The organism is Sinorhizobium sp. CCBAU 05631, assembly GCF_002288505.1.
Classification (GTDB): domain Bacteria; phylum Pseudomonadota; class Alphaproteobacteria; order Rhizobiales; family Rhizobiaceae; genus Sinorhizobium; species Sinorhizobium fredii_C.
This window is the reverse complement of the sequence record NZ_CP023063.1, coordinates 2857501-2969959: the sequence shown is the minus strand read 5'-3', so window position 1 is coordinate 2969959 and position 112459 is coordinate 2857501. Positions and strand designations below refer to the sequence as shown.

Genomic DNA, 112459 nt, shown 5'->3' with positions numbered 1-112459 from the left:
ACCAAGGTCGACTTGCCCGACCCGGAAAGCCCCATAATCACGAAGATCTTGCCGGCGCCGATCTTGAGGCTGACATCGTTGAGGCCGACGCTGCAGCCGGAGCGGGCAAGAATATCGGCCTTGTCGAGGCCATCCTTGGCCATGGCGAGCGCCGCCTTCGCGTCGTGCCCGAAGATCTTGTAGACGTTGCGGATATCGATATCAGCCATTGCGGGCGTCCTCCGTCCGGGGCTTGCCGAAGCCCTGCGTGATGCGGTCGAGCACGATTGCGAGAATAACGATGCCGATGCCAGCCTCGAGCCCCTTGCCGACGTCGAGCGTCTGGATGCCGTTCAGCACCTGCTCGCCGAGACCGCGCGCGCCGATCATCGAGGCGACGACGACCATCGACAGAGCCATCATGATCGTCTGGTTGAGGCCGGCCATGATGGTCGGAGTGGCGAGCGGCAGCTCGACGCCGAAGAGGATCTGCGTCGGACTGCCGCCGAAGGCGGTTGCCGCTTCGACAACCTCGCCGTCGACCTGGCGGATGCCGAGATCGGTCAGGCGGATCAGCGGCGGCACCGCATAGATGATGGTGGCGAGGATCGCCGGCACCTTGCCGAGACCGAAGAGCATCAGCGCCGGGATCAGGTAGACGAAGCTCGGCATTGTCTGCATGACGTCGAGGACCGGCAGGGTGACGTTGCGCACGACGCGGCTCTTGGCGACCAGGATGCCGATCGGCACGCCGACCACCACCGAGACGATGGTCGCCATCAGCATCAGGGCCAATGTCTGCATCGTCAGGTCCCAAAGGCCGAGCACGCCGACGGCGAGAAGCAGGGCACCGACGGCAAGCGTCAGCGTCCAGCGCTTCGAACTCTGCCAGGCAAGCGCCATGAAGGCCAGAATCACCAGCCACCAGGGCAGGCCACGCAGGATCCATTCGATGAACAGCACGGCCTTCAGGATGACGCCGCTGATCGCCTTGAACACCCAGCCGTAGTTGGTGACGAGCGCCTGGATGATCTCGTTCACCGGGGCGCGGATCGAAAGATTGAGAGAGTCCGGAAACATTGGAAAAATCCTTGCTCGGATAGCCGCCGGCGATCATCGCCGCCTGTCCGCGGGCATCTTGGCAGATTGCGGGCGCCGCGCCTTACCGTGGTGGAAGGGTAAGGCGCGGCGAACGCAGACGGAATTGAGCTCGTCTTATTTGAGGCTCGCTTCGATCTTGCCGAGGGCCTCTTCGGAAACCCATTTGCCCCAGACGTCGGCCTTGGTCTTGAGGAATTCCGCGGCGGCAGCGGCGGCGTCGACCTTGTTGTCGGCCATATAGGCAAGGCTGCCGTTGACAGCCTCGAGCGGGAAGGTCGCCTTTTCGAGAATCGCGATGATCTCCGGAGCCTCCGAAGCGAAGGTGCTGTTCACGCCATAGGCGACCTCGACGGAAGGGAAGGCGCAGCCCTGATCGCGCTTGCCGTTGGCGCTGCTCAGTTCCTTCCAGCAGGCCTCGTTGTATGCCGGCTCTTCCAGCTGGACGAGCTTGAATTTGCCCATGATGGCCGTCGGCGACCAGTAGTAGAAGAGGATCGGCTCGCCCTGGAGATAGGCGGAGGTGATCGCCGAATCGAGCGCCGTGCCGGTGCCGGGCCGGAAGTTCACATAGGCCTCGCCGAGCTTGTAGGCTTCGAGCTTGGCAGTGCTGACGCCCTCGCAGGTCCAGCCGGAGGGGCAATTCAGGAAGCGCCCCTTGGACGGCTCCTCCGGATCGGCAAACACTTCGACGACCTTAGGGTCGGAAAGCTGAGAGACGCTCTTGAGATCCGGCGCCTTGGCTTCGATGTTGCGAGCGGGATCGCCGTGGACGACATAGTCCGGCACGAACCAGCCTTCGCTGGCACCGACGAAGGTCTTTCCGACAGCAACCACCTTCTTTTCTTCGACCGCCTTGTTCCAGACGTCGGAGCGGCCGAGCCATTCCTCGGCAAAAATCTGTACGTCATTGTTGGCGGTCGCCTGCTCGAGCGTGACGGAATTGCCGGGTATGGAATCCACCTGGCAATCGTAGCCCTTGGCCAGGATCGTCTTCATGACTTCCGTGATGAAGGCGCCGCTTTCCCAATCGATGCCGGCGAAGGTCACGGTCTTTCCGTCGCTGCAATAGGAGGCGTTGGCCGCGCTCGCAGAAGCCGCAAGCATCAGGCCGGCGGCGGCGAAGGTGAGTTTCATAGTGCTGATCGACATGCGCATTCCCCTTTTTTGATCGTCGACTGGATTGCTATTTCAGCTTGGTGAGAACCCGCGCGAAGGCGCGGTCGATGTCTTCCTCCCGGTCATGGTGTCCATTGCGGATCTTCCATTGGCCGGCGACCATGACGTCGCGGACCGTCTCGCCGCCGAGCGCAAAAAGCCAGCGGTCGAGAAACTGATTGCCGCTTGCCGCGGCGATATAGGGATTGGCGCCATCGAGCACGACGAGGTCCGCCCGCGCGCCGACCTGAATGCCCGCCGTACCGAGACCGGCCGCCCGGGCACCGCCGGCGAGTGCGGCGTCGAAGATCGTCCTGCCGACCGAGGCGCCGGGAGCGGCGAGCCGGTTGCGCCTGCAGTCGCGCAGCCGCTGGCCGTATTCGAGAAGCCGGAGCTCTTCCGCGACGCTGGTCGCCACATGGCTGTCGGTGCCGATGCCGAGACGTCCTCCGGCGGCAAGGAAATCGGTGGCGGGAAAGATGCCGTCGCCGAGATTGGCCTCGGTCGCCGGGCAGAGGCCGGCAACCGCTCCCGATTTCGCCAGCCGCTCGGTTTCCTCCGGCGTCATATGCGTCGCATGAATGGCGCACCAGCGCTCGTCGACCGGCATTTCGTCGAGCAGCCATTCGACTGGGCGACGGCCGCTCCAGGCGAGGCAATCCTCGACCTCGCGGGTCTGCTCCGCGACGTGGATGTGGATCGGTCCGGAAACCGGTGCCGACCCGAGGATCTCTCGCATCTCTTGGGGCGTGGCGGCGCGCAAGGAATGGATGGCATAGCCGAGCTCGGCGCCGGCCTCGGCGCTCGCCGGAACCAGCCGTTCGAGCAGGGCAAGAAAGCGATCCGGATCGTGAAGGAAAGGGCGCTGGCCCGGATTGGGCTCCATGCCGCCGAAGTTGGCATGCGCGTAGAAAACCGGCAGGTGCGTGAGTCCGATGCCGGTCGTACGGGCGGCGTTCAGGATGCGCAGCGACATTTCGGCCGGATCGGCATAGGAGGTGCCGTCCGCCTGGTGATGAAGATAGTGGAATTCGACCACTCGGCCGAAGCCACCCTTCAGCATCTCCACATAGAGCTTCGCGGCGATCGCCTCGACATCGTCCGGATCGACAAGGCCGACGGTGTGGTACATTGTCTCGCGCCATGTCCAGAAGCTGTCGTCGCCGCTACCGGCCACTTCGGCAAGGCCGGCCATGGCGCGCTGAAAGGCATGGGAATGCAGGTTCGACATGGCCGGGACAAGGGGGCCGGCGATGCGTTCGTCGCCCGCTGCCGGCGCCCGGGCCGTTTCGACGGCGGCAATGCATCCGTCACTGTCTAGGGAAATGACCACGTTCTCCGCCCAACCGGTCGACAGAAGCGCCTGCTCGGCAAAGAGCCGGTGAGCGGAAAAGGCAGACATCGCTTTCTCCCTGTACGTGGTTGTATATGGAACTATAGATATTTTCTGGTGGCGCGCAACCTAAAAATCGTCGAAAACAATCCGTGGTCGCCGGTCGCATGTCGGTCCGGCATCGACGAACGGAGCATACTATGCCGTCAATGGAGCGCAAAAGCGACGCATCCGCCTTCGAGGATGGACCCATCCCGCGCTATGAGGCGGTGAAGCAGTTCATCCGCAGCCGCATCGAAAGCGGGGAGTGGCCGGAGCATCATCGCATCCCCTCCGAAAACGACATTGTTGCCGATCTCGGGGTCAGCCGGATGACCGCGAACCGCGCCTTGCGCGAGCTGGCAAGCGAGGGCGCCATCACCCGGGTGCAAGGTGTCGGGTCCTTCGTCGCGCCTCACAAGGGCAGCACCGCGCTGCTCGAAGTCCGCAACATCGCCGATGAGATTCGCGAGCGGGGTCACCGTCACAGCTCTCGCATCGATCGTCTCGAAGAGATATCGGCAAACCCCGACATTGCCGGTGCGCTGGGGCTCTCGACCGGGGCACGGGTCTTCCACTCGATCATCGTTCACGCGGAAAACGGCATGCCGATCCAACTCGAGGATCGTTTCGTCAATCCGGTGATCTGCCCCGACTATCTTAAGCAGGATTTCGTGAGCACGACGCCGAACGCCTACCTGACGCTGGTTGCGCCGATCACCCGCACCGAACAGGTCGTCGAGGCGGTGTTACCGCAGCCCTGGGAATGCAAGCTGCTTTCGATCGGCCGCAACGAACCCTGCCTGATGATCCGCCGCCGGACCTGGTCGGAAAACCGGAATGTCACGGTCGCGCGGCTCATCTATCCCGGTACGCGCTATCGCCTCGAAGGCGTTTCATCGTAAGAAGCCTTGAGACGAACGGGAGCGGAACGATGGAAGAGGACTCGCTGAAGCGCCGCACCGAGCTCGCAAGGCCCGACGTGTCGGCGGATGAGGCAAAGGCGATCCTGCTCGAACATTACGGCGTCTCCGGGGATCTTACCGAACTCGGCAGCCAGCAGGACCGCAACTACCGTGTCGATACGGGCGAAGGCCGCTTCGTGCTGAAGATTGCGAGGGCGGAATACGAGCGCGTCGAACTCGAGGCGCAAAACGCGGCGTTGCGCCATGTGGGCGCCAAGGCCAATGCGCCGATGGTGCCGCGGGTCGTTCCGGCGCGCGATGGCGAAGAGATCGTCAGTGCCGCCGTGCGCGACGTCACCTACCAGTTCCGGCTGCTGACCTACCTCGCGGGAACCCCGCTGACGCGCCGCAAGCACCTGTCGGCAGAAACGGTATCGGCCCTTGGCGACCTCGCCGGTCGGCTCGCCGCGGCACTCGCGGACTTCGACCATCCGGGGCTCGTCCGGCAACTGCAATGGGATCTCCGGCGAGCCGGTCCAGTGGCGCTTCAGCTGCTTTCGGCGATGACCGATGTCGATTTGCGCAAGCGCATCGCCGAGGCGATGGTGGGGGCGATGCGCCGCGTTCAGCCGCTGATGCCGGAGCTGCGCCTCAGGGCGATCCATCAGGATGTCACCGACGACAATGTCGTGAGCCGGGCGGAGAAGGGCGGCCGCCTGGTGCCCGAGGGCGTCATCGATTTCGGCGACGTGCTCCAAGGCTGGCTGGTGGCGGAGCTCGCGGTCACCTGTGCGTCGCTGCTTCACCATGTCGACGGCGATCCTTTCCGCATCCTGCCGGCGGTCAAGGCGTTCCATGCCGTCTGCCCGCTGACCGAGGCCGAAATCAAGGCACTCTGGCCGCTGATCGTCGCGCGCGCCGGCATTCTCGTTGCAAGCTCGGCACGGCAGCTCGAGATCGAGCCGGACAACGCATATGTCCAGGGCAATGCCGCACATGAGCGCGAAATCTTCGATGTCGCCGTCTCCGTTCCCTTCGAGCTTATGGATCATGCCATTCATCAGGCGATCGGCAAGGAGGATGCGTCGCCCGTCCTCCCGGAGACTGGCCGCCTGATGCCGGACGTCGATCCTCACCGGGTCGGTATCGTCGACCTGTCGCTGCTCGGACCGCATCTGCCCGCCGACCGCTGGCACTACGAGGATACCGAGGCGCTGCTCCTGCAGTCGGCGGCGCGGGCCGCCGGGGCTGCCGCGACCCGCTACGGCGAATTCCGCCTGACCGAAACGCGCCTTCTCCAGGCCAAGCCTCCCCAGACGCTCGCCCTCCATGTCGACCTCTGCCTGCACGGGCAGACCGCAGTTCACGCGCCCTTTGCCGGGCAGCTGCACCAGCGCCGCGGCAGGCTGATTCTTTCGACGCAGGGCCTCCACCTCCATCTGCTGGGGATCGAGCCGGCAACACTTGAAGATGGGAGCGTCGAGGCAGGGGACCGGATCGGCACGGTCCCCGGCGACGCTTCAGCGCTCGGCTTCATGCGCGTGCAGCTTTGCACCGCCGCGGAAATCGACCCGCCGCCTTTTGCGGTCCCGCATCAGGCGGAAGCCTGGCGGAGGCTCTCTCCGTCGCCGGGGCCAATCCTCGGTTTCGATTGCGATGCGCCGCCACCGCAAGCGGCGGCGCTGCTCGATCGACGGCAGCGCCATTTCGCGCGGCCGCAGAAGAACTATTACCGCAAGCCCCCGCAGATCGAGCGTGGCTGGAAGGAGCATCTCTTCGACGTCGAGGGGCGGGCCTATCTCGACATGGTCAACAACGTCACCATTGTCGGGCACGGCCATCCGCGCCTCTCGGCTGCGGTTGGACGGCAATGGTCGCTGCTTAACACCAATTCCCGCTTCCACTACGCGGCCGTCGCCGAGTTTTCCGAGCGGCTTGCGGCTCTTGCACCGGAAGGCCTCGACACGGTCTTTCTCGTCAACAGCGGCTCGGAAGCGAACGACCTCGCCATCCGCCTCGCCTGGGCCTATTCCGGCGCGCGCAGCGTGGTCTCGCTGCTGGAGGCCTATCATGGCTGGACGGTCGCCAGCGACGCCGTCTCGACCTCCATCGCCGACAATCCGCAGGCTCTGACAACCCGGCCCCAGTGGGTGCACCCGGTCGTCTCGCCGAATACCTATCGCGGGCCGTATCGCGGCGAAAGCTCGACCGGCGACTATGTCGGGGCGGTCGCGGCAAAGCTTGAGGAACTGGATGAGAACGGCGGGGGCCTCGCCGGTTTCATCTGCGAAGCGGTCTACGGCAATGCCGGCGGCATTCCGCTGCCGCCCGGTTATCTCGAGGCCGTCTATCGGATGGTCAGGGCGCGTGGCGGTGTGTGCATCGCGGACGAGGTACAGGTCGGCTATGGCCGGCTCGGTCACTATTTCTGGGGTTTCGAGGAACAGGGCGTCGTGCCGGATATCATCTCCGTCGCCAAGGGCATGGGCAATGGCCACCCGCTCGGAGCGGTGATCACCCGCCGCGAAATCGCCGAGGCGCTCGAGAAGGAAGGCTATTTCTTCTCTTCCGCCGGCGGCAGCCCGGTGAGCTCCGTCGTCGGGCTGACCGTCCTCGACATCCTGCATGACGAGGCGCTGCAGGAGAACGCCCGCGCGGTGGGTGATCATCTCAAGGAGCGGCTGCAAGCGCTCGGTGAGCTAATCCCGATCGTCGGTGCGGTGCACGGCATGGGGCTCTATCTCGGCGTGGAATTCGTCCGCGACCGCGAGACCCTGGAGCCGGCGACGGAGGAGACGGCGGCGATCTGCGACCGTCTCCTGGAGCTCGGCGTCATCATGCAGCCGACCGGCGACCATCTCAACGTCTTGAAAATCAAGCCGCCGCTCTGCCTCAGCCGCGAGAGCGCCGATTTCTTCGCCGCCATGCTGGCAAAGGTGCTGGAGGAGGGGTGGTAGAGCCCGACTACCCCTCGCTCAGCATCTCCGGCTCACCGGTCAAAAGATCGACGAGGCTTCGGCGAACGCGGCCGATGTCGCGCATCGGCGGCTCACCGAAGTGGCGCGCATATTCGCGGCTGAACTGCGACTGGCTGTCGTAACCAACCTGATGACCGGCGTCGCCCGCGTCGAGGCGCTCCTCCAGCATCAGCCGGCGTGCTTCCTGCAGGCGGAGCTGCTTCTGGTATTGCAGCGGGCTCATCGCCGTGATCGCCTTGAAATGATGATGCAGCGAGGAGACGCTCATGCTGACCCGGTTTGCCAGGTCGTCGATGCGGAGCGGGTGGGAGTAGTGCTCCTTCAGCCAGGCGACGGCGCGGCCGATCTGGTGTGGCTGGCTTTCAGCGGTCGTCATCTGCCGCAGCCTGGCACCATGTGGCCCAATCAGCAGCCGATAGAGGATTTCCTGTTCGATAAGCGGCAACAGGATGGGCATCTCGGCGGGGCGATCGAGGAGCCGCAGCAGTCGCAGTGCCGCGTCTTCCAGGTCCGCCGTAAGCTTGTTAACCGTCATGCCGCGCGGCGACGCGGGTGACCTTGCCGTCTGATCGCCGACCCTGTCGATAAGCGTTGGAATCTTCGCCGTATCGATCTGAAAATTCATGCTGAGATAGGGCTCGTCGTTGGAAGCCAAGGATATTTGCGACAGGACCGGCAGGTCGATCGACGTCAGCAGATAGTCCGATGCGCCATAGACGAACAGCTCCCCGCCGAGCAGGACGCGTTTGGCTCCCTGGACGATGATTGCGAGACTCGGCTTGTAGGCGGCACAATTCGGCTTGGCGGAGCTCGAATGCCGGTGAATGCTGAGGCCCGGAACGATCGTCGGGTGGTCGCCGTCCACCGCGGCAATCCGGGCAATGATGTCGATCATCTCCTGGCGCGGCGTCCGTTGCAGTTCTGACATCTTCTATATTCTTTCCGGTGCTTGGGGCTTATGAGACGGGGCACAGATAGGAGGAGGACGTTGCGGCGCAACGGCCGTTCTTTCATTCTTGCAGGATTGTGCAAAAACTTTGCAGGATCGCACTAACGCAGTGGCGCCCGGGAACAGCATAGTCCGCCTTGCCGCCCGAGGTCCATGCCTCCGCGCGGCGCGCTATTCCCAGACATGAAGGAAAGACCCCATGGCCATAGTAAGAGGATATGCGGCTACGGACGCATCGAAGCCGCTCGCCCCTTTCACCTTCGAACGTCGCGAACCGCGCGACGACGACGTCGTCATCGACATCCAGTATTGCGGCGTCTGCCACTCCGACATCCACCAGGCCCGCAATGAATGGGGGAACTCGACCTTTCCCATGGTGCCCGGCCACGAAATCGTCGGCATCGTCCGGGCGGTCGGCTCCAAGGTCACCAAGTTCAAGCGCGGCGACCGGGTCGGCGTCGGCTGCTTCGTCGATTCCTGCACGACCTGCGGCACCCGCGATCCCGATCTCGAACATTACATGCCCGGCCTAGTCGTAACCTATAACGGCGTCGAGGCCGATGGGAAGACCCCGACCCAGGGCGGCTATTCCGATCACATCGTCGTCAAGGAGGGGTATGTCCTCTCGATCCCGGAAAACCTGCCGCTTGATGCGGCCGCGCCGCTGCTCTGCGCCGGCATCACGCTCTATTCGCCGCTCCGCCACTGGAAGGCGGGGCCTGGAAAGAAGGTGGCGATCGTCGGCATGGGCGGTCTCGGCCACATGGGCGTCAAGCTCGCCCATGCGATGGGTGCAGAGGTCACCGTCCTCAGCCAGACATTGTCCAAGAAGGAAGACGGGCTGAAACTCGGAGCCGACCACTATTATGCAACAAACGATCCGCAGACCTTCGAGAAACTGGCCGGAAGCTTCGATCTGATCATCTGCACCGTGGGCACCGAGATCGACTGGAACGCCTATCTCAACCTCTTGAAGGTCGACGGCGATTTCGTGGTCGTGGGCATTCCCGAGAAGCCGGTGCCGGTCCATGCCTTCTCCCTCGTTCCGGCGCGGCGCAGCATCTCCGGCTCGATGATCGGCTCGATCAAGGAAACCCAGGAGATGCTGGATTTCTGCGGCGAGCACGGCATCGTCTCGGAGATCGAGACGATCCGGATGGAGGAGGTCAACGCCGCCTATGAGAGGGTGCTGAAGAGCGACGTGCGCTATCGCTTCGTAATCGACATGGCTTCGATCAAGGCATGATCTGACGAGCCGCTGCCGTCAAACGAGCGGCAGCGGCCCGTCGTTCTTGATTTCCTCCATCACCGCATAGGTGCGGGTCTCCTTGACGCCCGGCAGCGTCCAAAGCACCTGGCCGAGGAAATTGCGGTAGGCGGTCATATCCTCGAAACGGGTCTTGACGAGGTAGTCGAACCCGCCGGCGACCATGTGACATTCGAGCACCGCAGGCGCCTGCTTGATGGCGGCGGCGAACTGGTCGAAGACCTCCGGCGTCGTCTTGTCGAGCATCACTTCGATGAAGACCAGCAGCCCGAAACCGAGCTTGTGCGGATCGAGGCGCGCCCCGAAGCCGGATACGTAGCCCTCTTTCAGAAGCCGCCGCAGCCGCTCGCTCGTCGCGGTCGGCGAGAGGCCGATGCGGTCCGCCAGTTCGAGATTGGTGATCCGCCCGTCGGCCTGCAGGATATTGAGGATCCGGCGATCGGTCTTGTCGATCTGGTGCATCTGCCTGCCCCTGCTCCGATCTATCAGGCGGCGAGCCGCGCTTCGGCGAGCTTCACCCAATAGGTAATCCCGTGCGGGATCACTTCGTCGTTGAAGTCGTAGGCGGGATGGTGGAGACCGGCGGAATCGCCGTTGCCGATGAAGACGAAGGCGCCGGGCCGGGCAAGTAGCATGTAGGAGAAGTCCTCGCCGCCCATCATCGGATCGAGCGCGGCATTGACGTTGCCTTGGCCGGCGACCGTTGCGGCGGCGGCAAGCGCGTGGCCGGTCTCTTCGGCATGGTTGACGGTGACAGGATAGTTGCGGCCGTACCAGACGTCGACCGTCGCGCCATAGGCGCCGGCAATGCTTTCGGCGATCTGGCGGATGCGCGTCTCGCCGGTGTCGCGCACCTCGGGCGTCAGCGCGCGCACCGTGCCGGCCAGGACCGCCTGTTCCGGAATGACGTTGTGGGCGAAGCCGGCATTGAACTTGGTGACGGAAACGACGATGGAGGCAAGCGGGTCGACGGTGCGCGAGGCGATCGTCTGCAGCGCATTGACGATCTGCGCGCCGATGGCGATCGGATCGATGGTCTTGTGCGGCTGCGCCGCATGGCCGCCGCGCCCCTTGATGGTGATGGTGAACTCGTCGGTCGAGGCCATGATCGGCCCGACGCGACTGCCGAAATGACCGACCGGCATGCCCGGCATATTGTGCATGCCATAGACCTCCTCGATGGCAAAGCGTTCCATCATGCCGTCCTTGACCATCTCGTTGCCGCCGCCGCCGCCTTCCTCGGCCGGCTGGAAGATGACGGCGACGCTGCCGGCGAAGTTGCGCGTCTCGGCGAGATATTTCGCTGCACCAAGCAGCATGGCGGTGTGGCCGTCGTGGCCGCAGGCATGCATCTTGCCGGGGGTCGTCGACGACCAGGCCTTGCCGCTCGTCTCGGTGATCGGCAGGGCGTCCATGTCGGCCCTGAGGCCGATGGTGCGGCCGGGGCCGAGACTGCCGCGGATAAGCCCTACGACGCCCGTCCGGCCGAGGCCGGTCACGATCTCGTCAACGCCGAATTCCTTCAGTTTCCTTTCGACGAAGGCTGCCGTATTTTCCACCGCGAACAGGAGCTCCGGGTTCATGTGCAGATGGCGCCGCCATTCGGTCACTTCGTTCTGGAGTTCGGCAGCGCGGTTCAATATCGGCATGATGCTTCCCTGTGGGTCTGTTCGGTGGGTGGCCTGACGGCGAGGTGAATGGGCTTTGCCATCTCCTTGCCATATAGGCTAAATAGCCGGACGATACGAGGCAACTGCGGAAATTCGAGGTTAAGATAGTGGTGACAGTTCGACTTCTGATGCGCAACAGGGCAGGCGCGATGGGCGTTTTTGCCGGTGTTTGTGCGGCATTGGCGGCGGCGCTTCCGGCGTCGGCCAATCCGCGGCTCGTTGTCGACGTCGCAACTCTCAAGGTCTACGAGCATCAGGACATCTTCCAGAAATGGTACCCGGCGTCGCTGACCAAGCTGATGACGGCCTATACGACGTTTCGGGCAATCCAGGCGGGACAGCTGACGCTGGAAAGCCCGGTGGTGATGACGAAGAACGCGGCGGCCGAGCCGCCGAGCAAGATGTTCTACAAGCCCGGGCAGGCGATGACGCTCGACAGCGCGTTGAAGATGATGCTCGTCAAATCCGCTAATGACGTCGCCGTGGCGATTGCGGAAACGGTCGGCGGAACGGAGCAGGCTTTCATCGACCGCATGAACGCGGAAGCGCGGCGGATCGGCATGACCTCGTCGCATTTCATCAATGCCAACGGCTTGCCGGGGCAGGGCCAATACACGACCGCGCGTGACCTTGCCGTTCTGGCCATCACGCTGAAGCGCGAGTTTCCGCAATATGCCTCCTATTTCTCGCTGGAAGGCTTCACCACCGGCAAGAAGGACTATGCAAACTACAATATGCTGATCGGCCGCTTCGAAGGGGCCGACGGCATGAAGACCGGCTTCATCTGCGCGTCGGGCTTCAACCAAGTATCGTCGGCGAGCCGTTCTGGTCGCAGCGTCATATCGGTCGTGCTCGGCGAGGATAGCCTCGGCGCCCGCGCCGACGAGTCGGCCCGGCTTCTTCAGATGGCGCTGACGACCCCTGCGGCCGGAAAACCGTCGCTGACCGCCATCGCGCCTTACGGCGAAGGCCGTGAAGTGGTTTCGGACGTCAGCAAGGAGATCTGCTCCAAGCAGGCGGCGAAGGTCCGTAGCGAAGGCCGCGACGAGGGCGGCCGGCAGAAGCTGCTGTCGCCCTATATCCACGAGATCAACCGTCCGCTGAAGCTGGCCTTCGCCGGGCTTATTCCGGGCAGCGGCGACAAGACCGCCAAGGCAGGCAGCGATGTCGCCGGGCAAGGTGATGTCGCCGAGCTCGCCAACGTCCCGGTTCCGGTGCCGCGCCCCAGCTTCTGAGCGCGATGGGAATGCGATTGCGGTTTCCGCCCGGACGCCGCCAAGGTCTATGACGGAGTCCTTTCCATGAACGGTCCACTGCCGGTCGTGCCGGTATCGATCCTCACCGGCTTCCTCGGTGCGGGCAAGACGACCCTTCTGAACCGCTTGCTGAAGGATCCGGCGCTTGCTGACACCGCCGTGATCATCAACGAATTCGGCGATGTCTCGATCGATCACCTGCTTGTCGAGGCGTCGAGCGACGGGGTGATCGAGCTTTCCGACGGCTGCCTGTGCTGTACGGTCCGCGGTGAACTGGTCGACACGCTCGCCGACCTGATGGACCGAATGCAGACCGGGCGGATCAAGCCGCTGAAGCGCGTCGTCATCGAGACGACCGGCCTGGCCGACCCGGCGCCGGTGCTGCAGTCGGTGCTCGGCAATCCGGTGATCGCCCAGAACTTCCGCCTCGACGGCGTAGTGACTGTCGTCGATGCGGTGAATGGGGCCCAGACGATCGCAAAGCACATCGAGGCGCTGAAGCAGGTCGCCGTGGCCGACCGGCTGGTGATCAGCAAGACGGGGCTTTCCGGTAAGGAACAGCTCGAAGCGCTGGCTGACCTTCTGAAGGACCTCAATCCGCGCGCGCCAATCTTCGACGGCGACGGGCAAGAGGCGGGGCGGGCCGACCTGTTCGCCTGCGGGCTCTACGATCCATCCAACAAAGTTGCCGATGTCGGCCGCTGGCTGCAGGACGAGCTCGATGGAAGTGACGATCATGACCATCACCACGGCCATGATCATGGGCACGATCACCGCCACCACGACGTCAATCGCCACGGCTCCGACATCCGCTCCTTCAGCATCGTTCACGACCGGCCGATCGAGCCGATGGCGCTCGAAATGTTCGTCGACCTGTTGCGCTCGGCCCATGGCGAGAAGCTGTTGCGTATGAAGGCGATCGTTTGCGTCGCGGACCGGCCGGAGCGCCCGGTGGTCCTGCACGGCGTCCAGTCCGTCTTTCACGCGCCTGAACGGCTTGCCGCCTGGCCGGACCCAGCCGACCGGCGCACCCGGATGGTGCTGATCACCAAGGGGCTCGAAGAGGCTTTCGTGCGCGATCTCTTCGATGCCTTCACCGGCAAGCCGCGCGTCGACCGTCCGGATGCGCAGGCGCTTACCGACAACCCGCTCGCCGTGCCCGGTGTGAAGTTCTGATCAAGCCGCTTTGCCCCTTCCTGCCCACAGGCGTCATAATAGAGAGCGCCGGAATCTCCGCCGTCACGTCTTCTTGCGAATGAGAAAGCGATGGCCGCCGGCGGTCGATGCCGCCTGCTCGAGCCGGTGCCCATCCTCGTTGCAGAAATGCGGAATGTCGATCACGGCCAGCGGATCGGTCGTCTCGACCTCGATGAGCCTGCCGGGCGCGATCGTTTCCATTCGCTTGCGCGTCTTCAAAACGGGAAGGGGGCATTTCAGCCCCCTCAAATCATAGACCACCCTTGGCTCGTCCGGCATCAATTGCCCCAGATCTTCCAGAACGGACGCTTCTTCGGCGGCTGTTCCGCCGGCGCCGTTTCGCTGCCGGCTGCAGGGGCCGTGGCCACTTGCGGATTGGCCCCGGCCGGCGTGGCTGCCTGTTGCTGAGTGCCGGCAGGGTGCTGCTGGGTCGCAGCCGCCTGTTGAGCCCCCGGCAGGACTGCGCTCTGCTCGGCGGGCGCCTGGTTGGCCGGTGCCGGCGCCGCGGGCTCGCTTTTCGAGAACAGGTTCCAGAAGGATTTCTGGGTAGGCGCCGTCTGCAGCGCCGCCTGCTGAACCGGGCGCTCGATCGGGCTCTGCTGCGGCACGGGTACGGCCTTGCCGTCGCGCGTCGCCTTCTCCAGAGCTTCCTTCTGGATCAACGCCGCCTGTTTGGCCTCTTCGGCCTCCTTCTGCTCGGCGAGCCGCTTTTCGAGATCGCTCACCTTCATCAGCTTGCCGGCGTCGAGCGACGTGCCGGTCGGCGCATAGGCAAGCTCGCGGCCCTTGCGCTGCTCGGCGACGATCGCCTTGCGCTCCGCTTCGCTCGGCTCATACCAAACCATGCCGTCGTATTTCTTCAGCGCCTTCTGATAATCGCGCTGGTAGTCCTTGTCGAAATTCGCCATGGCCACTTGCAAGGCCGGCGGCGTCGACATGGCGGGGCACTGGCCGGCAGGGTTGAAGCTGCCGTCGGACTGCTGATTGAAGACGTATTTCCTCTCGCAGACATTGACCTGCGGCGGACGTTTGGTCACTTCGAACTGGTCGTAGCCGACCTTCAGCATCTTCCAGAATTCGATGTTCGGATTGTCGCGGTGGCGGGCCATGTTCTCGGCCGTCATGCGGAAGGGGAAGGCCTGAAGCTGGACGCTCTCCTGACCGCCCTTGAAGGCGTCGCGGGCGAGCGCGAAGATCTCGATGATCTGCTCGTCGGTCATCGAATAGCAGCCCGACGACGAGCAGGCGCCGTGGATCATCAGATGCGTGCCGCTGCGGCCATTCGCCCTGTCATAGGTGTTGGGGAAGCCGGTATTGATCGCCAGGTAATAGTTCGAATTGGGGTTCATCTGGTGCGGATAGAGCGGATAGAAGCCCTCCGGCGCCTGACGGTCACCTTCCTTCACCTTGGGGCCGAGCTTGCCCGACCAGGCGCAGATCTTATAGCTCTTCAAGAGCTGGAGGCGGCTTGACGCATTCGCCTTCCAGACCTCGAGCGTTCCCTCTTCCTTGAAAATGCGCAACAGGATCGGGGATGTCTTCTGCATCCCCAGTTCCTTCATCTTGCCGACGATCTTGCCGGACAGCTGGTATTCGGTCTTGTTCTTGACGGAGGAGAGATTGACCGAATCGAGCGTTTCGTTGGTGCAGCCGGCGAGCGCGGCTGCAATGACGGCGGTGACAAAAAGATTCCTGAAACGCATCGGCAAAAGCCCGTTTTAGCCAGATTCCATCCGTGCACGCCCCTTCCGCGAGGGAGAGGTGTCAACGAATCAGTAAGACATTATCCTTCACGAAATCTTAACCGTGCAGGTGCCCCCTGCGAACGGCGTTTCTCATGACCCCATGAATATGGCCAAGATTTGGCCACAGTCCCGATTTCCGGTTGTCGAGCGCGCCAAGTTGATCGCAATGGCCGGGCGCTGAACGAGGCTAAAGCGGGAGGCGGCCAGGATCACGCTCTGCCTCGCCCGCTCAGAGATTGCGGCCGATGTTCAGGTATTTCTGCCGGCGGTCGGCGCGCAGTTCGTCGCCATTGCGGCCGGATAGCTCCTTCAGTGCATCGGCGATGACCGTGCCGGTGCGGCCGATCACGGCCTGCGCGTCGCGATGGGCGCCGCCGATCGGTTCGGGAATGATGCCGTCGATGACGCCGAGCGCCTTCAGGTCCTCGGCGGTGATCTTCATGTTGCTGGCCGCTTCTTTCGCCCGCGTCGAGTCGCGCCAGAGGATCGAGGCCGCACCCTCCGGCGAGATGACGCTGTAGATCGCGTGCTCGAGCATATAGACGCGGTTGCCCGTCGCGATCGCGATCGCGCCGCCGGAGCCGCCTTCGCCGATCACTACAGTGACGATCGGCACCTTGACGTTGAGGCACATTTCGGTCGAACGGGCGATCGCCTCGGCCTGGCCGCGCTCCTCGGCGCCGACCCCGGGATAGGCGCCGGCGGTGTCGACCAGGGTAATCAGCGGCAGGCCGAACCGGTCGGCCATTTCCATGACGCGGACCGCCTTGCGGTAGCCCTCGGGGCGCGGGCTGCCGAAATTGTGCTTGATGCGCGACTTCGTGTCGTTGCCCTTCTCCTGTCCGATCACCGCGACCGGCGCGCCGCGGAACCGCGCGAGGCCCGCCTGGATCGCATCGTCGTTCGCATAGTTTCGGTCGCCGGCAAGCGGCATGAACTCGGTGAAGAGCTCCGCGGCATAGTCGAGGAAATGCGGCCGGGACGGGTGGCGCGCAACCTGAGTCTTCTGCCAGGGCGACAGCTTGGAATAGATCTCCGCCATCGCATCGCGGACACGTCCCTCGAGCCGCGCGATCTCATCGGAAGTGTTCACGCTCTCGTCTTCGCCGGCAAGCTTCTTCAATTCGAGGATTTTGCCCTCGAGATCAGAGATGGGTTTTTCGAAGTCGAGATAGTTGTGCATGAGATGCGTTTCCGATCGTTTTGCGACAAGGACCGTCCGGCAAAGCCAACCTGCCCGGCGGTCCTAATCCTGTTTTTTCGCCTGTTTGGCAAGGGGGTGGTGGTTTTGCACCAGCTCGTGCAGCCGTTCTTCAAGCACATGCGTATAGATTTGTGTCGTCGAAATGTCCGAATGGCCGAGCAGTTCCTGCACGGCGCGCAGGTCGGCGCCATTGGCGAGGAGGTGACTGGCGAATGCATGGCGCAGCACATGCGGCGAGATCGCCGCGACCTTGATGCCGGCACGAGCCGCGAGACTCTTGAGGTCGCGGGCAAAGACCTGGCGCGGCAGGTGACCGGATTTGCCGAAGGAGGGGAAGAGCCAGGGGCTCTCCGTTTCCGCCGCTCTTTCGCGCAACTCGGCCCCGTAGGTCCGCATGGCGCGGATCGCGGCCTGCGACAGCGGCACGAGCCGTTCCTTGTTTCCCTTGCCGCGGATCACCAGGAAGCGTCCGTTCTGCGCAAGCACGCTTGCCGGCAGCGACACGAGCTCGCTGACGCGCATGCCGGTCGCATAAAGAAGCTCCAGGAGGGCGTGCATGCGACGCTTCGCGAAGGCGTCTTCGGCGCTGGAGCCGGCCTCCGCCTCGGCCTGGCCGATCAGCCGGGTGACGTCATCGACGCTGAGCGTCTTCGGCAAGGCGCGCGCCTTCTTGGGCGCGTCGAGAATGCCGGTAGGGTCGTCGCCGCGCAGCCCTTCCGCATAGAGGAACTTGTAGAATTGCCGAAGGGCCGACAGCCGGCGTGACTGCGAGGAAGGCTTGAAGCCCTCGCCGGCAAGATGCGAGAGATAGCGTCTCAGATCGTCGGCCGTGGCGGCATTGAGCCGCGTCCCGCAGGTGCGCAGGAAGGAGCTGGCATCCCTGAGATCGCGTTCGTAGGATTGCAGCGTGTTGACCGCCGCGCCTCGTTCGGCGCTCATCATTTCCAGGAAAGCTTCGAGGTGGGCCTCCGAAAGATCGGTCATTGCGGCTTGTTGACCCGTTCGGACGGAATGCGCACCGTCACGTCCCGCTCTACCGGTTCGACGAAGGTGACGAGCGCCACCATGGTTCCATAGATCATGCCGGCCACCACGGCGCAGAAGAACAGGAACCGGAACAGGGTTGGCATTTCAGTCTCCAGTACGCGGGTAACGCCATTGCGGAACCGTGATCTATATGAACGGCTCGTCCGGCAAGTTCAAGAAGCGTGGCCCGGCCGGCGCGACGACTTGACGCCCCCCGCCGATTTGTCGATACGGAAGGGGAATGGGGACTGTGACGCCTAATGAACGATGTGACCGAACCGGATTCCGCGACGCTCGCCGAGCGGGCGAAGCTCGCTCTCGGTAAACGCAATCTCATTTTTATCGGCCTGATGGGGGCGGGAAAATCGGCGATCGGTCGGCTGACCGCACAGGCGCTCGGGGTTCCCTTCGTCGATTCCGACCACGAGATCGAGCGGGTTTCGCGCATGACGGTGAGCGAGCTTTTCGCCGCCTATGGCGAGGAGGAGTTCCGTGCGCTCGAGGCGAGGGTGCTGAAGCGGTTGCTGAGATCGGGGCCGCGGGTCGTCTCGACCGGCGGCGGCGCCTATATCAACGAACGCTCGCGCCGGCAGATCAAGAAGGGCGGTTTGACTGTCTGGCTGAATGCGGATCTCGACGTGCTGTGGGAACGGGTGAACAAGCGCGACACCCGGCCGCTCCTCAAGACGGAAAACCCCAAGCAGACGCTGGAGAACCTGATGCGGGCTCGCTACCCGATCTACGCCGAGGCGGACCTCGTGGTCCTGTCGCGCGACGTGAAAAAGGAGACGATGGTCGAGGAGGTCCTCGCCGCCATCGCCGACTGCAAGAAAGTCGAGATGCCATGATGAACCATGTGACGCCTGCCGAGCGAAAGGTGCGGGTGAACCTCGGAGACCGGTCCTACGACATTCTCATCGGCCCCGGCCTGATCGCCGCGGCGGGCAAGGAAATCGCCTCGCGCCTCAAGGGCCGCCGGATGGCGGTGATCACGGACGAAAACGTGGCGCCCCGTTATCTGGAGCCGCTGATGACGAGCCTGAAGGAGAGCGGCATCGAGGCGGTCTCGCTCGTCCTGCCGGCGGGCGAGAAGACCAAGAGCTTCGAGCATCTGATCCCGGTGTGCGACGCCATTCTCGCGGCGAAGATCGAGCGCAACGATGCGGTGATCGCGCTCGGCGGCGGCGTGATCGGCGACCTGACCGGCTTTGCCGCCGGCATCGTCCGGCGCGGCTCGCGCTTCATCCAGATGCCGACCTCGCTTCTGGCACAGGTCGATTCCTCCGTCGGCGGCAAGACCGGCATCAACTCGCCGCACGGCAAGAACCTGATCGGCGTGTTCCACCAGCCGGATCTGGTGCTCGCCGACACGGACGTGCTCGATACGCTGAGTGCGCGCGAGTTTCGCGCCGGCTATGCCGAGGTTGCGAAATACGGCCTGATCGACAAGCCGGAATTCTTCGATTGGCTGGAACGCAATTGGCAGGCGGTCTTTGCCGGCGGATCGGCTCGCATCGAGGCGATCGCGGTCAGTTGCCAGGCCAAGGCCGACGTCGTCGCCGCGGACGAGCGCGAGAACGGCCTGCGCGCGCTGCTCAATCTCGGACACACATTCGGTCACGCCCTGGAGGCCGCGACCGAGTATGACAGCCGCAGGCTCGTGCACGGGGAAGGCGTTGCGATCGGCATGGTGCTGGCGCACGAGTTCTCCACCCGGATGAATCTTGCAAGTCCGGACGATGCGCGGCGCGTCGAAGCCCACCTCAAGGCGGTCGGATTGCCGACGCGCTTGTCCGACATTCCCGGCGACCTTCCGCCGGCCGAGCGGCTGATGGAGGCGATAGCCCAGGACAAGAAGGTCAAGGGCGGCAAGCTCACTTTCATCCTGACGAGAGGCATCGGCCAGTCCTTCGTCGCCGACGACGTTCCGGCGTCCGAGGTGCTGGGCTTTCTCAAGGAAAAGCATCCGCGATGAGCGTCGAGGCGGCATGGCTGTTCCTGGCGGAGCACTGGCTGTCGCTCCTCTCGGTCGTTTGCCTGCTGCTCCTTTCGGCCTTCTTCTCCGGTTCGGAGGCGGCCCTGACCGCAACCTCCCGGGCGCGCATGCATTCGCTCGAGGGCAATGGCGACCGGCGCGCCGGTCTCGTCAACCGGCTGATCGAGCGGCGTGACCGGCTGGTCGGAACGCTGCTCCTCGGCAACAACCTCGTCACCATTCTCGCCACGTCGCTGACGACCAGCCTGCTGATCCGCCTCGTCGGCAACTTCGCCGTGCTCGTCGCGACGCTCGGCATGACGGTGCTGCTCGTCCTCTTCTGCGAGGTGCTGCCGAAGAGCTGGGCGATCGCCTCTCCCGATCGGTTCGCCCTTGCCGTGGCGCCCATGGTGAAGCGCTTCGTGGCGATTGCCGGTCCGATATCGGCGCTCATAAACGGGATCGTGCGCCGCCTCCTGAACCTATCCGGCGTGAAGGTTTCCTCCGACCGGCCGATGCTTTCGGCCCAGGAGGAACTGCGCGGTGCCGTCGACCTGCTTCATCGGGAAGGGGCGGTGGTCAAGGCGGACCGCGACCGGTTGGGCGGCGTCCTCGACCTCGGCGAGCTCGAGGTTTCCGACATCATGATCCACCGCACCGCCATGCAGGCGGTCAACGCGGAGGAGCCGCCGGAGGTCTGCGTCCGGGAAATCCTCGGAAGCCCCTTCACGCGCCTGCCGCTGTGGCGCGGCTCGACCGACAACATCATCGGCGTTGTCCATTCGAAGGATCTGCAGAGGGCGCTCGCCGAGCCGGGTGTCGAACCGCATACCGTCGATATCGTCAGAATCGCGCAGAAGCCATGGTTCGTGCCGGACACGACCAATCTCACGGACCAGCTCAACGCCTTCCTCAGGCGAAAGCTGCATCTGGCGATCGTGGTCGACGAATACGGCCAGGTTCAGGGCCTCGTCACGCTGGAGGACATTCTCGAGGAGATCGTCGGCGACATTGCCGACGAGCACGACCTCGACATCCAGGGCGTTCGACAGGAGGCCGACGGTTCGATCGTCGTCGACGGTTCGGTGCCGATCCGCGATCTCAACCGCGCTCTTGACTGGTCCCTGCCGGACGAGGAGGCGACCACTGTCGCCGGTCTCGTCATCCACGAAGCGAAGAGCATTCCGGAGGAGCGGCAGGCCTTCACCTTCTACGGCAAGCGTTTCATCGTCATGAAGCGGGTGAAGAACCGGATCACCAAACTGCGCATCCGCCCGGCCGAGGAGGAGGCGGCAGGGCTCTGACCTCTACCAGCGCGTCGCTTCTCCGGGCGCGGCCGGCTCCACCGCCAGCGCATGCAGGCCGGCATCGAGCTCGGGTTTCAATAGGTCGTTGATGGCGCGGTGGCGCGCCACGCGGCTCATGCCGGCAAAGGCGCTCGCGACGATCCGGATGCGCAGGTGGGTTTCGCCGCCGCCGTCGAAGCCGGGCTGGTGGCCGGCGTGCAGATGGCTTTCGTTGATCACCATCAGCCGTTCGGGATGGAAGGCCTCCTGAAGCTTCTCTTCGATGCGGTTCTGCAGCGACATGCTTCCGTCCCATTTTCCTGTTGCTCTGGCGCCGCGATATGGCGCCGGCGATGCAAAATGCGCGCACAAAGCCAGCAACATTCCGCTTTGTCAATTCTTGTTGTGACCCGTCGCAAACCCCATAATGGCTGCCATGAAGCTCGATTCAAAATACTTCGATCGAATCCGCACGCGCCCCAAGGGGGCACAGGCGCGCGTGGAGCCGTCTACGCCGACGTGCCAGTGGGACGGCTGCGACAAGACGGGCGTGCATCGGGCTCCGGTCGGCCGAAATGCGGAAGGCGAGTATTTCCTGTTCTGCTTCGAGCACGTGAAGGAATACAACAAGGGATACAATTATTTCTCCGGGCTCTCGGACACCGAGATCGCCCGCTACCAGAAGGAAGCGGTCACAGGGCATCGTCCCACCTGGACGGTCGGCGTCAACAAGAGTGCCCGCAACGGCCCGACACAATCGCAGATGCGTTCCGGCAGCGCCGGCGCCCAGGCGCGCATGCGGGATCCGTTCGGCTTCTTCAACGAGGCGCGCGCCCGGCAGGCGCGGCACGAGCCGCGGTTGCGCAAGCTGAAGACGCTCGAGGCCAAGGCCTTCGAAACGCTCGGGCTCGCCGCCTCGGCAACCTCCGCCGATATCAAGGCCGCGTACAAGGACCTCGTGAAGAAACACCACCCCGATGCGAATGGCGGAGACAGGGGCTCGGAAGACCGTTTTCGGGCCGTGATTCAGGCCTATCAATTGTTAAAACAGGCTGGTTTCTGCTAACAACGCGGATTAAGACAGAAAACACTTTTGCAGGCGAATGCGCGGCTGCCGTCCGGCGGCCGCTCTGGAGACATGATGAGCAAGATTGACCTCGACATTTCCAACCTCCCCGATACGACGATCTCGGTTCGGGAGGCTTTCGGCATCGATACGGATCTGCGCGTTCCAGCCTATTCGAAGGGCGACGCCTATGTGCCCGATCTCGATCCCGATTATCTTTTTGACCGGGAAACGACGCTCGCCATTCTTGCAGGCTTTGCCCACAACCGACGCGTGATGGTTTCCGGCTATCACGGGACCGGCAAGTCGACCCATATCGAGCAGGTGGCGTCGCGGCTCAACTGGCCCTGCGTGCGCATCAATCTGGACAGCCATGTCAGCCGTATCGATCTCGTCGGCAAGGATGCAATCGTCGTCAAGGACGGGCTGCAGATCACTGAATTCAAGGACGGCATCCTGCCCTGGGCCTATCAGCACAATGTCGCGCTCGTGTTCGACGAGTATGATGCCGGTCGTCCGGACGTCATGTTCGTCATTCAGCGGGTGCTGGAATCCTCCGGCCGCCTCACGTTGCTCGACCAGAGCCGCGTCATCCGCCCGCACCCGGCCTTCCGCCTGTTTGCCACCGCCAACACGATCGGCCTCGGGGACACGACCGGGCTCTATCACGGCACGCAGCAGATCAATCAGGCGCAGATGGACCGCTGGTCGATCGTGACCGCGCTCAACTACCTGCAGCACGACAAGGAGGTCGACATCGTCGCTGCCAAGGTGAAAGGCTTCACGGCCGACAAGGGCCGCGAGACCGTGTCGAAGATGGTGCGCGTCGCCGATCTCACGCGCGCCGCTTTCATCAATGGCGACCTCTCGACGGTGATGAGCCCGCGCACGGTGATCACCTGGGCCGAGAACGCCCATATCTTCGGCGATATCGCCTTCGCGTTCCGTGTGACCTTCCTCAACAAATGCGACGAGCTGGAGCGGGCCCTGGTCGCCGAGCACTACCAGCGTGCCTTCGGTGTCGAGCTCAAGGAAAGCGCCGCCAATATCGTGCTGGAAGCGACTGCCTGAGTTCGCCCAAGCGCCGGCACCCGCCCGGAGCCGCCGGCGCTTAGGTACATCGGTGATGCGCTCGGTATCAGCCGGAGCCGGCTGAAGAAGGAACTGTCGTGAGCTCGAATTCAAAGGCGAAGCCGCAAACGAGGGAAAACGCCGCTGAACCGTTCAAGCGGGCGCTTTCCGGCTGCGTCCGGTCGATCGCCGGGGATGCGGAGCTCGAAGTCGCCTTCGCGAACGAGCGCCCCGGGATGACCGGCGAGCGCATCCGGCTGCCGGAGCTTTCGAAGCGTCCGACCCGGCACGAACTCGCCGTGGCGCGCGGTCTGGGCGATTCCATGGCGCTGCGCAAGGCCTGCCACAACCACCGCATCCATGCGACCATGTCGCCGCAGGGCGCCGATGCGCGGGCGATTTTCGATGCCGTCGAGCAGGCGCGGGTCGAAGCGATCGGGGCGATCCGCATGCCAGGCGTTGCCGACAATCTCTCCTCCATGCTCGAGGAGAAATATGCCAAGGCCAATTTCGGCTCCATCGAAGCGCAAGCGGATGCACCGCTCGAAGAGGCGGTGGCGCTGCTGGTCAGGGAAAAGCTGACGGGCAAGAAGCCGCCGGCGGCGGCCGGCAAGGTGCTCGACCTCTGGCGCGATTTCATCGAGCAGAAGGCCTCCGCCGACATCGGGCACCTGCCGGCGGCGATCAACGACCAGCACGCCTTCGCCCGGGTGGTGCGCGACATGCTTGCCTCGATGGATGTGGCCGAGAAATACGGCGAGGACGATATCGAGCCGGACGAGCAGGAAAGCGAGACCGACGAGGACCAGCCGCGCAGCCAGGAGCAGGACGAGAACGCCAGCGAAGAGGAGGAGGGCTCCGATGCCGCCCCCGCCGATGAAAACCAGTCTGCCGAGGAGCAGATGGAAGAAGGCGAGATGGACGGCGCCGAGATCTCCGACGACGACCTTCAGGACGAGGGCGACGAAGACAGCGAGACGCCCGGCGAGGTCAAGCGGCCGAACCACCCCTTCGCCGATCTGAACGAAAAGGTCGACTACGCGGTCTATACGCGCGAATTCGACGAGACCATCACAGCCGAGGAGCTCTGCGAGGAGGCGGAACTCGACCGCCTGCGTGCCTTCCTCGACAAGCAGCTGGCACACCTGCAGGGGGCCGTCGGCCGCCTCGCCAACCGCCTGCAGCGGCGGCTGATGGCGCAGCAGAACCGTTCCTGGGAGTTCGACCTCGAGGAGGGGTTCCTCGACACTGCGCGGCTGCAGCGGATCATCATCGATCCGATGCAGCCGCTGTCCTTCAAGCGGGAGAAGGATACGAATTTCCGCGACACGGTCGTGACGCTGCTCATCGACAATTCCGGCTCGATGCGCGGCCGGCCGATCACCGTCGCGGCCACCTGCGCGGACATCCTGGCCCGCACGCTGGAGCGCTGCGGCGTCAAGGTCGAGATCCTCGGCTTCACCACCAAGGCGTGGAAGGGCGGACAATCCCGCGAGAAATGGCTGGCCGGCGGCAAGCCGCAGTCGCCGGGCCGCCTCAACGACCTGCGCCACATCGTCTACAAGTCGGCCGATGCCCCCTGGCGCCGCGCGCGCCGCAATCTCGGCCTGATGATGCGCGAGGGGCTGCTCAAGGAGAATATCGACGGCGAGGCGCTGATGTGGGCCCATGATCGCCTGCTCGCCCGGCCGGAGCAGCGCCGCATCCTGATGATGATCTCCGACGGCGCGCCGGTCGACGATTCCACCCTGTCGGTCAACGCCGGCAATTATCTCGAGCGGCATCTGCGCGCCGTCATCGAGCAGATCGAGACGCGCTCGCCGGTCGAGCTTCTGGCGATCGGCATCGGTCATGACGTGACGCGCTATTATCGCCGCGCCGTGACGATCGTCGATGCGGACGAACTGGCCGGCGCCATGACCGAGCAGCTCGCCGCCCTCTTCGAGGAGGAGAGGCATGGCCGCGTCGGGGGCCTGCGCCGGGTCGGCTGAGCGGTTTGCCACGCCGCAAATTCGCCTGCATCTCCATCATCTGCTAGGAGGCTGCCCGTCGGTCAGCACCTGCGTCGCCTCCCTGGAAGGTTGTGCCTAGACATGCTCCGCCGATTCCTTGCCGTTCTCTTCCTGTTGGCGTCGACCGTGGCTGCGAAGGCGGAGGCCTTGTGTGAGATCGCTCCGATCCGCAGCCGGCAGATCTCGCAGTTCAAGGTCGGCTCCGACGCGACGACCTTCGGCAGGCTCGAATTCATCGGCGGCATCGAGATGACCTCGCCCAATGCGCTGTTCGGAGCGGTTTCGGCGATCCGCTTCCGGCCGGGTGGCGAATCCTTCGTCGCCGTTCTCGATACTGGACATTGGGTCGAGGGCGCCGTCATTCGGGACGCGGCGGGCAGGCTGCTGGGCACGACCGACCTCGCCATCACCGCAATGACCGATGCCAATGGCGGGGCTCAGCTCAAGAAATGGATGGTGGATTCCGAGGGGCTGGCGCTGCGCGACGGCGCCGTCATCGTCAGCTTCGAGCAGGCGGCACGGGTCGATCTCTATCCGGACCCAGGTTTTGCCGGATCGCGGCCGATCGGCCAGATGAGCCTGCCCTTTCGGGTCGAGGAGCTGCGTAGCAATGGCGGCCTGGAGACGATCGCAATTGCGCCGAAGGATGGGCCGCTCGGCGGCGCCGCTGTGGTCGTCGCGGAACGTAGCGTCGATGCGTCCGACAATCTGCTGGCCGGCATTCTCGACGGTCCGCTGCGGGGCGCCTTCGCGGTGGTGCGCAACGACCCCTATGCGGTGACCGACGGCGCGTTCCTGCCGAATGGCGATCTGCTCATCCTGGAGCGCCGCTTCAATCTCGCCTCAGGACTCGGCATGCGCATCCGGCGGCTTGCCGCCGCCGATATCCGCCCGGGCGCCGTGGTCGACGGCGAGGTGCTGCTCGAGGCCGACATGGGCTACCAGATTGACAACATGGAGGGGCTCGATGTCGTCGTCCGGCCTGACGGCGAGACTCGGCTGATCCTGGTTTCCGACGACAACCATTCGATCCTCGAGCGCAATCTAATGCTCGAGTTCCGGCTGAGGGACGGTTACACCAACTGAAGCGCGACAGGGCCAACCCGGCCCCGCCTATTCATCTCTTCAAATTCACGCGGTGGCCTTGGCTGCCGGCATCGGCTTGACGACGCTCATCAGCGCACCATAGGGCAGCAAGAGGACGATGCCGCACAGGATCTTCACCGCCAGATCGCCGAGCGCCCACGAAATCCAGCGCGGCGCTTCATAGGCGACGAGGCCGAGGAGCGGTGCTGCTTCTAGCGCGAAGCTGTCGTTCGGGCCGAGGAAGACGAAGACCGGTGCGAAGGCGAAGGAGAAGAACATCGCCGTGTCGAGGCCCGAGCCGATCAGCGAACCGGCGAGCGGAGCGCGCCACCAAGTCTGACGCCGCAGCCGGTTGAATACCGAAATATCGAGAAGCTGGCCAAGCAGGAAGGCCGAACCCGAGGCGATCGCGATCCGCGGCGTCGCGGCGAAGAAGGAAAGCGCGACGGCGACCACGAAGCCGGCGACGACGACGCGGCGCGCGATGCGCGGACCGAACTGGCGATTCGTGAGGTCGGTGACCAGGAAGGCGAAGGGATAGCTGAAAGCGCCCCAGGTCAGAAGATCGCCGAGCTGCATGCCGGCGATTGAGCCGGGCAGGGGATACTGCACGAGGAAGTTCGACGCGACCACCACCAGGGTCATCAGCGCGACATAGACGAAGAACGTACGGTTGATCAGCATTTTTTTATCCTGGGTGATGCCACCAGTGACGCACAAGACCGAAGGCAGGTATCCGGCCGGTGAATCGAACACGAGAAAAAGGCTTGCCGGACGGATCCGCAAGCCTTTCAAGCCGTGTTCGGAAAGGTTCCGGCGCCGATCAGGCGGCTTCGGCAGCCTTCTTGACGATCTGCCGGCGCAGCAGGCGGGCGCGCATGCTCAGCTCGTTCTCGTCGGCCTTCAGCAGGAAGGCGTCGAGACCGCCGCGGTGTTCGACCGAACGCAGAGCCGCAGCGGAGACGCGCAGGCGGAAACGCTGGCCGAGCGCGTCGGAAATCAGCGTGACATTGCACAGGTTCGGCAGGAACTTGCGCTTCGTCTTGTTGTTGGCGTGGCTCACATTGTGACCCGACTGGACGCCCTTACCGGTCAATTCGCAACTACGGGACATGGTACACCTATTTTCTTTTTGCCGCCGGACAATGCGGTAGCGGGCCCAGAGCCCAGGCCGCGTTCCTACTGGCCATTATTGGAAAGTCGCGGTTCTATAGTCAGTGATGGCCCGCCAGTCAAGCCAAACCTGCGCTTTCCTCAAAATCCGTGCCTTGCCAAGGATTATCAAAAATTCAGCGCGGTTGCGAGCCGTCATCTTTCCGGCCGTGCCGCGCCGCGCTATCTCCTCCTGGCGCAGGCGGAATCAAGCCCTTGGTCTCGCCTGTAGAGACTATGACGAATCGGGCGCAGAAATGCCGCAAACCGCTTGCATCTCAGGGAATTGCGGCAGGGCCGCGCCGGGTGTCGTCGAGAAGCAGAATGACACTGTAACATTTTGAGCTGCTGCATGGTTTCGTCCTTGAACCGGTCGCGCTTCACGGATCCTGCAGGAGATTGGCAATGGGGCTTTCGGGAATGATGTTGCGCAGTGGCTTTCGCGTGCCGGCACTCCTGGCCGCCGCGATGTTTTCCACAGCCTGTTTTGCTGCGGAGATCGAGCATCAGACGGACTACAGCATCGCGCTTGCCGGCCTGCCGCTGGCGCGGGCCTCGTTCCACACCGAGATCGAGCAGAATCGCTATACGATCTCGGGAACGTTGAACTCGGCCGGCCTGGTGAACATCATCAGCCCGACCGCCGGCCAGACGCGCGTTTCCGGGCTGATCGGCCGCGACCGCCTCCGGGCGACGCAATACTCGATGTCCTATCGCAGCGGCAAGAAATCCCGGGCGATCAGCGTCAGCTTCCGCAACGGCAATGTGGTGCGCGCAAGCATGGTCCCGAAGCGCACACCATTGCCGAAGAACTGGGTACCGGTGACGAGCCGCGACATGCGCAACGTCCTCGATCCGCTCTCCGGGCTGATCATTCCGGCGACAAGCCGCGTCTGCCCCAATACGCTGCCGATCTTCGACGGCGAATCGCGGCTCGACATCAGGCTGTCGGCCAAGGGCACGCGGAACTTCAAGACCAAGGGCTTTGACGGCGAGGTGATCGTCTGCGGCGTCAAGTTCGTGCCGAAGGCCGGGTACCGAAAGGGGCGTGAGGACGTCGAATATCTGCGCCGCCTGGAAACCATGGAAATCTGGTTCGCGAAGTCGGAGGCGGTCGACGTCTATGCCCCCGTCTATGTCCGCATTCCGACGAAGATCGGGCCGGTGACCGTGTCGGCGACGCGGTTTGGCGGCTAGTCGGGCCAGCCGGTCGCCTCTTTCAAAAATCGCGCAGGCACGATAAATCCATGACAAGTCGAAGGGCGGCGGTACGCGGACGTACCGGGTGTCGCCTTCGGGGGCTGCGTGAGGGGAAGTGGGATGAAGTTCAAGGCAACGCTGGTCGGTTTTTCGGCAATCCTGATGTGGTCGCTGCTGGCACTCTTCACCGCGGCCTCCGGTGAGGTGCCGCCGTTCCAGCTTTCGGCGATCTGCTTCATGATCGGCAGCCTGCCGGGCATCATCGTATTGGCGTCGAAACCTCAACGCCTCTCGCTTCTGAAGCAGCCGGCCAAGGTCTGGATCACCGGCATTGCCGGACTTTTCGGCTACCATTTTCTCTATTTCACGGCGCTTCGAAATGCCCCGGCGGTGGAAGCCGGCCTGATCGCCTATCTCTGGCCGCTTCTGATCGTCGTCGGTTCGGCCCTGCTGCCGGGTGAGAGGCTTCGCTGGTACCATATCGCCGGCGCGCTTGCGGGGCTCTCCGGCACCATCATGATCGTGGCACGCGACGGCGTCGCCTTCGACGATGCCTATGCACTCGGTTACGGAGCCGCATTCCTCTGCGCCTTCGCCTGGTCCGGCTATTCGCTGATCACCCGGCGTTTCGGCGCAGTTTCGACCGACGTGGTGACCGGCTTTTGCCTAGCGACCTCGATTCTTTCCCTTCTCTGCCATCTCGGCCTCGAGACCACGGTCTGGCCGCAGGCGCCCCTGGAATGGCTGGCTGTTGCCGGCCTCGGCCTTCTGCCGGTCGGCGCTGCCTTCTATGCCTGGGACTTCGGCGTCAAGAACGGCGACATCCAGTTCCTCGGTGTTGCGAGCTATGCGGCGCCGGTGCTCTCGACATTGATCCTCATCCTGTTCGACTTTGCCGAGCCGTCCTGGCGAATCGCCTTGGCCTGCATGCTCGTCACAGGCGGCGCCGTACTCGCGGCGAAGGATATGATCTTCAGGAGCGGCGGGACGGCGGCGCAAGCGGCCGAGTAACACTCAATCTCGCGGCGGCTGCCAATCCGGTGCGGCCATCTCGAAGGCGGAAAAGTCGAAGCCCGGCGCAACCGTGCAGCCGACGAGCGTCCAGTCTCCGAGCGAGGCGGCCGATTGCCACCAACCGGCGGGGACAATCTGTTGCGGCCGTTCGCCGTTCAGAAGGTCGGGACCGAGCCGATGGCGTGAGGCCCGCTTTCCGGGTTCGGCAATGCTGAGTTCGAGCGGCGCCCCGGCGTAATGATGCCAGACTTCGGCTGCATCGCGGACACGATGCCAGTGCGATCGGTCACCCTTTTCGAGCAGATAGTAGATTGCCGTCGAGTGGCCGCGTGACCCGCCGTCGGCATCGCGGAAGGTCTCGACGTACCAGCCGCCTTCCGGATGCCGGGTGAGCCCCAGCGTGTCGATGATCGTGGCCGCCGTCATCTCCCGCGCGGCGCTCATCAGAAATTGTCCTTGCGCTTGCGAATTTCCGCGAAGACGGCTGCATCGCTCGCCTTCTCCATGCCGAGGTGAGCGCGGATTTTCGGATCGGCGGCGCGCAGGAACGGGTTGGTTCTCTTCTCAAGGCCGATCGTCGTCGGCGCCGTGAAGCCGCCGTCCGAACGGGTCTCCTCGATTTCGGCGGCGCGCTCTTTCAGCGCCGAGTTTTCCGGATCGATCGTCACGGCGAAATGAGCGTTCGACAGCGTGTATTCGTGGCCGAAATAGACCGCCGTATCGTCGGGAAGCGCCATCAGCCGGTTCAGCGATTGCCACATCGTCTCGGCCGTCCCCTCGAAGAGCCGACCGCAGCCGAGCGCGAACAGCGTATCGGCGGCGAAGAGCAACTTGTCTTCGGGCAGATGGAAGCAGATGTGCCCCGCCGTATGACCGGGCGTTTCGATCACCTCGACCGGATGGCCGGAGAATACGAAGCGTTCCCCATGCGCCACTTGCTTGTCGATGCCTGGAATCTTCGAAGCCTCGCCCTTTGGACCGATGATGGTGACGCCGAAGCGTTCCTTCAGGCCGACATTTGCCGCGACGTGGTCGCCATGGTGATGGGTCGTCAGGATGTGGGTGAGGTGCCAGCCGCGCCGCTCCAGGGCCTCGAGGATCGGCTGCTCCTCGGGTGCGTCGATCGACGCCGTTGCGCCGCTTACCGGATCGTGGACGAGCACACCGAAGTTGTCGCTACGGCAGAGGAAGAGGTCAAGTTCGAGCGCGGCCATGGCTTGGGCCTCCCTTGGAGCATGCGTCGGGACTACAGCGACTTTTGCGCGTCTGATCAGGCGCGCAAAAGTCGCTGTAGCACTTTGAATTGCTGCATGTCTTTGTCCTAAATCGAAGTCGATCTTAGGAGACATGCAGTAGCCGAATGTAGCGAGCCTCGCCTTGAAGTCTACCGCTTCGAAGCTAACATGTTGCGCATGCATACAGATATCGTCGATCTCCGCCAATTCTATCATTCCGAGCTCGGCCGGATGGCAGAGCAAGCCGTCAGCATGGCGATCGCTTCCGTCTGGGCGCGCATGCCGGAAGAGCGGCTGGTCGGCCTCGGCTACGCGGTTCCCTATCTCGAGCGTTTCCGCGCCGACACCGAACGCACCTTCGCCTTCATGCCGGCCGGACAAGGCGCGGTGAACTGGCCGGTTGCCGAACTCTCCTCCACCGCGCTCGTCTTCGACGAGGAACTGCCGCTGCCGGATGCCTCGATCGACCGGGTGCTGATGGTCCATGCGCTGGAATTCGCCGAGAGCCCGCGGGAGACGATGAAGGAGATCTGGCGCGTGCTTGCTCCCGGCGGGCGGCTGGTCATCGTCGTGCCAAACCGTCGCGGTGTCTGGGCGCGGATGGAGCACACGCCCTTCGGTTCCGGCCGGCCCTATTCGCGGGGACAGCTGACGGCACTTTTGCGCGAGACCAACTTCACGCCGGGGGCGAGCTCCGAAGCGCTCTTCTTTCCGCCATCGAGACGAAAGATGATCCTGCGACTGCGCCATGGTCTCGAGCGCTTCGGCCGCTCGCTCTGGCCGGTGTTTTCCGGGGTGATCATCGTCGAGGCGCAGAAGCGGCTCTATCAGGGCCTGCCGGTGGCGGCGCGCGCCTCGCGCCGCGTCTTCGTCCCGGTGCTGGCACCGCATGGCGTTCCCAGCACCCGCATTCGGGCGCCGGAGGTCAAAACCCCGTAAACGCGGCAGCGACGCCGCACTCGACAAATTTGCCGCGCCCCGGTATTGGCTGGACCGCATTCTTCCCCGCGAAAGCCGATCGATGAACCTTGCCCTGAAGAGCCCCGAGCCGCGTCCCGGCATCCTGGACATTGCCGCCTATGTGCCGGGCCGGGAACACGCGCCGGGCGTGGCGAAGGTCCACAAGCTGTCGTCGAACGAAACGCCGCTCGGCGCGAGTCCGCGCGCAATCGAGGCATTCCAGCGGGCGGCGTTTACTCTAGAGCGCTATCCGGACGGGCAGGCTCACGCGCTGAAACACGCGATTGCCGCGGTTCACGGGCTGAACCCGGCCAATATTCTCTGCGGCAACGGCTCGGACGAGCTGCTGGGGCTCCTCTGCCACACCTATCTCGGCCCCGGAGACGAAGGGATCGTCACCGAGCATGGGTTCCTCGTCTACAAGATCCAGATCACCGCCGCCGGCGGGAGGCCGGTGACGGTCAAGGAGAGCGACGCGCGCGTCGACGTCGACGCGATCCTCGCTGCCGTCACCGAGCGGACAAAGATCGTCTTCATCGCCAATCCGGCAAACCCGACTGGAACCTATATTCCCGTCGACGAGGTGCGGCGCCTCCATGCCGGGCTGCCGCCCGGCGTCGTTCTGGTACTCGATGCGGCTTATGCCGAATATGCCCGGCGCAACGATTACGAGGCGGGAGTGGAGTTGGTTTCGGCCAACCGAAACGTGGTGATGACACGGACCTTCTCGAAGATCTATGGCCTTGCGGGCCTGCGCATCGGCTGGATGTATGCGCCGCGCGACATTGTGGAGGCCGTCGACCGCGTGCGCGGCCCCTTCAACCTCAATGCGCCGGCGATCGCGGCCGGGGCGGCGGCGATCCGGGACCAGGCCTTCGTCGCCGCGGCGGTCGATCACAACCTCGCCTGGCTCGCAAGGGCGAGCGAAGCCCTGGCGGCGATCGGTCTCCGTGTCACGCCGTCGGTCACCAATTTCGTGCTGATCCATTTCCAGGAGGCGGGCGGCAAATCGGCCGAGGAAGCGGATGCCTTTTTGACCGGCCGCGGGTTTATCCTGCGTGCCGTCAGCGCTTACGGCTTTCCCAATGCGCTGCGCATGACCATCGGCTCGGAAGAGGCGAATGAGGGCGTGATCGCGGCACTAACCGAATTCATGGGACGGAAATGATGGCTCAGCAGTTCGAAACCATCGCCCTCATCGGCATCGGCCTGATCGGCTCGTCGATCGCGCGCGACATCATGGACAGGCAGCTCGCCGGAACGATCGTGGTGTCGACGCGCAGCGAAGCGACCCTGAAGCGCGCCGGCGAGCTCGGCCTCGGGCATCGCTATACGCTGTCGGCCGCCGAGGCGGTGAAGGATGCCGATCTCGTCATCGTCTCCGTGCCGGTCGGAGCTTCCGGTGCGGTCGCCGCCGAAATCGCCGCGCATCTGAAGCCAGGGGCGATCGTCACGGATGTCGGCTCGACGAAGGGATCGGTGATCGCCCAGATGGCGCCGCACCTGCCGGACAGCGTGCATTTCGTGCCCGGTCACCCGATCGCCGGCACCGAGCATTCCGGTCCGGATGCCGGCTTCGCCGGACTGTTTCGCGGTCGCTGGTGCATCCTGACGCCGCCGCCGGGCACGGACGAGGAGGCGGTCGCAAAGCTCAGGCTTTTCTGGGAGGCGCTCGGCTCGATGGTCGACGAGATGGATCCGGAGCATCACGACATGGTGCTGGCGATCGTCTCGCATCTTCCGCACATCATCGCCTACAACATCGTCGGCACGGCGGACGACCTCGCAACCGTGACCGAGTCGGAAGTGATCAAATATTCCGCCTCGGGATTCCGCGACTTCACCCGTCTTGCCGCCTCGGACCCGACCATGTGGCGCGACGTCTGCCTGCACAACAAGGACGCGATCCTCGAAATGCTGGCGCGCTTTTCGGAGGATCTTGCCTCGCTGCAGCGCGCGATCCGCTGGGGCGACGGCGACAAGCTGTTCGATCTCTTCACCCGTACGCGGGCGATCCGCCGGTCGATCATCCAGGCCGGTCAGGATACGGCGATGCCGGACTTCGGCCGGCATGCCATGGACCAGAAATAGATCTGAATTCCGGATTCAAAGCGCCGGCAGGACACCGATCGGAACGAAGGCCAGAAAGGCGGTGCCGTCGCGCACATTGAGCTTGACGGTCGCTTCGTTCTTGCCGGCGGCGAGCGCCGTCAAGACGTTGGCGACATTGTTGATGAGGTCCGTTTCCTCGGGAACGGCTTTCACCAGGTTCTCGCGCCATGCGTCGATGTTCACCAGGGTCAGCGAGAACTCGCCGGAAACGAGCCCCTGATCGTCTACCGAGAAGGGTCCGGTGAGCTTGGCGGTCATTCCGCTTCCTGCGTCCAACGTCAACTGCCGCATTTCGCCCCTGGTACCGCGCAGCATGTGCGGGTTGATCGCGCCGCCTCGCAGCCAGTCGGCCCTACCGGTGACCGTAAGGTCCGCGGCAAGATTGACCGGCGGGGCGGGGCTCGGGCCTTCCTCGGGCCGCAGGTCGAGCTTCTCGACGCTGAGCGCCGCGTCGAGATCATCGCTGTTCTGGCGTAGATGGATCTCCCCGTGGCTGGCGCCGAAACCTATGCCCTTGCCGAGGAGCGGCGAGCGGATCGTGCCGGTCAGATTGTCGTAGGCAATCGACGTACGGTCGATGCCCGAGAGCGTCGCCGCAAGGCTTGCATGCAGCAGCGTCCAATCGGCGGACACCGAAACCCCGGGCGAGACCCGGATTTCAGCGGGGCCGTCGAGTTCGACGACGGCGCGTCCCGGCTGGTAGACCTGTGCCGCCGTCCGCAAGGCGCCGAAGGAGGCAGACGCACCGCGGCGGGTGTCGTCGAGGCGCACCTTGTCGCAGAAGAGGCCGATCCTGAACGGAAAGCCGCGCACGTCGAGATCTGTGCATTCGCCGCCAAGGCCGCTCGCCTGCTTTTCCGCCAAGTAGGCCGGCAACCGTTTCTCGATCTGGTCGGCGGCAACGAACCAGGCGGCGGAATAGAGGCCGGCGACGAGGATGATGCCTGCTGCAAGCCAGAGAAACTTCCTGCTGGCGGGCCGGCCCTTGGCGACCTCGGTTACCGTCATGGTATTGCGTACTCCACTTTACTGGCCAGTATCGGCATCTACAGCGCGCGTCTTATCAGACGCGCAAAGGTCGCTGTAGCACTTTGAATTGCTGCATGTCTTTGTCCTTAAATCGAGGTCGATTTAAGGAGAACTCGACTTCGACGCAGATGCGCATGCACTCTTCGGCGCGCTCGCCTCCCGACAAGGTGAAGCGGCTTCAGGCGGAAAACCGCTTCACAGCTTTGCCCATCCCGCTTTAGAAAGTTCTCAGTCGGCCGCTGCGCCTATCCAGGATGATTCGGTTATTGCGGCAACATTGGTTGAATGGCAGCGGATATGGACGAATTTTGGGTCTTTGGCTACGGCTCGCTGATGTGGAACCCGGGCTTTCGCTTCGAGGAGAAGCTGACGGCGCGGGCTTTCGGCTATCGTCGCTCCCTCTGCGTCCATTCCTGGGTGCATCGCGGCACCGAGCGGCACCCCGGCCTGGTGCTCGGACTGGACTATGGCGGCTCCTGCATCGGCATGGCCTTTCGCGTCGCTGCCGCCGAAAGGGCGGAGGTGGTCGATTATCTGCGCGAGCGCGAGCTGGTCACGCAGGTCTACAAGGAGCGAACCATGCCGGTGCAGCTCTCCGACGGCCGGCGCGTGCCGGCGCTCGCCTATGTGATCGACCGCAACCACGTGCAATATGCCGGGGCGCTCAGCGCGGAGCAGGCGGCCGCCACGGTCGCAACCGCCGTGGGCAAGTCGGGAAACAACCGGGAATACGTGCTCAACACGCTTGCCCATCTGAGGGAAATGGGCATCCGCGACCATTGGCTCGAGGAAGTCGCCGCCAGTCTTACCGACGGTGCAGCCGCGTCGGCTCAGGTCTGATCGGTCACTTTTCCCGCGCCAAGTTCGCGCAGGCGCTGTTTGGCCGTCGGCGGCAGCGGCAGGTGAGGATTGGCCTTGACGGTCTCGACGAGGAGCTCGTCGCTAGCGGCCTCGGTCACTTCGACGAGCTTCGCCAAAAAGGCGTCCGGATCAAGGCCGGCTTCGATGGGCGGCAGCACGCGCACCTTGAAATGGCCGGGAAAGCGCAGGAACTTGCGGCGTGGCCAGAAGAGGCCCGGATGCATGGCGACGGGGACGACCGGCACCTTCAGGTCGCGGTAGAGCCGGGCAATGCCGTACTTGTATTCCGGCGGGGCGCCGGGCGGGCGCCGCGTGCCTTCCGGATAGATGATCAGCTGACGTCCGGTCGCCATTTCCCGCTTGGTGCGCTCCATGACCTCCGTCATCGCCTTGCCGCGGGCGGCGCGGTTTACCGGCACCATGCGCTGCTTGATGATGTACCAGCCGAAGAGCGGGATCCAGGTCAGCTCGCGCTTCAGGATGTAGAACGGGTCGTCGAGCCAGGGCAGAAGCGCATAGGCGTCCCAGAAGGACTGGTGCTTCGGCGCGAAGATGTAGGCGCCCTGTGGAACGTTCTCGAGGCCCTCGATCTCGAAGGTCGTCCCGACGATCTTTTGCATGAGCCAGTGGTTGCTGCGCACCCAGTTCTTCGGCACGAACCAGGCTGTCTTGCGCGGCACGAGAAAATAGACCGGGGTCAGCACGATCATCTGGACGATCAGATTGGCATAGAAGACCAGGTTGAAGAGGATCGAACGCAGGATGATCATCAGGCAGGCTCTCGATGGAAGGCGACGCTGACCGCGATGCGGTTGGCCGTTCCGCTGCCTACACGAAACTCGCAGCAAGGAAAACAGTTCTTGCAGGATCCGGCGCGCTACTCTTCCCGCGGCGCGGGGAGAGAAGCGTCGGTTCTCGGATTGTCTGTCAGGTGCGTGCTCACAAGATCCCGCAGCGAGGCGACCGAATATTTGGCGTATTCGAGCAGGATGGCCTTGATGAAGAGCGGATTGCGCAGCCAGTTGGATGTCTTCAGGTCCGAATTGACGACCGGATAGGCGATGAACTGCGTGTCCGGCCGAACCCGGCGCAGTTCGAGCAGGCTGCGGGGCATATGGTAGTTGTTGGTGACGACGAGGACGCTCCGATAGCCGCGGTCCAGGATCCACTGCCCGGCCTCGGTCGCGTTGCCGATCGTGTCGACTGCTTCATGGCCGATATCGACGCAGCACTTGAAGAGATCGGCCGAACTTTGCGTGTTGCGGCGTATCTGGCTCTCCGTCGTCGCCGGATTGACGCCGGAGATCAGAAGCCGGTTGCCGGCGCCGGATTTCAGCAGTTCGACCGCCTGGTCTATCCGCTGGAAGCCGCCGGTCAGCACGACGATTGCATCCGCTCTGGGTGTGGCCGGCGGCTGCAGCGAGGCGACCGTATCGGCGAAGTGCAGGAAGCCGGCGACGAAGATGGCGAGAAAGGCGAGCAGCACGAAAAAGCCGCGCCGCAGGATTTTGCGCAGCAGGCTGCGAGACCGACGGCGGCGCGCGGCCCTGTCTCGCCATTTGCCCCTATCGGCCATTCCGCTCTCGCGAAGCTCCTCACCCATTATGATTCTCTCACATAGCCGCCGATTGCGGCAGGGGATAGATCGGTCGGGGGAGATTCACGGTTTTGGAAAGCCCACGAGAGGGGTCAGCTCTGATAGGTATCCGTCCGGCCGGGGTCCGAGCGGATAAGGTCGATTTCGTAGATCGTCCGGGTGACGGTCAGCCGCGCCGTCAGCGTCGTCAGCAAGGCGATGACGATGATGATCGCGAAGATGCCCAGATAGCCGGTGTAGCCGATCGCAAAGGTGCCGAAGAGCGCCGTCGCCTGGTCCGTTTCGGGGGTTGCGAGCGTCTGCGATTGCCAGAAACCGGCGATGGCGAATGACAGCGCCGCGAGCAGCCCGCCGGCGCCGGCGCCTTTGAGGCTGATTCTAAGGAAGTGCTTCTGGAACTCGGACGCCACGAAGCCCGCCTCGGCCCCGACGAAATGCAGGACCTCGACGATGTGGCGATTGCCGGAAAGGGCGCCGCGGGTGGCGAACACGACGGTCAGCACCATGGCCGAAAAGACAAGCGCCAGAACGCCGGTCCCGATCATTGTCGTGGTGTTGGCCATGGCGACCAGGCGGTCTACCCACGTGCGATGGTCGTCGAGAAACGCCTCGGGAATCGTCTCCGTCAAGGCCTTTCGCATGGCGGAAAAATCCGGCGGGTCGTTTTCGTCGATGGTTATCACCACGAGCCGCGGCACCGGCAGTTCGTCGAGGTTGAGGCCGCTGCCGAGCCAGGGTTCGAGGAGGCGGGCCGTTGCGGCGCGGTCGATGATGTTGCCGCCCGTCGTGCCGGGGAAGGTCAAGGCGAGGTCGCGCGCGTCGGCGAGCGCCTTCTCCATGTCCAGGTTCTCGTCCGGCTTGATCTGGATGGTGATCTCGCGAGAAATCTGCGATTGCCAGCTTTGCGCCGTCGCGCGCACCATGCTGACGCCGCCGAGCGTCAGGCAGGCGAGGAACGACATGATGGCAATGACGCACATCAAGGCATGGCCGGAGACATTGGCGGAGGGTACGATCGGCCCGGTCGGGCGCACGCGCATCTCGCTGCGGCGCTGCTGCGGCGGCGGGTCTGGCTCGCGGCGGGGGCGCTGCTCATTCATAGATATCGAGCCGCCCCTGTGAAAGGATCATGCGCCGGGCCTCGACCTGGTCCATCAGCGACAGGTCGTGCGTGGCGATCACCACGGCGGTGCCGAGCCTGTTCAGTTCGAGGAAAAGGTTCAACAGCCGCCTTGCCATCGGCGGATCGACATTGCCGGTCGGTTCGTCGGCGAGCAGGATTTCCGGGCGGTCGATCAGCGCCCGGGCGATCGCGGCGCGCTGCTTTTCGCCGCCGGAAAGCACCGGCGGCAGCACATTGATGCGCTCGCCAAGACCGACCCATTTGAGAAGCTCGAGCACGTCCGAGCGATAGCTCGTCTCCTCCTTGCCGCGGACCCTCAGCGGCAGGGCGACGTTCTCATAGGTCGTCAGGTGGTCGAGAAGGCGGAAGTCCTGGAAGACGATGCCGATGCGTCGCCGCAGCATCGGAAATTCCTCGCGCGGAATGGAGGATATGTTGCGGTCGAACATGCGAATGAGCCCGCGCGTCGGCTTCAGCGACAGGAACAGCAGCCGCAGCAGCGTCGTCTTGCCGGCTCCTGATGGGCCGGTCAGGAATTGAAAGGACCGACGCGGAATGTCGAACGTCAGGTCCCGGAGAATTTCCGGCCCCATGCCATAGCGCAATCCGACATTCTCGAAATGAATCAACGGGACAGTCCAATCTCTCGTCACAATCCTCGACAACCGCCGCAACCGGCCGTTCGCACATCCAGGCGTCCTTGCGCCCCGCCGGGCGCACACGAAGCGCGCTGCATCGCTTTGAACTGCGGTGCCGATTGAAGGACCATGCAGTAGGACAGCGCGCCTGCCAAGGCAAAACCGAGTGCGGAACCATGGTTAAGCGACGGTTAACGTCCCAGGAAAACACGCCGCTTTCGCGGCTCTTTCCGAAACATTAACCATTCCGATTTACGTTCCGTGAGGATTTGATGCAATGCCTTGTTTTTGCAGGGTCTTGCCGCGAGCTTGGCGCGCCCGGCGTAGAAGGGCGCGGCACTCCGATGGGAGAGCCCCATGCAGGCATTTCGCACGAAGACCGCCGGTATCGACCTCCTTCCGCCGGAGCGCGTGCCGCGCGCGGACAATCCCCCGGCCAGGAAACGCGACTATGTCGACGTCGAATTCGAGACCGTCGCTCCTGGTCCGCGGCGCGGCCCTTATCCGGTCTTCAACGACAATCGGCGATCGGCAGCGCGCCCCGTTCCGCCTCCGACGACGACCATTCGAAGCGGGGCAGCGGCGCGGCTCCTAGCGACTGCGGAGGTGAAACTGCGTGCGATGCCGGCGCGGCGTTTCGCCGCCCTCGCCGCCGGCCTTGGCCTCACGGCCTTCCTATTGGTGGCAGGGCTCGGGGGGCATGACGAGGCGGATGCCCGTCCGCTGGCCATCGAGACGGTCACGACCTCACTCGATTATACCGGCGGCATGCGCGTGCTTTCCGTCTATGGGGCCATCGACAACCGCTCCGATCTCGAACAGCGTCTGCCGCCTGTGGTCGTCGAAGTGATGAGCAACGGACGGCCGGTGTTGGCGACGCGGCTGATGCACGAAGGCGCGGCCATCGCGCCGGGTGAAAGCCGCCGCTTCGTCACCCGGCTTCCCTATGCGGGCGGAAAAATGCCTGAAGTCGCCGTTTCCTTTGCGGAAAACAGTGTTTCGCCTCGCTGATTGTGCTAATCGGCGCTGGAAAGGGAGGGCAGGCGTTCTTCCTTCAGAAACGGAGACCCGCCATGCCCGTCGTTCGCGGCAAGAATATCGAGATCCTCTATAGCCCCGAGGCGATCGCCAGTCGCAATCGAGACATGGCGGAAGAGATCATGCGCGGGCCGCACAAGGACCTCCTCGTCATCTCGATCCTCAAGGGCTCCTTCATCTTTGCGGCCGATCTCATCCGTGCCATGCACGGGGCGGGGCTTGCGCCGGAGGTCGAGTTCATCACGCTGTCAAGCTACGGCACGGGGACCGAATCCAAGGGCGTGAAGATCACCAAGGATATCGACAGCGACGTGCACGATCGCGACGTTCTCTTGATCGACGATATTCTCGAATCCGGGCGGACGTTGCGCTTTGCCAAGGACCTGCTCTACGAACGCGGCGCCCGCCACGTGACGATCGCCGTACTGCTCGACAAGCGCATGAAGCGCCGCGTCGACTTGGAGGCCGATTATGTCGGCTTCGAATGCCCCGATCACTTCGTGGTGGGCTACGGCATGGACGTCGCCTATGCCTTCCGCGAACTGCCCTTCGTCGGCGTCGTCACCGGCGACGCGGAATAGTGTCTCTCCGGCCTCCGATACCCGGTTTCACTCTTTGCGGGGAGGGCAATGATTGCTTGCGCCTGATGGGCGAGTATTCGCCCTTTCTCTACCTGGAAGCGCGAGATGCTGAAAATCGATGAGATCGCGTTTACCGAAAGCAAACAAAAACCTGTTTGGTTGGAACGGTGTCACGGCCGCAGGCGGCGTGGATACGGATGTTCAACGACGTAGACGTCTTCCTTGCGAACGACGCCGGCGCTCCGTGAGAGCGAATACGGGAGGCCATGATGGCGAAAATCCTGATTACCGAGGATGAGGATGCCTTGCGCTCGTTCGTGGCGCGGGCGCTGCAACTCGATGGACACGAAACGGTTGAGGCCGGGGATGGTGCCGACGGGCTCGCCTGCCTCAAGGACCAGCGCTTCGACCTGCTGCTTTCCGATATCCGAATGCCGGTCATGGACGGCATCGAGCTCGTGCATCAGGCATCGGCGGCCTTTCCCAAGCTCAAGATCTTGCTGATGACCGGCTATGCCGAGCAGCGCGAGCGCACCGACGATCTCACTGGCAAGGTGGTGGATGTGATTTCCAAGCCATTTTCCTTGCCTGACATCCGCAAGGCGGTTGCGCACGCCCTGGCGGCCTGAGGGTTTCCTGAGGCCCTGCTCGGGCGGGGCCTCAGCGCATATCGAGCAAGCGCTCCAGATATAGCCGCTCGACTTCGGGCGACAGGTTGTCGCCGAGCTTGCGCCGGATCGCGTCCAGGATCTGGCGGGCGCGCTGCGTGTCGATCTCGTCCGGCACCTTCACCTGGTCGCCGAAATCCGGTCCGGCGTTCTGCTGGCGGCGCCCGAGCGGATCGCGCCCGTTCTGGCCGTATTGCGGCACACCTTGCCCGGGGCCGGGCCCCTGACCCTGGGCCTGCATCTGGTTCATCATGTCCTGGGCGCCTTCGCGCAGCGCCTGCAGCGCCCGGCCCTGGCTGCCAACCGCCCGTTCGCCCTGGCCCTGGCCGAGGGCGCCCGCGGCGTCCTTCATTTCGCGCCCGGCCTGGCCGAAGCCCTTGCCGGGCTTTATGCCGAGTTCCTCCAGGCCCTTTTGCAGATCGCCCAGCTGCTTGCCGAGCGCCTCCTGCTGCTCTCTGAGCTGCCTCAAGGCTTCCTTCAGCTGCTCGGCGGTCATCTCGTCGAGCGGGTTCGGCTGTCCGTTCGGGTCGCCCTGCTGTCCGGGATCCTGGGGCATGTCCTGGCCGAACAGCTCGTTGTCCTCGCCCTGCAGCGGATCGCCGCGCTGCATCCGGTCACGCAGCGCCTGGTCCAGCTTGAATGTTTCGTCCATCAGCTGCTGCTGCTGCTGCATCAGCTGGCCGAGCTTGTCCATCTGCTGGCGCATGGCGCTGTTCTGCTCGCCGCCCTGTTGCATTCGGCCGGCCTGCAGATTGTTCATCATCCGCTGTAGTTCGGACAGAAGCTGGCGCGCCTGATCGCGCGCTCCGGAGCGCGCCAGGTTCTCGATCTGGTCCATCATCTTTTCCAGATCCTGCTGGCGCAGCACATTGTTCATGTCCGGATTGGCGGCGATCGCCGGATTTTTGGCCGCCTGCTCGGCGAGCGCGCGCATATATTCCTGCATCGCCTGACGCAACTCCTGCATCAGCCTGGCGATCTCCTCATCCGAGGCGTTGCGTTCAAGCGCATCGGAGAGCGCCTCCTGGGCATCGCGCAGCCGGCGCTCGGCGAGCGACAGGTCGCCATCCTCGATGCCGAGGGCGATTTCCCAGAGATGCTCGGCCGCGTCGCGCAGCATTTCGTCGTTGCGGGCGAGCTCCATCCGCGTCCGGGCCGACTGGATCAGCAGGAAATGGGTGAGGTTCGGGATCGTCTCCTCGGGATAGAGCGTCAGCGCATCATTGAGATCGATGGCATGGGGGAGCTGGTTGGCGTCGAGCGCGAAGACCTGCCGCTGTTCGGCGACCGCTGCGGCCAGCGGCTCGAAGAAGCGCCGCGCCGGCAAAACCATTTCCTCCGGCACGCTTCGCCCTTCCTGGCCGGCGGCGTCGCGGGCGACGAGAGTGATCTCGACGCGCTTGCCGGAAAGCGGATGTTCGCTCAAGTTCCGGCTGGTCGTTCCCTTGGCATCGCGCGGGTTGCGGCGGGGCAGGTCGAGGCGGTATTCCGGTGGTGGATAGAGCGGCCTGGCGCCGGCAGCCGGTTCGTCCAGAGGATTGATCTCTGCCCAGGCCTGGGCGATGCCGTAGTCGTCATGGGCGAGGAAGCTTATCTCCAGCGAAGCGTTCGCCGTCGGACGGGGAGCACCATCGAAGGCGATGCCGGGGACGCTGTCGGGAATGATCTTGAAATTCCAGCGCTGTCCGGCAACGGAAAGCGTCCCGTCGCGGGTGATCTTGAAGAGATGGCTGCGGGCGCCGTTCGCCGGCGTGCCGGCCGCTTCCGCCGGCTGCTGCGGCGACGGCTTGCCGGCCACGGCCGGGATGATCGTCGGCTGAGGGCTGCCCGTGTCGGCATAGCTGACCTGCGTCTCCTGGCCGTTGCCCGTTACCCGGACCGTGACGTCGCTGAACTGCGGAATGGTGATCGCAGCCTGCCTGTCGGCGGCTGCCGTATCCTCCCGGCCGGTCAGGAAAATCGGTGCGCGGCCGGTATAGGCCGGCGGCGTCACCCATGCGTCGATGCGGATGTCGGGAGCAGCGACCTGCCGTTCGGGCAGCCGAAACGCATCCGACGCCAGGCCGGCGCGGTTCGAATAGGAATAGGCGAAGGCGACGCAGGCGATGAGGATCGGCACGGCTCTGAGTGCTAGGGGATCGTGTCTCGCAACGTCGGGACGTGGCAGGCCCGTATCGAGGCCGTGGACGAGACGCGCCATGCGTGCCTGGTGCTCGTGCCAGAGTGCCGCACCAACGGCTCCCTCCGTCGCCGGCGCGTCATCCTGCACGCGGATCGCCTGATGCGGCAGCCGATTGCGGTCTTCGAGCATCCGGTCGGCTTCGGCGATCTCCGGCCAGCGAACGCGGGTGAGCGGCAGCAGCGTCAGGAAAAGCCCGGCGGCGAAGGCGAGCAGTACCACGACGTGCAGCCAGAACGGCGCGACACGAAAAAGGCCGAGCCAGCCAGCTGAGAGGAAGAGGAGAACGAGCGAGGCCGGGGCGAGCGCACGGGGCAGGAGCTGCTCGGAAAGCAGGATCAGGCGTGCCAGGAACCGCTTCGTCGCCAGCATTCTGCCGAGTGACTTCGGTTGTGGCGTTTCATCCTGCCGGAATTGCGTCATCCGCCTAAGTTCCCTTTCGATCCCTTTGACCGCCGCGGCGGTCAAAGGTCAGGATAACATCCTTTGTGGCGAAGGCGAGGGCGACAAGAAAAACAAACCGTGATCGCGCCGAGGCGCGGCCCGTCGAAAGATCTACGCCGGGGATCAGTCAAGCCAATCCGGCACCGAGTCGAGGCCGATCAAATCGTCGTAGTCCTCGCGCGGGCGGATCACGTGGAATCGATCGGCCTTGACGAGTACCTCGGGGACCAGAAGGCGGCTGTTATAGGTGCTGGCCTGGACCGCTCCGTAGGCGCCCGCTGAACCGATGGCGAAGAGATCGCCCGGCTTCGGCATCGCCATCTCCCGGTCGAGCGCCAGATAGTCGCCCGTCTCGCAGACCGGGCCGACGACGTCGGCCTTGATGCGCGGCGCATTGGCCGCAGAAATCTTCACCGGCCTGATCTCGTGATAGGCTTCGTATAGCGTCGGGCGGATCAGGTCGTTCATCGCGCCATCGACGATTACGAAGGTCTTTTCGCCGCCATCCTTCACATAAATGACTTCCGTGACGAGAATGCCGGCATTGCCGACAATCAGCCGTCCCGGCTCGGTGACGATCTTGCAGTCGAGGCCCTTCAGCTGGTTCTTGACGATGTCCGCATAGGCATCGGGGAGCGGCGGCGGATTGTTGTCTTCCCGGTAGGGGATACCGAGGCCGCCGCCGATATCCACATGGTTGATGGCGTGGCCATCCGAGCGCAGCGTATCGACCAGTTCGCGCAGCAGCTTGAAGGCATCGTCGAAGGGCTGCAGCTCGGTGATCTGGCTGCCGATATGCATGTCGATGCCGGTCACCTTAATGCCGGGGAGCGTCGCGGCATGGGCATAGACGGCGCGCGCCCGCTCCCAGGAAATGCCGAACTTGTTTTCCTTCTTGCCGGTCGAGATCTTGGCGTGCGTGCCCGCGTCGACGTCCGGATTGATGCGGAAGGAGACATGCGCCTTTTTGCCGGCGCGGACGGCCCGCTGGTTGAGGATCTCCAGCTCCGGCTCGGATTCGACGTTGAAGCAATAGATGCCGGCCTCGAGCCCGAGGTCCATTTCGCGCGGCGTCTTGCCGACGCCGGAAAACATGATCCGCTCTGCAGGAATGCCGGCGGCGAGCGCCCGGCGGAGCTCGCCCTCGGAGACCACGTCGACGCCGGCGCCGAGGCGGCCGAGCGTCTTCAGTACGGCCTGGTTGGAATTGGCCTTCACCGCATAGCAGACCATCGCATCGACGTCGGCGAAGGCCCTTGCGAACACCCGGTAGTGTCGCTCGAGCGTCGCGGTGGAATAGCAATAAAAGGGCGTGCCGACGGCGCGGGCGATATCCGTTACTGGGACGTCTTCGGCGTAAAGAATTCCGTCGCGATAGTCGAAATGGTTCACGGGGGTGTCGCTCGCTTAGAGGAGGGGATCAAGCAGGAAGGGGCGGTCCTCGACCGTCTCCTTCGGTTCGGCGGTGCCGGCGGGCGCCTTCGTGTTGATCGCCGTGGTGGCGCCCGGCCGGTCGAGATCGCCCTTGCGCCCGCAGCCGGTCAGAACCAGCCCCGGAATTGCCAACAGGAGCGCAAGCCGGGCCGCCTTGGTAGATGTCATCGTCATGTCCCTCGCCGAAGCTGAAGCCGATTGATCTTAGATAGAGCGGTCTCTTATCGGTTTTTCAGCGACTTGTGCACCCTGTTTGTGTGCGCAGATGTCTACGTTTCAATGCATATCGCTGCCTCACCCTAGCCTTCTCCCCGCGTGCGGGGAGAAGGTCGCGGCAGCGGGATTAGGGGCGCGCCGGCGGCAGCGAATCCACTAATTGCGCGCCCGCCACCAGGCAATCTGCTTGCGCACCTCGGCCGGTGCGGTGCCGCCGAAGCTGGTGCGGCTCGCGACGGACGCTTCGACGGTCAGCACGTCGAAGACCTTGTCGGTAATGGCGGGGTTGATCGCCGTGAGTTCGGCAAGCGGGAGGTCAGCGAGATCGCAGCCCTTCTCTTCGGCAAGTGCGACGGCTTTTCCGGTCACGTGATGCGCATCGCGGAACGGAAGGCCCGCCGCGCGGACCAGCCAGTCGGCAAGGTCGGTGGCGGTCGAATAGCCGGAACCGGCGGCGGCCTTCATCCGGTCGGCGCGGATCGTCATGTCGCGGACCATGCCGGTCATCGCCGCGATCGCCAGTTCGAGGCTTTCGGCCGCGTCGAAGACCTGTTCCTTGTCCTCCTGCATGTCCTTGGAATAGGCGAGCGGCAGCCCTTTCATCACCGTCAGAAGCGCAATCAGCGAGCCGTTGATGCGGCCGGTCTTGGCGCGCACGAGCTCGGCGGCATCCGGGTTCTTCTTCTGCGGCATGATCGAAGAACCGGTCGAGAAGGCATCCGACAGGCGGATGAAGCCGAATTGCGGCGTCGACCAGATGACGATCTCTTCGGCAAGACGCGACAGGTGCGTGGCGGCGATTGCGGCGATAGACAGGAATTCCAGTGCGAAGTCGCGATCGGAGACGGTATCGATCGAATTGCGGGTCGGCTCGCGGAAGCCGAGTGCCTTCGCCGTCATGTGCCGGTCGATCGGGAAGCCGGTGCCGGCAAGGGCGGCGGCGCCGATCGGGCTTTCGTCCATATGCTCGATCGCGTGGCGGACGCGCGAGCGGTCGCGGCCGAACATCTCGACATAGGCCATGCAATGGTGGCCGAAGGTCACCGGCTGGGCCGTCTGCAGATGGGTGAAGCCCGGCATCACCGTGTCGGCATGCTCTTCCGCCCGGTCGAGAAAGGCGCCGATCAGCGCTGTCAGGGCCCTTTCGGTCTTCTGCAGTTCTTCCTTCACCCAGAGGCGGAAATCGAGCGCCACCTGGTCGTTGCGCGAGCGTGCCGTATGCAGGCGTCCGGCGGCGGGGCCGATCAGCGTCGCCAGCCGCGCTTCGATGTTCATGTGAATGTCTTCGAGCCGGCGCGAGAACTCGAAGGCGCCGCTTTCGATCTCTGACAGGATCGTGCCGAGGCCGTGAACGATCTTGTCTTTGTCCTCGGCGGAAATGATGCCCTGATGCGCGAGCATCGTGGCGTGCGCTATTGAGCCGCGGATGTCCTGGGCATAGAGCTTCTTGTCGAAGCCGATCGAGGCATTTATCTCCTCCATGATCGCGTCCGGGCCCGAGGCGAAGCGTCCGCCCCACATCTGGTTGGAGGATTTCGTCTCGGAACTGCCGTCAGCCATCGGAATGCCCGCCTTTGGAGAATGAAATGCAAGACCAGAAGAAACGTCCTCCGGCCGTGAAGTTGTTCGCGCTCGCTGCCCTGTTTGGCGTGATCGCCGGTGCGGCTGCGGTATACGTGAAGGAGACCGGGTCTGGCAATGGCGGCGCGGCGCCGACGGCGGACGCAAGCTGCCCGCTCGCCGGCGAAAAGGTGGCAGCGCTGACGCCGCTGATGCGCGGCCAGGTGGCGGCGATGACACCGGCCGCCAATCCGCGGCCGATTGGCGGTCTCGACTTCACGGGGCCGGACGGAAAGCCGCTGACGCTCGCCTCTTTTGCCGGCAAGACGGTGCTCGTCAATCTCTGGGCAACCTGGTGCCTGCCCTGCCGCGAGGAGATGCCAGCGCTTGACGGGCTGCAGGGGGCGCTTGGCGGCCATCGCTTCGAGGTCGTCGCGGTCAACATCGACACCGGTGGCGACGACAAGCCGAAGGCCTTCCTCGACGAGATCGGGGTCAAAGACCTGCGCTATTATCGCGACGCCTCGATGGGCGTCTTCAACACGCTGAAGAAGGAGGGGCTTGCCTTCGGTCTGCCGGCCACCCTGCTGATCGACGAGAAGGGTTGCCTTATCGGTTCGATGAACGGGCCGGCCGCCTGGGACAGCGACGATGCGAAGCGGCTGATCGAGGTGGCGATAGCGCCGCCTCCGGAAAGTTAAGCGATATCGCGGGCCTCAGCGCGTCGGGACCGGAACGTCGCCGCGATAATCGTAGAAGCCGCGGCCGGACTTGCGGCCGAGCCAGCCGGCCTCGACATATTTCACCAGCAGCGGGCAGGGACGGTATTTCGAATCGGCGAGGCCGTCGTGCAGCACCTGCATGATTGACAGACAGGTATCGAGGCCGATGAAATCGGCGAGCTGTAGCGGCCCCATCGGATGATTGGCGCCGAGCTTCATCGCCGTGTCGATGGCATCGACCGTGCCGACGCCCTCGTAGAGCGTGTAGATCGCCTCGTTGATCATCGGCAGCAGGATGCGGTTGACGATGAAGGCGGGGAAGTCCTCGGCGACCGTGACGGTCTTGTCGAGATGGGCGACGAATTCCTTGGCAGTCCGGAAGGTCTCCTCGTCGGTGGCGATGCCGCGCACGAGTTCCACCAGCTTCATCACCGGAACCGGGTTCATGAAGTGGATGCCCATGAAGCGTTCGGGACGGTCGGTCGCCGAGGCGAGCCGGGTGATCGACAGCGACGAGGTGTTGGTGGCAAGCAGCGCGTCCGCCTTCATGATCGGACAAACCTGGCCGTAGATCTTGCGTTTGACGGTTTCGTCTTCGGTGACCGCCTCGATTACGAGATCGGCCTGCGAAAGATCGTTGATATCTGTCGAGCCCTTCATCAGCGACAGCGCCTTCTTGCGGTCGTCGTCGCTCATCTTGCCGGAGGAAACCTGGCGGGCGAGGTTGCCGTTGATGGTCGCCAGCCCTGCTTCGATGCGGTCAGCAGCAATATCGTAGAGCTGTACCTTGTAACCGGCGGCTGCTGAAACATGGGCAATGCCGCAGCCCATTTGCCCCGCGCCAATAATTCCGATTGTCTTGATCATCGAAGCGAACATCCACTTTAGGAAATCTCGGCAGCGGCGCTGCCGAAGATGCAAAAAACCGGGCCGATGGTACGGCCCGGTACGATTGTTAATGCCAACCCGGCAGATTTTCCAGCCCTTTTCGTGCCCGAGTGCGGCGCCCTCAAAGCGCCTTTTCCAGTTCCGGCAGGACGTCGAAGAGATCGGCGACGAGGCCGTAGTCGGCGACCTGGAAGATCGGCGCCTCTTCGTCCTTGTTGATGGCGACGATCACCTTCGAATCCTTCATGCCGGCAAGGTGCTGGATGGCGCCGGAAATGCCGCAGGCGATGTAGAGGTCGGGAGCGACCACCTTGCCGGTCTGGCCGACCTGCCAGTCGTTCGGCGCATAGCCGGCATCGACGGCGGCGCGGGAAGCGCCGACGGCGGCGCCGAGCTTATCGGCGACCGGCAGGATGACCTCCTTGAACTTCTCCGAGGAACCGAGCGCCCGGCCGCCGGAGATGATGATCTTCGCCGAGGTCAGTTCCGGCCGGTCGGAGGACGAGAGCGCGTCGGAGACGTGACTGGAAAGCCCCGGATCGGCGGCGGCCGAGACGCTCTCGATGACCGCTGAACCGCCTTCACCGGCGGCGGCGAACGAGGCGGTCCTGACGGTGATCACCCGCTTGGCTTCGCTCGTCTGCACCGTCTGGATGGCATTGCCGGCATAGATCGGCCGCCGATAAGTGTCGGCAGAGACCACTTCGATGATCTCCGAGACCTGGGCGACGTCGAGGAGGGCGGCAACCCGCGGCATGACGTTCTTGCCGACCGAGGTGGCGGCGGCAATCAGCGTGTCGTAGGAACCGGCGAGCGAGACGATCAGCGCCGCCAGCGGCTCGGCCAGGTTGTTGGCGAGCGAGGCGTCGTCGGCGACCAGCACCTTGGCGACGCCGGAAAGCTTGGCCGCCTGCTCGGCGACCCCTTTAACGCCTGAGCCGGCAATGAGCACATGCACATCGCCGCCGATCTTCGTCGCGGCCGTCAGCGCCTTCGCCGTCTGGTCGGAAAGGTGGGTGGTGTCGTGGTCAGCCAGAAGCAGAATGGCCATGATGGAAATCTCCCTTTCCTTAAACTTAAAGCACGCCGGCTTCGGACTTGAGCTTGTCGACGAGCTCGGCGACCGACTTCACCTTGATGCCGGCCTTGCGGCCGGACGGCTCTTCGGTCTTCAAGACCTTCAGCCGCGGTGCGGTGTCGACGCCGAAATCGCCAGGCATGTGTCTGTCGAGCGGCTTCTTCTTCGCCTTCATGATGTTCGGCAGCGAGGCATAGCGCGGCTCGTTCAGGCGCAGATCGGTGGTTACCACCGCCGGCAGCTTCAATTCGACCGTCTGCAGGCCGCCGTCGACCTCGCGGGTGACGTTGACCTTGCCGTCGCCGAGCTCGACCTTGGAGGCGAAGGTGCCCTGCGGCCAGCCGAGCAGCGCCGAGAGCATCTGGCCGGTCTGGTTGCTGTCGTCGTCGATCGCCTGCTTGCCGACGATGATCAGCCCCGGCTGCTCGGCTTCGGCGACACCCTTGACGATCTTGGCGACGGCGAGCGGCTCAACCTGGTCCTCGGTCTCGACGAGGATCGCCCGGTCGGCGCCCATGGCGAGCGCGGTGCGCAGCGTCTCCTCGGCCTTGGCCGGGCCGATCGAGACGACGACGACTTCGGAAGCCTTGCCGGCCTCCTTGAGCCGCAGCGCCTCTTCGACCGAGATCTCGTCGAACGGGTTCATCGACATCTTCACATTGGCAAGCTCGACGCCCGAACCGTCCGCCTTCACCCGGATCTTGACGTTGAAGTCGACGACCCGCTTAACAGTGACCAGGATTTTCATGGATTCTTTCCCTCCAGCAGCGTTCGCAGGAAAATGCGCCTTAACAAAGCGGCCTGATTGTCGATTGGCGACATCGATACGCGTTTTTTCTCCAATTACAATCGCCAACCGCAACGCTAAACCGATATTAGCCCGCGAACTTTATTAACGTTTACGTACACGTAAGACGAGCTTCCGGCAAGCGGGCGGGAGGGGCCTGAGGCGGAAACCTTTCCCTGCGCCTGAAGACCGCGTAATCTGTTGAAATCGCAGCGTATAATCGTCAGATCGGGACCGCCCGCTCCGTTCCTTAGGTCGGACGGCCCCAGGGGGTCGGCGGTTTCCGCTTGCCCGGCAGGGGCGTCTCCGTTCCCTCGACAGGCCCAGACTCGTGTTCGACGGCGCGGGGGCTGACAATGGTGCGATCGAAAAGCGGCACGCCGCGGCGTCGCAAAACGATCACGAGAACGAGGCCGGCAAGGATGCCGCCGATATGGGCGGTCCAGGAGACGCTGCCGCCCGGATCGACAGCGAACATGTAGAACTGCTGGCCGATCCAGAAGGCGAGCGGGATGGCGGCGGGCAGCGGCAAGGGAATGCGGAAAAGCACGAGCACCCAGACCCGGACCTTCGGGTGCAGCAGAAAATAGGCGGCGACCACGCCGGAGACGGCACCGGAGGCGCCGATCAGCGGCGCTTCAGAGGCGGGATCGATGAGCCCGTGCGCCAGCGCGCCGGCGGCGGCGCACAGCAGATAGAACAGGAGAAAGCGGACGTGCCCGAGCGCGTCCTCGACATTGTCGCCGAAGACCCAGAGAAACAGCATGTTCATCGCCAGATGGGTGAAGTCGCCATGCAGGAAGGAATAGGTGACAAAGGTGAACTCGTCCGGGACGAGCGCAAGGGCGGGGTCGAGAATGGCGTAGTCGAACACAATCGCCGGGATGTAGCCGAAACCGAGCACGGCGGCATTGGCGAACTCCTCGGTGGCGATCGGTACGGTGAAGAGCCAGAGGGTGAAATTGAGGAGGATCAGCGTCACCGTCACATATTGCATGTCGATATGCTTCAGGGCGTTCCTGTCGTGCAGCGGTATGAACATCCGATCCCCGAAGCGTGATTTTGCGCGAGCCTATCTGTTCTTGCCCGGAACCCAAAGGACGTCGGCGCGTCCCATGTCGTTCGCCCAACGGGCGGCGACGAACAGGAAGTCGGAGAGCCGGTTGATATAGGCAACCGCCTCGCGGCTGACGATCTCGCCTTCGGCCTCGGCAAGCGCCACCATCTGCCGTTCGGCGCGGCGGGCGACGGTGCGAGCGGCATGGAGCGCTGCGGAGGCGGCGCTGCCGGCAGGCAGCACGAAGGAGCGCAGCGGCTCGAGATCGGCATTCAGCCGGTCGATCTCGGCCTCGAGGCGAGCCACCTGGGCGGCGACGATCCTTAGCGGCTCATAGTCCTGCTTCTCGCCGGTCTCGGGTGTGGCGAGATCCGCGCCGAGATCGAAGAGATCGTTCTGGATACGCATCAGTATCTGATCGAGATCCGGCCTGTCGCCGGTATGCTGGCGCGCCAAGCCGACGAAGGCATTCGCCTCGTCGACGCTTCCATAGGCATCGACGCGAAGATCGCTCTTCGAGCGGCGCGGGCCGGCAACGAGGCCGGTCGTGCCGTTGTCGCCGGTCCGGGTGTAGATCTTGTTGAGCTTGACCATCGTGACTTCGCTTGGTCCTCAGCTCGGCCGGCCACCGCCGGTGACCCACAGCGTCAGCATGATCAGCACGAGTGCCAGCGCCTGCAACGCTATGCGCGTCTGCATCAGCTTGTTGGACGTATTGCCGCTGCCCTTGCGGGCCATGTTCAACAGGCCGCGGATGAGCACGATCGCAACCAGGCCCATGACGAACAATGTCACGGCGGTCAGGAAACTGGGCATGTCATCGCTCCTTCTATTCAATCAGCCGAGTCGGCCGATGATACTGTAGAACAGCGCCGCCGGCAGGAGTTTCTTGAGCAGCACACCCTGTTTGGCGGGCCTGGTCACGACATAATGCGGCCTCGGCCGGCGCGACGTCAAAGCGTGTTTCAGAACGTGATAAACGGCCTCCGGTCCGAGCCTTCCGCGGACCGGCTTGCTTTCGCCGCGCAGGCGTTTCAGCTGTTTCTCGTACTCCGCCCGGTGGACGGAATTCTTGAGGTCGATGAAGCGCTCGACATAGGCAAGCGCATTGGCGGTGAACTTCGACGTGATCGGCCCCGGCTCGATCAGGCTGACCTCGATGCCGCTGCCGGCAAGCTCCATCCGCAATGTCAGCGACAGGGCCTCGAGCGCGGATTTCGAGGCGTTGTAGGCGCCGCGCCAGCGATAGGGGACGAGACCGAGGATCGACGAGCATTGCACGATGCGGCCGCCGCCCCGAGCCCGCATCGCCGGAATGACGCGGCGCGTCAGATCGTGCCACCCGATCACGTTGGTTTCGAGCTGCAGCCGCAGCGCTTCCGTCGGCAGGTCCTCGACCGCGCCCGCCTGGCCATAGGCACCGTTGTTGAAGAGCGCATCGATCCGCCCGCCGCTCAGCGCCATCACGGCTTCCACCAGGGCGGCGATCGTCTCCGGCCTGGTATAATCCATGAGGAAGGTTTCGATGCCTTCCTGTTCGAGCTCCGCCTGGTCCTCCGGCCGCCGGACGGTCGCGAAGACGCGCCAGCCGTCGCTTTTCAGAGCGCGCGCGCAATAGGCGCCGATGCCGGATGAGCAGCCGGTGACGATAATGGTGGGGCGTTCAGACATCCGGTCGATTCCTGTAGAAATACCTGTCCCGTTTCCCATATTCACGATTGGGAAACAATTGAATTGCGCGCACTTGCGTCCTGGCGGCGCGCCGCCACAGGCATAGCGCGTAGCCGGTCACGCGGAAGGGCGGGCACTACAGGAGACGGAATGCCGGCATCGCTTCGCATCATCTGGAAGGTCGTGTTCGATGCGCTCTGGCATTTCAGCGAGGACGACGGCTGGGCGATGGCGAGCCATGTGGCCCTGTCGTCGCTGATGGCGGTCTTCCCCTTCCTGATCTTCGGCACCGCGCTCGGCAGTTTCCTCGGGGCCGACCAATTCGCGGTGACGGCCGTCCACCTGATCTTCGATGCCTGGCCCGAATCGATCGCCAAGCCCGTCGCCGATGAGATCGTCGAGGTGCTGACCATCCAGCGCGGCGGAGTCTTGACGCTTTCCGTCGTCGCGGCCGCCTATTTCGCCTCGAACGGCGTCGAAGCGCTGCGAATTGCGCTGAACAGGGCCTATCGCGTGGCGGAAAGCCGCCCGTGGTACATAACCCGGCTCGCCAGCCTCGGCTTCGTGCTTGCCGGCGTCCTGATCCTCGCCGTCATCAGCATTCTGCTGGTCGCCGTCCCGCTGGCCGTCCGCAATGCCGACCAATGGCTACCCTGGCTCGACGCCGTGCTGGCGACCGTCGATAATTGGGGCCTGGCGCTGGCGCTCGCGATGCTGACGATGGGGCTGTTGGTGTCGCATCTGTGGCTGCCGGACGGGCACCGCAAGATCGTCGACGTGTTGCCCGGCATCCTGCTGACGCTGCTTCTGTGGTCGATCGGCGCCTATGCCTTCGCATCCTATCTGGCGGCCTTCTCCAACTATGTGGCAACCTATGCCGGCCTCGCCTCGATCGTGATCGTGCTGGTTTTCCTCTACATGGTCGGGGCGATCTTCATCATCGGCGCCGAGATCAATGCCGCCATCCTGAAGTTCAAGGTCAAGCGCATGGTGTCACGCAGCTTCCAAGGGCGCGGCGAGGGACCGCCCTCCCAATAGGACGGCTTTATGCCGCCTCCAGGACTATGGCGCGCAGTTCCGCCGGCGAGCGACCGGCGGTGCGGAAGGCGGCGATACCTGTGTCCCCGTTGCTCTTCGACAGTTTCCTGCCGTCCGCCCCGAGGATCAGGCGATGATGATGATAGACCGGCTCCGGCAGGTCGAGAAGCCGCTGGAGCAGGCGGTGGATGGAGGTTGCGTGGTAGAGGTCGCGGCCGCGCACGACATGGGTGATGCCCTGCAGGGCGTCGTCGACGACCACCGAAAGATGATAGCTCGAGGGCGCGTCCGAGCGCGACAGGACGACGTCGCCCCAGACACCCGGATCCGCCGCGATCAGGCCGGTTTCCCCGGCCGGACCTTCCCCGGTCTCGCGCCACAGGAGCGGTTCGGCAAGGCGGCCGACCGCCTTCGCCACGTCGAGCCGCCAGGTGTGGGGACGGCCGCCCGCGACGAGGTCGGCCTGCTCGCTTGCCGTCAGCGCACGCTCGCGGCCCGGATAAAGCGGCGTCCCGTCCGGATCGCGGGGCCATGCCCTTCCGCTCGCCCCATGCGCCGCCACCGCCGTTTTGATCTCGCCGCGGGTCATGACGGAAGGATAGACCAGCCCCATGGTTCTCAAGCGTTCGAGCGCTGCCGCATAAAGATCGAGCTGATCTGATTGGCGCCGCACCGGTTCTTCCCAGATGAGACCCAACCAGGCGAGGTCCTCGAAAATCGCCGCCTCGAACTCCGGACGGCAGCGCGCCCGGTCGATGTCCTCTATCCTCAGCAGGAAACGGCCGCCCATCGCGCTCGCCATGTCGTGGTTGATAATGGCTGACAATGCGTGGCCGAGATGCAGCAAGCCGTTTGGGCTTGGGGCGAAGCGGAAAACCGGTTGTGCTGGCGGCGGAACGGGCATTGTGCTCCTTTGCCATGGAAGCTGTATAAAGGTCATCCGCTATTTTGGAGGGTGCATGCGGATCATTCGCACAAGCGACGATATCGAGGCTGGCCTCGCGGGTCTCGTGATGCTCGACGCCCGCCTGGAACACGTCCTCGACAAGGCCGGGCCGGTGCCGCTCAGGCGCACCGATCCGGGCTATCGCGGCCTTGCCAATATCATCGTCTCGCAAATGGTCTCCAAGGCGAGTGCGGCGGCGATCTGGAGCCGCATGGAGGCGTCGCTCGGCGAGATCAGCGCCGGCGCCGTGCTTTCGCTTGACGACGATGCCTGCCGGCAATTCGGTCTTTCCCGCGCCAAGGCAGATACGCTGCGGCGGGTGGCGACCGCGGCGGTTACGGACGAGATCGATCTCGACGGCATCTGCAACATCGAGGCGGCCGCGGCGATCCACGAGCTGACGGCGATCAAGGGTGTGGGGCGCTGGACGGCGGAGGTCTATCTGCTCTTCTGCGCCGGCCATCCGGACGTCTTTCCCTCCGGCGACGTGGCGCTGCAGAACGCCGTCGGTCACGCGCTCGGTTTCGAGTTGCGGCCGACGGCGAGCGAAATCGATTCGCTCGCCGCCTCTTGGTCCCCCTGGCGGAGCGTCGCGGCCCGGCTTTTCTGGGCTTACTATGCGCGTGAGATGCGGCGTGATGCGCTGCCCGTGACGCCTTGAAGAGAAAAGCGAATCCTTTGTTTGGTTTTTCTTTCCGGCTTCACAATCCTGTCGCAACAGGCCTAATATAGAAGATGCAGATGCCGAATCGCTCAGGAGAATACGCTTGACGATTGCAGTCTCACCTCAGGCCCTGCCGGCGCTTGTGTTGAACGCCGATTACCGGCCGCTGAGCTATTACCCCTTGTCGCTCTGGTCCTGGCAGGACGCGATCAAGGCGGTCTTTCTCGACCGCGTGATAATCCTTGCCGAATACGAACACTCCGTCTCCTCTCCCAGCTTCTCGATGCGGCTGCCGAGCGTCGTCTGCCTGAAAAGCTATGTCCAGCCGTCGCGCTTTCCGGCCTTCACCCGGTTCAACGTCTTCCTGCGCGACAAGTTCGAATGCCAGTATTGCGGATCCCCGGACGATCTGACCTTCGACCACGTGATCCCGCGCGCGCATGGCGGCCAGACGACCTGGGAAAATGTCGTCGCAGCCTGTTCGCCCTGCAACCTGCGCAAGGGCAGCAAGCTGCCGAAGCAGGCCCACATGTTCCCGCATCAAAGGCCGTACCAGCCGACCGTGCAGGACCTGCACAACAATGGACGGCTCTTCCCGCCGAACCATCTGCACGAAAGCTGGATGGACTATCTCTACTGGGATGTCGAGCTGCAGCCGTAAGGCCGTGCCTTTTTTCAGGTCAATGCGAATATCTTGGCGTGAGCGGTTGCGACCTTACGCCTTGGCGGCGCCCCGCAGCGCGATCGCCGCGAGGATCAGGCTGGCGATGACGTTCCAGCCGGCGAAGGACAGGCCAAGGACGCGCAGCGCCGCGTCGGTGCAGGACGGAGCGTGCTTCGCGTCAAGATCGCCGAGCAGGTCGCCGACATTTGAGGAGATGCCCTGGGCGGTCGTCGCGCAGGTCGACGGACCCTCCCAGAAATGCCATTCAGCACCGGCGTGATAGACGCCGATCCCGGCGCCGACGAGCATCAGGACGCCGACGGTTCCGAGCAGCGCGCGCGTCGTCCAGGCCGGCAGTTTCAGCACGCTGGCGACAATGGCGACGAGGCCGAGCGGAATGCCGTAGTAATAAGGGTCGCGCTGCATGAGGCAGAGGGCGCAGGGGATGTAGCCGCCGATATGCTCGAAACCGAGCGCGCCACCGACGGTCGCCGCCATGCCGAGCGTGACGACGAGGGCGAGAAGCAGTTGCTGGCGCGTGGCGGCGGAAGCCTCGATCATGAATACCTCGCAAGGGCGGCGAAACGGCGCCCGTCTTCTTATGTAGGTTCGGTTCCGCTGTAAATCGCCGTCACCGGCCCCCGGCCGCACGCTTTTGTGATCGCCGCTGCGAAAATCGCAATTTCTCGATTGACCGGCGCGAAAACGATCGTGTAAATCCCAAACCGCTGATATCGCTTGAGCCTTGCCCCATTGGCGGAATTGGTAGACGCGCTCGACTCAAAATCGAGTTCCCAAAAGGAGTGCTGGTTCGACCCCGGCATGGGGCACCAACTCTTAAAGCAGCCGTTGATTTTCCTTATCTCTTTGGCTGTTTTTGTCCCACATTTTCCAAACCCGAAATGTGTGGGACAAAAGTGACCTACTTTTGTTCCGGCACGAGCTTGTGCATCGCTCCTGCGGCCATCTTCTTGCGGCGCGCTTTTTTGGTGTAGGTCGTCGTCTGGTTCTTGGTCGTCCAGCCGAAGATGGCCATCAGTTCCTCGTCGGTCGCGCCGTTCTCGGCCGCGATCGTCGCGCCAGCCTTGCGCAGCCCGTGAGTGGTGCAATGAAAGAGGCTGGCTTGATCACACCAGTCACGCATCTTGTTGCCGAGGCCATTGGTAGTGAACGGCTTGTTGAACTCCGTCACGAGGAACGTCAGGTTGCCGATCGGAGTTTCGTCGATCGTCTTTTGCAGGACCGGCAGCACCGGGATCTCGACCATCACGCCGCTTGATTTCCGGGTCTTCTCAGGGCGGATCGTCAGAATGCCGTTGCGCAAATTTGGCGGCCGAGGACCGCAAGGCTGTCGAGGCGCAGGCCGGTGTAGAGTGCCAGGTGCAGCATGAGGCGAGCCTTCGACCCGGCGGGATGCCTTGCCTCGAACTGCCGCACCTCTTCGACCGTCCATGTGTGGAAACCATCGCCTGAGTGCAGCAGCTTGATCTTCGCGGCCGGGTTCAATGCGGCCAGATCGCTCTCGACGGCCTATGAGAACATGGCGGAGAGGGCGCGCTTCACATCATTGCGGGCGCCGGGCTTGGTGCGGATCGCATCGCGGATCTCCAGTACATGCCGTTTGCGCATGTCGGCGTAGGGAAGATCGCCACAGCGCGCATTGCCGAACTTGTAGCTGCAGATCTCTTCGAGGATGCGCGAACGGCGGGCGAGAACTTTGGCGCTGATATTTCCCCGAACGCGTCGCTTGTATTCTGCCAGCAACCAGTCGACCGTACCCTCCAAAGGCTTACGCTTCAGCTGCCCCGGCCGTTTCTCGTCCTGTTCCCTTGGAGCATAAGGCACGCCGAGACGCGCGCAGGCGACTTCCTTGTCGAACTCGACCGTTCCCGGTTTTTCGCGAAGCCGAACTTTGTTCTTGCCCGGCGCGCGAAAATAATAACGCGGCTTGCGGGTGCGAAAGTCGCGGTCCAGGCTGACGCCTCTCGGAAGCTTGTCATCGAGCCGTTTTGGCATTGTCAAAACCATTGCCCTGCTGCGGTTGTTGTTCGTCAAGTTCGCTCGCCGCGTCCCATTTGAGCGGGAGCGCCTGGAAGGCTTCCCTCAATTCGTCAACGCTCCATATGTTGCGGCTTCCAAGCACGCGCGGCGGGGGCATCGTGCCGGCCCTGACAGCGCTGTCGAACAGCGGGGGGCTAATGCTCAGGAGAGCCGCTGCTTGCTCACGTGTGACGCCAATGGGCTGCAGCGCAGCCGGCAATACAGTCGAGCGACGGGGGCGGTCGCCTGTGGCAAACGCTTTCATCACTTTCTCCAAGGCAGCCCCCTGGGAGGGGCGGTCGTTGATCTCAAGTTGAGGATCGTGCATGCAAGAGCAGTCCATGCGCGGCGTCGCGCATGGACTGCTCAAGAGTTCTGGCATGCGTCAAAAGCAGAACAGCGGGGACGGTGAAGGCGCTTGCCTCAGCATCGGTGGCAGGCGTCAGATACCATACTGTCGCTATGCATCCGCTGGACTTTTTGAAGTCGGGTGTTCAGTAATTGAGGCCGGTTTCTTCCTTGATAATCTTCCGCCTTCAGAGCCAATGAACGCTGGCGCAGCATAGTCATCAACATCTCCTGACCAGGTTCCGAAATTTCCGCTCGAAGGAGCCTCCCCTGGGGGTATGTTCGCGCGAAGGCATCGTCAGTTCGGTAGTCAGCGCCCGTGGTATGCGCAAGCGTTCCGAAATGACTGCGAGGCTCTACAAAAAATCGGCATAGTTTTCCGTACGGGCACCTGAGTGGTGTTCCAGATGTGGAACCGTCAGGGCTGGGTCCGACCGGCGTACCGACCCGGAAGCTCTCGCTTCACTCGCCTCCGGTCGTAATGCCATCGGCTCAAGGGCTCGCTCAAGGATCATCGAATCGTCCGCTCGCAATTACGCCACATGCGACCTAGAATTGCAAGGGTGACAGAGAGACGTCGATCTGCGTGTGTCCGCTTTCCTGAGGCAGAGACCCGCAGCGCCTGAGCAAGAATGCCAAAGCGCTCCGCGGCAATCGTAGGGGCGGAATATTGAATTCAGGCCTTCGGGCTGCGCTCCACCCTCTTCCTCAGAAGAGCATTCCCATAGAACGCTGAATTGCGCCGGTCAGGCTTGTCAATTCAATGAGCCCCTCTGTCGCGGCCGGCTGAGTTGTTCTGGAAAATTGGCATAGATTTCATGCAAGCGCCTGAGTCGATATTCCGAAGTCGGAACCGTCAGGGCTGGGTCCGACCGGTGTACCGACCCGGAAGCTTTCGCTTCGCTCGCCTCTGGTCGTGCTTGCCATCGGCTCAAGGGCTCACTGCAGGATCATCGGATCACCCGCCGACATTAGGACATATACCAGCGGTAATTGCAGGCGCGGTGGAGCGAGCCTCTAATGAGTGTGCTCATTTCCTAGGAGCTGCCTATTGGCGAATGATGGTCGAGATGATCTGCGGCCGAGCGCGCAAAGAGCTTGATTGCGGCGCGCGCTCATGGCCACGCGGCTCCCAGGTGCAATTCATGCGCTGGTTCGGGCAAAGGTCGATTAGCAGGGGATGAGTGAAGCCTGAACAATCGCGGCAGGCGAAAGACGGCCATCCTCGACTTGCGTCTTTGCTTCAATTTTCTGCGGTAGCGACCTGCGTTCGCCTAGTGCGAATGCTGGCGCATGCTGGAGCCGATCGCAGCGAAAAGAGAAGGCGCGATTCGCCGGCGGCAAACGGCAATGTTGGTTGGCAAGCAGTCGTTCGCAGCTATCAGTACGAAGGGACACGAGGCGGGACAAAGCCGCCGTTCAGCGATTTGGTTCATTGGTTCTACGAGAGCCCTTGGGACGACGGCAAAGATCAGAGATCCCGCCTGTCAGCGCCCCCAACGGTGGAATTTCCGACGCTAGGATTGGACCTGGCGAGTCGGTTTTCTTATGGGTTCGGGCGACATTGGTGCCCTCTGGTGGTGCCGAGGCACCAGCCCTGGGCCGGCGCGTTATTGCGAGCTAAACCGGATCATAGCAGGAAGGCTGCAGGTCCGCTTCGGCCGATCGCGAGCTGATCTTCCCTGTGTTCGGTGCCACCGCATTCGCGCAGGCTGATCTCCGAACGAACGAATGCATCGCCGCCGCAAGAGAACAAGGTAAGAGGCTTGGTAGTCAGCACTCGAGATGAAAAGTCCCGGCCGCATGAAACTCGTCAATGCCGGATGACTACCAACTGAAGCTGCAAGCAACTCGGGCCTCGACCACCGTCTATCGCGGAATGCGCCGCCTTGGGTCAGCCGAGACGCTGCCTGACGCCCTTCGACCGAATGAGACTTTCGTTCCACCGCACCTCGACGCCGCAAGCCGCGACTGATGCAGTCATTGTCGGGCAATTGGGAACCGACAGTTACGGGGAGAGACTCGCCCTAACAGCCGCGCCGGGGGAGTGCGCTTGCGGTCGGCGAAATGGACATGGCGACAATTTTCCGGACGCAGTGCTAACGACAAGCGAAAGCTCTCCAGTATAGCTTGAACCTCTAAACAGTTGAGAAATGCGAAGCGCCCAAGGTTTAATCCGTCTGCATTAAAGTAGTACACCGTAAGATTAGTTTTTTAATTGATCAAACATGTTAAGAACTTAGCAGGGATAGGGATCTGCTCGAGCCGTTGCTGCGTTAGCGTGGAAGCGGCTAGGGGAACCAATCAAATTTTCCAGCATAAGCCAGACCGGCAATTTGAATGCGCTGGCCGGAAAGGAGCAGGCGTGTGCAGAGTAGTTTCGCCTGATGAGGGCGCGCCAGCTTTGATTGCGGGGGGACCGGCTGAGCTCGGCCGGTTTCCCACCCTCTTCCTGAATGCGATCTCGCGAATTTACCAGATCTCCGACGGAACAGGCGATGTGGACGCCTTTGTTCCGAGGTCTCTGGATGTGACCTGGGCCGCTCCAGATAAACATGCACGAGCGGCATCCCGGAAAGGCCGCCGCAATCTATCAAACTCGAAATCACACGACCCGAGCAGGGCACCCAAAGTAATGGAGAGGGTTTATGGCGACGCAGACCACAGGTGGTGGGAGCACTACATCCTTCAACAACACTCCGCAGGCGCAGGGCGACACTTATGGATGGACTGAAGAGCAACTGCTGGCGTCTGGAATCTACGATGCGGCTACCTGCACCATCGCGCTGAACGTGATGTCCAACGATCTCGGCGGCAAGGCGAAGACACTCTGGTCCATCGACGACGGCGGCTCGAATTTTATGAGTGAGTTGTTGCAGAGCAATATTACAACAGGCTGGGAGAAGACCGCCGAAGGAAACTGGATCCGAATCTACAATGGAAAGATCGAATTCAGAATCGATAGCGGTTCCAATTCGCCTGAGAATGCCCGGAGCGTCGATTCGCTGTCTGGGGGTGAGTCTATCCAGGACTCTTTCTATTATTCCATCCGGCTATCCAATGGCACCCTCAGCTACGCGAAAGTGACGCTGGACATCGTCGGCCAGAACGACGCGGCAGCGATCAGCGGCACGTCCACAGGGTCCGTAATCGAAGCAGGAGGCACGAGCAATGGCGACCCTGGTTCGGCAACTGCCGCCGGCACACTGAACGTCTGCGATGTCGATACCGGCCAGAAACATTTCCAGACGCCTCAAAAGAATGCGCTTGATGGCACCTACGGCCGCTTCAGCTTCGACGCGACGACCGGGGCGTGGACGTACGTGCTCGACAACGCGTGCGCCGCGACGCAGGCGCTCACCGCCGGGCAGATGGTGACAGAGACGCTGACGGTGTGGTCGGCCGATGGTACGGCCAGTCGAGAAGTCGTGGTGACTATCCACGGCACCAACGACGCCCCAGCGGTGTCGGCGGCGGTCAGCGGCAGTGCCAGCGAGGACGAGGCCGGCTTCAGCGTCGATCTGCTGGCCGGGGCGAGCGATGCCGATGCCAGCGATGTGCTCAACGTTTCCGGCCTGACGCTGACGGGCGGCGACGCTTCGGGGGTCACCGTCAACGGCGACGGCCTGTCGGTCGACCCGAGCGTCTACAATTACCTCGCCGTCGGCGAGACCGCGGTCATCACCTACAGCTACGACGTCATCGACAGCCATGGCGGCTCGGTCGCCCAGACCGCCACCATCACCATCGAGGGCCGCAACGACCAGCCGGCGGTGTCGGCGGCGGTCAGCGGCAGTGCCAGCGAGGACGAGGCCGGCTTCAGCGTCGATCTGCTGGCCGGGGCGAGCGATGCCGATGCCAGCGATGTGCTGCACGTTTCCGGCCTGACGCTGACGGGCGGCGACGCTTCGGGGGTCACCGTCAATGGCGACGGCCTGTCGGTCGACCCGAGCGCCTACAATTATCTCGCCGTCGGCGAGACCGCCGTCATCACCTACAGCTACGACGTCATCGACGGCCATGGCGGCGCGGTCGCCCAGACCGCCACCATCACCATCGAGGGCCGCAACGACCAGCCGGCGGTGTCGGCGGCGGTCAGCGGCAGTGCCAGCGAGGACGAGGCCGGCTTCAGCGTCGATCTGCTGGCCGGGGCGAGCGATGCCGATGCCAGCGATGTGCTGCACGTTTCCGGCCTGACGCTGACGGGCGGCGACGCTTCGGGGGTCACCGTCAACGGCTACGGCCTGTCGGTCGACCCGAGCGCCTACAATTACCTCGCCGTCGGCGAGACCGCGGTCATCACCTACAGCTACGACGTCATCGACGGCCATGGCGGCTCGGTCGCCCAGACCGCCACCATCACCATCGAGGGCCGCAACGACCAGCCGGCGGTGTCGGCGGCGGTCAGCGGCAGTGCCAGCGAGGACGAGGCCGGCTTCAGCGTCGATCTGCTGGCCGGGGCGAGCGATGCCGATGCCAGCGATGTGCTCAACGTTTCCGGCCTGACGCTGACGGGCGGCGACGCTTCGGGCGTCACCGTCAACGGCGACGGCCTGTCGGTCGACCCGAGCGTCTACAATTACCTCGCCGTCGGCGAGACCGCCGTCATCACCTACAGCTACGACGTCATCGACAGCCATGGCGGCTCGGTCGCCCAGACCGCCACCATCACCATCGAGGGCCGCAACGACCAGCCGGCGGTGTCGGCGGCGGTCAGCGGCAGTGCCAGCGAGGACGAGGCCGGCTTCAGCGTCGATCTGCTGGCCGGGGCGAGCGATGCCGATGCCAGCGATGTGCTCAACGTTTCCGGCCTGACGCTGACGGGCGGCGACGCTTCGGGGGTCACCGTCAACGGCGACGGCCTGTCGGTCGACCCGAGCGCCTACAATTACCTCGCCGTCGGCGAGACCGCGGTCATCACCTACAGCTACGACGTCATCGACAGCCATGGCGGCTCGGTCGCCCAGACCGCCACCATCACCATCGAGGGCCGCAACGACCAGCCGGCGGTGTCGGCGGCGGTCAGCGGCAGTGCCAGCGAGGACGAGGCCGGCTTCAGCGTCGATCTGCTGGCCGGGGCGAGCGATGCCGATGCCAGCGATGTGCTCAACGTTTCCGGCCTGACGCTGACGGGCGGCGACGCTTCGGGGGTCACCGTCAACGGCGACGGCCTGTCGGTCGACCCGAGCGCCTACAACTACCTCGCCGTCGGCGAGACCGCGGTCATCACCTACAGCTACGACGTCATCGACGGCCATGGCGGCGCGGTCGCCCAGACCGCCACCATCACCATCGAGGGCCGCAACGGCCAGCCGGCGGTGTCGGCGGCGGTCAGCGGCAGTGCCAGCGAGGACGAGGCCGGCTTCAGCGTCGATCTGCTGGCCGGGGCGAGCGATGCCGATGCCAGCGATGTGCTCAACGTTTCCGGCCTGACGCTGACGGGCGGCGACGCTTCGGGCGTCACCGTCAACGGCGACGGCCTGTCGGTCGACCCGAGCGCCTACAACTACCTCGCCGTCGGCGAGACCGCCGTCATCACCTACAGCTACGACGTCATCGACGGCCATGGCGGCTCGGTCGCCCAGACCGCCACCATCACCATCGAGGGCGCCAACGACGCCCCGGTCAACACGATACCATGCTCCCAGACAGTCGGCTCTAACATCGCGACCGCAATTACCGGTGTCGCTGTCGCCGATGTAGACACCGCCAATGTGACCACGACGCTCTCCGTTTCCAGCGGCAAACTGACGGTCGGAACGGGAGGCGGCTTCACCTTGAACAACAACGGCACGAACACGGTGACGATCAGCGGGACCCTGGCCCAGGTCAATGCCGCTTTGGCTACGTTGTGTTATCTCAGCAATACCAATTACAGCGGCGCCGACACGTTGACGGTGGTCACGTCGGACGGCTTGGCAAGCGATACGGATACGGTGGCGATCACGGTCAATCCGCCGGCCAATGTGGCTCCGGCGGCATCCGATGATGCGATCGTCATTTCAACAGGAACGTCCGTTTTCTTATCAGCCGCGTGGTTGCTCAACAATGACGCGGACACCGACGGAGACGCCCTTTCGATTTCTGCGTCGAGCATTATCGGCTCGCTGCCGAGCGGTTGGACGATCACGCCGGTGACGGCCGGCGGGGCTGTCACCGGGTTCAACGTGAGCACGGGCAATGTCAACCAAGCAGCCACCCTGTCGTACACGGTAGACGATGGACAGGGACACACGTCGACTGCACAATTCACAATCCGTACACCCTCCACGCCGTCCAACAACGTGGAAAACGAAATCGACCTAGCCTCCCTGAACTACAACTACTCGTACATCGATGGAAAGGCCCAGGGTGATGAACTCAGGGCTAACCTGACACTTACCGGGACGCAGGGAAACGACGTATTCGTCGGCGGTAGCGGCGAAGACGTCCTTGATGCCGGCGCCGGCAACAACATTCTCACCGGGGGAGGCGGCTTCGACACGTTTGTCTTCCGGAACTTCGCAAGCACAACAAACCACGTCACCGACTTCAATCCCGGCGCGAACTCGACGTCTGTCGATAAATTGGGCTTCGAAGTCGGGATTGCGGCCAACGAGTTCTCCGCCGGTAACAACGATACGGTCTTCATTTTCAAGACCGGGAACGACGCAGCGATCAATGTTGCCAGCACAGAGGTAGCCGTGAAAACGGATGCCAGCGTCACCAACGCGACAGTGCAGAACACGATCAACGGCTACAGTAACATCGCGACGGGTGCATTCTTCGTATTCCACAATACGGATCTCGGCCACGCTGCAGTTTACTACGATCCTAATCCAGCTGTGGCCGGCGGCGCAGTACTGGTTGCGGACCTCGACACTGTAACTACTTTGGGCAATCTCACCGCTTTTAATGCTGGCGACTTCTTGTTCGTCTAAAGGCGGGGAAAGCGACGATCCATGGCGCATCCGACCATTCCTCGCTCCAGGCGGTGTTGCCCGAACTCGGTCGTGCCGCCTGGCCTCTCTTCGGCTTCAGGGTGCCAATATTATGACGGTCTACCTGTTGCTCGATATGAGCGCCAAAACGTTCGGGCACGTCCTCTATCTGTCGAAGATCAAGCGCCGGATATTTTTTGGGACCCTCGGTTATGGGTGGGAGCAGTATGGCTTGGTGGCGAGCAGTTCACTAAGAAGTGAACATGCTAGTGCCCAAGCGTCCGCTCTGGCTCAAAACTTGCGGTTCATCGTGCCGGACCGGAAGGGCAGCAAAGGGTCGAATATGGCCTTCGGCATAGCGAAATAGCGGCGCCTCTGTTCGAAACGCCGCTATTGAATACTACAACTCGACCTGCTCAGAAATGGCCAGGGCATCGTCGACCTCGATTCCGAGGTATTGTCCGGTGCTCTCCAGCTTCTTGTGGCCGAGCAAGAGTTGGACGGCGCGAAGGTTGCCGGTCTTCTTGTAGATGAGGGCCGCCTTCGTTTGTCTCATCGAGTGTGTGCCGTAGCGCTTGGGATCGAGCCCGATGCTCGACACCCACTTTTCAACGACCCTGCTATATTGCCGCGTCGACAGATGCGGCAATAAGTGCACGCGGCTCGGAAACAGGTCATCCCGTTCACCGAGCCTGCGAGTTCCGATCCTTGCAGCGACGGCCTCCCGCGTTTGATCGGTCAGTTCGAATTGCACGGGTCGGCCGGTTTTCTTCTGAATGATAATCGCCCGGTCACGAACCCGTCCGGAAATCGCGACATCAGCAACTGAGATCGCGACGAGATCACAAGCGCGAAATTTGCTGTCGATCGCGAGATTGAACAGCGCCAGGTCGCGCACCGGACCCAACATCTGAAGGCGGGTCGTAAAGCTTGATTGTTTTTCAATACGGGCCCGCAGCCTCAGCGCTGCACCAAGAGGCCGGACAGATGGCAGCATCCGACAACGTGCTAACCGCCCAAAAACCGCTTGCGTCTTACGGAGCGTCCACAGATGGAGAGCAGTCGCACGCAGTGACCATTACGAAGGGACGCGATGCGGGGCAACGCGGCCGTTCAGGTAACCTGAGCCATTCGGATCTGTGAGGATCATTGGGCGACCGCAAAGGTCAAAGATTCTGCCTAGCGGTTGAAGTTCTGGGAACCGTTGACTGCAGAGGGATGAGCGGTCGCTCAAGAGTTTTTTCAGGCGCGGGTGCTAATGTTGCTCGAGAAACCGGCACGCAAATCGCCGCTGACTGGGTTGCACTTAAGGCACCCGGTCAGGGGCAACTATACCGCCTTCATTCTCAAGTATGTCGATACGTCGAGCTACAGATTTTGAGAATTTCAGCCGCACACCAATGCCGCTGCCATTATCAGGGATGAAGAGGGCGCCAGCTCTTTCCAGAGCTGACTGCAAGGCGAGCACTTCATCATCATTCGGTTTGTCGAGCTTCCGCTCAAAACGCAGTACGGTTTCGACCCCAACACCGGAAGATGTCGCGAGGCGCTGGCGCGAGAGTTCCGTAAGTGCACGTGCCGCACGACATTGGGAGCCAGTAATCATGTTCCATTTTCCTTTCTACAAATTGGACTGCCTAGCATGGGAGCGATCGACTGGGCCGTTTGGCCAGCAAGCACGGCAGCGCCGACCTTGCCGGCCACGCTCGGACCGATCGGCAGAGACTGCGAACGTCAGCGATTGTTTTCTGCGTTAGGCAAGAAGGCTTGGGCGTGTCGGAGGAATGGAAGCCTTGCCTGCTGCCCGCTTTTCGGTAACCGCTAACACCGTCAATTTGTGCTGCCTGTTATCCCGTGCGGTCCATCTCATCGTCTGACCGGCGGACAAGCCGAGAAGGGCAGTTCCGATCGGGGTCAGGACCGATATCTTTCCTTCGGAAATGTCGGCGTCTTTCGGGAACACAAGCGTCACGGTTCGCCTATCTCCGGTATCCGTCTCATACTCCAACGTCGATCCCATTCGCACGACATTCCAAGGCACCGAGCCGTCCGGCACCACCCCTGCGCGTTCGAGTTCGAGGAGGAGACCATCGGAAATTTCGGGAAGGCGATCGGCCGCGGCGAGCGCGAGTTTGTTCAATCGCTGGTGATCCGTCTCGCCAATCACGATCGAAGGCTTTCGTGGGGTTTGGCTGTGCTTCTTCATTTTTCGTGTCCTCCTATGGTTTACCTTACCGCCACCCTTTGAACCGCACTGGCCCGCGATGGGATGTCGTTGATCGACCATGCCTCGCTCTGCAGGATCGCCATCACCTCATCGGGCGACCGGGCAAGCCGGAGGCCATCCCGGATCAGCGGCGCCCGCACGAACCGAAACAGTTGGGACAGCGCGGGCAAGAAGGTGCGAACCTCCGAGCGCGGCCAAAGCAGGGCAAAGACGAGATCGACGGGATCGAGGTCGGGGCTCTTGAAATCGATCGGGGGAGCCAGTCGCGTAAACGACGCTACGGGAGACGAGATCGAGCGCAGCAACGCGTGCGGGACGGCGATGCCACGACCGATGGCGGTTGAGCCAAGCCGCTCCCGCCTCCAGATGCCCCGAAGGACCGCCCGATCATCAAGCCCGGCTTTTCGCGCAAGTTTGACAGCGATCCTGGACAGCGCCGAGTGCTTTCCCTTTGTCGCAAGGTCAAGAGTAATATCTTCTTCTGATAGGTTTCTGAACGTCAACATGGTTGCCTCTAAGCCGGTACGCGCGAGCGCAAACGGAGTGCGTTTGGCACGCCGTCTGCTGCACTTTGTGATTGAATCGAGGATGTGGCTGACCCGGACGCGAAGCCCGGTAGAGCTCGCGTCCGGGCTAGAGGCCTGCTTTGAGGCGTTGTGGCTCTCTGTGGGTCACGGAAATATTCATAATAACTTAAACATGGGGACGGAATTTTTGAAATCAAGCGCTCGGCCAGAAACGTTCACCGAGTTGAACTCTTGGATATCTCCCGTTCAGTACACTTTCAGCAACCAGAGGCGGCGAAGCCGAAAACTTGCAAGAATGCAGAAATACTGCACTGAAATGCCAGTTTATTTCATTGGACTAATATTCCCGCCTGGTTCTTGAATGGCTGCACGCGACAGGTCGTACGAACAGCCATTGGCCGCCGGAATTTCCGCGACCTCGGCTTTGAAAAAGGATCCCCCCCGATGAAAAAACGTTTCCTCGTACCAGTTCTGACACTGACCAGCGCGCTTGGTGCCATGGCGGCGGATGAAGTCGCAAAGGCGCCGCCGGCCGCTCCTTATCAGCAGGTCAGCAAGCTGGTGAAGTTGCCCGACTTCCTCCCCGGCATGGGCCAGCTCTTCGTCGATCCGGCGACTCTGCCAGCCGGACCGTTCCTCGCATATGATCGTGACGGAAAGCTTGTCAGCACCATCTACATGCTGCCGACCAAGGATCTTAATCCGGACAAGTCATTCGATAATCTTGCAGCGCCTGGCGGCGGCGTCGACCATGTCGACGTTTACTACAATGCCGGCCATCCAGGCGTGGAAGAGCCGCATGTCCATGTGGTGCTGTGGCATGTTGCAGCGGCCGGCGAAGCGAGCGTCGCCAAATGAGGGTCGCGCGGCGTGACGTGCTGGGTCTATGGGGCGGGCTCGCCGCCGTCCTTTCCCTGTCCCAGCGGGACGTGTGGGCCGAAGAGGTCGTGGAGATCAGGATGCACGGGCGCGCCGATGGCTCGCATGTCTGGTTCGACCCGATCGGTGTACTGATCAAGCCGGGTCAGATGGTCCGCTGGACCAACTTCAACCCCGGCAATTCGCATACGACGACCGCCTATCATCCAGCAAACTTCGGGAGGCCGCTGCGCATTCCTGAATCGGCAAAATCCTGGGATTCAGACTATCTCCTGCCCACCGAGAGCTTTTCGGTAACCTTCACCGAGCAAGGGGTTTATGACTATTATTGCGTTCCCCACGAGCAGGCTGGAATGGTCGGCCGCATCATAGTCGGCGAACCGGAAGCGCATGGCGGCTGGATGGAGGCGGTCGCTGCAAGCCGCGGCCTACCTGATGAGGCCCTCAAGGCGTTTCCAACGGTCGAAGAAATAATGGCAAAGCGGACAGTCCGCCGAGTTTAGTTGGTGGGCCGCGCGTCTCGGCGGTGTCCAGCCGACGAGCGGACAGATGAAGGAGATGGTGCGGGGACAGTAGTGTCCGAACGGCATCGGAAACCATGAGGGGCCGTCATGACAGAAATGGCATTTCGGGCAGACCTGCTGCAATCGCAGGCGGAGGCCAGCGGCGGCACACAGACTGCCAAACAAAAAGAAAGCGCAATCCGCCGGCTTGCCTCTTTGGGGGAGATGACCGGCGGTATCGCCCATGACCTCAGGAACATCCTGGCAATCGTCGAATCGGGCCTGAGGCTCGCCGAAAGAAAAGCCGACCAGCCGGAGAGCGTACGCGCCTTTATCGCGGCGGCGCGGGAAGGCGTCGATCGGGGCGTCGAACTGATATCGCAGTTGCTCGCTTTTGCAGACGATAGAGAACCCGACCTGCAAGTGCGCGACCTGAATGAGCTCGTCAGCTCTTCCGGGCCATTCCTCCGGTATGGCGCGGGACCTAGCATCCGCGTCAGGCTCGCATTGGGTTCCGACATTCCAAGGTGTCTGATCGATCAGGCGTTGTTTGACGCCGCCGTTCTCAATCTTGTCCTTAACGCTCGTGATGCAATGCCAGGCGGCGGTGAGATTTGGATCGGAACGGAGCGGCTCGTCGCGACGAATTGTGCGCAAGGCGGGCCGGCGCCGGGTACCTACGCCCGGCTTCGCGTTAAGGACCACGGCTGCGGCATGCCACAGGAAGTTCTGCAAAAGGTGCTGGACCCGTTCTTCACGACGAAGGGCGAGAACGGCACCGGAATGGGGTTAGCGCAGGTGCGCACTTTCATGCAGATGGTCGGCGGCCATCTGAGCATTGCCAGTGAACGAGGCACCGGAACCACAGTCGATCTGCTGTTTCCATTGCCCGAGGCGGTCACTTAGGCCTCGATGTTGCCTTCGGAGATCGCTCGCAAGCCCGCAAGGGCAGGTCCCACGACACTCTCATCGGCATTTGCCGACCTCACCGAGTAAACCGGATAGGAGTATTGCGGCATGTCGGGTACGAGGTAGAGCTCACGGGCAGCTAAATGCGGCTCCACCGCGCTCATTCTGAAATAGCCTGAGCCGCCGCTCGCAAGGACATAGCCGAGAGCAAGCGGACCGAGATCGAAAGAGAGGTCCGGTGCGACATCCGGGAAATTCATGTCGTGTTGCCGCCCGAAATCCGGCCCCCAATCCATGTAGACGTAACTCGTCTCCTCAAGGCGCTTCGCTTCCGGATCGGTTGTGACGAGCACGAGCTTTTCTTCCATTAGCAGGTCGATTCTAAGGCCGGGTCGATGCTGGGGAGCATACATGATCGCCACGTCGACCATTCCCGAGGCGACCTGATTGATCAGATCCTGGGGCACGTCGACATGGACGCGAAGCGCGATATCGGGGAGAAACTGGCGAATCCATCGAACCCAGCTCAGCAGCAGGGGTTGCGCAAGAGTGACTTCGCTGCCGACCGTCAGCACCGCTCGGCGCCCTGTCGGCACTTTGACCTGTTGACGAGTGCGCTGCCATAACTGGACGAAGGTTGGCGCGTGGCGCAGGAACTGCTCGCCCGCCGGCGTTAGAGATGCGCCGCCCTTGTTCCGAATAAACAGCGGCCGGCCAAGCAGTTGTTCGAGGTGACGAATCCGCGCGCTGACCGTCGTCTGAGCAACATTCAAGCGCTCGGCGGCTCGAATAAAACTTCCCGTTGAAACTATTTCCAAGAAAGTACGGGCGAGCTCAATGTCCATCACAGTATAGCATAAAAGTTGCGCTTAAATGTCAATCAAATTCGTTTGCTAAATACTAGTCGAGCCGTAAGCTTCGCTGGAATCCAGCAGTGCTAGCGCTGCATGCTGCGTGGAAACGGGCCAAAGGCGCGTGCCCTCCTTGTTCGGCGCGGCGCGGTTGGCCCACTCGTCATGCGCAGCAACGCGGTCCTACGTCGACCGTCGTCGTTCCCGACACCTAGATAGGGCATTTTATCGATGTGCCAGCAAGAACTCCCTGAGAACGACGGCATCGTTGTGCGTCTCGTCACGCGCCGCATAGACAAGCGTGATCGGATCTATAAGTGCCAGGTCGTGCAATCGATCAAGTTCCTCGCGATGCGCCTCGATCTCAGCGGCATATCGCCGGCGGAACTCCTCCCAAAGGGAGGGATCGTGAGCGAACCATTTCCGCAGCTCAGTGCTTGGCGCCAGCTCCGTCGCCCAATGATCAATTGCCGCATCGGTCTTCCTGATTCCGCGCGGCCACAGCCGGTCAACCAAGATACGCTTGCCGTCACTGTCCGTCGGACTCTCATAGGCGCGTTTCAGTTTGACATCCTTCTCGGAGATTTTGCCGCTCGTCCACATCGTTCCCTGCGACCCATAGTTAAAAACATAGGGCGATGTGATCATGCCTGCGATGACGAAATCACTCGGGCGGCCGACCCGAAGAACGCTCGCCGCCGCTTCACGCGCATACGCCAGGAGAAAAACGATGAAGTTTTTTGTCGATACAGCCGATATTGGCGAAATCCGCGAGCTCGCCGCCGCAGGAGTCGTCGACGGGGTGACCACGAACCCGTCGTTGATCGCAAAGGCCGGCCGGCCGATCCGGGAGGTTATCAAGGAGATCTGCGAGGCGATCAAGGGCCCGGTCTCGGCGGAGGTCACCGCGACCGAGTTCGGCGGCATGGTCGCCGAGGGGGAGCAGTTGGCCGGCATTGCTCCCAATGTGGCCATCAAGGTGCCCTCGACCTGGGATGGCTTCAGGGCTTGCCGGGCACTCAGCGAAAGCGGGCTGAAGGTCAATGTCACGCTCTGCTTTTCAGCTAACCAGGCCTTGCTCGCGGCGAAAGCCGGTGCGGGCTACATCTCGCCTTTCGTCGGCCGGCTCGACGACATCGGCCTCGATGGCATGGAAGTCGTCCGGGAGATCCGGGCGATGTACAACAACGACGAGTCCTTCAATACGGAAATTCTGGCGTCCTCAATTCGTACACCGCTGCATGTCACGCAGGCTGCAATGGCCGGTGCCGATATTGCAACGGTACCACCGGGAGTGCTCAGGAGTCTGAGCAATCACCCGCTTACCGAGAGAGGACTGGCGTCCTTCCTCGCCGACTGGGGGAGGAGCGGGCAAGCCATTCTTTAGATGTCGTGTTGGCCGTTTGTCATGAGCAATCTAGCAGAAATACTGCACGCAACGGGCGATTAAATTCGTTTGCTTAACAGACGCAGCAGCAACAAACTGGCTGGCGAGATGAAAGGCCGCGACCCGCAGAGTCGCTTTCAGCCCCCGCAGCGGGCGCCATCTCGATAGCCAAGGAGAACCGAATGGCTGCTGAGCACAGAAGCATGACTGGGCCTGATCTGGCACGGGGCATCAGACTTGCCGATCTTCCTGACGGCAGCAATCTGGTCGGCCATTGCGGCGATGCGCAGGTGCTGCTTGTGCGCCGCGGGGCTGAAGTTTTTGCCGTCGACGCGCATTGTACGCACTACAACGGTCCGCTCGCCGAAGGACTGGTGGCGGGTGACACCGTCCGCTGCCCATGGCATCACGCATGTTTCAGCTTGAGAACCGGGGAGGCCCTGCGCGCACCCGCTTTCAGGCCGCTGGCATGCTGGTGGGTAGAACAGCGCGACGGCAATCTCTTCGTCGTTGGCAAGCGCAAGCGTGCGGAAGCGGCAACGAGCGAGCTCCCCGTCGAGGCAAAGCCGGAGAAGATCGTCATCCTCGGCGGCGGCGCAGCCGGCTTTGCTGCTGCGGAAATGCTTCGGCGAGAGCAATATCGTGGCAGCATTGTCATGCTCAGCGACGATGAGGCGGCGCCTGTCGACCGGCCGAACCTTTCAAAGGACTACCTTGCCGGCAAGGCCCCGGAGAGCTGGGTCCCGCTACGGGGGGAGAGCTACTATTCCAAGAACCAGATCGATCTCCGTCTCGGGACGCGAGCGGTTCGGATCGAGCCGCGGACGCGCGAGGTCATGCTCGCGGACGGAGACTGCGTCCCTTATGACAAATTGCTGCTGGCGACCGGTGCAGAGCCGGTTCGCCTGACCATTCCAGGCGCCGACCGGCCCCACGTTCACACGCTGCGCTCTCTCGCTGACTGCCGGGCCATAATCGAACAGGCGACGACGGCCCGCCGCGCCGTCGTGCTTGGAGCGAGTTTTATTGGCCTCGAAGTCGCCGCGGCCCTGCGCGCTCGCGGCGTCGACGTCCATGTCGTCGCACCGGACAAACACCCGATGGGGCGGGTCCTGGGTTCACAGATGGGCGACTTCATCCGGACCCTTCACGAGAAGAATGGAGCCGTTTTCCACCTCGAGGAGATGGCAAGCAGCATCAATGGCAGCGAGGTGAAGCTTCGCGGCGGCGACACGCTGGCCGCGGACCTCGTGGTCGCCGGCATCGGCGTGCGGCCACGGACGGAGCTCGCCGAAACGGCAGGGTTGGCTACCGACCGCGGCGTCGTCGTGAACAGTTTACTGGAAACAAGCGAACCGGGGATCTTCGCGGCCGGTGACATCGCGCGCTGGCCCGATCCCCATAGCGGCGAGAACATTCGCGTCGAACATTGGGTGGTGGCAGAGAGGCAAGGGCAGACCGCGGCGCTGAATATGCTCGGCCGGAGCGAGAAGTTTGCAGCCGTGCCGTTCTTTTGGAGCCAGCACTACGACGTCAGGATCAATTATGTCGGCCATGCGGAGCGATGGGACGAGATCATGGTCGAAGGCGACATCTCCGGCAGGGATTGTCTGCTGCGCTTCAAGCGCGACGGACGCGTACTGGCTGCCGCTTCGATATCCCGGGACATCGAAAATCTGATGTTCGAGGTGGCAATGGAGCATGAAATGGTCGTCTGGTGACGGGCAGGCGCCAACGGCCCGCACCGCCGCAGTGAAGAAAGGAGGTCAACCATGTCAACGTCGCCCGACCGCAATCCGGCTCCTGGCTTGCACAGGACCACGCCCGCCAAGCACTTTTCGAGGTCGATCATTTTCATCGAGGAGATCGCGAGGCAAGAGCCGCATGAGACCTCTACGTCAGTCGACATCTTCTCGCACGATGGCATCAGGTGGTATTGCCAGGTCCGCTGCGGCGACCAGAAGACCCAGCCGATGGGGCCTTTCACCAAACGACAGGCGGAGCGAATTCAAGAGGCTCGCAGAACGAGGATCGCGAAAAGAGGAACCGCGGGGCTCGCCTTTGAGCGGACCCGAGAGGACTGGTGATGGCGCGAGTTAAGCGAGTTGTAGGGAAGTATCCTGGCCTGAGTGGACACGCCACGTTCAGAAGGCCTGCGTTGAGTGTGACTAGCCTTCGTCTAGGGAATCGACGCAGCACTGACGGTGCATCGGCTGTCTATCGTCTGCTAACCGCAGACGACCCGGATTTCATCTGCTTCAACGACTCCGTCGTTTTCGGACTGAAGTCGGTAGCTCCATCTCAGGACTTGGGCCCTGGCGCCATGAGACCAGCGGCCAGGGAGATCGAACTGAGATCAGTTAGTTTTGCCGGAGCAGATCTGCTCCAAGGAGTTCTGACATGAGCAATCGGCTTCAGTGTTATCTAACGTCAAACGACCATGCGGTGCTCAGAGAAATTCTTGATCAGACCACGAGCGACAATGCCTACCGCCGATTGCTCAGAAGAAAGCTGGTGCAGGCTGAAATTTGCTCCCCGCGAAATGTCCCCGATGATGTCGTGACGATAAACAGTCGCGTGACCTTCTGCGTCGATGCAGGTGTACCGAGAACTGCCAATGTAGTCCGCAATGAGAGCCAGAACTTTCCTAATTACACTGTCTCGGTAGAGTCGCCTTTGGGATTGGGGTTGCTCGGATTGAGAGCGGGTCGGGTAATTGCTGTCGAAACAGAAAAGGATGGCCTACAGAAGATCAACGTGATCCGGATTGATTTTCAAGCTCTTGCGCTTCCAGGCACCCCAATGGTGATAACCTCGACGTTATCGCCAAGGATCCGTTAGATCGCAGTCAGGATGTCGCCCAAGGATAATATCCGGAAATGCAGTACCCGCAGCGGGCCGGCTGAAACCAGGCCACATCATCCTCGCGACCGACTTCAGCGCAAGATGCGATCCAACACAGGAGCGCGCAATCCAGCTAGCGATCGAGTGGAACGCCAGCCTGACGGCCGTTCACGCGCTTAACGATAAGGGCCTCAGATATCACCCGTCGCAGGTGAAACGTACCGCACAGCCGCGATGCGCGAAGCGGATCTCCTGCGCCAGGAACTCGCCTCTATCGAAGGGCTCCGCTCCTCAGTGGTAGTGGAGGAGGGGCCGGTGGAGGCCGCGATCCTGGCTGCTGTGGCCAAGGAGCGGGCCGAATTTGATCGTGGCTCGCGTAGAGGGACTGGGCCCCTGGCGCAAGTGCTGATCGGAAGCACCGTCACCGCGCTGTGGGCGCGGTTGGAACCGGCGGTGACGAGCCGCCTCCGCCTGCGTCAGAGAGCGACGGCAGCGCCCATCAAGCAACTCCTGGGCGCAAGCGCCCTGTCGGCTGGAGCTGCGGATTCGCGCGATTTTACAATCGACTAGCCAGCGTCCAAAGGCCGCATCTCGACCGATTGAAGCCTTTGCCTCAAGTGACCATATCGGAGGTATGACTAGTTCACGTCGACACAAGAAATACCTGGTCCTCTCAGCGTCCCTGCTGACGCGACCGTAACCCCGAGCGGCTCGAACGCACGCGTTCGCCGCCTCGGGGATCCCCTCTCACATAGACAGTCCGGCACGCGGCTACGCGCCGGCGGTGCGCTCAAGCGGGCGCCGCCGCGTCTGCAGGCCGCTGATGCTTCCCGAACGCCCGTTCGCCGCGTCGCTTCTGCGGACCACGCGACTGGGCCGATCACTACTGCGAATGGAGGGCAACGATGTCCGCACACGAACACTCACCAACCCAAGCCCGCCGGGACCCGACGCTGCGCAGTCTCGGGGTGACTGTCGCGGGATTTTTTCTACGTGCGCTGCAACGCCGGCAGCGGAGGCGGGCGGCCGCCGCGCTTCACAACCTCGACGACAGGCTGCTCGAGGACATCGGCATAACGAGAAACGACATCCCGCGGATTGTCGAAAGGCTTTTCCGACCGTAGGGGACAGGTATAGGTGGAATCACCGGCAACTGTGTCGCAGCCCAAAGGCAGCCGTGCATCATAGGTGAACAGCGGTTCTCAGGCCAGCGACGACCGCGCGGTCCGCTGGCCCGCTGGAGGTAACGATGGATAGGACAACGAAAACGATCATCGCGGTGGGCATCTTTGGATTGATGATCGTCGCTTTCGCGATGCTCTGATAAGGCTTGCTCGGAAGTTGAAGAAGGGACGGTTGCGGGCGTAGGGCTGCCATTCATGACCCGGCGGGTCAAGGTCGGCTGAGGGTCGAACGCGGAACTGCGGGCGCAGCTTGGCTCAGGTTTTTTGCGCCGTCGGGTCAGTCTACGTCCGTTTATTCAGCTTCGCGGCATGGAGCACTGTGCCACGAATAACGCTCACTCCGGGAGGCCTGCGAGTCGGAGACCTTCGACATATCGGGCAAGGAGCGCCTTGTCATAAGGTGCGCGGGAGCTGGCCGGGTCTCAGACGTGGCTGCTTGTCACTGTTGCCCGGCTGTTTGGCCACTACCGCCAAGTGGAAGTCCGGCCTGCAAATAGCCTTCGATGAAATGCTGCTTCTTCCGGCGTCCAGGATAGGTTGGCTGTCGGCCAATCTGAGCTGTGAAATCAGGATTTGCTGCTAAAAACATCGCCGCCTCCCGGCGAGCCTCGTCAAATACGATCAATCATCACTATCAGATCCGCATAAGCGCTGAACTAACGGCGTGGTTTGAGGAACGCTTAAGGCAGCCGCGAAGGCCGCTCCCGCTCGGAGGACGCGAGGATCTCCCTCTCGTGCTAAGACGAAAAAACAACAAGACCAGAATCACGCGCCCCGGAACGGCTCACAGCTGAGTCACCTGCGCTGCCGCCCCTCCCGCATTCAGTTTCGGCTCAGGAAGGACCCAGGGCCCTAGGTGAGAGCCGGCTAAGATCCTCCTATAGCCGCCAGCGCCGCTGTCCTGAATTTCTCCAAGGCTTGGCGCCCGCCCCTCGGGAAAACACCACAGGTACAAACCCGGGATCCGGAATAAACGGCCAGCCGACCGCCTCGTGATGCTGCCGCCATTGCCGGTAAGGCTCAGAGTCGACCCGAACCGGCTCGCAAAGATCGGCCAGCGCCGCGAAGCGTGGATCGGCCGAGTCGGGCCGCTCGTGCAGCCGGTTGACCTCGGGATATCCCTCCTCGCACACTCTCCGTCGCCGCTCCGCCTCCACCAAATTCTCCGGAAAGATTAACGACCCATCGTCGGCCAGGCGAACCCGGTGGCAGATCAAATACCTATTCGCTCTACTGACGCTGGTTCGGCGCAAGTTTTCGTAATTCTCCCGCACGCGATCTTTGATGTTGTCGGGGAATCAATTGCCTCCGGTCCGGCAAGCAGAGCCAGCATCCTCTGAGCGGCCCAGACCGGCCCAAATGGCGACACCTTGATCGTCTCTACGGTTGACTCCTCTCCGGCTCGTGCCTGTGCATCGAGAAACTTTCGATCACGCAGATAGACGCCCAGCGGCACCGGCTTGACCTTTTGCGCCTTGCACGCGGCGAGGTAGGCGTCGCGCCACTCCTCAGCCAGCAGCCGTTCCTCGGGCGTCAAATCCCCAAACTGTTGCACCGCCCACGCGGTCGATGAGGCGATCGCTTCTGGCCATAGGTTGTTCTTCGTTCCGATCTCGAGCGCTTTTACTCGCTTTATGAACTCCGCTGGATCGTAAGCGGTCAGCCGATAACGTCAGGCTTGAACTTCCAGGGCATGAGCCCTTCGATTTCGGATGCTGGCCAGCCTTGAGCAATGCGGGTCAAGGTTTGGGAGAGCCAGTCGAGCGGATCGACGCCATTCATTTTGCAGGTTTGCAGCAAGGTGGCCACCGTCGCCCAGGTTCGTCCACCACCCTCGCTGCCGGCGAATAGACTGTTCTTTCTCGTAATTGTTTGGGGCCTGATCGCGCGCTCGACGATGTTGGAGTCGATCTCGATGCGACCGTCCGTCAGAAAGCGTTCCAACGCCTCTCGTCGGGTGAGGGCGTAGCGGATCGCCTCGGCGGTTTTGGGTTTTCCCGAGACCTTGCCCAGTTCCTTTTCCCACAACTCGAAGAGGCTGGCGACGATGGCCGCGGATTTTTCCTGACGCCGCGCCGCCCGGCTCTCGGCATCCTTGCCGCGAACCTCATCCTCAAGCTTCCACAACTCGGTCATGGCGATGATTGTATCCGTCGCGGCCTGCGAGACCCCGCTGATATGCAGGTCGTAAAACTTGCGACGCAGGTGCGCCCAGCACCCTGCGAGCTGGATCGTTTCATTGCTGCCGGTTTTGGCCCGCGCCTTGCTCAGGTTGGGATAGGCCGAGTAGCCATCCACCTGCAGGATGCCGCTGAATCCGGCGAGATGACGCGCCACGCAATCGGCGCCCCTGCCGTCCTCAAAGCGGTAGGCCACCATCGGCGGGCTGGTTCCGCCATAGGGTCGATCATCGCGTGCGTAAGCCCACAGCCAGGCCTTGGTGGTTCTTCCGGAACCGGGGGCAAGGGTGGGCAAGGTCGTCTCGTCGGCGAAGACCCTTTCGCCCTCCTTGACGCGCTCGAGGATATAATCGGCGAGCATCTGCAATTCGAAGCCCAGATGCCCCATCCACTGCGCCATCAACGACCGGCTGACCTCGACGCCATCGCGCAGATAGATCGCCTCCTGCCGGTAAAGCGGAAGGCGGTCGGCGTATTTCGACACGGCGATATAGGCAAGCAGCCGCTCCGTCGGCAGGCCGCTTTCGATGAGGTGTGCCGGCGCTAAGGCCTGAACCACGCCGTCGCGGCCCCGGAAAGCGTATTTGGGGCGGCGAGTACGATGACCCGGAACTTCGGCGGCACGACGTCCAGCCGCTCGGAGCGGTCCTCGCCGATCAGAACCTTTTCCAGCCCCGCGCAGTCGGCCGGGACTTCCGGCTCGATAACCTCCTCGATGCGTTCGAGGTGAGCGGCAAAGCCCTTGCGCGGACGCGGCGCACGCTTCGGCTTGTCCCCGGCCGCGCGGTTGAGTTCGCTCTGGATTGCCGAAAGGCCGGTTTCGACCTCCTCGAACGCAAAGGACACCTGTTCGTCGTTGACGGCCAGGCGCAGCCGCTCGGAACGCGTGCCATGTTGCGTGCGCTGCAAGACTTTCAGGATCGACGTGAGGTTGGCGATCCGCTCGTTGGCGCTTTTCTCGACGGCCTGCAGCCGCGCGACCTCTGCCGCCGCGGCTGCAAGTCGGGCCTCGTTCGCAGCTCGCTCCTCGGCCATTGCGAGGATCATCGCTTTCAGCGCATCGACGTCGTCGGGAAGATCGGAAACAGGCAAAACCATGGGAGGCAATAGAGCACAAAAAAAGCCGTTTTCCCAACCGTTACAGCCACATGATTCATCATGTCGCAGGCCGGTTTCAGCCCGTCAACAACGGCCGCCTGATCTTGGCCGGGCGGATCTTTTTCCAATCGAGCCCAGCCAGAAGCGCCATCAACTGGGAATGGTCGAGGCGCATCCGCGCCGCCGATATCGAGGGCCAGCAGAAGCTTTGCTCTTCCAGAGTTTTCGAATAGAGGCAGACGCCTGAGCCGTCCCACCAGACGATGCGAACACGGTCCGCCCGCTTCGACCGGAACACGTAAAGCGAACCATTGAACGGGTCGAGGCCGCCATCCCGCACCAGCGCCATCAAAGACGCGGCTCCCTTGCGGAAGTCGACCGGCTGGCACGACACGTAAACCACCACACCGGAAGCAATCATGCCTTGCGGACCACCCGGAGAATCTTCGTCAGGTGATCGGCATCGACATCGGCGCCGGCGCGCACCACGACATCGCCCACGACGATTTCCACCATCGAACTGCCCACCGCTTCAAAGCGCGTGAACTTGACTGGCGCGCTCGCTTCCTCCGTCAATGGCGCAACCATTCCCGACGAAAGCGCCTTGCGACGCCACGCATAGAGCTGCGACGGGTCCAGTCCCTGAGATCGCCCAATCGCCGACACATTGGCCCCCGGCGAGAGCGCTTCGGCGACAAGCTGCGCCTTCTCCTCGTCCGACCAATGACGCGGCTTGCGTCGAGACTGCACCGGCTCCGCCGTCAGGACCTCGAATGTTCGATGATGATTCACACTGTCGCTCATAGGTTTCTCCGCATGACTCATGCAGAGAATGCGCGTTCAGCGGCCTCAAAGATACGTGGGGTGACCTACGCGCTTACGCTGGATCGTCCGAACGTGGACTCGCTCCCGCATCACGTCTACACGCGCCCTCTCTTTCTTCTGGTGGTTCTGGTGGCTCTGTTAGCGGATCTCTTATGGATTGGGTGACAGCGTGGCACCCTTCTTTGCTATCAGTGTCACCCTTAAACGTCTCGGGTGTCACCCTCGCAATGCCATTAGGTGTGCCAGGATGGCACCCTTCAGAGCCATTAAGGGTGTCATCATGGCACACTTCTGCCGGCGGAGCTGTCGCTGGTTTGAGCCGCGCGATCGCCTCCATATTGAAGTCATAGCGCGTCGGAACGCCCGCACCCGCGCCGCCTCTTTTGCGGATAATGAGCAGCCCCTCGGCGACGAACTCTGCAAGAATGCGCTTCACCGTGCGCGTCGACAACTCCGTTTCCTTTGCCAGCCTCGTGACGGTGGGCCAGATCCCTCGACCATCGTCATCAGCGAAATCGGCCAGCCGTACGGCAACATCTTGCGACTAGCCGACCGGAGTTGCTTCTTGAACAGTAGAGACATGATGGCAATGCTCATGACAGCACCTGTTGATCCTCGATGTGTCTGAATGTGCTGGCCGATGCAACGCACCGCGTTGATCGCCAACGAGTTGCCCAGCGCCTTGTTAGCGCCGAGGGTCGGTCGCGGACTGCTTGCCGCTCTAAGGGATGTTGATAAAATCGTCCGGGAAAGCTTTCAGCCGCCGTATTCGCGCGGCTTCAGACGTGCACCGCCCGACGTGGCCGAGACGAGTGGTTATTCGCGGCAGGAAATTTAGCCTTCAAATCGCCGCCTTCTCTGGGAAAGGCTTTGGTTTTACAGGCTCGGCGAAGGCCTAGCTCAAGGCCCTATGGGTGCGGCTTGGGTCCGCGCGCCTACGTATCTTGGGCGCCTGCAATTCTCAGCGTGGAACCCGCAGCCGCGATAGCCAGAAAAGTAATTACTCCTGTGCGTATAGTCGGCCGGGCGCTGGGATGGGCAGGCTCGATACCGTCCCCGGCACGGGGCGAAGCCGATCAACGAGCAGCTGCGCAAACCTGAGACGGGCACATGCATGGCGCTGACCTCGGACATTTACTTTTCGCCAGCCTGGCGACGGGAGAGCGTTTCATAATGTGAGACATGCGCGGCGAGAAACATAATGAAACATAGGCATTCGCTTTTGTCCCACAATTTGACACGCGGTTGATTCAGCGAGCTTACTTTTCTTCGGCATGGGGCACCACTTGCTACCCCGTCTTTCGTCACCGAAAAAGATACTCCGGCGGACTTCCGCTCCGGGTCAGCGTCCGAGGTTTTCGGCGGCGGCAAGGATCTGCGCCGCGGTTGGGAAGGTGCAGAGGTCGTTCGGCCCGTCGCGCGCCTCGATTTGCGCCCAGCCGACGATGCCGGTGGCGTCGACCAGATAATGCCCGACGAGCTGGGTGCCATGGTCCGCCAGGATCGCTTTGTCCGCTTCGTCGAGCTCGAAGCCGTCGCTGGCGTTGAGGACAACGTTGGCTTCCATGGGCTGCAAAGGCTCCGGGAACACGCCGGCAGGATTGATGCGAGCCGCCTCGAACTGCGCCATCGATGCGCGATGGGGCCATTCGGGCCGCTCGCTGCTGCCATCGGGCAGGAATTCGCCCCGCGGCACGCCGAAGGCCCGGTGCGTGTGGCAATCCGGGTCGCACAGGAGCGTTACCGGCGTCGGCCGATGGCGGAAATAGAGGCGAGCGCGTTCGACCGGCGTGTTGATCACCGCCAGGGTCTCTATCCCGGCGGCGCGTAGCGCTGGCTGGAGGCCGGCAAGCTGTTCCACCTGACGTCGACAGAACGGGCAGTGCAAACCGCGAAAGAAGCCGATCAGGAACGGGCGACCGCGCAAATCGGCAAGAGAGACCATTCCTTCAGGGTTGGCCGCGGCGAGCGCGAACGAGGGGGCGGGTTCTCCCGGCTGCAGCGGCCGGATCTGGTTTGCCATGGAATACTCCTCCCTACCGCGTCATGTGGAGGTCATGCAGCATGGGTTGGCACGACTTTGACTCCGACCGCCGTCGGGCTGAGGTCGCTTGAGCTCCGCACTATACCGGAAACGGCGCTTTCGCTCTATCAGGCAAGATGCCAGCGGACCTCGTCCCTGTTCCGAGTTCCTTCACCCGGCCCGCACCCATTGAATTCCACGGGGCGAAAGTGTTAGCTGCTGCGCTGCAGCAAACTCCAGCGCGGCCCATGCTACCGAAGATCGACACATACGACGACCTCTATCGCGAATTCCGCTGGCGGATTCCGGAGAGGTTCAATATCGGCGTCGCCGTCAGCGACGCATGGGCGGCGCGTGACCCTGAACGTATCTGCCTGCAGCATTTCAGCCCGGACACCGAACCTCATTCACTGACATACGGCGCCTTCGCGGCTCGCTCCTCGGCCTTTGCCGGCGGGCTTGCCGCGCACGGCATCAAGCCGGGCGATCGGGTCGCCATTCTGCTGCCGCAGGGCTTCGAAGCGGCAATCGCCCATGCGGCGATCTACAAGCTCGGCGCGATCGCCCTGCCGCTGGCGCTGCTTTTCGGCGTCGAGGCGCTCAGCTACCGGCTGCAGGACGCCGGGGCGACGGCGGTCGTCACCAATCGCTTCGGCTACGAGCGGCTTGCGGCGTTCCGAAGCGAACTGCCGGAGCTACGGCTGGTGGTGCTGGCGGAAGAGGAGGAACTGCCCGATACGGTGCTCTTCGACCGGCTGGCGGCGGGCGAGGGCCGTTTTGCCGCCGCCGATACCGGGCCGGACAATCCGGCGCTGATGATCTATACGTCCGGGACGACCGGCCCGCCGAAGGGGGCGCTGCACGGCCACCGCGTGGTGCTCGGCCATCTGCCGGGTTTCCAGTTTCACCATCACTTCCTGCCTCAGCCGGGCGACCGGATGTGGACGCCGGCCGATTGGGCCTGGGCGGGCGGGCTCTTGAACGCGTTGCTGCCGTCGCTGTTCTTCGGCGTGCCGGTGGTTTCCTCGCCGGCGCAGAAGTTCGATCCGCATATGGCATTCCGCATCATGGAAGAGATGAATGTGCGCAACGCCTTCATTCCGCCGACGGCGCTCAGGCTGCTCAAATCCGTCGATCGGCCCCGCGACCGCTACAGGCTCGATCTGAGAACGATCGGCTCGGCCGGCGAAGCGCTCGGGCGCGAGACCTTCGACTGGGCGAAGGAGGCGCTCGGCGTCGAGGTCAGCGAATTCTACGGCCAGACGGAATGCAACATCGTCATTTCGTCGGCCGCCGACCTCGGAGTATTGAAACCGGGCTCGATGGGCAAGGCCGCACCCGGCCATGAGGTGGCGATCATCGACGGCGAGGGGCGTGTGCTGCCGCCGGGCACGACCGGCCAAGTCGCGATCAAGCGCCCCGATCCGGTGATGTTCCTGGGCTATTGGCGAAACGTCAAGGCGACCGAGGCGAAGTTCATCGGCGACTGGATGACCACCGGCGACCAGGGCGTCATGGATCAGGAGGGTTACTTCACCTTTTTCGGCCGCGACGACGACGTCATCACCTCGTCCGGCTACCGGATCGGCCCCGGCGAGATCGAGGACTGTCTCGTCGGCCACCCGGACGTTCAGATGGCCGCGGCGATCGGCAAGCCGGACCCGATCCGCACCGAGATCGTCAAGGCCTATGTGGTGCTGAAGCCCGGTGTCGCCGCAGCCGAAGAGACCGCGGCTGCGATCCGCGACTGGGTGAAGAACAGGCTCTCCATGCACGAATATCCGCGCGAGATCGAGTTCGTCGACAGCCTGCCGCTGACCACTTCGGGCAAGGTGATCCGGCGGCTGTTGCGGGAGAGGGCTGCTGCCGAGGTGGAGGCAGCGCGCGACCGCTGATTCCGCCCCATCAGCGCCCGGCCAGCGCGCGGATCTTCTCGCGCAGTAGCCGCGCCATGTTGCGGGTGTTGCGGTAGAGGTGAAGCTGAGCCGCCACCTGGCGCACGTCGCGGTCGCGGTTCTGCTGCAGGCCGATCACCAGCGTCCCCATCTCCTCGCGCTCCTGCCAGAAGCGGGCGATCATCGGATGGTCGGGCACGGCGCAGGAATCGGAGCGGGCGATATTGGCGTCGTCGAGGTGCCATTCGGTGAGTTCGGCCAAGAGCAGCTTGCCCGGCGAATATTTCGCGTAGTCCTCGTTATAGGCGGTCTTCCAGGTATAGGCCTCGCCGGCCATCATGAGCACGACCATCGCGGCGATCGCCTTGCCGTCGAGATCGAGCGTGTGGATGCGGACGCTGTCGGCTTCGGCGAGATTGGTGATTGCTTCCCGGGCGAAGGCGGCGCGGAAGCGGTCCATGATCATGGCGCTGCGTTCGCGGCCTTTCCAGCCGGAGGCCTCGAGCGCCAGGAACTCCTCCAGCCGCCAGCGGATCTCCTCCGGTTGACGCGCGACGCTGTAGGCGAGGTTGCCGTGTTTTTCGAGATTGTTCCACTGGCGTCGCAGTTCCTTGAAATGCGCCCGGCTGATCGCCTGGCGCAGATAGCTTGGACCGTCGAGCAGGCTTTCGAGCATCGGCCGTTCGAATGTATCGGTCACCGTCAGCGGCAGGTTCTCGCCGATCGCCACGGCCCGGGCGAGCTGCGCGAATTTGCCCTTGAGGCGCACGTCCGGCAGCACCAGCACCTGCGGCATGCCGGAGGAGGGCGAGGCGAGCGCCGTATAAAGGTTGCTGATCGTCTCGACGGCGTCTTCCGCGTCAAGCAGCGGCACGCCCAAGGGGCCGAAGGGATTGGACCAGCCGCGAATGATCGGCGCGCCGATCGAGAAGCCCGGCTTTTCGATCGAGAAAGGCATCAGGAAGCGCAGGCGGCTGCTGCGCTCGTTGCTGTCGCGGATGACGGCGAGGCGAATCACCCGATCCTCCAGCCGTGGCATGGCGGGCGCCAGGAAGCGGCCAGTGAAGAAGACGTTCGGCTCGATCGCCCGGTTGGATAGGAAGTCGAGCTCCCGCTGCAGTTCGTAGCCGGAGCGGGCCTGGTAGATGGCCAGATGCCGGCCGGACCTGCCCACCATCAAGGTCCGTTCGGCCTGCGTCGGATCGGCGGCCGGTTGCGCCAGGCCGCCAAGCAGGCGGTTCGCGCTTCCGTTCGCTTCCCCGGGGAACTGGATGTTGCCGTTCATGGCTTGATTGCCTCGTTTTCGTCATGACCGCTCCTTGCGCCGGCAAGTGCCAGGAGCGTGAAACCAAAGGTGTGCCTCACCGCCACATGCAGGATCGCCGCCTCCACGAACATCGCGCCCGCGGTCGCTGAGGCCGCTCCGGTCAAGCCGAAGAGCGGAATGAGCGTGACGTTGAGCGCGACATTGGCACCGAGCGCGGCCACATAGAGGATGACGCAGAGCTTTTGCCGTCCGGCCATCGTCAACAGGGTCTCGGCGGGGCCGACAAAGGCCTTGGCGAGGATACCGGTGAGCAGTATCGCCATCAGCGGAGCACCGGCGGGGAAGGCCGGGCCGAACAGCGACAGCAGCAGCGGACCCGCCAGCACGACGGTGCAGCCGATAGCGAGTGACGGCCAGAACGACCAGCGGGCGCTTTCGATGGCGATCTCCGCCAATTGATGCCGGTCGCGCGCTGCCATGGCCGCCGAAAAGCGCGGGCCGGCGGCCGCCCTGACCGCGAACATGACGAAATGGACGAGCGCCATGGTCTTCGCGGCGGCAAAGTAGATCGCCACGTCGTCCGGCTTCACATAGAGGCCGACGATCACGACGTCGGAATTGGTCAAGAGGAAGCCGAAACCGTCGACGAGGAATATCGGGATCGAGACGCGCAGCCAGCGGCTGAGTTCGATTTTCATCGGGCCGGGAAGGTAGTGCCGGTCGAGCCGCCAGACCATTATTGCGAACTGCCCGAGCGTCGTCAAATAGGTCGCGGCAAGCGCTGCGGCCATCGCCGTCGTTGCAGAGGAAGGCAGGCCCGCGACCGTTTCCAGGACCATGAAGGCGAGGATCAGCAAAGGCCGCACGAGGAAGGTCGGGCTCATTGCCGCAACCGGCCAGCTATGGGCGCGCGCCGTGCCGTCCATCACGTCGCCGAGCGCAATCATCGGCAGGGTAATGAGGCCGAGATAGAGGGGCACGAAGTAGTAGCTCTCGATTGCCGTGCCGAAGAGCCACAGACCCGCTGCGCCGATCGCGGCAAGGGCGGTTGCGGAAAGGAGGGCGAAGATGCGCGCCGTCGTCGTCAGGCCGCGGATTTCCGCAAGCTCCGAAGTGGTGCTGTATCCCGGCAGGAACCGGATAACCGCGGTGGGGAGCCCGAGGCAGGAGAGATTGCCGAACAGGACCGTCATCACCCAGACGAAGATGAAGATGCCGTATTCGAACTCGCCCATCAGGCGCGCGAGAAAGATCTGCGAGGCGAAGGCGATTGCCGCGCTTAGGATGCGGATCGCAAAGGAGATCAGCGCCATGCGCTGGGCGCGACTGCGGGTATCGGAGCCGGTGAGCACGGGCAGGAGCCGCTGCACGGAATCGGACAGGCGGTGCCTCAGCGCCGACGGCAGCATTCGTCCGGCCGTTTGACATACCGCCATCAACACGAAGACACCCTGAGATTACGCAATACAGGGCATCACTTCTGCCAGAACAGCGTTAACAAACGGTTCAGCAGGCCGCTCTGCGGCGCGGTCTCGGACGCGAAAATGCCGCCCGGAGGCGGCATCTCGTCAGGCTTCGTAGCTTCCGTGGCAATGCTTGTATTTCTTCCCCGAACCGCAGGGGCAGGGCTCGTTGCGCCCGACATTGCCCCAAGTGGAGGGGTCTGCGGCGTTGCGCTTTGCCGGGGAGGCGGCGCCAAGCGCCGCCTGCGCGAAGTCGTCCTCGCCGGTAATCGGGTCGAAATGATGGGCTTCCATAGGTGGCAGCGGCTGCGGCTCCTGGGGCGCCTCGCGCACCAGTTCGACGCGCATCAGCTGCGCCGATACCGCCTGGCGGAGATTGACGAGCAAGGCCTGAAAGAGCTCGAAGGCTTCGGACTTGTATTCCTGCAGCGGGTCGCGCTGGGCGTAGCCGCGGAAGCCGATGACCGAGCGGAGATGGTCGAGGTTGACGATGTGCTCGCGCCAGAGGTGATCGAGCGTCTGCAGCACGACCGAGCGCTCGACATATTGCATGATCTCCGGCCCGAAGCGCTCGGCGCGCTCGGCGGCGGCCTTGTCGGCGGCGGCGGTGATGCGCTCCAGAATGTCGTCCTCGGCGATCCCTTCCTCGGCGACCCATTCGGTGATCGGGAGGTCGAGGTTGAGGTATTGCTGGACGTCGGCCTTAAGTCCTTCCGCATCCCACTGCTCGGCATAGGCTCGCTCGGGAATGCGCTTGGCGACGATATCCCCGATCACTTCGTTGCGCATGTCGGTGACCGTCTCGGTGACGCTTTCCGCGTCCATGAGTTCGAGACGCTGCTCGAAGATGACCTTGCGCTGGTCGTTGAGCACGTCGTCATATTTCAAGAGGTTCTTGCGGATGTCGAAGTTGCGGGCCTCGACCTTCTTCTGGGCGCGTTCGAGCGCCTTGTTGATCCACGGATGGACAATCGCCTCGCCCTCCTTGAGGCCCAGTTTCTGCAGCATGCCGTCCATGCGGTCGGAGCCGAAGATGCGCATCAAATCGTCCTGCAGCGACAGGAAGAACTTCGAGCGGCCCGGGTCGCCCTGGCGGCCGGAGCGGCCGCGCAACTGGTTGTCGATGCGGCGGCTTTCGTGGCGTTCGGTGGCAAGGACATAAAGGCCGCCGGCGGCGAGCGCCTTGTCCTTGAGCTTCTGCACCTCCTCGCGGATCGCCTTTTCGCGCGCATCGCGCTCGGGGCCGGGCTCGACCTCGGCCAGTTCCTGCTGGATGCGCATGTCCGGGTTGCCGCCGAGCTGGATGTCGGTGCCGCGGCCGGCCATGTTGGTGGCGATGGTGACGGCGCCCGGCACGCCGGCCTGGGCGACGATATAGGCTTCCTGCTCGTGGTAACGGGCGTTCAGCACCTGGAATTTCGAGAAGCCGCTCTTCTTCAGCATATCGGCGAGCAGCTCGGACTTCTCGATCGAGGTGGTGCCGACGAGCATCGGCTGGCCGCGCTCGTGGGCCGCCTTGATCTCGTCGATGATCGCCTTGTACTTCTCGCCCGCGGTGCGATAGACCTCGTCGTCCTCGTCGAGGCGCTTGATCGGCAGATTGGTCGGCACTTCGACCACTTCCAGGCCGTAGATGTTGCCGAATTCCTCGGCTTCCGTCGCCGCGGTGCCGGTCATGCCGGCAAGCTTTTCGTACATGCGGAAGTAATTCTGGAAGGTGACCGAGGCGAGCGTCTGGTTCTCGGGCTGGATCTGCACCTTTTCTTTGGCTTCCAGCGCCTGATGCTGACCTTCGGAGTAGCGACGCCCCGGCATCATGCGGCCGGTGAACTCGTCGATGATGACGATCTCGCCGTTGCGCACGATATAGTCTTTGTCACGCGTGAACAGCTTGTGCGCCTTCAGCGCGTTGTTGACGTGGTGGACGATCGCCACGTTCTCGATGTCGTAGAGCGACTCGCCCTTCAGGAGCCCGGCTTGGCGCAAGAGGTTTTCGAGCTTCTCGGTGCCCTCCTCCGAGAAATTGGCCGAGCGCTGCTTTTCGTCGATCTCGTAGTCTTCCGGCGACAGCAGCGGAATGAAGTCATTGATCGTATTGTAGAGATCCGAGCGGTCGTCGAGCGGGCCGGAGATGATCAGTGGCGTGCGCGCCTCGTCGACCAGGATCGAGTCCACCTCGTCGACGATCGCGAAGAAGTGACCGCGCTGCACCATCTGGGCGCGCTCGTATTTCATGTTGTCGCGCAGATAGTCGAAGCCGAGCTCGTTGTTGGTCGCGTAGGTGACGTCGCAGGCATAGGCGTCGCGGCGCTGCTCGTCGGTGAGGCCGTGGACGATGACGCCCGTCGTCAGGCCGAGGAAGCCGTAGATCCGCCCCATCATGCTGGCGTCGCGCTGGGCGAGATAGTCGTTGACGGTGACGACATGCACGCCCTTGCCGGCGAGCGCGTTAAGGTAGACGGGCAGCGTCGCCACCAGCGTTTTGCCTTCGCCGGTCTTCATTTCGGAGATGGAGCGCTCGTGCAGGATCATGCCGCCGATGAGCTGGACGTCGAAGGGACGCAGGCCGAGAACGCGGCGGGCGGCCTCGCGCACCACGGCAAAGGCCGGCACAAGGAGGTCGTCGAGGGTCTTGCCTTCGCCGAGTTGGCTCCGAAACTCCACCGTCTTTGCAGCGAGCGCTTCGTCGCTCAGCGTTTTCATGTCGGCTTCGAGAGCGTTGATCGCGTCCACCCGACCCTGGTAGCCGCGGACGCGGCGATCGTTGGCGGAACCAAACAACTTGCGGGCAAGGCCGCCGAGACTGACCATCCGAATGGTCCTTTCCTTATTTATCGCCCTGGGGGTTTCAGGTCCGGCTCGAAAAACCGTCTAATGCCGTGAAACGCCCGGAAACTGTTCTGGACGCGAGGTTGCGTGACAGATAAGAGGGGGGTCGGATTATGTCAACGCACTTGCGCGGCCGGACGGCTACAGAACCGCCACATTCTGGTGTTGTGCAGCCCCCTCGAAGGGCCGGAGGCAATCGCGCTGGCGGCCAATGGTGAAAGGTAAGAAACATGTCTAGATACAAGACCCTGGCGGCCGCGGCGCTGGTCGCGATGATGGCCGCAGGCGTCGCCCGCGCCGAAGGGACCGATCCGGTCGTCGCGAAGGTCGGCGGGCAGGAAATCCGTCAGTCGGAGCTTGATCTCGCGATCACCAGCCTCGATCCGCAGCTCCAGCGGATGCCCGACGAACAGAAGCGCGCCGCAGCCCTTTCCGCCGTCATCGACGTCAAGCTGCTCGTCAAGGATGCCGAGAAGGAAGGCCTGCAGAACGACGCGACCTTCAAGCAGCGTGTTGCCTTCCTAACCGAGCGCGAACTTCACAACGCCTTCTTCAAGAAGCACGTCGTCGATGCGGTGACGAAGGAAGAGGTCAAGGCACGCTACGACAAGGAAATCGCCGCCATCCCGGCGCAGGAAGAAGTCAAGGCCCGCCACATCCTCGTCAAGACCGAGGACGAGGCCAAGGCGATCATCAAGGAACTGGACGCCGGCAAGAGCTTCGTCGAACTCGCCAAGGCCAAGTCCACCGATCCGAACAAGGACGATGGCGGCGACCTCGGCTACTTCACCAAGGGCCGGATGGTGCCGGAATTTGAGACGGCTGCTTTCGCGCTCGAGAAGGGCAGCTATACAAAGATGCCGGTCAAGACCCAGTTCGGCTTCCACGTGATCCTGGTCGAGGACAAGCGTCCGCAGGCGCCGCCGACGCTCGAGCAGGTCGAGCCGCAGGTTCGTCAGCTCGTCATGCGCGACAAGTACCTTGCGCTGCTGGGCACTGCCAAAAAGGCGACCGGCGTCGAGATTTCCGATCCGGCGCTGAAGAAGGCCTATGAAGACGCCGGCAAGGCGCGCCAAGGCCAGTAGCTTTTTCGGGGCCGCCAACCTCAAGGACGGTCCCGTGCCAGAGCGGAGAAGAGGCGTTCGTCGCGCCAGCCGCTCGTCAAGACAAGGATCGGGATGCCCGGCGGCTGAATGTCGCTCGGGCATTTCTCGCACCATTTGGAGCGGGATGAGGAAAAGTGTGCGCGGCGTTCCGCGCGCATCCCGCTCTGAAACAATGGAAAAGATCACCATGGTTGCCCGTAACCATGGTGATCAAAGGCATTCAAACAGGGTTCGCCATGTCCGGTACCGTTTCTCCGCTCGCTCCGAAAACCTTTGCTGAAATGCCGCCCCTTCGCGGCGTGCGCATGGCGACCGCCGCCGCGGGGATCAAGTACAAGAACCGCACTGACGTGTTGATTATGGTCTTCGATCAGCCGGCGGCGGTGGCCGGTGTCTTCACGCGTTCGAAGTGCCCGTCCGCCCCCGTCGACTTCTGCCGTAGAAATCTCCCGGGCGGTCACGCACGTGCCGTGGTCGTCAATTCGGGCAATGCCAACGCCTTCACCGGCAAGAAGGGCAAAGAGGCGACCGAACTCACCGCGCAGTCCGCCGCCCGGGCGGTCGGCTGCAATGAGGGCGAGATTTTCCTGGCCTCGACGGGCGTGATCGGCGAGCCGCTCGACGCCACCAAGTTTGCCGGCGTGCTCGACGGGCTCGCGGCATCGGCCAAGGAGGACTTCTGGTTCGAGGCCGCCAAGGCGATCATGACCACGGACACCTATCCCAAGGTCGCGACCCGTAGCGCCGAGATCGGCGGCGTCACGGTCACCATCAACGGCATCGCCAAGGGTGCCGGCATGATCGCGCCGGACATGGCGACCATGCTTTCCTTCGTGGTGACCGATGCCGACATCGCACCCGCCGCACTGCAGGCGCTGCTTTCGGCCAGCGTCGGCCCCAGCTTCAATTCCGTGACGGTCGACAGCGATACGTCCACTTCCGACACCTTGATGCTGTTTGCCACCGGCGCTGCGGCCAAGGACGGGCAGGCGAGGGTGGAGGATGCGGGCGATGCGCGGCTCCAGTCCTTCGGGAGGGCGCTCAACGACCTGCTGCGTGACCTGGCACTGCAGGTCGTGCGCGACGGCGAAGGCGCGCGCAAGATGGTGGAAGTGACCGTCGAGGGCGCTGAGAACGACGCTGCCGCCAAGCGCATCGCGCTTTCGATCGCCAACTCGCCGCTTGTCAAGACGGCGGTTGCCGGGGAGGACGCCAATTGGGGCCGGGTGGTCATGGCGGTCGGCAAGTCCGGCGAGATGGCCGAGCGCGACAGGCTGGCGATCTGGTTCGGCGACGTCCGCGTCGCCGTCGAGGGCGAGCGCGATCCGGCCTATTCGGAAGCGGCAGCGACCGCCGTGATGAAGGGCGAGGACATTCCGATCCGCGTCGACATCGGCCTCGGTCCGGGTCGCGCAACGGTCTATACCTGCGACCTCACCAAGGAATATGTCGAGATCAACGGCGATTACAGAAGCTGATGCGGTCGCTCGCTTGATCGGGACGGGATATGACATCGAACGACAGACGGCCGCCGGTCGAGAGCGGGGTGGTTGGAGCAAGCATGGTTGATCTTCCCAGTGTGCGGCGCCTCGAAGCGGTGGGCTTTCGCGCCTGGCCCGCCGCGACGGTCGTTTATGACGGCAGCTGGCTTATACGACTGACCGCCGGGCATCCCTCCAAGCGCCTGAATTCGATCAATCCGCTCGATCCGTCCGATTATCGCGACATTGCCATCCGGCTCGAGAAGGCGGCGCGGCGCTTTGCCGAACATGGCCGGCCGCTTACGGTCCGGCAGACCCCGCTCACACCGCCGCAACTCATCGCCTACATGGACGGCGAAGCCTGGACATCCTTCAGCCGCAGCCTCGTCATGGAGCTCGATCTCGCGCAGGGTGAGCTCGGCGAGGGCATGGACCACCTGCCGATCAAGGATCTCGGCCGTTTTGTCGACGCGAGGCTCCAGATCGGCAAGGGCGATCCGGCGACCAAGCCGGTGCTGGCCGAGATCATCAACGCCATCAAACCCGAATGCGGCCTTTTTCTCTTCGAGGATCGCGACTTCGGCCCCACGGCCGTGTCGCTCGTCGTTCACGACAACGACCTGGCCGGCATCATGCAGTTCTCGGTGGCGGAGTCCGTCAGGCGCCGGGGCGTCGGCAGGGCGCTTCTCGACGCGTCACTGCGCTGGGCACGCCTGCGCGGCGCCAGAAAGGCCTGGCTGCAGGTGGAAGCCGCCAACACGGCAGCAATCGCGCTCTACCGGAAAGCCGGTTTCTCCGAGGTTTATGATTACCTTTATCGCACGCCGAGGATCTGACGCATGGAAGTAGCGGCAAAGAAGATCGTGCTCGTTGCAGCCTGTGCGCTAGTCGACTCGGACGGGCGCATTCTCCTGGCGCAACGGCCCGAAGGAAAGCCGCTTGCCGGCCTCTGGGAGTTCCCCGGCGGCAAGGTCGAGGCCGGCGAAACGCCGGAGGAGACGCTGATCCGCGAACTCGAAGAGGAACTCGGAATTCGCACCAAGGTCGCCTGCCTTGCACCTCTCACCTTCGCGAGCCACAGCTACGACGACTTTCACCTGCTGATGCCGCTCTACATCTGCCGGCGCTACGAGGGTTTTGCCGAGGGGCGGGAGGGCCAGCTGATCAAATGGGTGCGCCCGAAGGCCTTGCGTGATTACCCGATGCCGCCGGCGGACGAGCCGCTGATCCCGTTCCTGATGGATCTCCTTTAGGCGCAGGGCGGAAGGCGGCATTCCGGGTGCTGCCGCGTCTCATTAATAAATTTGTCTGTGATGGGAGGAAAACCGAGCGTCAACGCCGGTCAACTCCCCTAAATTCCAAGATTTATTAATCAAAAGTTTATCACCCTCCTTCACAATCGAGCCTATCAGTTTCGGCGCGCCCCGATCATTGGCCGCGCCGGTTTCGGGCAGCTGTGGTGAGGTCGAAGCTTGGGAAGGGTGCTTCGCCCCGCTCTCTGAGGTGTTTGTGAGGCTGGAATGGTGGACGAGGATTTCTGGAGGACAGTTCAGGACAAGGATCTGGTGGCGAGCCAGTCCCGCCGGACGGGCGTGCTCAATCTGTCGCTGCTGTTCGGCACGGCAGTGATCGCGCTGACGCTGATCCTGACGCCAATGCTTTCATCGAAGGGCGACAAGCGGATGCTCGCAAACACGCCGATCGACTACGACAATATCTCCACCGGCTCGATTCCCTCCGGCGGCACGGCGAAGCGCTACACCGTGCGCCGCAGCGTGCTTCAGGAAATGCCGGGCGCCGTCTGCATCATCGATGCAAACGGCAGCAGGAGCGGGTGCTGATTCGAGCGAATACGCGCAAGCCCCGCGTCTTTCGCTGCCATTGACCATAGGACGGTTGGGAGCTCCTCGAGGACCTCGCCGCCGTCATGGGGCCGGAGGACGCATGGACAAGCTGAGATCTCTCCTTCGCAGCCGAGACGGTGCGACCGTCGTGGAGTATGGTCTCATCGCGGCCCTGATTTCCGTCGCCCTTCTCCTCGGCTTTCAGAACTTTTCCAACGAATTGCTGAATGTGCTGAACTTGATCGCCGATGCGATGGAAGACTCCTGGACATAGTCCCAGTCCGGGCGATACCGGCATGAGTTGGGCAAAATGCCCTGTCAGGACTGCTTGCCCGAACCCTTCAGTGCGTGTTCGCTCACCCCGAGCGCATCCGACAGCCTCTGCTTGGCCGAGCCGGGCTTCAGCGGTTTCTGCTGGCTCTCATGCGGCGCCCAGCCCGAGACATAGATGATCGAGAAGGTCGCGCGAACCCGGCCGTCCGGATCGGAGAAGTGTTCCGCATAGATCTCGGCCGCTCTCAGGAAGAAGCGGCGCGGCACCGGCCGGCGGCTTCTGGCCTTAAGCGGGTTGGTCATGCCCATTGCCCGCAAATCCTTGAGAAGCCCGAAGAGCGAATCGTAGCGAACCGTGTAGGTTTCCGCGTCGGCGACCGGCAGGGCAAAACCCGCGCGCTGCAGAAGCCCGCCCATGTCGCGCACGTCGGCGAAGGGCACGACCCTTGGGCTCGCTCCGCCGGTCAGTTCCGCTTCCGCCGAAAGCAGGCATTCGCGAAGCTCCTGCAACGTGCCGCTGCCGGGAATCGCGGCAAGGAAGAGCCCGTCCGGCTTGAGGGCGCGGCGCGCCTGGATGAAGACGCCGGGCGTATCGTTGGTCAGATGCAGCGACAGCGGCGACACCAGCAGATTGACAGTTTGCGCTTCCGCCGGGATGCGCTCGAGGGGGGCAATGGTAACCGGAGCATGGGGCGAGCCGAAGCCTTCGTCGGTTTCCACTCGCTCGATAGTGCCGACCTTTCCCGTTTCGGCGAGGCGGGCGGCGGCGGCGCCGGTGTAGCCGTGCAATTCCATGGCTCTGTCGAAATACCGGTCTACGACACTGACGCGATCTGCCAGTTCCTGCGCCACGATATCAAGAAGGAAGGTCGCTTTCGGGTCCGCCCGACGCAGCGCTTTGCGGCGGTGCGCCTCGACGAGGCTCTGGTCAAAGACGATTTCCACGATACTCTCTCCGAAATCACGGATGCAAAGAAACCCTGAAGGGGACAAAGTCAACCTTATGGAACGGGACGGTTGGAGAAATCGGGCGAAGCGCTGGAGAGCGCTGTTTCAAACGTTCGGCGGGGCGGCGGTCAATCTGGTCTTCCCGCCCGTCTGCTGCGGTTGCGGTCGGCTGACCGGCGATGCGCATGCCGTCTGCCCCTCCTGCTGGGCGGAGCTGCGCCTGATCGAGCGACCCTATTGCGAAATCCTCGGCTCGCCCTTCGCCTTCGATCCCGGCCCGGGGGCCGTTTCGCCGCAGGCGATTGCCAATCCGCCGCCCTTCCATCGGTTGCGTTCCGTGTCTCTCCTCGAGGGAATTGCCCGCGATCTGGTGCATGGGCTGAAGTATCGCGACCGCACCGATCTCGCGCGGATGATGGCTGAATGGATGGTCCGGGCCAGCGACGGCGCCGTCGCGGCGGCCGATATGATCGTGCCGGTGCCGCTCCACGCATTTCGGCTCTGGCGGCGAAAGTTCAACCAGTCGGCGGAACTGGCGCGCTGTGTCTCCGAACGGGCCGGCAAGCCCTATCGTCCCGAAGTGCTTCGCCGTGTCAGGCGCACGCGCCGGCAGGTCGGGCTCGGGGCGCGGGCACGCGAGGAGAATGTCCGCGGCGCCTTTGCCGTACCCGAGAGCGCCAAATCCTCGCTCGTGGGGAAACGCATCGTCCTCGTTGACGACGTCTACACGACCGGCGCAACGGTTTCCGCCGCGACCCGCGCGCTGAGACGCGCCGGAGCCGCGGAGGTCACGGTTTTGACCTTTGCAATGGCGTTGCCCGAGCCTATATGACGAAAAAACGGCCGGCGCTGGTGCCGGCGAAGGAGCAGTTCGAAACCATGGCTTCGGTCGTTATTTATACGCGTCAGTTCTGTGGCTATTGCACACGAGCGAAGAAACTTCTGGAGAGCAAGGGCGTCGATTTCGTCGAGCACGACGCGACCTATGACCCGGCGCTTCGCCAGACGATGATCGAAAAGTCCAATGGCGGGAGGACCTTTCCGCAGATCTTCATCAACGACGTCCCGGTCGGCGGCTGCGATGATCTGCATGCACTCGATCGGGCCGGCAAGCTCGACGAGATGCTCGCCGCTTGAGTTAAGGCGAAGCGCACAGTATCGCACGAAAGCTCAAAGGAATGGTCCGGGTCGGGTAGACCCCACGCTCTGGCTTGGGAGAAAAGGGCAATGAGTTTCAAGGCTGCAGCCGTCCAGATGTGCTCTGGCGTCGATCCGGCGAGGAACGTCGAAACGATGGTCAGGCTGGTGCGCCAAGCCGCATCGCAGGGCGCCAGCTATATTCAGACGCCTGAAATGACCGGGGCCATCCAGCGCGACCGGGCGGGGCTGCGTTCGGTAGTTAAAGACGAAGCCGACGATCTCGTCTTTGAGGAGGCGGCGCGTCTTGCCGGCGAACTCGGGGTCTATCTCCATGTCGGCTCCACGCCGATCGCGCTTCCGGACGGCAAGGTCGCGAATCGCGGCTTCCTGTTCGGGCCGGATGGCAAGAAGATCTGCGACTACGACAAGATCCACATGTTCGATGTCGACCTCGACAATGGCGAAAGCTGGCGCGAGAGCGCCGTCTATCGGCCGGGCGCCACGGCGCGCATGGTCGATCTACCCTTCGGCAAGCTGGGTTTTGCGATCTGCTACGACGTCCGCTTTCCGGAGCTCTTCCGCCAGCAGGCGGTGGCCGGCGCGGAGATCATGTCGGTGCCGGCGGCGTTCACCCGTCAGACCGGCGAGGCGCATTGGGAAATTCTGCTGAGGGCTCGCGCCATCGAGAACGGGCTTTTCGTCATTGCCGCTGCCCAGGCCGGGCAGCACGAGGACGGACGGGAGACCTTCGGACATTCGATGATCGTAGATCCCTGGGGCAGGGTGCTTGCCCAGGCCGGCCCGGCCGGTGAGGCGGTCCTTATCGCGGAAATCGACGTGGCGGCGGTCAGCGGCGCGCGAGCGCGCATACCCAATCTCAGGAACGCCCGCGATTTCGTGCTCGATCAAGTGGTCCCGGCTGGGAAAGGAGGCGTTGCAGCTTGATCCGCTACAATTTGTCCTGCGACAATGGCCATGGATTCGAAGGCTGGTTCTCGTCGAGCGGCGACTTCGACCGGCAGGCCAAAGCTCATCTCGTCACCTGCCCCACCTGTGGTTCCGGCTCGGTCAGCAAGCAGTTGATGGCGCCAACCGTCTCCACCGCCCGCAAGAGGGAAGCCCGGCAGGCCCTCGTCATGGACCAGGCGCAGAAGGAGACGATCGCCAAGCTTCGTGAAATGGTCAAGACGATCCGCGCCAACGCCGAAGATGTCGGCGAGCGCTTTCCCGAGGAGGCCCGCAAGATCCACTATGGCGAGGCCGACCAGCGCGGCTTGATCGGCAAGGCGACCGCGGAAGAGGCGACAGCGCTGCTCGAGGAAGGCATTGAGATCGCGCCGCTGCCAGTGCTTCCGGACGACACGAACTGAGCGGCCCGGCCGGCGTTCTCAAATCGGCCGTTTGGCGACGATCATGTAGTTGACGTCCATGTCCTTCGACAGGTTCCATTGATTGGCAAGCGGGTTGAAGAACACGCCGGTGTGGTCGGCGACCTCCATGCCGCTCGCTTCGAGCGGCTTTTCGAGTTCTTCCGGGCGGACCAGCTTGTCGTATTGATGGGTGCCGCGCGGCAGCCAGCGCAGCACGTTCTCGGCGGCGAAGATTGCGAGGGCAGCGGCCTTCAGGGTGCGGTTGATGGTGGCGACGAACATCAGGCCGCCGGGCCGCACCATATGGGCGCAGGTGGTCATGAAGAAGTCGACATCGGCGACATGCTCGACGACTTCCATGTTGAGGACGATATCGAAGCTCTCGCCAGCCTCGGCCAAAGCCTCGGCGGTCACGGCGCGGTAGTCGACGTTGACGCCGCTGCCCGCCGCATGCGCCTTGGCGATGCCGATATTCTTTTCAGAAGCGTCCGCACCGAGAACATCCGCGCCCATGCGCGCCATCGGCTCGGACAACAGCCCGCCGCCGCAGCCGATATCGAGAAGGCGCAGGCCTTTCAGCGGCTGCGGGCTCTTCGGATCCCGGTCGAACTGTTCGCACACTTTGTCGCGGATATAGGCGAGGCGCACGGGGTTGAACTTGTGCAGCGGCCGGAACTTGCCGGTCGGATCCCACCATTCGGCCGCCATTGCCGAGAAACGGTCCACCTCGCTCTGGTCGATCGTCGTGCGTGCCGTCTCGCTCATCGGAGCCTCCTCGCGTATCGGGTCCGGGCAGAAACGTCGCGCCCGAAATCCGCCCTGTCGAAAGGTGAAGTCGGACGATCGACGGGCGATGTCAAGGGGCGGCTTTGCAAACCGCCTCAAGCCTTGGCGGGCTGATAGTGCAGGATGACGACGCCGGATTTTAGCGGGCGGACATGGGTGAGGTCCAGCTTGGTGCGCTCAGGGATGTTCTGGAAGAGCGGAGTGCCTTTGCCGAGGAGCACCGGATTGATGCCGAGACGGTATTCGTCGACCAGTCCACGGGCGGTCAGGGTGGCGGCAAAGTCGGCGCTGCCGAAGATGAAGATCGTGCCGCCGTCGCGCTGCTTCAGGCGCTCGACCTCGGCGACGGCGTCGCCGGAGACGAGTGTCGTGTTGTTCCACTCGGCGCTCGTCAGCGTCTTCGAGAAAACGTACTTTTCCGCCCCGTTCATGAAAGTGGCGATGTTGCCCTCGGCCGAGGGCCAATAGGCGGCCATCATCTCGTAGGTGACGCGTCCGAAGAGCAGCGTACCGGCTTCCAACTGCGTCTCGCCGATATAGGCGGCAAGCTCGTCCTCGAAGACGAACCAGTCGATATCATGCCCCGGCGCCTCGAAGAAGCCGTCGACACTGACCATGTCCCACATGATGACCTTGCGCATTGCCCTTCCTCCCGTTGAACGTCGCCGCCTGACTTTCGCTCAGGTCGGAGAATGACAAAACTGCAGCAAGTTTGCAAGTGGTGCTAATATTGAAGCATTGCGATCGCAGATGATTGCTGCCAACTTAGAGAGCAGGAATCCGGCGTGAGACGGTGGTGAGGCGATGAGAGATCGGATCGGCTGGGCGGTAGAGATGCTTGCGCCCGAGGCATCCGAGTGCATTCTCGAGATCGGCTGCGGTCACGGCTTGGCGGCGACGATGGTGTGCGACCGGCTCGTCGACGGTCGGTTGCTTGCGATCGACCGTTCGGCGGCAATGATCGAGGCCGCGCGGCGGCGAAATGCCGCCTTCGTCGCCGACGGGCGAGCCGAGTTCGTGGTCGCGGAACTCGCACGGGCCGAGTTTGGCAGCGCCGTATTCGACAAGGCTTTTGCTCTGCGCGTCGGCATTTTCGCGCGCGGCAATCCGGAGCGCGAGCTTGCCGTCCTAGCCAGGTACTTGTCGCCGTTCGGACGGCTCTTTCTCTTTCACGACGAACCCTCGCGCACTGCCAACGATCTCGTGCCGCGCCTCGAAGCGGGTGTGTGCCGCAGCGGCTGGATGGTGGAGGCGCGGGCGACGCATCGGGTTCGCGGTTGCGACGTCGCCTGCGTCGTGGCGAGACACCCGGATTTCGCCGCCTGACGTCCGGCCAGATCCTGGAAACCTGCCCCCGACGCTCAAGTCTTCCTCCACCCTCCCATTGCACGCCGCCCGCTGATCCGCTAAGAGACGCCGCGACTTTCCGCTTCCCGCAGCGGTGGCTGGCCGATGTCCGAGAAGTCTCTGCTTTTTGATCGTCAGGCGCCGGCGGGAGTGCTGTCGGGCGCAGGCGCGAAACATGTTGGTACGGTAGAGGCGAAATGGCACGCATCGTGATGAAATTCGGCGGGACTTCCGTCGCAGATTTGAACCGCATCCACAATGTCGCCCGCCATGTAAAACGCGAAGTCGATGCCGGCCACGAGGTCGCCGTCGTCGTTTCCGCGATGTCCGGCAAGACCAACGAGCTGGTCGGCTGGGTCGAGAACATGCCGAAGGTGGCGGGCTCGAATGCGCCGTTCTACGATGCGCGCGAATATGACGCGGTGGTCGCCTCCGGCGAGCAGGTGACCTCCGGACTGCTGGCGATCGCCCTGCAGTCGATGGGCATCAACGCCCGCTCCTGGCAGGGCTGGCAGCTGCCGGTCAAGACCGACAACGCCCATGGTGCGGCCCGCATCCTCGACATCGACGGCGCCGATATCATCCGCCGCATGGGCGAGGGTCAGGTGGCGGTCGTTGCCGGCTTCCAGGGGCTCGGCCCCGACAATCGCGTCGCGACCCTCGGCCGCGGCGGCTCCGACACCTCCGCCGTCGCCATCGCCGCTGCCGTCAAGGCCGACCGCTGCGACATCTACACCGACGTTGATGGCGTCTACACGACCGATCCGCGCATCGAGCCGAAGGCGCGGCGATTGAAGAAGATCGCCTTCGAGGAAATGCTGGAAATGGCTTCCCTCGGCGCCAAGGTCCTGCAGGTGCGCTCGGTCGAGCTCGCCATGGTGCACAAGGTGCGTACCTTCGTACGCTCGTCTTTCGAGGATCCCGATGCGCCGGGCATGGGTGACCTTCTAAACCCGCCCGGAACGCTGATTTGTGATGAGGATGAGATCGTGGAACAGGAAGTCGTAACCGGCATCGCCTATGCCAAGGATGAAGCCCAGATCTCGCTGCGGCGCTTGGCCGACCGGCCGGGCGTTTCTGCGGCGATCTTCGGCCCACTCGCCGAAGCCCATATCAACGTCGATATGATCGTCCAGAACATTTCCGAAGACGGCTCCAAGACGGACATGACCTTCACGGTCCCGTCCGGCGACGTCAACAAGGCGCTGAAGGTGCTCTCCGACAACAAGGAGAAGATCGGCTACGACGTCGCGCAATCGGAATCCGGCCTCGTCAAGGTTTCGGTCATCGGCATCGGCATGCGCAGCCATGCGGGTGTCGCCGCCTCTGCCTTCCGAGCGCTCGCCGAGAAGGGCATCAACATCAAGGCGATCACCACCTCCGAGATCAAGATTTCCATCCTGATCGACGGTCCATACGCGGAATTGGCGGTTCGCACTTTGCATTCCGCCTACGGTCTCGATAAGAGTTAGACAGCAGGCATTCGATTGGGGATTCGCGGCCGCCAAGGGCCGCGCCTCCCGTCACGTGCCGTCGTATATTCTTATTCGGGAGACCCTACGCGATGAGAGACCTTTCCGCGGGTCCGCGCGTTCTCCTCAAGCGGTTGCGCGAGCTCATGGCGGAACCGCTCGAGCCGCAGGAGCGCCTTGACCGTATCGTGCGCCAGATCGCGCAGAACATGGTCGCGGAAGTGTGCTCCGTCTATGTGCTGCGCTCCGACGGCATTCTCGAGCTTTACGCGACCGAAGGTCTGAACAAGACCGCGGTGCACTTGGCACAACTGAAGATGGGCCAGGGTCTCGTCGGCACGATCGCCGCCTCGGCGCGCCCGCTCAATCTCTCCGACGCGCAGGCGCATCCGGCCTTCACCTATCTCCCCGAGACCGGCGAAGAGATCTACCACTCCTTCCTTGGCGTGCCGATCCTGCGCACCGGGCGCGCGCTCGGCGTTCTGGTCGTGCAGAACAAGGCGATGCGCAACTATCGCGAGGACGAGGTCGAGGCGCTCGAGACGACCGCCATGGTGCTCGCCGAGATGGTCGCGACCGGCGAGCTCAAGAAGATCACCAAACCCGGACTTGAGCTGGACCTTTCGCGCCCCGTTGCGATCGAGGGCAACAGCTATGGCGAAGGCATCGGCCTTGGCTATGTGGTGCTGCACGAGCCGAGGATCGTCGTCACCAACCTGCTCAACGAGGATACGGAGCACGAACTGCAGCGCCTCGCCGAGGCGCTGGGGTCGCTACGCATCTCGATCGACGACATGCTGTCGCGGCGCGACGTGTCGATGGAAGGCGAGCACCGGGCGGTGCTCGAGACCTACCGCATGTTCGCGCACGATCGTGGTTGGGTGAGAAAGCTCGAGGAAGCGATCCGCAACGGCCTGACGGCCGAGGCGGCGGTCGAGAGAGTGCAAAGCGAGACGAAGGCAAGGATGATCCGGCTGACGGATCCTTATCTGCGCGAGCGGATGCATGACTTCGACGATCTCGCCAACCGCCTGCTGCGCCAGCTCTCCGGCTACGGCGCCAAGCTTTCCGCCGCCGATTTCCCGAGCGACGCGATCATCGTCGCGCGCGCCATGGGCGCGGCGGAACTGCTCGATTATCCGCGCGAGAACGTCCGCGGCCTCGTCCTGGAAGAGGGTGCGGTCACCAGCCATGTGGTGATCGTCGCGCGCGCCATGGGCATTCCGGTCGTGGGGCAGGCAGCAGGAGCGGTGGCGCTTGCCGAAAACCGCGACGCGATCATCGTCGATGGCGATGACGCTAAAGTGCACCTGCGCCCGGTCGCCGACCTGCAGCGCTCCTACGAGGAAAAGGTGCGCTTCCGCGCCCGCCGCCAGGCGCAGTTCAGGGCGCTGAAAGACGTCGAGCCGCTGACGAAGGACGGCAAGCGCATTACGCTGCAGATGAATGCCGGGCTCCTGGTCGATCTACCGCATTTGAACGAAGCGGGCGCCGAAGGCATCGGCCTCTTCCGCACCGAACTGCAGTTCATGATCGCCTCCACCATGCCGAAGGCGGAGGAACAGGAAGCGTTCTACCGCAACGTCTTGAAGCAGACGGGCGGCAAACCGGTAACCTTCCGCACGCTGGACATTGGCGGTGACAAGGTCGTGCCCTATTTCCGCGCGGCGGAAGAGGAAAATCCGGCGCTCGGCTGGCGCGCCATCCGGCTGTCGCTCGACCGGCCGGGCCTGCTGCGGACCCAGTTCCGAGCGATGCTGCGCGCGGCTGCCGGCGCCGAGTTCAAGCTGATGCTGCCGATGGTGACCGAGGTGTCGGAACTCAAGGTGGCGCGCGAGCTCCTGCAGAAGGAGATCGAGCGGCAGTCGAAACTCGGAGAGCAATTGCCGCGCAAGCTGCAGTTCGGGGCGATGCTCGAGGTGCCGGCTCTGCTCTGGCAGCTTGACGAACTCATGGCCGAGGTGGATTTCGTCTCGGTCGGCTCGAACGATCTCTTCCAGTTCGCCATGGCGGTCGATCGCGGCAATGCCCGCGTTTCCGACCGTTTCGACATTCTCGGTCGGCCGTTCCTGAGAATGTTGCGCGACATCGTGCGCGCCGGCGAACGCAACGACACGCCGGTGACGCTCTGCGGCGAGATGGCGAGCAAGCCGCTTTCGGCCATGGCACTGCTCGGTATCGGCTTCCGCTCGGTATCCATGGCCTCGACTGCCGTCGGGCCTGTCAAGGCCATGCTGCTGGCGCTCGACGCCGACAAGCTGGCCGAAGTCCTCAATGCCGCCCTGGACGATACAAAATCCGAAACGCCGATCCGCCAGCTTCTGGTGGATTTCGCGGCGGCGAACGGCATACCGGTATAGATTGATCGAAAGCGTCTTCATCCTCGTCCGAACCGGGTTCGGGCGAGGCGGACGTGTTTGGAGTGAAACTTGGCAAAGCTTCCTGTTGAAAAGATGCGCGAGCTCGAACGGCGTTTCGCGGAGATCGAGGCGCGTATGTCCGCAGGCCCCGCGGCCGACGTCTATGTGAAGCTCGCATCGGAATATTCCGAGCTCCAGCCGGTCGTGACGAAAATCCGCGTCTACGAGAAGGCGGTCGCCGAGCTTGCCGATATCGAGGCCATGCTCGCCGACCGGGCGACGGACAAGGAGATGCGCGACCTCGCGGAAATGGAAAAGCCCGAGGTGGAGGAGCGGATCGAAGCGCTCGAAGAGGAGATCCAGATCCTGCTCCTGCCGAAGGATGCGGCCGACGAAAAAAGCGCCATCCTCGAAATCCGCGCCGGCACGGGCGGGTCGGAAGCGGCGCTCTTTGCCGGCGATCTGTTCCGCATGTACGAGCGCTACGCTGCGGCCAAGGGCTGGCGGGTCGAGGTGCTCTCGGCGAGCGAGGGCGAGGCCGGCGGCTACAAGGAAATCATCGCGACGGTTTCCGGGCGCGGCGTGTTCTCGCGGCTGAAATTCGAGTCCGGCGTCCACCGGGTGCAGCGCGTACCCGAAACGGAAGCGAGCGGCCGCATCCACACCTCTGCGGCGACCGTCGCTGTTCTGCCGGAGGCAGAGGAGATCGATATCGAAATCCGCCCCGAGGATATCCGTATCGACACGATGCGCTCTTCGGGAGCGGGCGGCCAGCACGTCAACACCACGGATTCGGCAGTCCGCATCACCCACCTGCCCACCGGCCTCGTCGTCACCAGCTCGGAAAAGTCGCAGCACCAGAACCGCGCCAAGGCGATGCAGGTGCTGCGTTCCCGGCTCTTCGACATGGAGCGCCAGCGCGCCGACAGCGAAAGGTCGGCCGACCGCAAGAGCCAAGTGGGGTCCGGCGACCGTTCGGAGCGTATCCGCACCTACAACTTCCCGCAGGGCCGCCTGACCGACCACCGTATCAATCTGACGCTCTACAAGCTCGACCGGATGATGGAGGGTGAGATCGACGAGGTCGTCGACGCCTTGCTTGCGGACCACCAGGCAAGCCAGCTCGCCCTGCTCGGCGAACGGCAGAATTGAGCCGGGGATGCGCGAGACATTGGACAGGCTGCTTTCCGAGAGCCGCGATCGGTTGAGGGCCGCCGGCATCGAACATGCGGCGGTCGATGCCAGGCACCTGATTTCCGGTCTACTCGGCCTGTCGCTCGCCGGCTTTATGGCAAGGGGAGGCGAGCCGGTCAGCCCAGAAGATGCAGCGCGTATCCGCGCGGCGATCGACCGCCGGATGGCACGCGAGCCGGTCTACCGCATTCTTGGCGAGCGCGAGTTTCATGGATTGGCCCTGTCGCTTTCGAGGGAAACGCTGGAGCCGCGGCCGGACACCGAAACGCTTGTCGACTGCCTGATCCCCCATGTGCGCCGCATAGCCGCGGGCAAGGGACACTGCCGGGTCATCGACCTTGGAACCGGCACCGGTGCCATTTGCCTCGCGCTTCTCGCCGGGGTACTTGAAGCGCGCGGCACCGGTACCGATATATCGGAAGACGCCTTGGCGACGGCACGCGAAAACGCGAAGAGGAACGGGCTCGCCGAACGCTTCCTGACGCTTAGGAGCGATTGGTTCGAGGCAGTGGAAGGGCGGTTCGACGTCATTGTCTCAAATCCGCCGTATATCCGGTCCACTGTCATAGATGAGCTTGAGCCGGAGGTCAGAAACCATGATCCGGCTGCCGCCCTGGATGGCGGAATTGACGGGCTTGACGCTTACCGTGCCATCGCTCAACACGCCGGCCGCCATCTCGAAGCGGACGGAGTTGTAGGCTTGGAAATCGGTTTCGATCAGAAGCAGGCAGTTACGGCGCTGTTCCAAGCGCAGAGCTTCCGCCTGATTGAGAGCCGCAAGGATCTCGGCGGCAACGACCGGGTCCTGATATTCGGGCAGGACGTCAAAGGCAGCATCACCGTTGAAAAAATGCTGCACTAGCGCCCTCTTTTCTGGATGAGCAAAGAAAGGGCTTGGAATCGCCAAGGAAGCGGGCTAGTTTCTGGCCGCGCACTGGGCACAGGTCATGGACCAGAGATTCGTTCCAGTATGACCTGGCCACGGGGATTGCTCTCAAGAAAGAGTTGCTAGGGTTCAACAGTGCCTTGTGCGGGTACCTGTTAATTTGACGTCAGCCGGCGCCGCGACCGCGAACAGGCGGTCTGCCGTGGCGCGTGTTTTCTCGGGCGCGGACAATCCGGCCGGGATACGGAACCATATGATTATCATCAGCAAGAAAATTCAGGTGAATGGACGATGAGGCCAGGACAGCAGAACAAGCGCGGCCGTGGGCGGAATAACAACAACGGAAGCAATAACAACAATAACAACCGCAAGGGATCCAATCCCTTGACGCGGACGTACGACAGCTCCGGCCCGGATGTGAAAATTCGCGGTACCGCCCAGCATATTGCGGAAAAATACGCCGCGCTTGCCCGCGACGCCCAGAGCGCCGGCGACCGTGTCATGGCAGAAAACTACCTGCAGCATGCCGAGCACTACAACCGCATCATTGCGGCGGCACAGGCGCAGATGCAGGATCGCTTCCAGCGCGAAGAGCGCCAGGACTATCAGGACCGCGACCTCGACCGCGATCAGGACGATCTGGATCAGGTCTATGCCGAGCCGGCACCGGCCGCCGCAGCACCCGCCCAGGCGCCTGCTCCCAGCGAGCCGCAGCCGGTTATCGACGGTTCCGGCCCGCAGCCGGTGATCGAAGGCATGCCCGCCGAAGTGGCGATGGAGGAGGAGACGTCGGTGGCGTCTTCCGGCCGCACCGGCTCGCGGCGCCGCAGCGCCTCCCGCCCGCGTCGCCAGCCGCGCCGCAATGCAGGAGACGAGCCCGCGGCTGAAGGACAGCCTGGCGGCGACGCCCCGGTCCTGGCGGCATCGGAATAGCGCCAGAAATACGAGATTTCCCTATCTGAAAGCCCGGCCGGACGGCCGGGCTTTTTGCATCGGTTAAATGCCAGCTCGCGAGCCCGGCGGCTCCGCAGGCCTTCGCCATGCACCGGAAAGATTCGCGGAACGCCGCTTTCCGACGCCCTTTAATTTCCGAAAATATCGCCCCATATTCGCTTCGAAGACTTGGACCCCCGCAACGCGGGGACGAGCCGTCAGTACAGCGCCGCACGTCGTATTGGACGCGCAAAGATCGCTGTAGCACCTTAAATCGAAAGCGATTTAAGGAGACATGCAGTAGCGGGCTTGCCGAATGCGGGAGCCTGATCCTGAAACGCCGGCCAGTGCCACAACGATGGGCTCGCCGGATCATGGAGGTAAGACATGAATATCGAGAAGTATTCCGAGCGGGTACGCGGCTTCCTGCAATCGGCGCAGACCCATGCGTTGGCCGAAGGGCACCAGCAATTCACGCCGGAGCATGTCCTCAAGGTATTGCTCGACGACGATCAGGGCATGGCCGCATCGCTCGTCGAACGCGCCGGAGGCGATGTGCGCGAGGCAAGGGCGGGCACGGCCGCGGCGCTGGCGAAGCTTCCGAAAGTCACGGGCGGCAGCGGTTCCGTCTACCTGTCGCAGCCGCTCGCCAAGGTCTTCACCGCCGCGGAAGAGGCGGCGAAGAAGGTCGGCGACAGTTTTGTAACCGTCGAGCGCCTGCTGCTGGCGCTGGCGATGGAAAGCTCGGCCGCCACCGCCGCCATCCTTACGAAAGCCGGCGTAACGCCCACGAAACTCAACCAGGTCATCAATGAAATCCGCAAGGGCCGGACGGCCGACACCGCCAATGCCGAGCAGGGCTTCGATTCCCTGAAGAAATACGCGCGCGACCTCACCGAGGAGGCACGCGACGGCAACCTCGATCCGGTGATCGGCCGCGACGACGAAATCCGTCGCACGATCCAGGTGCTGTCGCGCCGCACCAAGAACAATCCGGTGCTGATCGGCGAGCCGGGAGTCGGCAAGACCGCGATCGCCGAGGGCCTGGCGCTTCGTATCGTCAATGGCGACGTACCGGAAAGCCTCAAGGACAAGCGGCTGATGGCCCTCGACATGGGCGCGCTGATTGCCGGTGCGAAGTACCGCGGCGAGTTCGAGGAGCGGCTGAAGGCCGTGCTCAACGAGGTGCGCTCGGAAGAGGGCGAGATCATCCTCTTCATCGACGAGATGCATACGCTGGTCGGCGCCGGCAAGGCGGACGGGGCGATGGACGCTTCGAACCTCCTGAAGCCTGCGCTGGCACGTGGCGAGCTGCACTGCGTCGGCGCGACCACGCTCGACGAGTACCGCAAGCATGTCGAAAAGGATGCGGCGCTTGCCCGCCGGTTCCAGCCGGTGTTCGTCGAGGAGCCGACGGTCGAGGACACGATCTCGATCCTGCGCGGCCTCAAGGAAAAATACGAGCAGCACCACAAGGTGCGGATATCCGACTCCGCGCTGGTGGCCGCGGCGACGCTTTCCAACCGCTACATCACCGACCGTTTCCTGCCCGACAAGGCGATCGACCTCATGGACGAGGCGGCCTCGCGGCTCAGGATGCAGGTCGACTCCAAGCCGGAGGAGCTCGACGAACTCGACCGGCGTGTCATCCAGCTGAAGATCGAACGCGAAGCCCTGAAGAAGGAGACCGATGCTTCCTCGAAGGACCGCCTCGAGAAGCTTGAGCTCGACCTTGCGGCGCTTGAGGAACAGGCCGCGACCCTGACCGCCCGTTGGCAGGCGGAAAAGCAGAAGCTTGGCCGGGCGGCGGACCTCAAGAAGCAGCTTGACGAGGCGCGCAACGAACTCCAGATCGTCCAGCGCAAGGGTGAATTCCAGCGGGCAGGCGAGCTTGCCTATGGCGTCATCCCGAATCTCGAGAAGGAGCTTGCCGAGGCCGAGAGCCAGGACGGCTCGAGCGCCAATGCCATGGTGCAGGAGGTGGTCACCCCCGACAACATCGCCCATGTCGTCTCGCGCTGGACCGGCATTCCGGTCGATAAGATGCTCGAGGGCGAGCGCGAAAAGCTGCTGCGGATGGAAGACGAGCTGGCCAAATGGGTCGTAGGCCAAGGTGATGCCGTCCAGGCCGTGTCCCGCGCCGTACGACGCGCCCGCGCGGGGCTCCAGGATCCGAACCGGCCGATCGGCTCGTTCATCTTCCTGGGGCCCACCGGCGTCGGCAAGACGGAGCTTACCAAGGCACTTGCCCGCTTCCTCTTCGACGACGAGACGGCGCTGATGCGGATCGACATGTCGGAATACATGGAGAAGCATTCGGTCGCCCGGTTGATCGGCGCACCCCCCGGCTATATCGGCTATGAGGAGGGTGGTGCGCTCACCGAATCCGTCCGCCGCCGGCCCTATCAGGTCGTGCTGTTCGACGAGATCGAGAAGGCGCATCCGGATGTCTTCAACGTGCTCCTGCAGGTGCTCGACGACGGCCGCCTGACGGACGGTCAGGGCCGCACGGTCGACTTCAAGAACACGATGATCATCATGACCTCGAATCTCGGTGCCGAATACCTGACCGGCCTCGGTGAGAACGAGGACAGCGACGCCGTCCGCGACCAAGTCATGGAAGTGGTCAGAGCCGCCTTTAGGCCCGAATTCCTGAACCGGGTGGACGAGATCATCCTGTTCCACCGGCTGCGCCGCTCGGAGATGGGGGCGATCGTCGACATACAGCTCGAAAGGCTGCGCAAGCTGCTCGGCGAGCGGAAGATCACGCTGGAGCTCGAGGAGGAGGCGCGGGCCTTCCTTGCCGACAAGGGCTACGACCCGGCCTATGGTGCGCGGCCGCTGAAGCGGGCGATTCAGAAATATGTCCAGGACCCGCTGGCGGAAAAGATGCTGCAGGGCGAGTTCCCGGACGGATCGGCGATCAAGATCGTTGCGGGTTCCGACCGGCTGAACTTCAAGCGCGGCACGCCCGCGGCAAAGGAAGCCGCCTAAGCATCTCTCAAAATGCGAAAAGGCCGCCCGCAATAGGGCGGCCCCATTCGTGTCTCGTCTCCGTCCCTCGTGGAGACGCCTACTGGCTTGCGACCTGGCTCGGATCGTCCTTGCCGAGAAGTTCGTCGATGCGCTCCCGCTCCTTCTCGAATTTTGCCAGCACCTCGCCGGAGAGCGACTTGCCGCCCGGCAGGCGGATGCGCAAGGGGTCCACCTTGTTGCCGTTGACGATCAGTTCGTAGTGGAGATGCGGGCCGGTCGACAGTCCGGTGGTGCCGACCCAGCCGATCACCTGGCCCTGCACGACCTTTGCGCCCGCCTTGACGTTCTTGGCGATGGCGCTCTGGTGATTATAGGACGAGACATAGCCATTGGCGTGGCGGATCAGGGTCTGGTTGCCATAGCCGCCCGAATCCCACCCGGCTTTTTCGACAACGCCGTTGCCGGCTGCGATGATCGGCGTGCCGCGCGGCGCCGACCAGTCGACGCCCGTGTGCATTCGCGAGAAACCGAGGATCGGGTGGCGGCGCATGCCGAAGCCGGACCGGAAGTGGCCGTTCGGAACCGGATTGCGCAACAGGAACTGGCGGATGCTCTTGCCGGCCTCGTCGAAATAATCGATCGAATTGTCGTCCGGATCGTGGAAGCGGTAGAACCGCGTCTCGGCATCCCCGAATTTGGCATCGACATAGAGAAGTTCGGACTCTTCCGTCGCCTGCCCGCTTTCATCGGTGACCGAGAAGAAGGCTTCCAGCGAATCCGTCGGCTTGAGCTGTGCCTGGAAATCGACATTGCTCGCCAGCAGCTTGACAATCAGCGAGATCATCTCGGCATTCATGCCGTAGGAGAGGGCGGCCCGATAGATGCCGTCATAGACGCGCGGCAGATCGTGACCGCTGGTGATCACCGGCGTTCCGGTATCGTCGAAGGCGGTGGCGACGGCATCGAGCTTCGGAGGCTCGGCTCCGGGCACGAAACGGCCGCGATCGTCGACGGCCATCGTCAGCACGTGCCGGTTGCGCGAATAGACCGTCGCCCGCACGATCCTTGCTTCTTCGCCTTTCTGGATGATGCCGATGCGCAGGACGTCGCCCGCGCCAAGCTCCTTCGCCCCGAGCGCCGTCTCGATATATCCGGCCGCGTCGTCGGCCTGGGCCCTGGCATAGCCTGCATTCACGAGCACCGTGGCGATCGGCGTGGCGCGCCGGACCGGGATGACGTCGTCGGCATATTCCGTGCTCTGCTCAGTGATGGTCTCGTGGGTCGAGAC

At 63.2% G+C, this 112459-nt stretch carries 109 protein-coding genes, 1 tRNA gene and 1 pseudogene (2 of these 111 running past the window's edge); 52 read left to right on the top strand and 59 right to left on the bottom strand.

Annotated elements, in window-relative coordinates:
* The 4 genes from SS05631_RS14580 to hutF all read right to left on the bottom strand — a co-directional run.
* Positions 1 to 209 carry the 5' end (the start) of a betaine/proline/choline family ABC transporter ATP-binding protein gene (locus tag SS05631_RS14580; protein ID WP_050988266.1) on the bottom strand. 619 nt of this gene lie to the left of the window's left edge, so 209 of the gene's 828 nt are visible here — the first part of the coding sequence; its start codon is at positions 207 to 209; its stop codon lies beyond the left edge, outside the window.
* A complete protein-coding gene (locus SS05631_RS14575) occupies positions 202 to 1059 on the bottom strand; it encodes a proline/glycine betaine ABC transporter permease (protein ID WP_037419882.1) in 858 nt (285 codons plus the stop codon). The genes SS05631_RS14580 and SS05631_RS14575 overlap by 8 nt, the downstream gene beginning before the upstream one ends.
* Before the next feature lie 135 nt (positions 1060 to 1194).
* Entirely contained in the window at positions 1195 to 2229 is a 1035-nt protein-coding gene (locus tag SS05631_RS14570) for an ABC transporter substrate-binding protein (protein ID WP_037420121.1), read from the bottom strand.
* A gap of 34 nt (positions 2230 to 2263) precedes the next feature.
* The gene (hutF, locus tag SS05631_RS14565; RefSeq protein WP_037419881.1) at positions 2264 to 3637 is read right to left on the bottom strand and encodes a formimidoylglutamate deiminase; all 1374 of its coding nucleotides are present in this window, start codon (positions 3635 to 3637) and stop codon (positions 2264 to 2266) included.
* A 131-nt stretch (positions 3638 to 3768) separates the two neighbouring features.
* On the opposite strand from hutF, the gene hutC reads away from it, so the two are divergent.
* Both hutC and SS05631_RS14555 read left to right on the top strand, forming a co-directional pair.
* The gene (gene hutC, locus SS05631_RS14560) at positions 3769 to 4512 is read left to right on the top strand and encodes a histidine utilization repressor (RefSeq protein WP_037419879.1); all 744 of its coding nucleotides are present in this window, start codon (positions 3769 to 3771) and stop codon (positions 4510 to 4512) included.
* Between the two features lie 29 nt (positions 4513 to 4541).
* Positions 4542 to 7469, top strand: a complete 2928-nt coding sequence (locus tag SS05631_RS14555) for an aminotransferase (protein WP_037419870.1) — start codon at positions 4542 to 4544, stop codon at positions 7467 to 7469.
* A gap of 7 nt (positions 7470 to 7476) precedes the next feature.
* Here SS05631_RS14555 and SS05631_RS14550 read toward each other — a convergent pair whose 3' ends face one another.
* Complete coding sequence (locus SS05631_RS14550) at positions 7477 to 8418, bottom strand: AraC family transcriptional regulator (protein WP_037419867.1); 942 nt, start codon at positions 8416 to 8418, stop codon at positions 7477 to 7479.
* A 220-nt stretch (positions 8419 to 8638) separates the two neighbouring features.
* On the opposite strand from SS05631_RS14550, the gene SS05631_RS14545 reads away from it, so the two are divergent.
* Complete coding sequence (locus tag SS05631_RS14545) at positions 8639 to 9685, top strand: NAD(P)-dependent alcohol dehydrogenase (RefSeq protein WP_037419863.1); 1047 nt, start codon at positions 8639 to 8641, stop codon at positions 9683 to 9685.
* A gap of 18 nt (positions 9686 to 9703) precedes the next feature.
* On the opposite strand, the gene SS05631_RS14540 is transcribed toward SS05631_RS14545, so the two are convergent.
* Positions 9704 to 10168 carry an Lrp/AsnC ligand binding domain-containing protein gene (locus SS05631_RS14540; protein WP_037388644.1) on the bottom strand — a complete coding sequence of 155 codons (465 nt, stop codon included), beginning with the start codon at positions 10166 to 10168 and terminating at the stop codon, positions 9704 to 9706.
* A 23-nt stretch (positions 10169 to 10191) separates the two neighbouring features.
* Entirely contained in the window at positions 10192 to 11355 is a 1164-nt protein-coding gene (locus tag SS05631_RS14535; RefSeq protein ID WP_037419859.1) for a M20 aminoacylase family protein, read from the bottom strand.
* 170 nt (positions 11356 to 11525) lie between these two features.
* On the opposite strand from SS05631_RS14535, the gene SS05631_RS14530 reads away from it, so the two are divergent.
* Together SS05631_RS14530 and SS05631_RS14525 are read left to right on the top strand one after the other, a co-directional pair.
* Entirely contained in the window at positions 11526 to 12611 is a 1086-nt protein-coding gene (locus SS05631_RS14530) for a D-alanyl-D-alanine carboxypeptidase family protein (protein ID WP_050988265.1), read from the top strand.
* 66 nt (positions 12612 to 12677) lie between these two features.
* Positions 12678 to 13808, top strand: coding sequence for a GTP-binding protein (locus SS05631_RS14525; RefSeq protein ID WP_037419853.1), 1131 nt, complete (start codon positions 12678 to 12680; stop codon positions 13806 to 13808).
* Positions 13809 to 13871: 63 nt separating this feature from the next.
* Here SS05631_RS14525 and SS05631_RS14520 read toward each other — a convergent pair whose 3' ends face one another.
* The 5 genes from SS05631_RS14520 to SS05631_RS14500 all read right to left on the bottom strand — a co-directional run bounded on the left by SS05631_RS14520 (position 13872) and on the right by SS05631_RS14500 (position 17908).
* Complete coding sequence (locus SS05631_RS14520) at positions 13872 to 14108, bottom strand: sulfurtransferase TusA family protein (protein ID WP_037419851.1); 237 nt, start codon at positions 14106 to 14108, stop codon at positions 13872 to 13874.
* Positions 14108 to 15532, bottom strand: coding sequence for a murein L,D-transpeptidase family protein (locus SS05631_RS14515; RefSeq protein WP_037419848.1), 1425 nt, complete (start codon positions 15530 to 15532; stop codon positions 14108 to 14110). The genes SS05631_RS14520 and SS05631_RS14515 overlap by 1 nt, the downstream gene beginning before the upstream one ends.
* A gap of 271 nt (positions 15533 to 15803) precedes the next feature.
* On the bottom strand, positions 15804 to 16757 hold the full coding sequence (locus SS05631_RS14510) for an acetyl-CoA carboxylase carboxyltransferase subunit alpha (protein WP_037419845.1): 954 nt from the start codon (positions 16755 to 16757) through the stop codon (positions 15804 to 15806).
* A gap of 63 nt (positions 16758 to 16820) precedes the next feature.
* On the bottom strand, positions 16821 to 17762 hold the full coding sequence (gene xerD / locus SS05631_RS14505; RefSeq protein WP_037419842.1) for a site-specific tyrosine recombinase XerD: 942 nt from the start codon (positions 17760 to 17762) through the stop codon (positions 16821 to 16823).
* Positions 17759 to 17908, bottom strand: a complete 150-nt coding sequence (locus SS05631_RS14500; protein WP_018235448.1) for a hypothetical protein — start codon at positions 17906 to 17908, stop codon at positions 17759 to 17761. The genes xerD and SS05631_RS14500 overlap by 4 nt, the downstream gene beginning before the upstream one ends.
* A 156-nt stretch (positions 17909 to 18064) precedes the next feature.
* Between SS05631_RS14500 and SS05631_RS14495 the strand changes: the two genes are divergently transcribed.
* From SS05631_RS14495 to SS05631_RS14485, 3 genes are read left to right on the top strand one after another with little or no spacing between them, the layout of a single operon-like run.
* Complete coding sequence (locus SS05631_RS14495; RefSeq protein ID WP_037419837.1) at positions 18065 to 18652, top strand: shikimate kinase; 588 nt, start codon at positions 18065 to 18067, stop codon at positions 18650 to 18652.
* Positions 18649 to 19779 carry a 3-dehydroquinate synthase gene (gene aroB / locus SS05631_RS14490; RefSeq protein WP_083854082.1) on the top strand — a complete coding sequence of 377 codons (1131 nt, stop codon included), beginning with the start codon at positions 18649 to 18651 and terminating at the stop codon, positions 19777 to 19779. Before SS05631_RS14495 ends, aroB begins: the two co-directional genes overlap by 4 nt.
* The gene (locus SS05631_RS14485; protein ID WP_037419831.1) at positions 19776 to 21083 is read left to right on the top strand and encodes an HlyC/CorC family transporter; all 1308 of its coding nucleotides are present in this window, start codon (positions 19776 to 19778) and stop codon (positions 21081 to 21083) included. Before aroB ends, SS05631_RS14485 begins: the two co-directional genes overlap by 4 nt.
* Positions 21084 to 21086: 3 nt before the next feature.
* On the opposite strand, the gene SS05631_RS14480 is transcribed toward SS05631_RS14485, so the two are convergent.
* The gene (locus SS05631_RS14480) at positions 21087 to 21368 is read right to left on the bottom strand and encodes a BolA family transcriptional regulator (protein ID WP_037419828.1); all 282 of its coding nucleotides are present in this window, start codon (positions 21366 to 21368) and stop codon (positions 21087 to 21089) included.
* Between the two features lie 124 nt (positions 21369 to 21492).
* Between SS05631_RS14480 and SS05631_RS14475 the strand changes: the two genes are divergently transcribed.
* The 4 genes from SS05631_RS14475 (at position 21493) to SS05631_RS14460 (ending at position 26300) form a co-directional block, all read left to right on the top strand.
* Positions 21493 to 22131 carry a J domain-containing protein gene (locus tag SS05631_RS14475; RefSeq protein WP_095678005.1) on the top strand — a complete coding sequence of 213 codons (639 nt, stop codon included), beginning with the start codon at positions 21493 to 21495 and terminating at the stop codon, positions 22129 to 22131.
* Between the two features lie 75 nt (positions 22132 to 22206).
* A complete protein-coding gene (gene cobS / locus SS05631_RS14470; RefSeq protein WP_037419822.1) occupies positions 22207 to 23202 on the top strand; it encodes a cobaltochelatase subunit CobS in 996 nt (331 codons plus the stop codon).
* A 98-nt stretch (positions 23203 to 23300) separates the two neighbouring features.
* Positions 23301 to 25193, top strand: a complete 1893-nt coding sequence (gene cobT / locus SS05631_RS14465; protein WP_037419819.1) for a cobaltochelatase subunit CobT — start codon at positions 23301 to 23303, stop codon at positions 25191 to 25193.
* A gap of 102 nt (positions 25194 to 25295) precedes the next feature.
* A complete protein-coding gene (locus SS05631_RS14460) occupies positions 25296 to 26300 on the top strand; it encodes an esterase-like activity of phytase family protein (RefSeq protein ID WP_037419816.1) in 1005 nt (334 codons plus the stop codon).
* Between the two features lie 45 nt (positions 26301 to 26345).
* Here SS05631_RS14460 and SS05631_RS14455 read toward each other — a convergent pair whose 3' ends face one another.
* Positions 26346 to 26984 carry a VUT family protein gene (locus tag SS05631_RS14455; protein ID WP_037420118.1) on the bottom strand — a complete coding sequence of 213 codons (639 nt, stop codon included), beginning with the start codon at positions 26982 to 26984 and terminating at the stop codon, positions 26346 to 26348.
* A gap of 139 nt (positions 26985 to 27123) precedes the next feature.
* Entirely contained in the window at positions 27124 to 27414 is a 291-nt protein-coding gene (gene rpmB / locus SS05631_RS14450) for a 50S ribosomal protein L28 (RefSeq protein ID WP_012709220.1), read from the bottom strand.
* A gap of 443 nt (positions 27415 to 27857) precedes the next feature.
* Here rpmB and SS05631_RS14445 point away from each other — a divergent pair, with 443 nt between their 5' ends.
* Together SS05631_RS14445 and SS05631_RS14440 are read left to right on the top strand one after the other, a co-directional pair.
* Positions 27858 to 28649, top strand: coding sequence for a DUF3108 domain-containing protein (locus SS05631_RS14445; protein WP_162109123.1), 792 nt, complete (start codon positions 27858 to 27860; stop codon positions 28647 to 28649).
* 123 nt (positions 28650 to 28772) lie between these two features.
* Positions 28773 to 29663: an EamA family transporter gene (locus SS05631_RS14440; RefSeq protein WP_037419815.1), complete on the top strand. Its 891-nt coding sequence runs from the start codon at positions 28773 to 28775 to the stop codon at positions 29661 to 29663.
* Between the two features lie 3 nt (positions 29664 to 29666).
* Here the strand turns inward: SS05631_RS14440 and SS05631_RS14435 are convergent, their stop codons facing one another.
* Both SS05631_RS14435 and gloB read right to left on the bottom strand, forming a co-directional pair.
* Entirely contained in the window at positions 29667 to 30110 is a 444-nt protein-coding gene (locus SS05631_RS14435) for a cupin domain-containing protein (RefSeq protein ID WP_037419812.1), read from the bottom strand.
* Positions 30110 to 30880: a hydroxyacylglutathione hydrolase gene (gene gloB / locus SS05631_RS14430; protein WP_037419810.1), complete on the bottom strand. Its 771-nt coding sequence runs from the start codon at positions 30878 to 30880 to the stop codon at positions 30110 to 30112. Before gloB ends, SS05631_RS14435 begins: the two co-directional genes overlap by 1 nt.
* Before the next feature lie 189 nt (positions 30881 to 31069).
* Here gloB and SS05631_RS14425 point away from each other — a divergent pair, with 189 nt between their 5' ends.
* From SS05631_RS14425 to SS05631_RS14415, 3 genes are all read left to right on the top strand, one after another.
* A complete protein-coding gene (locus SS05631_RS14425) occupies positions 31070 to 31840 on the top strand; it encodes a class I SAM-dependent methyltransferase (protein WP_037419808.1) in 771 nt (256 codons plus the stop codon).
* Positions 31841 to 31922: 82 nt separating this feature from the next.
* Positions 31923 to 33029, top strand: coding sequence for a histidinol-phosphate transaminase (gene hisC / locus SS05631_RS14420; protein ID WP_037419805.1), 1107 nt, complete (start codon positions 31923 to 31925; stop codon positions 33027 to 33029).
* Entirely contained in the window at positions 33026 to 33952 is a 927-nt protein-coding gene (locus SS05631_RS14415) for a prephenate/arogenate dehydrogenase family protein (protein ID WP_037419804.1), read from the top strand. The genes hisC and SS05631_RS14415 overlap by 4 nt, the downstream gene beginning before the upstream one ends.
* 15 nt (positions 33953 to 33967) lie before the next feature.
* Here the strand turns inward: SS05631_RS14415 and SS05631_RS14410 are convergent, their stop codons facing one another.
* Positions 33968 to 34981: a DUF2125 domain-containing protein gene (locus tag SS05631_RS14410; protein ID WP_037419803.1), complete on the bottom strand. Its 1014-nt coding sequence runs from the start codon at positions 34979 to 34981 to the stop codon at positions 33968 to 33970.
* Positions 34982 to 35287: 306 nt separating this feature from the next.
* Between SS05631_RS14410 and SS05631_RS14400 the strand changes: the two genes are divergently transcribed.
* The gene (locus SS05631_RS14400) at positions 35288 to 35842 is read left to right on the top strand and encodes a gamma-glutamylcyclotransferase (protein WP_037419802.1); all 555 of its coding nucleotides are present in this window, start codon (positions 35288 to 35290) and stop codon (positions 35840 to 35842) included.
* Here the strand turns inward: SS05631_RS14400 and SS05631_RS14395 are convergent.
* From SS05631_RS14395 to ftsE, 4 genes are all read right to left on the bottom strand, one after another.
* Positions 35833 to 36633 carry a 1-acyl-sn-glycerol-3-phosphate acyltransferase gene (locus SS05631_RS14395; protein ID WP_037419801.1) on the bottom strand — a complete coding sequence of 267 codons (801 nt, stop codon included), beginning with the start codon at positions 36631 to 36633 and terminating at the stop codon, positions 35833 to 35835. The two genes, SS05631_RS14400 and SS05631_RS14395, sit on opposite strands and share 10 nt — an antisense overlap.
* A gap of 107 nt (positions 36634 to 36740) precedes the next feature.
* Entirely contained in the window at positions 36741 to 37439 is a 699-nt protein-coding gene (locus SS05631_RS14390) for a YdcF family protein (RefSeq protein WP_037420112.1), read from the bottom strand.
* A gap of 113 nt (positions 37440 to 37552) precedes the next feature.
* The gene (locus SS05631_RS14385) at positions 37553 to 38560 is read right to left on the bottom strand and encodes an ABC transporter permease (protein ID WP_037419800.1); all 1008 of its coding nucleotides are present in this window, start codon (positions 38558 to 38560) and stop codon (positions 37553 to 37555) included.
* Positions 38553 to 39176, bottom strand: a complete 624-nt coding sequence (gene ftsE / locus SS05631_RS14380; RefSeq protein WP_234782359.1) for a cell division ATP-binding protein FtsE — start codon at positions 39174 to 39176, stop codon at positions 38553 to 38555. The genes SS05631_RS14385 and ftsE overlap by 8 nt, the downstream gene beginning before the upstream one ends.
* A 402-nt stretch (positions 39177 to 39578) precedes the next feature.
* Here ftsE and SS05631_RS14375 point away from each other — a divergent pair, with 402 nt between their 5' ends.
* From SS05631_RS14375 to SS05631_RS14365, 3 genes are all read left to right on the top strand, one after another.
* Positions 39579 to 40232: a hypothetical protein gene (locus tag SS05631_RS14375; protein ID WP_037419797.1), complete on the top strand. Its 654-nt coding sequence runs from the start codon at positions 39579 to 39581 to the stop codon at positions 40230 to 40232.
* A gap of 62 nt (positions 40233 to 40294) precedes the next feature.
* Complete coding sequence (gene hpt, locus SS05631_RS14370; protein WP_037419796.1) at positions 40295 to 40840, top strand: hypoxanthine phosphoribosyltransferase; 546 nt, start codon at positions 40295 to 40297, stop codon at positions 40838 to 40840.
* Between the two features lie 269 nt (positions 40841 to 41109).
* Positions 41110 to 41469, top strand: a complete 360-nt coding sequence (locus SS05631_RS14365; protein WP_037419785.1) for a response regulator — start codon at positions 41110 to 41112, stop codon at positions 41467 to 41469.
* A 31-nt stretch (positions 41470 to 41500) separates the two neighbouring features.
* On the opposite strand, the gene SS05631_RS14360 is transcribed toward SS05631_RS14365, so the two are convergent.
* The 4 genes from SS05631_RS14360 to argH all read right to left on the bottom strand — a co-directional run bounded on the left by SS05631_RS14360 (position 41501) and on the right by argH (position 47341).
* Positions 41501 to 44110: a TIGR02302 family protein gene (locus SS05631_RS14360; RefSeq protein WP_095678004.1), complete on the bottom strand. Its 2610-nt coding sequence runs from the start codon at positions 44108 to 44110 to the stop codon at positions 41501 to 41503.
* Between the two features lie 144 nt (positions 44111 to 44254).
* Positions 44255 to 45523 carry a diaminopimelate decarboxylase gene (gene lysA / locus SS05631_RS14355; protein ID WP_037419781.1) on the bottom strand — a complete coding sequence of 423 codons (1269 nt, stop codon included), beginning with the start codon at positions 45521 to 45523 and terminating at the stop codon, positions 44255 to 44257.
* A 15-nt stretch (positions 45524 to 45538) separates the two neighbouring features.
* Entirely contained in the window at positions 45539 to 45733 is a 195-nt protein-coding gene (locus SS05631_RS14350) for a lipoprotein (RefSeq protein WP_050988264.1), read from the bottom strand.
* A 204-nt stretch (positions 45734 to 45937) separates the two neighbouring features.
* A complete protein-coding gene (gene argH, locus SS05631_RS14345; RefSeq protein WP_037419777.1) occupies positions 45938 to 47341 on the bottom strand; it encodes an argininosuccinate lyase in 1404 nt (467 codons plus the stop codon).
* 26 nt (positions 47342 to 47367) lie between these two features.
* Here argH and SS05631_RS14340 point away from each other — a divergent pair, with 26 nt between their 5' ends.
* Positions 47368 to 48042 carry a TlpA disulfide reductase family protein gene (locus tag SS05631_RS14340; RefSeq protein ID WP_037419771.1) on the top strand — a complete coding sequence of 225 codons (675 nt, stop codon included), beginning with the start codon at positions 47368 to 47370 and terminating at the stop codon, positions 48040 to 48042.
* A gap of 15 nt (positions 48043 to 48057) precedes the next feature.
* Here SS05631_RS14340 and SS05631_RS14335 read toward each other — a convergent pair whose 3' ends face one another.
* The 7 genes from SS05631_RS14335 to SS05631_RS14305 form a co-directional block, all read right to left on the bottom strand.
* Positions 48058 to 48930: a 3-hydroxybutyryl-CoA dehydrogenase gene (locus SS05631_RS14335; protein WP_037419783.1), complete on the bottom strand. Its 873-nt coding sequence runs from the start codon at positions 48928 to 48930 to the stop codon at positions 48058 to 48060.
* 142 nt (positions 48931 to 49072) lie between these two features.
* Positions 49073 to 50002, bottom strand: coding sequence for an electron transfer flavoprotein subunit alpha/FixB family protein (locus SS05631_RS14330; protein ID WP_095677910.1), 930 nt, complete (start codon positions 50000 to 50002; stop codon positions 49073 to 49075).
* A 25-nt stretch (positions 50003 to 50027) separates the two neighbouring features.
* Positions 50028 to 50777 carry an electron transfer flavoprotein subunit beta/FixA family protein gene (locus SS05631_RS14325; protein WP_095678003.1) on the bottom strand — a complete coding sequence of 250 codons (750 nt, stop codon included), beginning with the start codon at positions 50775 to 50777 and terminating at the stop codon, positions 50028 to 50030.
* A gap of 289 nt (positions 50778 to 51066) precedes the next feature.
* A complete protein-coding gene (locus SS05631_RS14320; RefSeq protein WP_037427354.1) occupies positions 51067 to 51858 on the bottom strand; it encodes a rhomboid family intramembrane serine protease in 792 nt (263 codons plus the stop codon).
* Between the two features lie 30 nt (positions 51859 to 51888).
* A complete protein-coding gene (locus SS05631_RS14315) occupies positions 51889 to 52467 on the bottom strand; it encodes a cob(I)yrinic acid a,c-diamide adenosyltransferase (RefSeq protein WP_037427356.1) in 579 nt (192 codons plus the stop codon).
* A gap of 18 nt (positions 52468 to 52485) precedes the next feature.
* The gene (locus tag SS05631_RS14310; protein WP_012709193.1) at positions 52486 to 52689 is read right to left on the bottom strand and encodes a twin transmembrane helix small protein; all 204 of its coding nucleotides are present in this window, start codon (positions 52687 to 52689) and stop codon (positions 52486 to 52488) included.
* A gap of 21 nt (positions 52690 to 52710) precedes the next feature.
* Positions 52711 to 53544: an SDR family oxidoreductase gene (locus SS05631_RS14305; RefSeq protein WP_037427359.1), complete on the bottom strand. Its 834-nt coding sequence runs from the start codon at positions 53542 to 53544 to the stop codon at positions 52711 to 52713.
* A 150-nt stretch (positions 53545 to 53694) separates the two neighbouring features.
* Here SS05631_RS14305 and SS05631_RS14300 point away from each other — a divergent pair, with 150 nt between their 5' ends.
* Positions 53695 to 54582: a YihY/virulence factor BrkB family protein gene (locus tag SS05631_RS14300; protein WP_037427361.1), complete on the top strand. Its 888-nt coding sequence runs from the start codon at positions 53695 to 53697 to the stop codon at positions 54580 to 54582.
* Positions 54583 to 54589: 7 nt separating this feature from the next.
* Here the strand turns inward: SS05631_RS14300 and gluQRS are convergent, their stop codons facing one another.
* A complete protein-coding gene (gluQRS, locus tag SS05631_RS14295; protein WP_037427363.1) occupies positions 54590 to 55486 on the bottom strand; it encodes a tRNA glutamyl-Q(34) synthetase GluQRS in 897 nt (298 codons plus the stop codon).
* A gap of 55 nt (positions 55487 to 55541) precedes the next feature.
* Here gluQRS and SS05631_RS14290 point away from each other — a divergent pair, with 55 nt between their 5' ends.
* Together SS05631_RS14290 and SS05631_RS14285 are read left to right on the top strand one after the other, a co-directional pair.
* Positions 55542 to 56189 (top strand): DNA-3-methyladenine glycosylase, encoded by a 648-nt coding sequence (locus SS05631_RS14290; RefSeq protein ID WP_037427365.1) that lies wholly within the window; start codon positions 55542 to 55544, stop codon positions 56187 to 56189.
* A gap of 106 nt (positions 56190 to 56295) precedes the next feature.
* The gene (locus SS05631_RS14285; protein ID WP_037388531.1) at positions 56296 to 56853 is read left to right on the top strand and encodes an HNH endonuclease; all 558 of its coding nucleotides are present in this window, start codon (positions 56296 to 56298) and stop codon (positions 56851 to 56853) included.
* A gap of 54 nt (positions 56854 to 56907) precedes the next feature.
* Here the strand turns inward: SS05631_RS14285 and SS05631_RS14280 are convergent, their stop codons facing one another.
* Entirely contained in the window at positions 56908 to 57417 is a 510-nt protein-coding gene (locus tag SS05631_RS14280) for a disulfide bond formation protein B (RefSeq protein ID WP_037427368.1), read from the bottom strand.
* A gap of 186 nt (positions 57418 to 57603) precedes the next feature.
* Between SS05631_RS14280 and SS05631_RS14275 the strand changes: the two genes are divergently transcribed.
* Positions 57604 to 57689: transfer RNA gene (locus SS05631_RS14275), tRNA-Leu, on the top strand.
* A gap of 89 nt (positions 57690 to 57778) precedes the next feature.
* On the opposite strand, the gene SS05631_RS14270 is transcribed toward SS05631_RS14275, so the two are convergent.
* Genes SS05631_RS14270 through SS05631_RS14260 form a run of 4 tightly spaced genes read right to left on the bottom strand, consistent with a single transcriptional unit; the run spans position 57779 to position 59164 of the window.
* A complete protein-coding gene (locus tag SS05631_RS14270) occupies positions 57779 to 58180 on the bottom strand; it encodes a tyrosine-type recombinase/integrase (RefSeq protein WP_245369156.1) in 402 nt (133 codons plus the stop codon).
* Positions 58162 to 58362, bottom strand: a complete 201-nt coding sequence (locus SS05631_RS31895) for a hypothetical protein (RefSeq protein ID WP_037427371.1) — start codon at positions 58360 to 58362, stop codon at positions 58162 to 58164. The genes SS05631_RS14270 and SS05631_RS31895 overlap by 19 nt, the downstream gene beginning before the upstream one ends.
* Before the next feature lie 24 nt (positions 58363 to 58386).
* Positions 58387 to 58872, bottom strand: coding sequence for a hypothetical protein (locus SS05631_RS14265; protein ID WP_037427373.1), 486 nt, complete (start codon positions 58870 to 58872; stop codon positions 58387 to 58389).
* Positions 58853 to 59164: a hypothetical protein gene (locus SS05631_RS14260; RefSeq protein WP_245369167.1), complete on the bottom strand. Its 312-nt coding sequence runs from the start codon at positions 59162 to 59164 to the stop codon at positions 58853 to 58855. The genes SS05631_RS14265 and SS05631_RS14260 overlap by 20 nt, the downstream gene beginning before the upstream one ends.
* 2728 nt (positions 59165 to 61892) lie before the next feature.
* Between SS05631_RS14260 and SS05631_RS14255 the strand changes: the two genes are divergently transcribed.
* Both SS05631_RS14255 and SS05631_RS14250 read left to right on the top strand, forming a co-directional pair.
* The gene (locus tag SS05631_RS14255; RefSeq protein WP_095678002.1) at positions 61893 to 66164 is read left to right on the top strand and encodes a cadherin-like domain-containing protein; all 4272 of its coding nucleotides are present in this window, start codon (positions 61893 to 61895) and stop codon (positions 66162 to 66164) included.
* Positions 66165 to 66276: 112 nt separating this feature from the next.
* Positions 66277 to 66531, top strand: a complete 255-nt coding sequence (locus tag SS05631_RS14250; RefSeq protein WP_037427306.1) for a hypothetical protein — start codon at positions 66277 to 66279, stop codon at positions 66529 to 66531.
* Between the two features lie 33 nt (positions 66532 to 66564).
* Here SS05631_RS14250 and SS05631_RS14245 read toward each other — a convergent pair whose 3' ends face one another.
* The 4 genes from SS05631_RS14245 to SS05631_RS14230 form a co-directional block, all read right to left on the bottom strand.
* The gene (locus SS05631_RS14245; protein ID WP_083854360.1) at positions 66565 to 67074 is read right to left on the bottom strand and encodes a tyrosine-type recombinase/integrase; all 510 of its coding nucleotides are present in this window, start codon (positions 67072 to 67074) and stop codon (positions 66565 to 66567) included.
* Between the two features lie 396 nt (positions 67075 to 67470).
* Complete coding sequence (locus tag SS05631_RS14240; protein ID WP_037427303.1) at positions 67471 to 67770, bottom strand: transcriptional regulator; 300 nt, start codon at positions 67768 to 67770, stop codon at positions 67471 to 67473.
* A gap of 147 nt (positions 67771 to 67917) precedes the next feature.
* Positions 67918 to 68370: a nucleoside diphosphate kinase regulator gene (gene rnk / locus SS05631_RS14235; protein WP_037427301.1), complete on the bottom strand. Its 453-nt coding sequence runs from the start codon at positions 68368 to 68370 to the stop codon at positions 67918 to 67920.
* Between the two features lie 20 nt (positions 68371 to 68390).
* Positions 68391 to 68897 carry a PTS sugar transporter subunit IIA gene (locus SS05631_RS14230; protein ID WP_037427299.1) on the bottom strand — a complete coding sequence of 169 codons (507 nt, stop codon included), beginning with the start codon at positions 68895 to 68897 and terminating at the stop codon, positions 68391 to 68393.
* Positions 68898 to 69362: 465 nt separating this feature from the next.
* On the opposite strand from SS05631_RS14230, the gene SS05631_RS14225 reads away from it, so the two are divergent.
* The 3 genes from SS05631_RS14225 (at position 69363) to SS05631_RS14215 (ending at position 71206) form a co-directional block, all read left to right on the top strand.
* Positions 69363 to 69776, top strand: coding sequence for a DUF5602 domain-containing protein (locus SS05631_RS14225; protein ID WP_037427296.1), 414 nt, complete (start codon positions 69363 to 69365; stop codon positions 69774 to 69776).
* Positions 69773 to 70300 carry a plastocyanin/azurin family copper-binding protein gene (locus SS05631_RS14220; RefSeq protein WP_037427294.1) on the top strand — a complete coding sequence of 176 codons (528 nt, stop codon included), beginning with the start codon at positions 69773 to 69775 and terminating at the stop codon, positions 70298 to 70300. Before SS05631_RS14225 ends, SS05631_RS14220 begins: the two co-directional genes overlap by 4 nt.
* A gap of 108 nt (positions 70301 to 70408) precedes the next feature.
* Positions 70409 to 71206, top strand: a complete 798-nt coding sequence (locus SS05631_RS14215; protein WP_083854359.1) for an ATP-binding protein — start codon at positions 70409 to 70411, stop codon at positions 71204 to 71206.
* Here the strand turns inward: SS05631_RS14215 and SS05631_RS14210 are convergent.
* Positions 71203 to 72054, bottom strand: a complete 852-nt coding sequence (locus SS05631_RS14210) for a LysR family transcriptional regulator (protein ID WP_037427293.1) — start codon at positions 72052 to 72054, stop codon at positions 71203 to 71205. The genes SS05631_RS14215 and SS05631_RS14210 overlap by 4 nt on opposite strands.
* Before the next feature lie 231 nt (positions 72055 to 72285).
* Complete coding sequence (locus SS05631_RS14205; protein ID WP_037427291.1) at positions 72286 to 72663, bottom strand: DUF488 family protein; 378 nt, start codon at positions 72661 to 72663, stop codon at positions 72286 to 72288.
* Between the two features lie 127 nt (positions 72664 to 72790).
* Here SS05631_RS14205 and fsa point away from each other — a divergent pair, with 127 nt between their 5' ends.
* The 3 genes from fsa (at position 72791) to SS05631_RS14185 (ending at position 76288) form a co-directional block, all read left to right on the top strand.
* Entirely contained in the window at positions 72791 to 73447 is a 657-nt protein-coding gene (gene fsa / locus SS05631_RS14200) for a fructose-6-phosphate aldolase (protein ID WP_037427289.1), read from the top strand.
* A gap of 182 nt (positions 73448 to 73629) precedes the next feature.
* Positions 73630 to 75168, top strand: a complete 1539-nt coding sequence (locus tag SS05631_RS14195; RefSeq protein WP_037427287.1) for an FAD-dependent oxidoreductase — start codon at positions 73630 to 73632, stop codon at positions 75166 to 75168.
* A gap of 679 nt (positions 75169 to 75847) precedes the next feature.
* Positions 75848 to 76288 carry a GreA/GreB family elongation factor gene (locus SS05631_RS14185; protein WP_083854358.1) on the top strand — a complete coding sequence of 147 codons (441 nt, stop codon included), beginning with the start codon at positions 75848 to 75850 and terminating at the stop codon, positions 76286 to 76288.
* 1626 nt (positions 76289 to 77914) lie between these two features.
* Here the strand turns inward: SS05631_RS14185 and SS05631_RS31045 are convergent.
* The 7 genes and pseudogenes from SS05631_RS31045 to SS05631_RS14150 form a co-directional block, all read right to left on the bottom strand.
* Complete coding sequence (locus SS05631_RS31045; protein ID WP_157213234.1) at positions 77915 to 78064, bottom strand: hypothetical protein; 150 nt, start codon at positions 78062 to 78064, stop codon at positions 77915 to 77917.
* Between the two features lie 624 nt (positions 78065 to 78688).
* The gene (locus SS05631_RS31420) at positions 78689 to 79030 is read right to left on the bottom strand and encodes a hypothetical protein (RefSeq protein WP_050988442.1); all 342 of its coding nucleotides are present in this window, start codon (positions 79028 to 79030) and stop codon (positions 78689 to 78691) included.
* A gap of 104 nt (positions 79031 to 79134) precedes the next feature.
* Positions 79135 to 80753: pseudogene (locus SS05631_RS14165) on the bottom strand (IS66 family transposase).
* Between the two features lie 76 nt (positions 80754 to 80829).
* Positions 80830 to 81174 carry an IS66 family insertion sequence element accessory protein TnpB gene (tnpB, locus tag SS05631_RS14160; RefSeq protein WP_018099743.1) on the bottom strand — a complete coding sequence of 115 codons (345 nt, stop codon included), beginning with the start codon at positions 81172 to 81174 and terminating at the stop codon, positions 80830 to 80832.
* The gene (locus SS05631_RS14155) at positions 81171 to 81557 is read right to left on the bottom strand and encodes a transposase (RefSeq protein WP_037426543.1); all 387 of its coding nucleotides are present in this window, start codon (positions 81555 to 81557) and stop codon (positions 81171 to 81173) included. The genes tnpB and SS05631_RS14155 overlap by 4 nt, the downstream gene beginning before the upstream one ends.
* Positions 81558 to 81630: 73 nt before the next feature.
* Positions 81631 to 82047 (bottom strand): hypothetical protein, encoded by a 417-nt coding sequence (locus SS05631_RS31040; protein ID WP_244412411.1) that lies wholly within the window; start codon positions 82045 to 82047, stop codon positions 81631 to 81633.
* A gap of 873 nt (positions 82048 to 82920) precedes the next feature.
* Positions 82921 to 83601: a redoxin domain-containing protein gene (locus tag SS05631_RS14150; RefSeq protein ID WP_037426546.1), complete on the bottom strand. Its 681-nt coding sequence runs from the start codon at positions 83599 to 83601 to the stop codon at positions 82921 to 82923.
* 248 nt (positions 83602 to 83849) lie between these two features.
* Between SS05631_RS14150 and SS05631_RS14145 the strand changes: the two genes are divergently transcribed.
* A complete protein-coding gene (locus SS05631_RS14145; protein ID WP_037426549.1) occupies positions 83850 to 85496 on the top strand; it encodes an AMP-binding protein in 1647 nt (548 codons plus the stop codon).
* Positions 85497 to 85506: 10 nt separating this feature from the next.
* On the opposite strand, the gene SS05631_RS14140 is transcribed toward SS05631_RS14145, so the two are convergent.
* The 3 genes from SS05631_RS14140 to secA all read right to left on the bottom strand — a co-directional run bounded on the left by SS05631_RS14140 (position 85507) and on the right by secA (position 91037).
* Positions 85507 to 86781, bottom strand: coding sequence for a GNAT family N-acetyltransferase (locus SS05631_RS14140; RefSeq protein WP_037426551.1), 1275 nt, complete (start codon positions 86779 to 86781; stop codon positions 85507 to 85509).
* Positions 86778 to 88172 (bottom strand): lipopolysaccharide biosynthesis protein, encoded by a 1395-nt coding sequence (locus SS05631_RS14135; RefSeq protein ID WP_172900180.1) that lies wholly within the window; start codon positions 88170 to 88172, stop codon positions 86778 to 86780. Before SS05631_RS14135 ends, SS05631_RS14140 begins: the two co-directional genes overlap by 4 nt.
* Before the next feature lie 159 nt (positions 88173 to 88331).
* Entirely contained in the window at positions 88332 to 91037 is a 2706-nt protein-coding gene (gene secA / locus SS05631_RS14130; RefSeq protein WP_037426554.1) for a preprotein translocase subunit SecA, read from the bottom strand.
* A gap of 248 nt (positions 91038 to 91285) precedes the next feature.
* Here secA and SS05631_RS14125 point away from each other — a divergent pair, with 248 nt between their 5' ends.
* The 6 genes from SS05631_RS14125 (at position 91286) to SS05631_RS14100 (ending at position 95760) form a co-directional block, all read left to right on the top strand.
* A complete protein-coding gene (locus SS05631_RS14125) occupies positions 91286 to 92140 on the top strand; it encodes a peptidylprolyl isomerase (protein ID WP_037426556.1) in 855 nt (284 codons plus the stop codon).
* A gap of 257 nt (positions 92141 to 92397) precedes the next feature.
* Entirely contained in the window at positions 92398 to 93639 is a 1242-nt protein-coding gene (gene argJ / locus SS05631_RS14120) for a bifunctional glutamate N-acetyltransferase/amino-acid acetyltransferase ArgJ (protein WP_037426570.1), read from the top strand.
* Between the two features lie 29 nt (positions 93640 to 93668).
* Positions 93669 to 94478: a GNAT family N-acetyltransferase gene (locus SS05631_RS14115; RefSeq protein ID WP_037426558.1), complete on the top strand. Its 810-nt coding sequence runs from the start codon at positions 93669 to 93671 to the stop codon at positions 94476 to 94478.
* Positions 94479 to 94481: 3 nt separating this feature from the next.
* Positions 94482 to 94895 (top strand): 8-oxo-dGTP diphosphatase MutT, encoded by a 414-nt coding sequence (gene mutT, locus SS05631_RS14110; protein WP_037426561.1) that lies wholly within the window; start codon positions 94482 to 94484, stop codon positions 94893 to 94895.
* A 267-nt stretch (positions 94896 to 95162) separates the two neighbouring features.
* The gene (locus tag SS05631_RS14105; RefSeq protein WP_037388500.1) at positions 95163 to 95483 is read left to right on the top strand and encodes a hypothetical protein; all 321 of its coding nucleotides are present in this window, start codon (positions 95163 to 95165) and stop codon (positions 95481 to 95483) included.
* A 103-nt stretch (positions 95484 to 95586) separates the two neighbouring features.
* Entirely contained in the window at positions 95587 to 95760 is a 174-nt protein-coding gene (locus SS05631_RS14100) for a Flp family type IVb pilin (RefSeq protein WP_037426562.1), read from the top strand.
* Positions 95761 to 95804: 44 nt separating this feature from the next.
* Here the strand turns inward: SS05631_RS14100 and SS05631_RS14095 are convergent, their stop codons facing one another.
* A complete protein-coding gene (locus SS05631_RS14095) occupies positions 95805 to 96704 on the bottom strand; it encodes a class I SAM-dependent methyltransferase (protein ID WP_037426563.1) in 900 nt (299 codons plus the stop codon).
* Between the two features lie 58 nt (positions 96705 to 96762).
* Between SS05631_RS14095 and SS05631_RS14090 the strand changes: the two genes are divergently transcribed.
* The 4 genes from SS05631_RS14090 (at position 96763) to SS05631_RS14075 (ending at position 99217) form a co-directional block, all read left to right on the top strand.
* A complete protein-coding gene (locus tag SS05631_RS14090) occupies positions 96763 to 97539 on the top strand; it encodes a ComF family protein (protein WP_244412409.1) in 777 nt (258 codons plus the stop codon).
* A gap of 47 nt (positions 97540 to 97586) precedes the next feature.
* Entirely contained in the window at positions 97587 to 97844 is a 258-nt protein-coding gene (gene grxC, locus SS05631_RS14085; protein ID WP_037426574.1) for a glutaredoxin 3, read from the top strand.
* A gap of 90 nt (positions 97845 to 97934) precedes the next feature.
* Positions 97935 to 98792 (top strand): carbon-nitrogen hydrolase family protein, encoded by an 858-nt coding sequence (locus SS05631_RS14080; RefSeq protein ID WP_037426565.1) that lies wholly within the window; start codon positions 97935 to 97937, stop codon positions 98790 to 98792.
* Positions 98789 to 99217 (top strand): DUF1178 family protein, encoded by a 429-nt coding sequence (locus SS05631_RS14075; protein WP_037426566.1) that lies wholly within the window; start codon positions 98789 to 98791, stop codon positions 99215 to 99217. The genes SS05631_RS14080 and SS05631_RS14075 overlap by 4 nt, the downstream gene beginning before the upstream one ends.
* An 18-nt stretch (positions 99218 to 99235) precedes the next feature.
* On the opposite strand, the gene ubiG is transcribed toward SS05631_RS14075, so the two are convergent.
* Together ubiG and SS05631_RS14065 are read right to left on the bottom strand one after the other, a co-directional pair.
* Positions 99236 to 99982, bottom strand: coding sequence for a bifunctional 2-polyprenyl-6-hydroxyphenol methylase/3-demethylubiquinol 3-O-methyltransferase UbiG (gene ubiG, locus SS05631_RS14070; RefSeq protein ID WP_095678000.1), 747 nt, complete (start codon positions 99980 to 99982; stop codon positions 99236 to 99238).
* Positions 99983 to 100098: 116 nt separating this feature from the next.
* Positions 100099 to 100644, bottom strand: coding sequence for a dihydrofolate reductase family protein (locus SS05631_RS14065; RefSeq protein WP_037426586.1), 546 nt, complete (start codon positions 100642 to 100644; stop codon positions 100099 to 100101).
* A gap of 163 nt (positions 100645 to 100807) precedes the next feature.
* Between SS05631_RS14065 and SS05631_RS14060 the strand changes: the two genes are divergently transcribed.
* The 7 genes from SS05631_RS14060 (at position 100808) to clpB (ending at position 111189) form a co-directional block, all read left to right on the top strand.
* On the top strand, positions 100808 to 101329 hold the full coding sequence (locus SS05631_RS14060; protein WP_050988414.1) for a class I SAM-dependent methyltransferase: 522 nt from the start codon (positions 100808 to 100810) through the stop codon (positions 101327 to 101329).
* 218 nt (positions 101330 to 101547) lie between these two features.
* A complete protein-coding gene (locus SS05631_RS14055; RefSeq protein WP_037426588.1) occupies positions 101548 to 102822 on the top strand; it encodes an aspartate kinase in 1275 nt (424 codons plus the stop codon).
* 92 nt (positions 102823 to 102914) lie between these two features.
* Positions 102915 to 105182, top strand: a complete 2268-nt coding sequence (gene ptsP / locus SS05631_RS14050) for a phosphoenolpyruvate--protein phosphotransferase (protein WP_037426591.1) — start codon at positions 102915 to 102917, stop codon at positions 105180 to 105182.
* 69 nt (positions 105183 to 105251) lie between these two features.
* Positions 105252 to 106334, top strand: a complete 1083-nt coding sequence (gene prfA / locus SS05631_RS14045) for a peptide chain release factor 1 (RefSeq protein WP_037426594.1) — start codon at positions 105252 to 105254, stop codon at positions 106332 to 106334.
* 7 nt (positions 106335 to 106341) lie between these two features.
* Positions 106342 to 107238, top strand: a complete 897-nt coding sequence (prmC, locus tag SS05631_RS14040) for a peptide chain release factor N(5)-glutamine methyltransferase (protein WP_037426597.1) — start codon at positions 106342 to 106344, stop codon at positions 107236 to 107238.
* 315 nt (positions 107239 to 107553) lie between these two features.
* Positions 107554 to 108195, top strand: a complete 642-nt coding sequence (locus tag SS05631_RS14035) for a DUF4167 domain-containing protein (RefSeq protein WP_037426600.1) — start codon at positions 107554 to 107556, stop codon at positions 108193 to 108195.
* Between the two features lie 387 nt (positions 108196 to 108582).
* A complete protein-coding gene (gene clpB, locus SS05631_RS14030; protein WP_037426603.1) occupies positions 108583 to 111189 on the top strand; it encodes an ATP-dependent chaperone ClpB in 2607 nt (868 codons plus the stop codon).
* A 79-nt stretch (positions 111190 to 111268) separates the two neighbouring features.
* Here the strand turns inward: clpB and SS05631_RS14025 are convergent, their stop codons facing one another.
* A protein-coding gene (locus SS05631_RS14025) for a M23 family metallopeptidase (RefSeq protein WP_037426606.1) crosses the window boundary here: on the bottom strand, positions 111269 to 112459 show its 3' portion. It continues 765 nt past the right edge of the window; 1191 of the gene's 1956 nt are visible here — the last part of the coding sequence; its start codon lies off the right edge, out of view; its stop codon occupies positions 111269 to 111271.

Coding starts and splice junctions, on each gene's coding strand:
- SS05631_RS14575 (WP_037419882.1), bottom strand. CDS start 1,059: ATGTTTCCGGACTCTCTCAATCTTTCGATCCGCGCCCCGGTGAACGAG.
- SS05631_RS14570 (WP_037420121.1), bottom strand. CDS start 2,229: ATGTCGATCAGCACTATGAAACTCACCTTCGCCGCCGCCGGCCTGATG.
- hutF (WP_037419881.1), bottom strand. CDS start 3,637: ATGTCTGCCTTTTCCGCTCACCGGCTCTTTGCCGAGCAGGCGCTTCTG.
- hutC (WP_037419879.1), top strand. CDS start 3,769: ATGCCGTCAATGGAGCGCAAAAGCGACGCATCCGCCTTCGAGGATGGA.
- SS05631_RS14555 (WP_037419870.1), top strand. CDS start 4,542: ATGGAAGAGGACTCGCTGAAGCGCCGCACCGAGCTCGCAAGGCCCGAC.
- SS05631_RS14550 (WP_037419867.1), bottom strand. CDS start 8,418: ATGTCAGAACTGCAACGGACGCCGCGCCAGGAGATGATCGACATCATT.
- SS05631_RS14545 (WP_037419863.1), top strand. CDS start 8,639: ATGGCCATAGTAAGAGGATATGCGGCTACGGACGCATCGAAGCCGCTC.
- SS05631_RS14540 (WP_037388644.1), bottom strand. CDS start 10,168: ATGCACCAGATCGACAAGACCGATCGCCGGATCCTCAATATCCTGCAG.
- SS05631_RS14535 (WP_037419859.1), bottom strand. CDS start 11,355: ATGCCGATATTGAACCGCGCTGCCGAACTCCAGAACGAAGTGACCGAA.
- SS05631_RS14530 (WP_050988265.1), top strand. CDS start 11,526: ATGGGCGTTTTTGCCGGTGTTTGTGCGGCATTGGCGGCGGCGCTTCCG.
- SS05631_RS14525 (WP_037419853.1), top strand. CDS start 12,678: ATGAACGGTCCACTGCCGGTCGTGCCGGTATCGATCCTCACCGGCTTC.
- SS05631_RS14520 (WP_037419851.1), bottom strand. CDS start 14,108: ATGCCGGACGAGCCAAGGGTGGTCTATGATTTGAGGGGGCTGAAATGC.
- SS05631_RS14515 (WP_037419848.1), bottom strand. CDS start 15,532: ATGCGTTTCAGGAATCTTTTTGTCACCGCCGTCATTGCAGCCGCGCTC.
- SS05631_RS14510 (WP_037419845.1), bottom strand. CDS start 16,757: ATGCACAACTATCTCGACTTCGAAAAACCCATCTCTGATCTCGAGGGC.
- xerD (WP_037419842.1), bottom strand. CDS start 17,762: ATGACCGATCTTTCGGAGGCCCACCTCGAAGCTTTCCTGGAAATGATG.
- SS05631_RS14500 (WP_018235448.1), bottom strand. CDS start 17,908: ATGCCAACCCTGTTCCGGTTCCTGTTCTTCTGCGCCGTGGTGGCCGGC.
- SS05631_RS14495 (WP_037419837.1), top strand. CDS start 18,065: ATGAACGATGTGACCGAACCGGATTCCGCGACGCTCGCCGAGCGGGCG.
- aroB (WP_083854082.1), top strand. CDS start 18,649: ATGATGAACCATGTGACGCCTGCCGAGCGAAAGGTGCGGGTGAACCTC.
- SS05631_RS14485 (WP_037419831.1), top strand. CDS start 19,776: ATGAGCGTCGAGGCGGCATGGCTGTTCCTGGCGGAGCACTGGCTGTCG.
- SS05631_RS14480 (WP_037419828.1), bottom strand. CDS start 21,368: ATGTCGCTGCAGAACCGCATCGAAGAGAAGCTTCAGGAGGCCTTCCAT.
- SS05631_RS14475 (WP_095678005.1), top strand. CDS start 21,493: ATGGCTGCCATGAAGCTCGATTCAAAATACTTCGATCGAATCCGCACG.
- cobS (WP_037419822.1), top strand. CDS start 22,207: ATGAGCAAGATTGACCTCGACATTTCCAACCTCCCCGATACGACGATC.
- SS05631_RS14460 (WP_037419816.1), top strand. CDS start 25,296: ATGCTCCGCCGATTCCTTGCCGTTCTCTTCCTGTTGGCGTCGACCGTG.
- SS05631_RS14455 (WP_037420118.1), bottom strand. CDS start 26,984: ATGCTGATCAACCGTACGTTCTTCGTCTATGTCGCGCTGATGACCCTG.
- rpmB (WP_012709220.1), bottom strand. CDS start 27,414: ATGTCCCGTAGTTGCGAATTGACCGGTAAGGGCGTCCAGTCGGGTCAC.
- SS05631_RS14445 (WP_162109123.1), top strand. CDS start 27,858: ATGGGGCTTTCGGGAATGATGTTGCGCAGTGGCTTTCGCGTGCCGGCA.
- SS05631_RS14440 (WP_037419815.1), top strand. CDS start 28,773: ATGAAGTTCAAGGCAACGCTGGTCGGTTTTTCGGCAATCCTGATGTGG.
- SS05631_RS14435 (WP_037419812.1), bottom strand. CDS start 30,110: ATGAGCGCCGCGCGGGAGATGACGGCGGCCACGATCATCGACACGCTG.
- gloB (WP_037419810.1), bottom strand. CDS start 30,880: ATGGCCGCGCTCGAACTTGACCTCTTCCTCTGCCGTAGCGACAACTTC.
- SS05631_RS14425 (WP_037419808.1), top strand. CDS start 31,070: ATGTTGCGCATGCATACAGATATCGTCGATCTCCGCCAATTCTATCAT.
- hisC (WP_037419805.1), top strand. CDS start 31,923: ATGAACCTTGCCCTGAAGAGCCCCGAGCCGCGTCCCGGCATCCTGGAC.
- SS05631_RS14415 (WP_037419804.1), top strand. CDS start 33,026: ATGATGGCTCAGCAGTTCGAAACCATCGCCCTCATCGGCATCGGCCTG.
- SS05631_RS14410 (WP_037419803.1), bottom strand. CDS start 34,981: ATGACGGTAACCGAGGTCGCCAAGGGCCGGCCCGCCAGCAGGAAGTTT.
- SS05631_RS14400 (WP_037419802.1), top strand. CDS start 35,288: ATGGCAGCGGATATGGACGAATTTTGGGTCTTTGGCTACGGCTCGCTG.
- SS05631_RS14395 (WP_037419801.1), bottom strand. CDS start 36,633: ATGATCATCCTGCGTTCGATCCTCTTCAACCTGGTCTTCTATGCCAAT.
- SS05631_RS14390 (WP_037420112.1), bottom strand. CDS start 37,439: ATGGCCGATAGGGGCAAATGGCGAGACAGGGCCGCGCGCCGCCGTCGG.
- SS05631_RS14385 (WP_037419800.1), bottom strand. CDS start 38,560: ATGAATGAGCAGCGCCCCCGCCGCGAGCCAGACCCGCCGCCGCAGCAG.
- ftsE (WP_234782359.1), bottom strand. CDS start 39,176: ATGGGGCCGGAAATTCTCCGGGACCTGACGTTCGACATTCCGCGTCGG.
- SS05631_RS14375 (WP_037419797.1), top strand. CDS start 39,579: ATGCAGGCATTTCGCACGAAGACCGCCGGTATCGACCTCCTTCCGCCG.
- hpt (WP_037419796.1), top strand. CDS start 40,295: ATGCCCGTCGTTCGCGGCAAGAATATCGAGATCCTCTATAGCCCCGAG.
- SS05631_RS14365 (WP_037419785.1), top strand. CDS start 41,110: ATGGCGAAAATCCTGATTACCGAGGATGAGGATGCCTTGCGCTCGTTC.
- SS05631_RS14360 (WP_095678004.1), bottom strand. CDS start 44,110: ATGACGCAATTCCGGCAGGATGAAACGCCACAACCGAAGTCACTCGGC.
- SS05631_RS14350 (WP_050988264.1), bottom strand. CDS start 45,733: ATGACATCTACCAAGGCGGCCCGGCTTGCGCTCCTGTTGGCAATTCCG.
- argH (WP_037419777.1), bottom strand. CDS start 47,341: ATGGCTGACGGCAGTTCCGAGACGAAATCCTCCAACCAGATGTGGGGC.
- SS05631_RS14340 (WP_037419771.1), top strand. CDS start 47,368: ATGCAAGACCAGAAGAAACGTCCTCCGGCCGTGAAGTTGTTCGCGCTC.
- SS05631_RS14335 (WP_037419783.1), bottom strand. CDS start 48,930: ATGATCAAGACAATCGGAATTATTGGCGCGGGGCAAATGGGCTGCGGC.
- SS05631_RS14330 (WP_095677910.1), bottom strand. CDS start 50,002: ATGGCCATTCTGCTTCTGGCTGACCACGACACCACCCACCTTTCCGAC.
- SS05631_RS14325 (WP_095678003.1), bottom strand. CDS start 50,777: ATGAAAATCCTGGTCACTGTTAAGCGGGTCGTCGACTTCAACGTCAAG.
- SS05631_RS14320 (WP_037427354.1), bottom strand. CDS start 51,858: ATGTTCATACCGCTGCACGACAGGAACGCCCTGAAGCATATCGACATG.
- SS05631_RS14315 (WP_037427356.1), bottom strand. CDS start 52,467: ATGGTCAAGCTCAACAAGATCTACACCCGGACCGGCGACAACGGCACG.
- SS05631_RS14310 (WP_012709193.1), bottom strand. CDS start 52,689: ATGCCCAGTTTCCTGACCGCCGTGACATTGTTCGTCATGGGCCTGGTT.
- SS05631_RS14305 (WP_037427359.1), bottom strand. CDS start 53,544: ATGTCTGAACGCCCCACCATTATCGTCACCGGCTGCTCATCCGGCATC.
- SS05631_RS14300 (WP_037427361.1), top strand. CDS start 53,695: ATGCCGGCATCGCTTCGCATCATCTGGAAGGTCGTGTTCGATGCGCTC.
- gluQRS (WP_037427363.1), bottom strand. CDS start 55,486: ATGCCCGTTCCGCCGCCAGCACAACCGGTTTTCCGCTTCGCCCCAAGC.
- SS05631_RS14290 (WP_037427365.1), top strand. CDS start 55,542: ATGCGGATCATTCGCACAAGCGACGATATCGAGGCTGGCCTCGCGGGT.
- SS05631_RS14280 (WP_037427368.1), bottom strand. CDS start 57,417: ATGATCGAGGCTTCCGCCGCCACGCGCCAGCAACTGCTTCTCGCCCTC.
- SS05631_RS14265 (WP_037427373.1), bottom strand. CDS start 58,872: ATGCCAAAACGGCTCGATGACAAGCTTCCGAGAGGCGTCAGCCTGGAC.
- SS05631_RS14255 (WP_095678002.1), top strand. CDS start 61,893: ATGGCGACGCAGACCACAGGTGGTGGGAGCACTACATCCTTCAACAAC.
- SS05631_RS14250 (WP_037427306.1), top strand. CDS start 66,277: ATGACGGTCTACCTGTTGCTCGATATGAGCGCCAAAACGTTCGGGCAC.
- SS05631_RS14245 (WP_083854360.1), bottom strand. CDS start 67,074: ATGTTGGGTCCGGTGCGCGACCTGGCGCTGTTCAATCTCGCGATCGAC.
- SS05631_RS14240 (WP_037427303.1), bottom strand. CDS start 67,770: ATGATTACTGGCTCCCAATGTCGTGCGGCACGTGCACTTACGGAACTC.
- rnk (WP_037427301.1), bottom strand. CDS start 68,370: ATGAAGAAGCACAGCCAAACCCCACGAAAGCCTTCGATCGTGATTGGC.
- SS05631_RS14230 (WP_037427299.1), bottom strand. CDS start 68,897: ATGTTGACGTTCAGAAACCTATCAGAAGAAGATATTACTCTTGACCTT.
- SS05631_RS14225 (WP_037427296.1), top strand. CDS start 69,363: ATGAAAAAACGTTTCCTCGTACCAGTTCTGACACTGACCAGCGCGCTT.
- SS05631_RS14220 (WP_037427294.1), top strand. CDS start 69,773: ATGAGGGTCGCGCGGCGTGACGTGCTGGGTCTATGGGGCGGGCTCGCC.
- SS05631_RS14215 (WP_083854359.1), top strand. CDS start 70,409: ATGACAGAAATGGCATTTCGGGCAGACCTGCTGCAATCGCAGGCGGAG.
- SS05631_RS14210 (WP_037427293.1), bottom strand. CDS start 72,054: ATGGACATTGAGCTCGCCCGTACTTTCTTGGAAATAGTTTCAACGGGA.
- SS05631_RS14205 (WP_037427291.1), bottom strand. CDS start 72,663: ATGTGGACGAGCGGCAAAATCTCCGAGAAGGATGTCAAACTGAAACGC.
- fsa (WP_037427289.1), top strand. CDS start 72,791: ATGAAGTTTTTTGTCGATACAGCCGATATTGGCGAAATCCGCGAGCTC.
- SS05631_RS14195 (WP_037427287.1), top strand. CDS start 73,630: ATGGCTGCTGAGCACAGAAGCATGACTGGGCCTGATCTGGCACGGGGC.
- SS05631_RS14185 (WP_083854358.1), top strand. CDS start 75,848: ATGAGCAATCGGCTTCAGTGTTATCTAACGTCAAACGACCATGCGGTG.
- SS05631_RS31045 (WP_157213234.1), bottom strand. CDS start 78,064: ATGTTTTTAGCAGCAAATCCTGATTTCACAGCTCAGATTGGCCGACAG.
- tnpB (WP_018099743.1), bottom strand. CDS start 81,174: ATGATTGCTTCCGGTGTGGTGGTTTACGTGTCGTGCCAGCCGGTCGAC.
- SS05631_RS14155 (WP_037426543.1), bottom strand. CDS start 81,557: ATGAGCGACAGTGTGAATCATCATCGAACATTCGAGGTCCTGACGGCG.
- SS05631_RS14150 (WP_037426546.1), bottom strand. CDS start 83,601: ATGGCAAACCAGATCCGGCCGCTGCAGCCGGGAGAACCCGCCCCCTCG.
- SS05631_RS14145 (WP_037426549.1), top strand. CDS start 83,850: ATGCTACCGAAGATCGACACATACGACGACCTCTATCGCGAATTCCGC.
- SS05631_RS14140 (WP_037426551.1), bottom strand. CDS start 86,781: ATGAACGGCAACATCCAGTTCCCCGGGGAAGCGAACGGAAGCGCGAAC.
- SS05631_RS14135 (WP_172900180.1), bottom strand. CDS start 88,172: ATGCTGCCGTCGGCGCTGAGGCACCGCCTGTCCGATTCCGTGCAGCGG.
- secA (WP_037426554.1), bottom strand. CDS start 91,037: ATGGTCAGTCTCGGCGGCCTTGCCCGCAAGTTGTTTGGTTCCGCCAAC.
- SS05631_RS14125 (WP_037426556.1), top strand. CDS start 91,286: ATGTCTAGATACAAGACCCTGGCGGCCGCGGCGCTGGTCGCGATGATG.
- argJ (WP_037426570.1), top strand. CDS start 92,398: ATGTCCGGTACCGTTTCTCCGCTCGCTCCGAAAACCTTTGCTGAAATG.
- SS05631_RS14115 (WP_037426558.1), top strand. CDS start 93,669: ATGACATCGAACGACAGACGGCCGCCGGTCGAGAGCGGGGTGGTTGGA.
- mutT (WP_037426561.1), top strand. CDS start 94,482: ATGGAAGTAGCGGCAAAGAAGATCGTGCTCGTTGCAGCCTGTGCGCTA.
- SS05631_RS14105 (WP_037388500.1), top strand. CDS start 95,163: ATGGTGGACGAGGATTTCTGGAGGACAGTTCAGGACAAGGATCTGGTG.
- SS05631_RS14100 (WP_037426562.1), top strand. CDS start 95,587: ATGGACAAGCTGAGATCTCTCCTTCGCAGCCGAGACGGTGCGACCGTC.
- SS05631_RS14090 (WP_244412409.1), top strand. CDS start 96,763: ATGGAACGGGACGGTTGGAGAAATCGGGCGAAGCGCTGGAGAGCGCTG.
- grxC (WP_037426574.1), top strand. CDS start 97,587: ATGGCTTCGGTCGTTATTTATACGCGTCAGTTCTGTGGCTATTGCACA.
- SS05631_RS14080 (WP_037426565.1), top strand. CDS start 97,935: ATGAGTTTCAAGGCTGCAGCCGTCCAGATGTGCTCTGGCGTCGATCCG.
- ubiG (WP_095678000.1), bottom strand. CDS start 99,982: ATGAGCGAGACGGCACGCACGACGATCGACCAGAGCGAGGTGGACCGT.
- SS05631_RS14065 (WP_037426586.1), bottom strand. CDS start 100,644: ATGCGCAAGGTCATCATGTGGGACATGGTCAGTGTCGACGGCTTCTTC.
- SS05631_RS14060 (WP_050988414.1), top strand. CDS start 100,808: ATGAGAGATCGGATCGGCTGGGCGGTAGAGATGCTTGCGCCCGAGGCA.
- SS05631_RS14055 (WP_037426588.1), top strand. CDS start 101,548: ATGGCACGCATCGTGATGAAATTCGGCGGGACTTCCGTCGCAGATTTG.
- ptsP (WP_037426591.1), top strand. CDS start 102,915: ATGAGAGACCTTTCCGCGGGTCCGCGCGTTCTCCTCAAGCGGTTGCGC.
- prmC (WP_037426597.1), top strand. CDS start 106,342: ATGCGCGAGACATTGGACAGGCTGCTTTCCGAGAGCCGCGATCGGTTG.
- SS05631_RS14035 (WP_037426600.1), top strand. CDS start 107,554: ATGAGGCCAGGACAGCAGAACAAGCGCGGCCGTGGGCGGAATAACAAC.
- clpB (WP_037426603.1), top strand. CDS start 108,583: ATGAATATCGAGAAGTATTCCGAGCGGGTACGCGGCTTCCTGCAATCG.